Consider the following 115343-nt stretch of genomic DNA (forward strand, 5'->3'; position numbering starts at 1 on the left):
CTACATTTTGAACAGTTTGGGACTGAATATATTTTTCTACATAAGTGGAAGCATTCGCAGCTTTAGGAAAAGAAGATAAATTTTGAAGACCATAATTTCCAACAAAATTCACTTCATTAGCAGAATTTCGTTTACCCTTTTTTGTGGTAACAACAATAACACCATTTGCCGCTCGTACACCATAAATTGCGGCTGATGCATCTTTCAATACTGAAATATTTTCAATATCATTAAAATCCAAATTATTGAATTGGCCAGCATCCTTTTGTACCCCATCGATTACATACAATGGATTGCCCATATTACGGATATTCAAGGCAGTACTAGCACCAGGACGACCATCTGTTTGTCTAGAGTTTAGACCTGGTATTTTTCCTACCAAAGCCCCAGATGTGGTCGAAGAATTAGAGCGGGAAATATCGTTAGAGGATATAGTAGATATGGCAGATGTTAGCGATTCCTTTTTCTGCGATAAACCAAAACCCGTCACGACGACCTCGTCAATACTTGTGGGGTCACTCGAAATCAAGGATACTACAATATTTTTACTATTGGCATTAAATTTAACTTCTTGCGTTAGATATCCACTGCTACTAACGACTAACGTTCCTTCATTTTGAGAAACAGAAAGAGAAAAAGTACCTTCATTATTCGTTGAAGTTCCAATATTACTACCTTTAATTAATACAGAAGCACCAATTATAGGCTCGTTACTGCTGTTTTTAACCAGTCCATCAATTTGATTATTCTGTGCATTTGCTGAGTTTATAATACAAAAACTCAATATCATAAATAGAAAACTAAGATAGCTCTCCCTTAGATTACGTACACTAGGCAGAGACGTAATCTGGTGAAAAAATTTATTCATAATTATAAATTCTATTGGTTAGTATAGGTAATATTTTTTCAGGAAAATATATTAAAAAACCATAAATGCTGTTTTTACTAAAAACCAAGCATTGCACTTTATGTGATTTCTATAGGTTTATACCCTCCTTTCCGATTGAAGTAAAATATTAATAGAATAAAAAATATAAATAGACCTACAGGAAGTATAGAAACAGTAGAAAGCGCTGATTTCTTAGCTTGATTTTCTACTTCACTAACCACCTGTTTAGTTGACGCATCCTGATCATTAATAGTTGAATAATCAATGGATTGATATTCCCCAAAAATGCTTGTTTTGGTTTCTGTAACTAACTTTTCATGGTATTGCGTATGATTAGCTTTATCATAAGCGATAAGCTGTTTATCAATATTACTATCCTGAATATATCCTAAAAATACTGCTCCAATAATACCTACACCTAACTGACCAACAGCACTAGTGATATTCAGTGCTAGAGCTCCACCTTTTGGAAATCTTTCAGAAACCACACCTAACATGGTGCCCCAAAGGAAGGTCTTACCTAATGCATATAATACAGCTGCCAATAATATATAAATACCCGAAGAAATGGATAATAATTGTAATCCTACAGCAGCAATTAGCGCACTAACAGCAAGTAAAGACAGTGGTGTAAAAATCTTCATTACTGCACCAGAATACATGCGTAGGATCCCCATAATAACGGCCGAAAATACTAATACCCATCCACCTTGAAATCCCATTTTCCCCATCTCGGGTGTCATCAAGTCCGTAATCCAACTATCTGTACCCAGCTCCATTGTTGCTAATGGTACCATCGCTAAGAGTAATAAAACAAATAACCCTTTGCCCCAAGCACGCACGTAGAATCCAAATACGGCAACAATGATAATTATTAAGACACAATTGACTTGGTAAGTCCAATCAAACAAATTACCCAATTCAAAAATGCATAAAGAAACAATAATCAATGCCCCTAATACGCCAACCTCTTTGAGCATCTCTAGATAACCGACACCTGCTTTAACACGCTCATTTACCGGGAAAGTTTGCTTTATAATCAATGCGCCGTAAGCAACTGCTGGTATTAAGATAAAACCAATAATAATTCGCCAATTGATTTCAAGTGCAATCAAACCAATACCTAATAATCCAGATATAGCTATACCGATTGGCCATCCAGCGTGAAGGATATTAAGCCATTTTGTTTTTTCTTTAGGATATAAACTGGCAACTACGGGGTTAATTACTGCTTCTGCTGCACCATTCCCTAAAGCGAAGAAAAAAGTACCGACATAAAGCATCCAATATCCAGTGGCAAAAATGGTTAATCCTATAGAAAGCAAATGACATAAAAAAGCAAAAATCATTGACTTTTTGTATCCAATTTTATCAATAATTAAACTAAAGCCAACGATACTTAATGCAAATGGCCAAAAACTTACCCCAAATATTTCACCCTGTTGTGTTTTACTGAGGTCAAACATCATTGCCCAAGTAGGCATTAAAAATGCTCGAAATACAAAGCCAAAAGCTGAAGCAACGAGAACAATAAAACATCCCCAGAAGAGACTACTCTTTACATTATCATTTGTATTGGTTATTTGTTGATTTGCACTCATAATTAGTGTTGGTTATAATAATTGGTTATTGTTGAAAAATCTTTTTAAAAAATGTAGCACCTTCACTAGCTAATATATCGGCGCTTTCGGCTAATGGCCTCCAAATACTAGCTGCACGCGCTAATTCTTTTGAAGGAGATCCAAATGTTTCTAAAACTATGCTCCCTTTATACCCGATCTGTACAAGCGCATCACGTATACCGATCCAGTTTACATGCCCAGTACCGGGTGTGCCACGATCATTTTCATTGCCTTGCACGTGTGCCAATTTATCACCAAGCATAAGGATTGAGTTAACTACGTTTTTCTCTTCAATATTTGTATGAAAGGTGTCTAATAGTATTTTTAGATGTGGATGATCTATCTCATTGATTAAGGCTAGTGCCTGCTCAATGGTATTTATCATATCTGTTTCAAAACGATTCAGAGGCTCCAAAGCCAATACTACCCCCATCTCTTGAGCATAATTAGTAGCTTCAAATAAATTTTCTATACAATACTGACGTTCTAGTTGCTTTTGTTCCTTAGATACAAGTCTAGTTTTTCCGACCGCTGAATACAATGGACCTCCAAAAACAGGACTTTCTAGCTCATTAGCGATCCTTATACAATCTTTAATGTAAGAAAGTCCTATTTTGCGATAAGCCAAATTATCGCTTGAAATATCTCTTTCTGGTCCAAATGCACCACTAACACTTAACTCTAAACCAATCTCTCGAGCTACGTTTTTTACTTTCTTAAGATCAATTAGCGCAGCGTCTTCCACGGCAATTTCGAATAGATCATATCCATACTCTTTAGCTTTATAAAGAATGTCGATATTATTAGTATTAAAGGGTGATACCCATACAAAAGAGCTTATTCCTATTTTCATCATCTATTATTCAAATGATGGTATTTCTATACGCACTCCACCTTTCATTGCAGACTCATGTGCACAAATACCTGCACAGGTATAATTTGCAGCAACAACAGCATCTACCGCGGAATCTCTACCTTCCACGATAGCACTTACAAATTCTTGCACTAAATGTGGGTGTGAACCTCCGTGACCTGCACCTTGCAAAAATGAAACGTGATTTGGATCGTCGATACGTTCTCTTTTGGTAAAATCTGCTATTTCAGGAATCAACATATCATCCGTATCTGGAGCTTCCATACGCACTGCATTTTCTCCGCCATCAAATATTACATGTTGCTCATCTTGCAATTGCTCCCATTCAAAAGACATTTTATCTCCGTATACGTCATAGCTTTCACGATACTGTCTAACGACATCAAACAATGAACGTGTAGCTTCTGCTACGACATTAGAATTTTTCAATTTAAATGTTGCAGTTTCAACGGCAAAAGGAGAGTTATAACGTTTTGCTAAGTCCTCAGACAATTGACCAGAACCATGGCACACAACAGATTCAGCGATAGTATTATTAATGCGTAACAATGGGGAAATAGCATGTGTACCGTTTAACATAGGCGGATAACCTTTCCAATAATCTGCCCATCCATCCATACTCATATCTTGAATATGAGATCCTCTCACAAATTGAATTCTTCCCAATTTCCCTGTTTCAGCCAATTTCAATCCGTATAAAAATTCTCTTGTATACAATGCTGTTTCCATCATCATATATACTTTATTAGCCTTTTTCTTTGCTTCCACAATAGCTTTACAATCTTCAACAGTCATTGCCATAGGAATCGTACATGCCGTATGTTTATTCGCATTAAGTGATGCTAGGGTCATTTTAGCGTGCTCAGGCACAGGTGTTACGACATGGATAGCATCAACATCATCTCGTTTGACAACTTCATCAAAATCAGTAAATAATAAATCATCATCAAGGTTAAACTTCTCTTTTAACTCTTTTAAAGTTTCTGGATTTCTAGTACAAATACCTACAGATTTAATATTTGGATGCTTTTGATAGATAGGGATAAATTCTTTTCCAAAACCCATTCCGACGATAACGACAGTGATTTTTTTCATGTTTAATTTAATGTATGTGAATAATTATAAGTTTAAAGCCCAATTGACCGAATTGGTTAATAGTTTACGATAATCTGTATTAAGGTGACTATTTTCATCATGTCCTAATGTAATACCGACTATACGTGATACATTGTGATTAACAGTATATACCACCGGATATACTTTCCCTGTCTCAAGAGATAAGCCTACTACTAACACATTAATCCCGAGCCCCGCTGGATGCGGCTCATGACGATATAATTCATCTTTAAAAATAAAGGACTCGGATACGCCTTTTGTAATTGGATTTGAAGTATTAATGACAATATTCTTAAACTCTTGGAAAGTTTCATGGCTTTTACTACCTCCTCCTACATATGCTAAATTATATTTTGGCCAGTCATTCCAATTGTACCATACCGCAGCATGTAGTAATATTAATGGTTTTCCTTGCGCAACAAATTTTTCAATTGCTTGTTGTGAAGTCAGAGGGATAGGTTGATTATTCGTCAATACCAACAAGTCCATATTCTTAAGGTAATACCGAATAGAATCCGTATTGTCAGTATAGATTGCGTGTACACCCGGTATAGAGTTTATCAATTTGGTATCTTCATTTTTGTACCAACGATTAAAATCATGCGAAGAACCTCCACCTACAACAAGTACGTTTTTCTTCTTTTGAGCATAAACAGTTGCTGCCCCCGAAGCAACTGTCCCAATTAGGCTAACTAGAAAAGCTAGCGTGATATTTAAAATTCTATTTCTCATAATAAATTTATATTAGTCTACAACTTTCATTACACCAGTCATTCCTCGCCAGTGACCTGGGAAAGTACAGATGTATGGATAATTACCTTTTACTTTAGGTGCTTGAAATTTTAGCGTATAACTTTCTCCTGGGTTCACCAATTTTGTAAAAAACAATACTTCGGGCACTTGTGGCACATAATGTCTTTGTGCGGCATTTGAGGATTGTAACATAGCATCCGCTGCTTTACCTACAATTTCGGTAGTTCCAGGCTTAATAAGCACTAAGTTGTGCGGCATAGCATCAGGATTTTCCATAATCAATGTCACCTGCTGACCTGCTTTTACAGTAATCGTACGCTTATCATATTGCATAAGATCTTTTACCGCCTTAATAACGATTACTTGTGACGCTGGAGCCTTTGTCGCAGTCTTCGTGGTCACGGGAGCTTTCGCTGTTGATTGGGTCGTAGCAGGAGCTTTGTTTGCAGTAACATTAGTTTTAGTAGTTACCCCTGCAGTGTGCATATGCTGATGATTATGCTGATGATGTGTATTTGTTTCAAGAGGTTGCAACTTGACATTAATTTCACTGACATTACCAATAAATTCAGAACCATTCACATATTGTGTAAGACTCAAAGAATCATTTAAATCATTCCCTGAACGTAAGTATGCAGCCAATGACTTCTTAAATGGTTTAACATTTTCTATTTGCCCTACGAGATTGTTATTTATATACAAACGAGCACCATTCGCTTGGCTTAAACTTGCATTCACTTCAAACTCATCACTAATTCCAGCAGAAGAAGAGATACTATAGCCAACACCATTCTGAATAATTTCCCAGATCAATTTGTTCCCTTGCATGTATAAAGCATAGCCATCACGACCAACACCTTGGCCTACAATCAATCCTTTGTATTGATCTTGATCTCTACGGCTGATCTCTGTTTTAATGTCTATATCTTTATTTGCGACATCAGGAGAAAATTGAAGACGACTACGTCTTCCTAATTTGTATTCTTCCGTACGCAAGGACTCAAGAATATTTTTCTCAAAACTATTCTTTGATGTAGCCATTAAAGTAGGACGTACAGCTGATTGATTATTTTGAATAGCGGCATACAGACCCGCTGCTAACCATTTATCTTTCGCATTAACCGGATCATCAATAGCTTTCTTCAATACTGGAGCAATTTCTTTAAACGGCTCCGATTCAGCAACTTTCACGAATGCGGCTAACCTGGTATTTAAATCTTTATCCGCAAAAATATTAGACTTAGAAATAGCTAAAAATGACTTCGGATTTAAATCCAAAACTTGGATAGCAGCTTTTCTGACGCCCGCAGAAGGATGGTTTAATGCTGCTACAACAGCATCATTTACTTCTTTATTTTTTAGTAACCCCAATCCATCTAATGTCCATATAGCATGAATAGCAGGTGCATTAAGACCTATTTCATCTACATATTTATCATTTACAATAGCAATTAAATCTGCCTGAACATCCTGATTTTTACGCTCTACCAATAACCTTTGGGCGTGCATACGCCAAAATTTATTGGTGCTATTCAATGCTTTTATAAGTTCTTGCGGATTATCCTTACTCAGTTTATAACTTTCATTATGCTTACCGTCTTTATAAAGGAGGCGATATACACGACCATATTTTTTGTCACGCAAGTCACTTTCAAAAGCATTACCATCCCCACGCACCTGTTCTGTAAAAGGAAGTACTTTTTCGGAAGGAGCTTGAGCTGGTACGAACACATTATGCTGAATAATAAAATTATACCAATCCAATATCCATACTGCACCATCAGGACCTACTTCGGCATGTATAGGACCAAACCATTCGTCCGAACTAGCTAATAAATTCCATCCATCATGCTCTTTGAATCCAGCACCATTTTTTTCGATTTTAGCATTATGTACTAACCGAACCGTTGGCTCTGTAATGAATGCCATGCTATTCCAATAATCTTTAGGATAATCTCTGGCTGTATACATTTGATGACCTGCAGCAGAAGTAAAACCACCTACCACGTCTACTTGCCTTAAATTAGGTGTCAGAGCATGTACCTCATAATGTCCATCTATATTTTGTACTGAATTTATTTTTGAGCCATCAGGTATAGTTTTCAAACTACGCTGTAATAATTTTTCAGGCATCGAATAAAATGCGGAATGAGTATTGTTTGCCGTGGAAATAAAAACATTGTTATCTTCTGTCATTCCTAAGCCCCAAGTATTATTACTTGTAGTTGCTAAATATTCGAAATCTGTACCATCCGGTTTCAATCTATAAAGACCTTGACCAAAAATATGACGTTTACCATCTACTGTACCATTGTAACCAGCATATCCCGTTACACCCCATATTTTATTATCAAAGCCATATTGTAGATTTGAAGGGCCAGCATGGGTATCACCTTTACTCCAACCGGTCATTATGATCTCTTCCACATCCGCGACATCATCGCCATTGGTATCTTTAAAAAACATAAAGTCAGGAGCCATTGCTACGATTACACCATCATTCGCAAAAGTTAAGCTAGTGGCAATATTTAAACCATCCTTGAATATGGTAAACTTGTCTGCTACGCCATCACCATCTGTATCTTCACAAATTTTTATACGGTCATTTCCTTTACCTCTTTCTTTTTCAAAATTATTTGGATAATCTATAGATTCAATCACCCAAAGGCGACCACGTTCGTCCCAGCTCATGGCCAAAGGATTACGAATATTAGGCTCAGAAACAAACAATTTCAGTTCAAAATCTTGTGGGTTTTGAATCAACTTCATTGATTCTACAGGGCTCAGAGGATCCTGCATACGTGGAACATCATATCTGGCTGTAAAATCAGCTATTGAATCTGGATATATACTAACATTAGGAATAGCTAAGTCTTTAACATCAGCTTGAGTCTGACTTGCTAATGACCACCAAACACCTTTATGCACTAAATTTAAGAAATCACGATTTTTCCAAGTTTGATCATTTTTACCTAAAGCAATATAAACGAAACGACCAGCACCTTGATCTTTTGTCCATCCATAAGGTTGAGATTTTCCATTTACTACTGCATTTGCAAAAACTCGTACACCTGGAGATTGGATATTGAAAGAAAAGTTCTCATTTTTTACAGGGAAGGAAGCTTCGGGAAAATTAAGGATTTTATCCTTATCGCTAATAACGACATTGACATCCCCATTTCCTGCTTCCACAAAACCGCCATTGACAAGATCTTTGTACCAAGCAGAATTACCAAATGAATTAGCCGCTGAATAAAGTGCAACAACACCCTTTCCATTTTGTAAGAAACGCTTCAGTGAATTCTCATATTCTTCGGCTAACACTGCTTCTTTGGTCAGCAATACTACGGCATCATATTTATTCAAATTGTCATATTGTAATGCCGAAAGATCATTACTATAGGTGGTATTAATTCCAGATTTGAACAATTCTATTGAAAGCCAGGTTGCATGATTTGAAGCCTTTTCATTTCCTGCTCCAATAAACAACACTTCGGCTCTTCTAGGAATATTACTGGCACTAGAAGTCAAAAAAACTATTACAAGGAAAAATAGCTTAAGTAAATTTTTCATGTTTGGTTGATGTAAATAATTTATAATGGTTATAACAAATATATAAAATAGGAATGACTATGAATTTAGATATTTTAGCAAAAAATAAGCATATTATATCATTTATTATTATATTTATAGTTTATAAAAGAAATTATAATGCTAGAAAAGAGAGTTATCTCAAAATCGCTTATTCCAGAGAATAAATCATTTGTTATCAAAAGTATCAATGAACGTCATTTTGATCCGACTTTTCATGCCCACCCAGAATTCCAGCTTTCCTTTGTCGTAAAAGGAGAAGGCAATCGTATCGTCGGTAGTAGCTTGCAACCCTTCCAAGCCAATGATATGGTATTTATAGGCCCCAATCTTCCCCATGTATGGAAAAATCATTTATCGTATTTCGAAAAAGACAGTATTTTAGACACCTCCGTTATAGTCATCTATTTTCATAAAAATTTCTTAGGGGACAATATCTATGATAAAGAAGAATTCAATAAATTGAATAAATTGTTCGACAAAAGTAACCTAGGTATAGAAATTCAAGGAGATACTCGGAAACGTATTGGCGAGATGATGCGGGACTTATTAGAAAAAACCGAATTAGAAAGTATTATACTATTACTGCAGATATTAGAAACTTTAGTGACTTCGAACGATATACTGGTTATCAATGAAATCGATGAGGCAATAATCTATAAAAAAGTAGAAACAGAGCGAATCCACAAAGTATATGATTATGTGATAAAGAATTTTGCTAAACCTATCAAACTGGAAGAGGTGGCTGAAATTGCAAACATGACAAATACATCGTTTAGTCGTTATTTCAAAACTAGATTAAACAAATCATTTTCTGATTTTCTAAAAGAAATCAGAATCAACTACGCCTGTAAATTATTAAAAGATGAGAATATTCCAATTGAGACCATAAGCTATGAGTGCGGGTATCCTTCTGTTACTAATTTTAATAAACAATTTAAAAGTGTAATTGGTAGACAACCAAAAAAATACCGAGATGACTACTTAAAGCTTATATAGTGGATATAATTAACCCTCTACTAAATAATAATTCCATAACAATACGTCTTAAATAAAACAAATAGTGTATCTAAATAATTAAATCCACTATTTGTTTGATATCAATCCTTTTAGGAATCGGTTCGAAAATACCGAAGCTCTATAATATCAGCGGGAATTGACTGTGTATTCCAATGGGAATGAATAGCCAATGCGGCACCTAAAGCTGTGGCTTGCGCCATTGAAGCGGCATAAACTTCAATATGAGGATAGTTACGTGCCAGCAAATTCATGTATAGATTATTCTTACTAAAACCACCATCAACAAATATGCGTTTACAACCACCATTAGTAAGGACAAGATTGCTGGATTCAATCTGTGCTTGTACCAAATCGTACATTAACGTATGATAAGCTACTATATAGTTCGGAAAGGAAGACAAATCGCGTTTTGAAAAAGTCTGCAATACATTATCTGCTTTCATGTGAGGAATTGATCTTATGATATTCCAATCAATCTCGATATTTTTAAATTTCGAAACAGCGACATCAAAATATTCTGCTATTCTTTTAGCTTGTACTTCATGTTCATATCCAGCAAATAATCGCGATGCTTTCACCGGAATTCCATCATATCTTAGATAGCACAAACAATCTGCATGTAGCTCATCTTCCGTTAAATTACTTCCTGCAAAAGGATTCATCGTAATACACCATGTGCCAGTTGAGATCAATACAAAAGGTTCATGAAAATTAATCAAATACGGTATCAAAGCCGAAGAGCTGTCGTGAAAACCCGTGCCTACCTTATAGTTGTTTCCAGGAAAAGTAGCATCAAAAACCTCTTTGCCAGAAGTAATAGGGGCCAATTTTTCTAAAAGACCTTCATCTTCAAGCCAACGGTGGTATTTGTTTTGTTTAAAATCCCACATTGCCGTATGGCAACCTATACTCGTCATATCTGTATAATATGTACCAGAAACAAGAAAACTCAAATATTGCGGGAGATGCAAAGCATATTTTATTTTCTTGAAAACAGCAGGTTGTTCATGCTTTATACGATACAATTGCAGAGCAGAATTTAGGCTTCCTAACAAAGGGGACGCCGTCTCTAAAGAGAAAGTAGATGCGCCGCCATAATTGGCGTAAAGTTTATCACTCAACTCCGAAGGATAATCCTTCAAATAATTATACAACGGTGTAAGTGGCATCCCTACTTCATCGACATAAACCAACGACGCACCGTAAGAGGCGAAATTAATGGCTTTGACATCATATTGTTTCATGCGAAACACCTGATGTAGCGAATCAAATACAGACAATCTTAGGCTTTCCAAATTTTCACAACTATCCCCATCTTCATCTGTAGTTTCTAAAAATTTTGCCGTGCGTTCAAACACAATATTATAATGCTCATCAAACAGAAAAAGCTTTTTATTTGTTTTTCCGACATCGAAAATTGCAATGACAGGAATCCTTTTATTATCCATATTACTAATCGTTATAAACCAGTAGCTTTAGTATTTTCACCACGCTCCGCTATCAATTGATTTCTGATTTGTGCCTCTTCAAATAAGCGTATAGGATTTAAAGCTCCACCGCTACGTAAGCGTGCTTCCGCAACTAAAGGACGGACATCAGTACGATAAGCTTCTTGCAATATTTCTTGTGCCTTTACGACATCATTACTTTGCTGAGCATCTTTAATAGCAGTCCTATCAACGAGTAAAGCTTGGGTATAAGCTATTTTAATGGCTTCTACTGATTGTAATAAGTCTACCAAAGGATCTTTCAAATTATGACTAGCATCAATCATCCATCCCAATCCCGAAGCATGATCAATCCCTCTAGCATCCATTCCATCTATCAATTCATTAAAAATCAAAAACAATTGATACGGTTTGATACTTCCCGCAGTTAGATCATCGTCAGCATATTTACTATCATTAAAATGAAAACCAGCTAATTTACCTTCCATCAACAGCAAAGAAACGATCTGTTCTATATTAGCATTAGGTAGATGGTGTCCTAAATCAACTAAAGTATAGGCTTTGTCCCCTAATTTATTGGCTAATAATAAAGATTGCCCCCAATCACCGATGGTAGTAGAATAGAAATGCGGTTCAAAGGCTTTATATTCGATAAACATTTTCCAATCCTCGGGCAGGTATTTATAAATCTCCTGTAAGCTGGATAATGTATGTTGAAAAGCTTCTCTAAAGTTTAATTGTCCAGGAAAAGAAGAACCATCAGCCAACCATACCGTAATAGATTTTGATCCCAAAGCAATACCTTGTTTGATGACTTCAATATTGTGCTCTATTGCTTGCTTACGCATATTAGGATCGACATGATGAAGAGAGCCAAACTTATAGCTATATTCTTGTTCGGGTTGATCTTGAAACGTATTTGAATTTACCGCATCGAAAACTAACCCAAAAGAATTGGCTAATTCCTTAATTTTTTCCACATTTTGTGGAATATCCCATGGAATATGTAGAGAAATAGCCCCACTTGATTTATTTAAAGCATGTAACAAACCTACATCTTCAATTTTTTGCTCCAAATTACCCGGCTCCCCTTTTCCTGAAAAACGACCAAAACGAGTACCACCTGTTCCTAAAGCCCAGCTCGGAATAGCAATTTGAAATTTTTGTAATTTGTCAAGTACTTCTTCAGTTTGTAGAATATCTTCTTTTAAAAAATTAAATGCGCGTAAATGCTTAGTTATCAATTCATCATTATGTGCATTGATAACCGCTTGATTTATCCTCATAATTCCTTTATTTTATATTTGGTTACAATTGAAGTATTTAAGATATAAAAAAACATAAACACTTCATATTATCCTAAAATTATTACCTAACAAAAGCCATCGCTACCCCACCATCTACATTAAGAACATTTCCAGTAGACTTATTCAAATTGCCACCTACAAAAACATAGCAAGCATTAGCGATATCATCTGGCAAGATAATCTCATTCAATAGAGTACGGTTAGCATAGAAAGCTGGTAATTCTGCCACTGTAATGCCATATGCTTTTGCACGGCCTTCAGCCCATCCTCCGGCCCAGATATTACTATCTGATATCACGGCATCCGGATTCACTACATTGACACGAATTTTAAACGGCCCCAATTCCGCAGCATTTAACCTGCTAAGATGCAATTGTGCAGCTTTAGCACTACCATATCCCGCGTTATTAGGTCCACTAACGAGCGCATTTTTACTCACTATATTGATGATATCCCCACCTACAGCTTGTGCCTTTAATACTTTTGTCGCCGATTGCGTGACCAAGAATTGGCCATGTACTAATACTTCGTATAGCAATTCCCAATCCTGATCGGTATGATCTTCAATAGACTTAGAGATGGATAATCCAGCATTATTGACAATAATATCAATACCGCCATACGCTAAAATAGCCTGATTAAAAGCTTGTTGAATTTGATCTGAATTCGTTACATCCAATGGTGTAGAAATCACGTTATCCTTACCAAAAAGACCGACAAATTCCTCTTCAGTACCCCGCAAGCGCTCTTGGTTCATATCATTCAATACTATGACAGCCCCTTCTAGGGCCATCTTCTTCGCAATAGCTTTACCTATTCCTCCAGCACTACCTGTGACCAATGCTATTTTTCCAGACAAAGATTTTGGTTTAGGCATACGTTGCAATTTTGCTTCTTCCAGCAACCAATATTCAATATTAAAAGCTTCTTGTCTTGGTAAAGATGTATATTCACTTATGGCTTCAGCACCTTTCATCACATTGATCGCATTGATATAAAATTCAGCGGCTACACGAGCCGTTTGTTTATCTTTTGCAAACGCGAACATGCCCACTCCAGGGTAAATAATAATCACAGGATTTTTGTCGCGGATGGCAGGGCTATTATCATGCTTACACGTGTCATAATAGTCCGTATACATAGCCCTATACCCCTCAAAAAGAGGACTTAACAATTCTTTAATGGCTTCCACATCACCCAATTCTGCTGATTTGTCCAAGTTCAGAATCAAAGGTTGTATCTTAGTGCGCAAAAAATGATCGGGACAACTGGTACCTAAAGGAGCTAAACGATCCAAATCATTAGAATTTATATATTCTAAGACTTTAGTATCATCCGTAAAATGCCCTATCATATGGCGCTCGCTAGAGCAGAATCCCCTTAGAATAGGGGCAATTTTAATCGCTTGATTTTGGCGTTCCTCTGCTGGTAAACTTTCTATTCGCTGACCACCAAAGACAGGCCTATTTTTTCCATAATTATCTTCTAGATATGAAGCACATTTTTCAATGACATCCAAAGAATTAATATAGCATTCATATGCGGTATCTCCCCAAGTAAATAATCCATGTGAACCTAACATAATACCACGTATTCCAGGATTATTAGCCAAACAATCGCGCAATTGCAAGCCTAAGTCAAAACCCGGCTTTTGCCAATCTACCCAGCCAATTTCGCCCTCAAATAGCTCTTCCGTAATTCGTTTACCATCTTTTGCTGCCGCAATAGCGATAGCCGCATCTGGGTGCAAATGATCAATATGCTTAAAAGGCAGAAAACCGTGCAACGGTGTATCAATAGAAGGTGCTTTGGATGCTAGGTCAAAAATACAGTGATTAAATAGCTCAACCATTTCATCTTCATACGCTATACCTTTATAGACTTTTTCGAGCTCCCGAAGACGGTCAACATATAGCGCCGCTAAACCAGATTTCTGGAGTGTGCCGATATCACCACCTGAACCTTTAATCCACATTACTTCAACTGCTTCGCCAGTTAAGGGATCGTTATCCATCACTTTGCATGATGTATTGCCACCTCCATAATTTGTAATACGCAAATCAGAACCTAACAAATTTGACCGATACAACAATAAAGCAACTTCATCATTACCTAAGCTAGCTGCCTTTTGGTCATCCCATAAATAATTCACATGTTTATATATTCTCACTATCTTAAAGTTTTAATTGTTATTATTCTAATGTTTTTGCAAATCCTATAATACATATGGACAGAATAATGGTGGCTATGCCTATTATCACTGATCGATACGTTTTCTTTTGTACACCTTTCCATTCTTTTAGTATTACTCCCCATGCATTTGAAATTAAAATGATAAATGCCATATGAAGAATCCAAGAACTAGCACCATTGCCAAGCCTACTTTCACCCATTCCATAAAAAAAGAATTGTAAATACCATGTGGTTCCCGCGATTGCGCAGAGTAATAAATTCTTCAATAATGGAGCTGATTGTTTTGTATAGTCACCAAATGTCCTATTCTTACAGAGCAGATAAACACACCAAATAATGTTTGTTGTAAAACCTCCCCATAAAATCACTACATATGTAACATTGTTTTGGTATAAAAATTCACCTTGGTTAGGGTTGCTATCTTTCCATAATTCATTAGCAATCTCTGCCATAGGCTTTCCGGCTTCTAATCCAAAATTGAAACATGCCGATAGTACGCCGGAGATAACAGCGACAACGATACCTAAGCCAAAATTAAACTCTGTTTTTCCACCATCTTTTAGTGATGCTAAATCGTGCTCCTTGAGCACCCCTGCTTTTCCACAAAAATAAATCCCTATAAGACAAACCAGTAAACCTAACATCACACAGATACCCGAAGGATCTGTAAAAAAGAAGTCGATGCCATGCTTACCTTCCGTAGTATTGAAAAAATAATAAATAGCAGGCATTAAAGCGCCAAAAACCATACTCAAACCCAATATTATACTACTCCCCAACGAAACGCCCAAATACCGTACACCTAATCCATAGGTCAACCCACCAATACCCCACAGCAAACCAAATAAATAGGTATATCCAATAATAGAAGTCGAAGTATTGGAAATTATATCCATAAAATTAGGTATGGTTATCCAAGCAGCCAATGGAGGTACGAGGATCCATGAGAATAAGCCCCCTAATATCCACATCGCTTCCCACGACCAATCCTTGACTTTTTTGTAAGGAACATAAAAGCTTCCTGAAGCAAAGCCTCCAATAAAATGAAATAGTACACCAGCTAAAGCATTCATAAAAATTATAATTATTAGATTTATAAAAGGTACCTCAATATAGGGGGATTGATTTAATCAACTGTTATGAACTGTCATGTTAAATTGGGCCATAACAGGGCTTAGGAAGGGAATAAATTGCTAAAAATTTAATATTAGTAAGTAATTATTTATTAAATAAATAAAAATAACATCACACTTTATTTATTATATTTATATTGAATTTATTATCTTAGGTTCATCTTTATATTATTAACATAATCTATCATGCACAAATCTTTACTGACGACAATATTTTTATTAGCAATAACCTGTAGTTTTGCGCAACAACCTACGTTGCAGCAAAAACTACAATCTAATTTAAATTTACAATCTCAGTTTCAAGTATTACTGGCACAATCCAAATCATTTGACGCTGATTTTAAAGTCATTAGAAAAGCCAATATCGAAATTATACAGAAAAATGTAAGTGATTCGATTTCAAAATACACTAAAGAAATAGCAACATTAAAAAGCAATTCTTCTTCTTCTGTTGCTAATCTTACTTTGCTGAAGGACTCTTTACAGACTACGCAAGCAGCATTAGCAATAGAACAGCGCAAAACAGATAATATAACATTCTTAGGCATCGATTTATCTAAAGGTGTATATCACTCCATCGTTTGGGCTATTATAGCTATATTGGCATTGGTGCTAATGATTATCATAGCTTCATTCCGCAAAGCTAAAATTGATGCTGTAGAATCAAAAAAAACAGCTGAAGAATCGCAACAGGAATTTCAAGTATTTAAAAAGAAAGCTATGGAGACAGAGCAAAAATTAAAGCGTCAATTATTAGACGAACAATTAAAAGGCAATTCCTAATCTTAATAAAAACAAAAAATGACCTGCTTGAGCAGGTCATTTTTTGTTGATACTATATCGATAGTACCTTTAATTACTAAAGCCTAGAATTAGGGGATTAATAATGGAGAGTTGTAAAGTTGTCTAAAATAGCTTTACAGCTATCCATTATTAAAATTACTATTAAATTGCTTTTTCTACTAATCCACCCTTTTCACTGTCCACAACAATTTTTACATTTTTAGGACTTCCTTTCACAATCCATTTTACACGAACTTCACTCATGCCATCAATACTTGGAACTTCGATCTGATCAGGTTTATACTTTTGTTCCACTGTACTGTTAAAATCTTTATCCAATACGCGCATCCCTACAATCACATCGGCTCCTTCAATACGTATATAGTCAGGTCTATTAACTTTATTCTTGACATCATGATCAGAGTGTGTTGGAATAATTCGGCTGTTCCATACAGTAGCCACGATTTCGGTAAGATTTCCTGCCAGTACTTTTGTCTCAATGCTAGTTATCTCAAGCTTAGGCATATGGTGCGCATGATAAATAGTGAAAGCTGCATTACGGTGAGCATCTTCTAACAATAAAAAACCAGGATGATTTCTAGTATAATTTTTCTTAGCACCACCTATTTCTATTTTACCAAATTGTGGATGATCGAATTCTTTCCATGGTACATATGCGTCTCCAAACAATAGCAATTTATCAAATTCATAATACTCATCACTTTGACGAAGTCCACCATTAGCTTTTTCATTAAACAATTTGTAAGTCGTCATCAATTCATTGGAAAAAGTATAGATTCCTCTACCGAGAGCGAAAAAGTCAATCTCTCCACCAAAAACGGTGTAAAGATCTTTGTGGATAACGATATAATCATATCCAGGCAACATTTTAGCACCCGTCTGCCCTATAGCATCATACACCTGTATATCCTTACGTGAATAATATTTATCATCTTGTGCCGCTCCAGGACCTCGCAGAATCATCCCACCGTAGTTATGATAAGATTGTGCTCCCGCAATATTCGTATGCTTGAAGAAGAAATTTTTGACTGCCATGGTCTCAGGCAAAGTACCTGGGTAATATAAGGCCCCATTTTGCACATAATTAGGCTGCCAATTCCAGCCCCAATCCCGATTAGGATCATAGGTACCTGTGATATCCTCATTCACTAAACCATCGCCATCATTATCAATTCCCTCGAACCCCAATAATTCATATTCACCTTTCTCACCTGGTTTTACAAGGATCATTCTATTCGCATTTTCAGGATCAGCTTTATATCTTCCGGTTTTAGATTTCCTACGCATCATAACAATATGACCATCAGCATCCAAGTCATCGTACAAATCTTCAGCTATCAATCCGTCACCATCATTGTCAAAAGGTCGTCTTCCTGTACGCGAGGAATGCATCGTATTAGGTTCGTAAATAAAATAATCCCTTGAATCTGGATTTATTGTTGGAGCAATATAAAATATCTTCTCTTGCAATAGCTCTTTGATAAAAGGAACTTGATGATAATTTTCGGCTAGATACCAAGCCGTGTACATGGCAATCTCAGACCCTTGTAGTTCATTGGCATGAATATTCCCATCAATCCACATTCCAGGTTTACGGTCACTAATACCATTATTAAAATCTGATATAGATAGTACAAATATATCCCTACCTTCAAAAGACTTACCTATAGACTCATACTTTACAAGTGAAGGGTAAGCCTTCTGAAGATCTTTACAAAATTGTTCTATTTGTTTGTTATCATGATATCTATTCCAATTCATTGGTACTTTAGGATTTGCGGGCGAACCGACCGCTCGTAAACCAGGAATATCGATAGCATCATTATTATTTTGCGCATTTGCTACAGACAGTATTGAGACGGTGCATACTGCTACAAAAAGTATATTTATTAATTTCATTTTTTTCACCTTTACAATTTAACATCAATATTTACTATCCCCGAAGTAGGACATCCTGCTATAATAGTAACAGTTCCCTTACCTTTTATCAACCATGAAAATGTTTGGGATTTCCCTGCGCCTAATGAAGGATACAATTGCAAACGCTTACCATTCAAAAATACTTGATCCTTTTGAAGCTCACATATTGTTTTAAATTTAGATACATATTTTATTTTATCCGCAATTTCCGGATACATTGGCATCAATCCGACATTAGTAACTGCCAATTCTACCCTAAATACATCAGCACCGAGCGCTGTAATTTCAGGTTTTTGGAATTCCAATTGTGGCATCGCTTTCAACAAATGTTGAATAAAATCAGCATGTATTTTAGTAGATTGCCCCAAATAAGCTAAAGGAGGATTAAGCCTATAGATATCAACAATACCACCTACTTCGACTTCATTATTAGGAAAATTAGGGTGCTTGACATTCACCCAAGGTAAAATCGCACCATCAATATTATTTTGTATTGCCCATTGATAGAACATATCATCACCCTTAGTTGTTTTGGTATTGTTTACAGAATCTACAACAGAAGGCCACCATATAGGTGTAGAAAAACTATATTTACCTAAGTGATAATAGGCTGTATTAGCAAAATTACCTGGTTTGTGCTCCATTTTTGTAGGCTCTCCTAAGGGTTTGCTAATTTTTTTATAAATAGATGAAATATATTTAGCAACATCGGCATCCTTAGCCGTCCATGAGCTCACTATTCTTTCATTCGCTTTAGCTTCATTGAATCTCTCAGGTTCGGAAAGATTATTTGTTAATCCAAATTGAACAATAGTTGATATTTGTGGATTCTCATACACAAAGTTCATAAGCGCTTTTGTTTCCGGTTCAGAAGCGGCATAATTACCACTTTCGGGATAGAAAGCAGGATAATTAAAAGTAAAATTCCGATCAAGATTTACCCCACCCACACCGTCTTCACCATATCTATCATCAAAATCAGTATCTATTCCTTCATCAAATAACACATAATTACCCTTTTCCCCTTTACTTCTATCTGCTTCGATTAATATATTTTTATAATTTGGATGCATGACATGTGTTCCCGCAATAGATTTTACACGCATCTGTGAAATTAATGCATCCCCATTTATATCCATACTGGGATTTTCATCCATACGCCCATCACGATCATTGTCGACCACACGTGCATTTCCAGAATTCCAATGACCAGCTTCAACATTTCTTTTATAAGCATCGGGATTAACAAGGGGTACAATCCAAATAGATTTATTATCTAAAAGATGAGCTAATGAATCAGGCTGCATAGCTAATAATTCTTTTAGCAATCCAACACTACTAATCACCCCTGCAGGATGCTTACCATCTATACCGGACACTAATAATAATGTAGGTTTAACATTGGGATCCCGCTCCAGCTTAACAACGGAAATATTCTCACCACCGAAGCTTTTTCCAATGGTACCAATGGAGACATATTTATTTCCTTTGAGCTGATGGATGCTTGATAATAAATCCTTATAACTAGGGTAATCCAACTGTGCAAAACCTAACAAAGGAGAGATTGAACACAGTAGAACAAAAATTTTCTTCATATAAGATAGTATTAATATAACCACTGGCTAATTGTGTTTATAAAAGTATATAAAATTCCATTTAGCTAAATAATTGATAAGTAACTTGTTTGCTATAAAACACAAAAAATAGTTATCAAAAAAGGTCAATATATTAAACAACCAAAGACAATAAATATAAATTTTAAATAATTCTTAACAATCGCTTTGGTTTTCAATAGATATACATTATTTTTGCATTCCAAAATACAGCTTGGAAAGAAGCTGTTAATAAATAGATTAATAAATTTTTAGTCCCTATAATATGCCCAATATTGGTAAAATAGCGCAGATTATCGGCCCAGTGGTTGACGTCAACTTTGCCGACAATGAAAATCTTCCTAAGATTTACGATGCATTGTACATTGAAAAAGAAAATGGACAACGCATTGTATTAGAAGTTCAGAAACATTTAGGTGAAGAACGTGTTCGTACTATAGCGATGGATGCAACAGAAGGTTTAGTTCGTGGTATGAAAGTGGTTGACACTGGAGCGCCAATCAAAATGCCTGTTGGCGAAGAGATCAAAGGTCGTGTATTCAACGTAGTTGGTGCACCAATCGATGGTATTCGCGAATTGGACACTACAAATGGACGTTCTATCCATAATACACCTCCAAAATTTGAAGACTTATCTACTGAGAGCGAAGTTCTTTATACAGGTATCAAAGTTATTGACTTGTTAGAGCCTTATGCTAAAGGTGGTAAAATCGGTTTGTTCGGTGGTGCCGGTGTAGGTAAAACAGTATTAATTCAAGAGTTAATTAACAACATCGCTAAAGGACACGGTGGTTTATCTGTATTCGCAGGTGTTGGTGAGCGTACTCGTGAAGGTAATGATTTACTTCGTGAGATGTTAGAGTCAGGTATCATCAAATACGGTGAGCAATTCATGGAAGGTATGGAAAAAGGCGAATGGCCTTTAGATACTGTTGACCAAGAATTAATGAAAGAATCTAAATGTACTTTCGTATTCGGTCAAATGAATGAGCCTCCAGGTGCACGTGCACGTGTAGCCTTATCAGGTCTTACAATCGCTGAATATTTCCGTGATGGTGAAGGTGATGGCCAAGGTAAAGATGTATTATTCTTTATTGATAACATCTTCCGTTTTACGCAAGCTGGTTCTGAAGTTTCCGCTTTATTAGGCCGTATGCCTTCTGCAGTAGGTTACCAACCGACATTAGCGACAGAGATGGGTTTAATGCAAGAGCGTATTACCTCAACTAAAAACGGATCAATCACATCAGTACAAGCGGTATACGTACCTGCGGATGATTTAACTGACCCTGCTCCAGCGACGACATTCGCTCACTTGGATGCAACTACAGTATTGTCACGTAAAATTGCTGAGTTAGGTATTTATCCTGCGGTAGATCCATTAGATTCTACTTCACGTATCTTATCTCCAGCAGTATTAGGTAACGAGCACTACGATACAGCTCAACGTGTTAAAGAAATTTTACAACGTTACAAAGAACTTCAAGATATCATTGCTATCTTAGGTATGGATGAATTATCTGAAGAAGATAAATTAACAGTACACCGCGCACGTCGTGTACAACGTTTCTTGTCTCAACCATTCCACGTAGCAGAGCAATTTACAGGTTTGAAAGGTGTACTAGTAGACATCAAGGATACTATCAAAGGATTCAATATGATCATCGATGGTGAAGTAGATGAATATCCTGAAGCAGCTTTCAACTTAGTAGGTTCTATCGATGAGGCTATCGAAAAAGGTAAGAAGTTATTAGCAGAAGCAGTTTAATTAGATATTAGATAATAGCTTTGAGGTATACGTACCTCAAAGCTATTTGTAGAACTTGTTCTCCATCTTATATCTTTAATCTCATATCTAGAAAAGAATGAAATTATCAATAATCACTCCAGACAAATTAGCATACGAAGGTGACGTAACATCTGTTACAGTACCCGGTACATCAGGGTCTTTTCAAATTTTGAAAGATCACGCTGCTATTGTGTCTACGCTAGAAGATGGTAAGGTCATCGTCAAAAATAGTAATGAAGAAATCGTCATTATTATCAAAGGAGGTGTAGTTGAAGCTAAGGACAACAACATTATCATTTTAGCTGAAGGAATTGTTCAGAATTAGAATAATATTCAATATTAAATAGCCCTTAAGAATACCTATTCTTAAGGGCTATTTTTTTTAATACAACCTTACCCAACCTGATTTTAAGAAGAATTTTGATGAAATTCATACAAAGTTCAAAATCCAAAAAATATACCGATTTTAAATCGGGTCTACTAACAACAAAATTATATTCTGTAAATTGAAAGCTATTTCAAAATACAGCGTAAAAACACAAGAATAAACCATACAAAAAACTTTTTCAAAATATTTTATTTGTCTATTGTATTAAATTTGAATTCGGCTTAACTTGAGGAAGTCAATTCAAAAAGATAAGAACACTGTTTTTGGGGAGGAACTAGTTGTCTTTTTAAACTATAAGCTTATGCAATACTACAATCAAAATACGCTAATATACCTTAATGGTAAATTCGTGAAAGCGACAGAAGCTGGAATTGACCTATTCGGACAGTCTTTACATTATGGCTATGGTGCATTCGAAGGATTAAGAGCATATAGCACACACAATGGTACTAGAATCTTTAAAGCAGAGGCACATTTCGATAGATTACAAAAATCATGTGAAGCCATCCAACTTCCCTACACTTGGAATAACCGACAGTTGATAGAAAGTACCTATGAACTATTGGAAGTTAACAACCTGAGATCAGCTTATATTAGACCCTTAGTATATTCAGGCTCCAACATGCACTTAACAAGCTCTGAGGAAGCTCACATAATGATAGCAGCTTGGGAATGGGGCCCTTATTTAGGGCACAATTTATTGCGTGTTAATTTATCCGAATTTGAGAGACCAAATCCTAAGTCTTTTCATATTGAAGCGAAGATATCAGGTCAATATATCAACTCCATATTAGCAAGCTCTGACGCCTTAAAAAAGGGTTTTGATGAAGCACTACTTTTAGATCAAGAAGGCTATGTGGCACAAGCATCAAGTGAAAATTTATTTATAGAAAAAGATTTCAAAATATATACGCCACCGTTAGGCAATATCTTCCCAGGTATCACCCGTCAAACCGTTATTGACATCTGTAAACAACTGGGATTTGATATCATAGAAAAGAAATTAACAATTGAAGATATCTATAGTGCTGACAGTGCTTTCCTTAGTGGGACAGCAGCAGAAATAATTGGTATCCAACAGGTAGATCATATCATCTACAAAGAAGACTGGGAAAATACAATAGGATCATCTATTCAAAAGAAATACAAAAATTTAGTTTTAGAGCAAGAGAATTATGAAGTCATCATCTGATAACGAAAAAGGAATTAACAAGTACAGCAAAATCTTCACACAAGACGAGACTCAACCAGCAGCAAAAGCAATGCTATATGGAATCGGATTGACAGATGCAGATATGGAAAAAGCCCAAGTTGGTATCGCTAGTATGGGCTACGATGGCAATACGTGTAATATGCACTTAAATGATTTGGCACAAGTGGTAAAAAAAGGTACTTGGGCGAATGATTTAGTAGGCTTAACATTTGGAACTATTGGTGTCAGTGATGGTATGAGCAATGGAACCGATGGTATGCGTTATTCTCTTGTATCACGTGATGTGATCGCAGACAGTATAGAGACAATCTGCGGCGGTCAATATTATGATGCTTTGATTGCAATCCCTGGTTGTGACAAAAATATGCCTGGCGCTGTAATGGCAATGGCTCGCCTTGATAGACCTGCTATCATGGTATATGGGGGAACAATCGCTCCAGGTCATTATAAAGGTGAAGAATTAAATATTGTTTCTGCATTTGAGGCATTAGGCCAAAAAATTTGTGGCAACATGTCTGAAGAAGATTTTCAAGGTGTGATCAAACACACTTGTCCTGGTCCAGGTGCTTGCGGGGGTATGTATACCGCAAATACGATGGCTTCAGCTATCGAAGCATTAGGTATGAGCTTACCATACTCTTCTTCTCACCCAGCAATCTCTAAAGAAAAAGAACAAGAATGTCTAGATGCGGGTAAATACATCCGTATTCTATTAGAAAATGATATTAAACCTTCAGATATTATGACACGCAAAGCATTTGAAAATGCTTTACGTATAATCATCATTCTTGGAGGTAGTACCAATGCGGTATTACACTTTATCGCTATCGGTAAATCAATAGGCGTAGATATCACTCAAGATGATTTCCAACGCATGTCTGACGAAACGCCAGTATTGGCAGATTTCAAACCTTCAGGCAAATACTTGATGCAAGACTTACAACAATTCGGCGGTACTCCTGCTGTAATGCGCTATTTGTTAGACAATGGGTTGATCCATGGTGACTGTTTGACTGTTACTGGAAAAACTGTAGCCGAAAACTTAGCTGATGTAAAATCTATTATCGATTATAACCAACCTATCATCAAACCTTTAGCAGAACCTATCAAAGCAACAGGTCACTTACAAATATTGTATGGAAACTTAGCCGAAAAAGGATCTGTAGCAAAAATATCAGGTAAAGAAGGAGAACGTTTTGTAGGTCCAGCACGTGTATTCGATGGGGAGCAAGATCTAGTTGTAGGTATCGCTTCAGGACGTATCAAACAAGGTGACGTAATCGTTATCAAAAATGAAGGACCTATCGGTGCACCAGGGATGCCTGAAATGCTTAAACCTACCTCTCTTATCATTGGTGCTGGCTTAGGTAAATCAGTAGCTTTGATTACCGACGGACGTTTCTCCGGAGGTACGCATGGTTTCGTAGTAGGACACATCACACCTGAAGCATACAAAGGTGGTCTTATTGGACTAGTAGAAGATGACGATATTATCGAAATCGACGCTGTCAATAATACGATTACATTGAATGTAGCAGATGATGTGATTGCTGAACGTCGTTCAAGATGGACTCAACCAGCATTAAAAGTGAAAAAAGGTGTATTATACAAATACGCGAAAACAGTATCAGATGCATCTGAAGGATGTGTAACTGATTTATAAGAAGACAACAAAATAATAAAACGATATACTAATTCGAATTAAGAACGGAAAAGATGAGTACATTGGAAACAACGGAAAAAGAGCCTATACAGACGATTGCTGCAAACACGCAGATATCGGGTTCTCAAGCTGTATTGGAAGCTTTAATCCACGAGGGCGTAGATACCGTATTTGGATACCCTGGAGGCGCTATCATGCCTATTTATGACGCTTTATATGACTACAATGAAAAAATTAAACATATACTAGTCCGTCATGAGCAAGGTGGTATTCACGCTGCTCAAGGCTTTGCGCGTACTTCAGGACGTGTAGGCGTTGCTTTTGCAACATCTGGTCCCGGAGCTACCAACCTAGTGACAGGCTTAGCTGACGCTATGATCGACAGTAATCCTATCGTCTGTATCACGGGTCAAGTGTTTGCTTCTTTACTAGGAACAGATGCTTTCCAAGAGACAGACGTGATCAACATCACGAGTCCAATTACAAAATGGAATTACCAAGTAACAGATGCTACAGAAATACCTGCAGTATTAGCGAAGGCTTTTTATATTGCACGTACTGGACGACCAGGGCCAGTATTAATCGATATTACTAAAAATGCCCAAATACAATTATTTGAGTATTTAGGTTATGAACCATGTAATCATGTACGTAGCTACCGTCCTAGTCCGATCGTTCGTAAAGAATATATTGAAGAAGCTGCAAAACTTATTAATGCCGCGAAAAAACCATTCGTTATATTTGGTCAAGGTATTATCTTAGGTAAAGCAGAACAAGAGTTTAAGCAATTCATTGAAAAAGGAGGCTTCCCTTCAGCTACTACTGTAATGGGCTTATCTGCCTTGGAGACAGATCACCATTTACATGTAGGTATGTTGGGGATGCATGGTAATTATGCGCCCAATGTCATGACCAATGATTGTGATGTTCTTATCGCTATAGGTATGCGTTTTGATGACCGCGTTACGGGTAGACTAGATAAATATGCCAAACAGGCAAAAGTGATCCATTTGGACATTGATCCTGCAGAAATAGACAAAAATGTTAAATCTACAGTACCTGTTTGGGGTGATTGTAAAGAAACATTACCCTTGTTGACGCAAGCTATTGAAGCTAATGACCACTCTGCATGGCTACAACAATTCCGTGATTTAGAAAAAGAAGAAGTAAAAGAAGTAATACACAAAGAACTAAACCCTTCAGGTGATATGATGACCATGGGTGAAGTAGTACGTGTATTGAATGAATTGACAGGTGGCAATGCAGTTATCGTTACTGACGTAGGTCAGCATCAAATGGTAGCTTGTCGCTATGCTAAATTCAACACATCCAAATCTAATGTTACCTCTGGAGGATTGGGGACCATGGGTTTTGGTTTACCTGCAGCTATCGGTGCTTGGTACGGAGCGCCTGAGCGCGACGTAATCGCAATAATCGGTGACGGTGGTTTCCAGATGACATTACAAGAGTTAGGAACTATTATGCAATTTGGCGCTAAGGTTAAAATATTGATCCTAAACAACCAATTCTTAGGCATGGTACGTCAATGGCAAGAGCTGTTCAATGAAAGACGTTATTCATTTGTAAATATCACCAGTCCTGACTTTGTTGCATTAGCAAAATCTTACTACATCGATGGAAATAAAATATCGGAGCGTAGTGATTTAGAATTAGCGGTAAAAACTATGCTTGATCACGATGGCGCTTACTTATTGGAAGTAATGGTAGGAAAAGAGAATAATGTATTCCCTATGGTTGCACAGGGTACTTCGGTATCAGAAATACGATTAAAATAAAATGGAAAAGCAAGAATTTACCATTACACTATATACAGAGAATTCTATCGGTATGATAGGACGTATCTCTAATATTTTTTCAAGACGTAAAATCAATATCGAAAGCTTAAACACTTCGCCCTCTGAGGTAGAAGGTATCCACCGTTTTACTATTGTTGTTACAGAAACAGAAGAAGTTTTACGTAAAATATGTCTTCAGATCGAAAAACAAATCGATGTATTGAAAGCATATTATAATACAAATGATGAATTGATCTGGCAAGAGCAAGCTTTGTACAAAGTTCCTGCAGAAGTAATCGCGGAGAAAGTCCAAGTAGAACGCTTACTACGTCAATACGGTGCTAATGCAGTCGTAATCCGTAATGATTATATTGTATTCGAAACAGCTGGTCACCGCGAAGAAATCGATCGCTTGACAGAAGAATTGACACAATACGGCCTTATCGAATTTGTGCGTGGTGCACGTATCGCTATCATAAAAGCTAGTGCTGGTTTCCACTCCAAATTGAAGAAATTTGAACAAAGAGAGCCTTCATTAGAAATCGTTGAAAATGAATTCTTAGATCAACAGGACAAAGTATTTACGATGTAATTATGGAACAGGTATTTAAATTTATTATCGATGCGCGCAAAGCTTTCATCAAAGAGATTGAGAGTCTTTCATTAGCGCAATTGAATGAAATTCCGGAAGGCTTCAATAACAATATCATTTGGAATTTTGGCCATATCGTGGTGACTACTCCTATCCTTTGCTATGTAAGATCTGGTATTTGGGCTGACGCTACAGCAGTAAAATATGCTTCGGCATATGCTAAAGGCACCAAGCCGACTTATTTCGTAAGCCAAGAGGAAGTGGAAGAGCTTAAACAATTAGCGATTTCATCGATCGAAAGTATCCAAGCGGATTACAAAGCGGGCAAATTAGATGTCATCAATCCTTTTGAAACGAGTACTTTTGGTGCCCTTTTGAATAGTATTGAGGAGATTATCATTACCACTGCAGGGCATGACAATACGCATTTAGGATACGTAACGGCACAAAAAAGAATAATCAACAAATAAAAACTAAAAGAAAAGAATAAATATTAAAACAATGGCAAATTATTTCAACACATTACCTCTTAGAGAGCAATTAAACCAATTAGGTGTAGCAGAATTTATGGACTCAGCAGAATTTGCTGATGGTGTAAATGCTTTAAAAGGTAAAAAAATCGTAATCGTAGGTGCTGGTGCTCAAGGTTTGAACCAAGGTTTGAACTTAAGAGATAGCGGTTTAGATGTATCTTATGCTTTACGTAAAGAAGCTATTGAACAAAAAAGAGATTCTTGGAAAAATGCTACGGACAACAACTTCACTGTAGGTACTTATGATGAATTGATCCCTACTGCTGATTTAGTTATCAATTTGACACCAGATAAACAACATACTTCAGTAGTTAATGCGGTAATGCCATTGATGAAACAAGGCGCTACATTATCATATTCACACGGTTTCAACATCGTAGAAGAAGGAATGCAAATCCGTAAAGATATCACCGTAATCATGGTTGCACCTAAGTGCCCAGGATCTGAGGTACGTGCAGAATACTTACGTGGCTTTGGTGTTCCTACATTAATCGCTGTTCACCCAGAGAATGATCCTCAAGGTAAAGGATGGGCTGAAGCAAAAGCATACTGTGTAGGTACTGGTGGTCACCACGCGGGTGTATTGAAATCATCTTTCGTAGCAGAGGTAAAATCTGACTTAATGGGTGAGCAAACAATCCTTTGTGGTTTGTTACAAACAGGTTCTATCCTTTCTTTCGACAAAATGGTTGAAAAAGGTATCGACGCTGGATACGCTTCAAAATTAGTACAATACGGTGTTGAAGTAATCACTGAAGCATTGAAGCATGGTGGTGTATCTGGTATGTTGGACCGTTTGAGCAACCCTGCAAAAGTTAAAGCTTTCGAATTATCGGAAGAATTGAAAGATATTATGCGTCCATTATTCCAAAAACACCAAGACGATATCATGTCGGGTGAGTTTTCAAAAACAATGATGGAAGATTGGGCTAACGGTGATGCCAACTTATTAAAATGGAGAGCAGAAACTGGCGAAACAGCATTCGAAAAAACACCTGCTGGCGATGTTAAAATCTCCGAGCAAGAATATTTTGACAACTACGTATTGATGGTTGCTTTCGTAAGAGCTGGTGTTGAATTAGCATTCGAGACAATGGTAGAAGCAGGTATCAAACCAGAGTCAGCGTACTACGAGTCATTACACGAAACACCACTTATCGCAAACACTATCGCACGTAAGAAATTGTTCGAAATGAACCGTGTTATTTCGGATACTGCAGAATACGGATGTTACTTATTCGATCAAGCATGTAAGCCTTTATTGACAGACTTCATGAAAAAAATCGACACTGATGTAGTAGGTAAAAAATTCAACGAAGGTAAAGATGATGCTGTAGATAACGTGAAATTAGTACAAATCAACGAAATCTTACGTAATCACGAAGTAGAAATCGTAGGCCGCAAATTGCGTAAAGCAATGACTGCGATGAAGACGATAAAAACAGTTTAATATTCGTAATTTTGAGAATTACAAAAAGGGATAAAGCACCTAAGTAGGGCTTTATCCCTTTCGAAATTACTTTTAAGATTTAAAGAGAGAAATGGGAAAAACATTAGTAGAAAAAATTTGGGATGCACATGTCGTCAAGCGTGCAGAAGGATTTCCGGATATTTTATATATCGATACACACTTAATCCATGAAGTGACTTCTCCACAAGCATTTGATGGTTTACGCAAAAGAGGTCTTCCTGTATTTCGCCCCAACCAAACGGTGGCAACAGCAGATCATAATGTTCCTACACTAGATCAACACCTTCCTATTAAAGAAGAATTATCACGCTACCAAGTAGATATGTTGTCCAAAAACACCAAAGAATTCGGCATCGAGTTATATGGTTTAGGACATCAGTACCAAGGTATCGTACATGTTATAGGTCCCGAATTGGGGATCACTTTACCGGGTAAAACTATGGTTTGTGGTGATAGCCATACCTCAACACATGGTGCATTCGGTGCCATCGCTTTTGGTATTGGCACATCACAAGTAGAGCAGGTATTTGCAGCCCAATGTATCTTGCAGTCAAAGCCAAAAATGATGAAAATCGAGGTTAATGGCGAGTTACAAAAAGGTGTAGGTGCCAAAGATATTATCCTTTACGTTATCTCTAAAATCACGGCTGCAGGTGGTACCGGCTACTTCGTAGAATTTGCAGGATCTGCTATCCGCTCCTTATCGATGGAAGGACGTATGACCGTATGTAATATGAGTATCGAGATGGGTGCACGTGGTGGATTGATTGCGCCTGATGAGACTACATTTGAGTATATCAAAGGTCGCGAATTTGCTCCTAAAGGGGACAAATGGGATGAAGCATTAGCTTACTGGAAGACTTTATATTCGGATGATGACGCTGAGTTTGATGCTGTATTGACATACGACGCAGCAGATATACAGCCCATGATTACCTATGGTACTAACCCAGGAATGGGTATCGGTGTATCACAGACTATTCCTGCAACAGCAGATCAACCAGAAAGTGAAAAACCATCGTACCAAAAAGCATTAGACTATATGGGTTTTGCTGATGGGGAGTCGATCTTAAATAAACCTGTGGACTATGTATTCATCGGTTCATGTACAAACTCGCGTATCGAAGATTTACGTGAAGTAGCAGCATTCGTTGCTGGTAAACAAAAAGCAGAAGGTGTAGAAGTATGGATAGTGCCAGGCTCTAAACAAGTAGAAGCACAAGCTATAAAAGAAGGCATCGACAAAATATTCGAAACAGCAGGATTCCAATTGCGCGAACCAGGATGTTCGGCATGCCTAGGCATGAACGAAGATAAAATCCCTGCGGGCAAATATTGTGTATCTACATCAAATAGAAACTTTGAAGGCCGTCAGGGACCCAATGCACGCACGATGTTGGTAAGTCCATTGACAGCAGCAGCTGCAGCAATAACAGGTAAAGTTGTTGACGTTAGAGAATTTATATAATAAGTAACGAAATAATATGAGAAAACTACCAATAATACTAGCGGCCGCGACCTTGTTTACAAGCTGTGCAAGTCAAACTTTAATTAAATCAAACCCTGAGGGAGCAAAAGTTTTTATTCAAGATGCATATGTGGGTGTGACACCTTTTGCATACTCAGACACCAAAATTGTTGGAAGTACAACAAACATTAGATTAGAAAAGGAAGGCTATTCTCCTCTTGTCACTACTTTTTCGAGAAATGAAAAAGCTGATGTAGGAGCTATTATTGGTGGAGTATTTGTATTATTTCCATTCTTATGGACAATGAAATATGACAAAGAGCGGATGTATGACTTGCAGCCAATAGCTGGAGGAAGTACTAAAGCATCTGATACAACTATTTCAAACAATTCAACATTAAAGGAAAAACTAGAAGAACTAAAAAAACTCTTTGATGATAAGCTTATTACTAAAGAAGAATACGAAAAACAAAAAGAAGCACTTTTGAATAAATATGCTTTATAATTTGTTTTTCACTTTTTACTTTTTACATAATCAAAATGTGTCAAATTTGCCAAACAGTAACAGCAACGGAAAATAAAGTAATAGATCGTGTAGCACAAAATGCCTCTAATATCTTTAGCCAACGTACATTGGAGAAAGATTATCGTACGTTGATATCTGCCCTTAAACCTGGTTTACGGGTGTTGGATATCGGCTGTGGCACTGGCGCTATTACCAAAGATATTGCACATATTGTTGGTTCTACAGGTTATGTTGTAGGCATTGATAACACAGCTTCATTCATTAGCGAAGGAAAAAGTCTATTTGCAGGTATTCAAAATCTAGAATTAGTACATGCTGATTTGTTGGATTTCGTAAGCAAAGAGAAATTTGATCTCATCATTTCAGCACGTACTTTCCAATGGATATCAACTATTGATAAAGCTATTGACAAAGTAAAATCATTGCTGAAACCTCAGGGCCAGTTATCTATATTGGATTATAACCATGAGATGATCAACTGGAATCCTAAGCCTCCGGTGAGCATGCTACATTTCTATAATATGTTTTTGATGTGGCGCAAAGATGCAGGCATGAACAATCGAATCGCTTTTGATATGATTGACATCCTTGAAGAGCACGGTTTTGACCAAGTGGAAGTATTCAACGCTGACGAACATTATGAGCGTCATTTTCCTGGTCATCTGGAAAATATCAAAATATGGTCCAAAGTAGCCAATTCAAAGCAGATGGTAGACGAAGGATACATCAGTGATGCAGCACGATTAGATGCCATAAAAGACTATAATGAATGGGCCGAAAGTGAGGCTATCAGTATGACACTAAAGCTTAGAGAAGTAAGGGCTATATTAAATTCATAAGTTTAGATTCAAATAAAATAGAAATTATATTCAATGAAAAAATTTGAAAAATTAAGTTCAAGTGTAGTTCCACTACCCATTGAAAATATCGATACCGATCAAATCATCCCTGCGCGTTTCTTAAAATCAACGACGCGTGATGGCTTTGGTAACAATTTATTCCGCGATTGGAGATTTGATAGCGACAATCAGCCCAAAGCTGACTTCGTCATGAATGACCCTAAATATAAAGGACAAATATTAGTTGCCGGTAAAAACTTCGGCTGTGGATCATCGCGCGAGCACGCTGCTTGGGCGCTTGAAGACTATGGCTTTACTGTAGTGATAAGTTCTTTCTTTGCTGATATTTTTAAAGGTAATGCCCTTAACAATGGTGTATTGCCAATAACTGTACCTGATGAATTCTTAGAGAAAATATTTGCGGTAGTTTTTGAAGATCCAAATACAGAGATCGCTGTCGATTTAGAAGCACAAATAGTAACTATTGTTGCTACAGGTGACACTTTCGAATTTGAAATTAATCCATACAAAAAATCATGTATGATCAATGGCTATGACGATATCGATTTTATCTTAAGCCATAAAGCAGAAATTGAAAAATTCGAGCAAACAAGACCATATTCATTTTACAGATAAATAGAAAATAATGTCATTCCTCCTATCGTCGGAATGATATAGAAAAAGAACAATGACAGAACCAGTCGTCCATATCGATAAATTAACAGTTCAATACCCAAATAATGTGGTGTTGCACAACCTTTGTTGGACTATCCATCCGGGGCAAAATTATCTTATCGGCGGCAGGTCTGGTTCTGGCAAAACTACTTTAGCAAAAGCTATTGCTGGATTAATACCTTCAAATGGAGCTATTAAAATAAATTTTGACAGCACAAAAAGCATTCCCGCTAAAGTTGTATATATTTCGAACTGGTTTCAGTTTACCAATTTAGAAGGCGACCGCAACTTCTATTACCAACAGCGGTACAATCACCACCAAGGGCATGATACCCTGACGGTGAAAGCAGAATTAGAACACTTTGGCGCCAAAGAGAAACTAAACTTCTCGGTCATCGAAGAACGAATTAAAGAATTTGGCTTTGAAGATTTTCAAAACGCACAATTGATTGAACTTTCTAGTGGTGAGCACAAAAAACTGCAGTTGATTCGCGGTTTATGGGCCAAGCCACAGCTGTTAATCATCGACGAGCCCTACACAGGCTTAGATAAAAAGTCACGAACAGTACTCAATAATTGGTTGGATGACTTAGTAAATGAAGGTGTACAGCTAATTTTGATTAGCAACGACACACTTTTACCACAATCCATCAACAGTTATGCACATATTGTGGAAAACGTCGTGGAGAATGTGAATTCATCCGCGGAATTACTTCAAGATAAAAAACGTCAAAAAAAAGAACTACCTTCATTTTTGAAAGAAGTTCCACAAACAGATTATACAACCGTTGCCGAATTAAACAACATATTTGTACGCTACGGCGACAAAGAAGTATTGAAAGATGTTTCATGGAAGATCAATGTCGGCGAAAAGTGGCTATTGCAGGGCGCTAATGGCTCTGGAAAATCTACGCTCTTGAGCTTAATCAATGGGGACCATCCACAAGCATATGGCCACGACTTATCCTTATTTGGCCATAAAAGAGGTTCGGGAGAAAGTATCTGGGACATTAAGAAAAAAATTGGGATTATATCACCCGAAATGCATTGGTATTTTGACCAGAACGCAACAGTATGGCATACCCTTGCTTCCGGATTTTACGATAGTATCGGCTGGTTTGTCGATGTAAAATTCACGGAGAAACAACAAATTGAAGCATTGTTAGATTTTTTTGACCTTACAGCACACAAAGATCAACTGCTTCATACCTTACCGCTAGGAAAACAACGCTTAGCATTATTGGCAAGAACGATCATCAAGAACCCTCCTTTGTTGGTACTCGACGAACCTTGCCAAGGCTTGGATAGTGAACAAGCACAATATTTCAATGATGTAGTAGACGAATTAGCTGCATTTGGTAAGACCCTTATCTATGTAGGGCATTACGAAAGTCAGATTCCGAATTGCATCGAACATAGAATTGTATTAGAGAAGGGCACTGTAAAGGCCATAGAAAATATATTAGAAAGCGTAGAATAACAGATGAAAAAAAATATTCTAATCATTCCAGGTGATGGAATTGGACAAGAAGTTACCACTTGGGGAAAGCAAGCATTACAAACTATTGCTCAAAAATATAACCATGAGTTTATTTTTGATGAAGCGATTATGGGACATACAGCTATAGAGGCTACGGGCAATCCATTGCCTGATGAGACATTAGAAAAAGCTAAAGCTGCAGACGCTATCCTATTTGGTGCTATTGGTCATGCCAAATATGACAATGATCCTTCAGCAAAAGTACGTCCTGAGCAAGGTTTATTGAAAATACGTAAGGAATTAGGCCTATACGCTAACTTGCGTCCTATTTTATTATTTGACGAATTATTAGATGCGTCAAGCTTAAAACCTGAAGTATTACGTGGAACAGATATCTTGTTCTTCCGTGAATTGACTGGTGATGTTTATTTTGGCGAGAAAAAACGCAATGAAGACAACACATTCGCTTCGGATTTGATGAACTACCACCGCTACGAAGTAGAGCGTATCGCACGCAAAGCATATGAAGCAGCACGTACGCGTGGCAAGAAATTATGCTCTGTAGATAAAGCAAATGTATTGGAGACATCTCGCTTGTGGAGAGAAGTAGTTCAAGAATTGGCTAAAGAATATAGCGATGTAGAAACAGAGCACATGTTTATCGATAATGCAGCCATGCAATTGGTGAAAAATCCAAAGAAATTTGATGTCGTATTGACGGCGAATTTATTTGGTGATATCTTAACAGATGAAGCTTCACAAATAGCAGGATCGATGGGGATGTTAGCATCTGCTTCTATCGGTGATAGTACAGGATTTTTTGAGCCTATCCACGGTTCGGCACACGATATAGCAGGGCAAAATAAAGCCAATCCTTTGGCTTCAATCTTATCTGCTGCTTTATTATTAGATATCGCTTTTGGCCTACAAGAAGAAGCTAAAGCATTAACTACCGCTGTCGCTGATACGTTGAAAGCAGGCTGGAGAACGGGCGATATTGCAAATGCCGAAACTGCTACAGACATGATTTTAGGAACCAACGAAATGGGTGCTAAAGTATTAGAGTTTATTAAATAAGAAAAAATCAAGGTATAAACATAAAATAATTAAACTATGTTACACGATCCTAATCACTTATATATTTTCGACACTACACTACGCGATGGTGAGCAAGTACCAGGATGTCAATTAACGACACCTGAGAAAATCGAAATTGCTAAAGATTTAGAACGTTTAGGGGTAGATGTTATTGAAGCAGGTTTCCCTGTTTCTAGCCCTGGCGATTTTCAATCTGTAGTCGAATTATCTAAAGCCGTGAATGATGTTATTATCTGTGCCTTGACACGTGCTAATAAAAATGATATCGACGTCGCTGCAGAAGCCCTAAAATATGCAAAAAGACCACGTATACATACAGGTATAGGTGCCTCTGACTTACATATTCAATACAAATTCAGTAGTACTCGCGAAGAAATTCTAGAAAGAGCTGTTGCTGCTGTTAAACATGCAAAATCTTATGTAGAGGATGTAGAGTTCTATGCTGAAGATGCAGGACGTGCTGATTTAGCATATTTGGCACAAATGGTCGAAGCTGTAATTGCTGCAGGTGCTACTGTTGTGAATATTCCCGATACTAACGGTTACTGTTTACCAGATCAATACGGTTCTAAAATAAAATACTTGAAAGAGCATGTTAAAAATATCGATCAAGCAATTATTTCGGCCCACTGTCACAATGATTTAGGTTTAGCGACAGCAAACTCTATTGCTGCAGTACAAAATGGTGCACGTCAAATCGAATGTACAATCAACGGTATTGGTGAACGTGCAGGTAACACTTCATTAGAAGAGGTAGCTATGATATTGAAAGTACACAACCAAGCTTTTGGTGGCCTAAAATCGAATATTGATAGTAAAATGTTCACGTATATGTCACGCAAAATTGCAGACATGATGAATATGCCTGTACAACCTAATAAAGCTATTGTAGGTCGCAATGCTTTCGCACATAGCTCGGGTATCCATCAAGATGGTTTCTTGAAACACCGTGAAACATACGAGATCATCCGTCCAGAAGATGTCGGTTTGGATGAAGCTGATATTATCTTGACAGCACGTTCGGGTCGTCATGCCTTAAAGCATCACTTAGAACGTTTGGGATACACTCTAGAAAAAGAAGCTTTAGCGGATGCCTATACTCGTTTCTTAACAATAGCGGATGCAAAAAAAGATATTACTGATGAAGATTTATTGACATTAGTAAAATAATATATTCGATCCTCCGACCTTTAGACAAATATCATTATACCCCTATAGATCGGAGGATTAACCACATTGATTGGAATAAATACAATCAATAATCACCTAAACAAACTGGAAAGGAATTAATTCATGAGCTTAGATCTTACATCCTTAACACTTGATTCTTTTCAAGCCAAAGAAAGAATTAAAAATATAGTAACACGCACTCCTCTTCAATACAATATACACCTTTCCGAAAAATATGGTGCTGAGGTATACTTGAAGCGTGAAGACTTGCAAGTGGTACGTTCGTACAAATTACGTGGTGCCTTCAACAAAATATCAAGCTTGACAGACGATCAACGTGCGCGTGGTGTCGTATGTGCAAGTGCTGGTAACCATGCGCAAGGTGTAGCATTATCATGTAAAAAACTAGATATCAAAGGCGTAATATTTATGCCTGGCCCAACACCACGTCAAAAGATAACACAAACAGAGATGTGGGGCAATGGCAATATCGAGATTATTCTCATTGGCGATACTTTTGATGATTGTCAAAAAGCAGCTTTAACATATACCGAAGAGCACAACATGACATTCATCCCTCCTTTTGACGACCTACAGATCATCGAAGGGCAAGGAACGGTAGCCGTAGAGATCCTCGAAGACTTACCACATGTAGATGCTGTAATCGTACCTATCGGTGGCGGTGGCTTGTCATCAGGCTTAAGCTATCATTTCAGTAAACATGCGCCAAATACAAAAATATATGGTGTCGAGCCCGAAGGTGCTCCTTCTATGCAAGCAGCTATCGCAAATGGCGGGCCTATAGAATTAGAAACGATAAACAAATTTGTAGATGGTGCGGCAGTAAAGAAAATTGGGGCTTTGACCTATGAGATTAGTTCCCAATTATTAACGTCTGTAAAATCAATACCCGAAGGAAAGATCTGTACGACGATACTAGAATTGTACAATAAAGATGCTATTGTCGCTGAACCAGCTGGAGCATTATCTATTGCGGCATTGGAATTCCACAAAGATGAAATAAAAGGCAAAAAAGTGGTATGTATCGTGTCAGGTGGCAATAATGACATCGATCGTATGAGTGAAATCAAAGAGATGTCTTTATTGTATGAAGGCTTCAAGCATTATTTTATAGTACGCTTCCCACAAAGACCTGGTGCATTACGTCTATTGGTAACTGAGGTATTAGGTCCTAAAGATGACATCACTAGATTTGAATATATCAAGAAAACAGAACGCGAGCGTGGTCCTGCATTGATTGGAGTAGAATTGAATAGTCCGAAAGATTATGCGCCATTGATCGAACGCCTGAAAGAATATAAATTTGAATTTATAGAACTCAACAAAGACCAAACATTATTTGAATACTTGGTATAATAAAACAACTCCCTTAAGCAAGAAACTTAAGGGAGTTGTTTTATACTAATAAGCTGCTGTAAAACGCTGCTTGATATGTTTTGCCTGCTCTACCTCATCAGCTATCACTACCGCAACATCTTCAACCGAAAGGATACTACGCCCATCATCATCAACTACAGGAAAATCAGTACCTAATCTATAAACACCTTTTCTCACGCCCGAAGTACCTTGGTGCATCTCTGGTGCTGGCGAGAAAAATGTCCAATCTAACACCGTATTTTCCTTTAATATATTCAAGTAATCACGCGCCGCTAATGCGCCCGGCTTGATAGCTGCCGGAAATTCTGGCGTATCTACAATTTGTATATCTGCAGTCGCCTGCAAACTGCCGGCTCCACCTATTACAATAAGGCGTTTTACGCCTGCTTTCTCCACCGCTGCTTCGATCGCTTTAGCACCTTTTATAAAGTCTGTATAGATATTAGGATTTATCCATCCTGCATTATAAGCACTAACCACTACATCAATATCTTGTAGATTTGAGGCCAATGTATCTGTATCATTTACGTCCATTGCAATAGCCTCTACTGTAGCTAAAGCTGGTACTTTAGTGATATCACGTGCAAATGCTTTAACCTCATGCTGACGATCGGTCAATTCTTTTAAAATCTGTGCGCCTACAAACCCTGTGGCTCCTATTACTGCTACTTTCATATTGTTAAGTTTTAAAATGTAACAAATATTATTACATTATTGTTTAAATTTTTTGTTAAACTATTTGAGCTGCAAAATCAGCTAATGATTGCTTATTTAAAGTAAGGATCAATGCATTATCTGCCTGATAAAACAAAGATTGCAATTTGCTATTCATTTGTTTGCCTATAGGACATGCTGGATTGGGATGATTCATACGCCCTAATGTATTCTCTTGATTCACCAATTTATACAACTCGCCCATATGTATACAGGTCGGATCCTTTAACAAGGACAAACCACCTTCTTTTCCTTTTTTTGATAAAACCAACCCAGCTTCACGCAATACTTTAAGCTCACGACGCACCACGACGGGGTTTACATTGATACTACCTGCTATAAATTCTGAAGTGATAAACTCTCCTCTAAATTTATCCAACAAAACCAATATATGCACAGCCGTAGCAAATCTTAAATTATTCATCTCTCTATTCTTACAAAACAAAGTTAGTAAACCTCCTTAATGTAACAAAATTTATTACATAAAAAATCACTGTATTACCCTAAAATGATAATTACCTAACTAAAAAAGCAGAACCTCCGAAGAGATTCTGCTTTATAATAATCCAACTTTAGTATTGTAACTAACTATATGATCCAATCAGCCCCATCCAAGAGGTACCGATCACCAAATATATTGCCAACAATAACAAACCAATAATAAGACCATAGGTCCACCATGTTTTTAATTCTACATAGCCACTACCATAAAAAACAGGAGCAGGACCGTGACCATAATGTGTCAATGTACCGTACAAAGAACCTGTAAAGCCAAGCATCAATGCCAAGAGTAAAGGTGGTACACCCAACGAAATACCTACGGCCAATAATGCAGCATACATCGCTGCTACGTGTGCTGTAGCACTCGCAAATAGATAATGGCTAAAAAAATAAACGCCAACAAGAACTGGGAATGCATAATGCCAATGCATATCGCCCATCTCTGCTTTTACAAGCTCACTAAACCATTTGATAAATCCAAGTTCATTCAAGGAGCTAGCCATCATCACCAATACGGCAAACCATACAATAGTATCCCATGCCCCTTTTTCAGATTTTACATCTTCCCAAGTCAATACAGAGGTCAACAACAGAATAGATAGACCTATAAATGCTGTTGTCGTAGCATCCATACTAAATAAATCTCCTGTAATCCACAATACCAATAAGATTACAAAAGTGATAAGCATTAGTATTTCAGAGACTTTGAGACCACCCATCTCTTTTAATTTTTCACTTGCTATCTTAGGGGCATCAGCGGTCTTTTTTAACTCTGGCGGGTATATTTTGTATAATACAAATGGTATTAAAAAGAAAGATATAATCCCGGGCACAAATGCTGCACTGGCCCAAGACATCCACGTAATACTATATCCCATATCAGCAACAAACTTTTGACACATCGGATTACTTGCCGTACCTGTCAAAAACATAGACGAAGCGATAAGATTTATATAATAACAATTGAGTGTCAAAAAAGAACCTATTTTTCGGTTGGTCTCGGGTTGCTGTGGGTCTGAACCAAAGTTCAAGGCCATAGACTTCATAATAGGATATATAATACCACCACCACGCGCTGTATTGCTCGGTATAGCTGGTGCTAACACTAAATCCGCTAAGCCCAAACCATAGGCTAAGCCTAAAGTACTCTTTCCAAAAATCTTGATAAAGAGATAGGCAATACGATTTCCTAATCCTGTTTTTATAAATCCACGAGCAATAAAAAAGGAGATACCAATCAACCATATCACCTTATCCCCAAAACCCTTCAAACTTAAAGCTATAGACTTACCGGCTTCACCAGGAGCCAATAATTGAAATCCTGCTGTCAGACCTATTGCCAGCATACACATCGTACCCATAGGTGCTGCCTTAAGTATAATCCCTAAGATGGTAGCGACAAAAATCGCAAATAAATGCCACGCTTCAGGGGTTACGCCGTCGGGTATAGGGCAAAACCACAAACATAATCCTGCGACGAATGTTATGGCGAGATTTTTTAAATTAACTTCTTTCATAATTTATATATTTATAGCTATTGAAGTCTACATTGAAACTGTAGGAAGTATAAATTAGCGTCGTATGTCTTAGTATTTGGAATATTCTTTTTATAATTATCGATCTGTATTCCAAACTGAAGACGTGCACCATAATCTTTTAGAAATTCAACACTTGCCATAGGAACTAAAGTTTGGCGTGGATTTGAATCTATTTTATAATTAGCATCGAGATATTCGTATCGACAAGAGAAATCTACCGCTTGCAGATGCTTCTTACCTATTACATACCGCAGATTGGGTAAGATATACACATCTCTTAATACATAATCTTTTAATGGCCCTTGTCGCATATCTTCAGCAAGGCTAAAGTACAAGCTGTGATTGATCGCTTGTACTGCCTCCGCTTGAAATTGAATACTCAGCTTGTCTGTAAAGATAAGCCGGTATGTACCCTCTAAGCCGACAGCATGCACATTTTGTTGATGCTCCGTACCAAAGCCCGTACTAAACCCCAATGTAAGCTTACGCTTGGGATCAAATTCAAACCAAAATCGAGAAGAATAATGCTTCCCATTATTATCCGCTATTTTATTCTTCCCATTACCATTGGTCATAGAGGCCGAATAATTAAGGGGTACTTTACCGAGATCTACAGATCCTGATATCCCGGCACCGACTTGAAAACTCTGCCAGCCATTACTCCCCAATAGATAGTATCCATTGGAAAAATCTATCGATTTGACAACATCTACGGGGTGAGAATCCTCTATACCGAATGCTGGTCTAAATTGTCCTACTTGATATTTGAGGTACCTATTCACATTGTACTGCGCATAAGCATTCTCTAGTACACGTGTTTTGGGGTCTTGACGAAAATCTGCTAAATTGACAAGGGTAACAACGGATAAGTTTTTGGTTAAACTAGCATTCATAGATACACGCATACGTTTTATCTCATATGTATTGGTCACAAACTCCCCATCGCTGTGCTGAAGGCCTTCTACATCGACATTATTTTTTTTGCTGTATAGATAACGTGCCTGAAATAAACCACCTACTTTGAATTTAGGATACGTTTCTTCGGGTTCTTCAATATGATGATGTACTGTGTCAGCAGGATTGTCCGAAAAAGCATTTTGTGCACACAAGCAGTTGACAGATAGCGCAATAGTAACTATAGCTATAATTCCTTTATGATACATAGCTCATCACTTTTTAAATTTTAAAAAACTAGCACGGTTGTACTCATAGTTCATCCTTGCGATATTTAAAACCGATATTCCTTGTGGACATTCAACTTCACAAGCTTCTGTATTGGAACAATGACCAAATTGTTCTTTGTCCATCTGTGCTATCATTTTAAGCGCACGCTGATCACGCTCTTCTTTCGCTTGTGGCAATAATGCCAATTGCGTGATCTTCGCTGATGTAAATAATGCAGCACTACCATTTTTGCACGTAGCGACACAGGCACCGCAGCCAATACATGCGGCCGAATCAAATGCTGCCTCCGCTGTTTCATGGCCTACAGGAATTGTATTTGCCTCAGGCGCCTGACCTGTATTTACAGAGACGTAGCCCCCAGAAGAAATAATGCGATCAAATGCTCCTCGATCTACTTTCAAGTCTTTCTTTACCGGAAAACCTGCTGCACGAAAGGGCTCTATAAGAATAGTTTCATTATCCTTAAACTCCCGCATGTGCAGCTGACAAGTGGTTGTATTTTTTAAGGGACCGTGTGCAATACCGTTTATCACGACACCACATTGCCCGCAAATACCTTCACGACAGTCGTGATCAAATTCTACAGGTTCTTCGTTATTGGTGATTAACTGATTATTTAAGGTATCCAGCATTTCGAGGAATGACATATGTGTATTTACATTGTCAAGCGTATATTCAACCAATTTCCCTTCAGAAACGCGGTCCTTTTGTCTCCAAATCTTTAAATATAACTTCATAGACTACTATTATTTATAACTACGGATAGTTGGTTGAACAAATTCAAATGTTAAATCTTCTTTATTGAGGATAGGCTCGGAATCCACCATACCAGGCCATTCCCATGCCGATATAAATTGAAACTGCTCATCGTTGCGTTGTGCCTCTCCTTCCTCGGTTTGATACTCTTCTCTAAAATGAGCACCACATGATTCATCTCGTGTCAATGCATCGTAACACATCAAAATGCCGATTTCAAAATAATCTGCAACACGTCCTGCTTTTTCTAATTCGGCATTCATAGCTCCTGCTGTACCTGTTACATTTACATCGGTATAAAATTCCTCTTTCAGCTTCTTGATCTCCTTAATTGCAAATTCTAACCCTTCTTTATTTCGTGCTAATCCGCAGTAGTCATATAATAGCTTTCCTAGTTTTTTATGAAAATAATCTACCGTATACTTACCTTTAATAGTCAACAGATGATGAAGCTTTTCGTGAGCTTCTTTTTCAGCAACTTCAAATGCGACATCTTGTGTTGATATTTTACCTACTTTGATCTGATCTGACAGGTAATTGGCAATGGTATAGGGGGCAATAAAATAACCATCTACAGAAGCTTGCAAGAGTGAGTTGGCGCCTAGACGATTAGCCCCGTGATCCGCAAAATTGGCCTCTCCCAAGGCAAACAACCCTGGAATAGTCGTCATCAGTTCATAATCTACCCACAGTCCACCCATCGAAAAATGCGCTGCTGGAGAGATCATCATAGGCTCTTTATAGGCATTGATACCCGTTATCTTTTCATACATATTAAACAAGTTGCCGTATTTCTCGGCTATTTTTGCTTGTCCCTGCTCACGTATAGCTTTAGAGAAATCTAGATAAACAGCATTTTTTAAAGCTCCTATGCCATGTCCTGCATCGATACGCTCTTTGGCGGCACGTGAAGAGATATCACGCGGCGCTAAGTTTCCAAATGCCGGATAGCGTCTTTCTAAGTAGTAATCACGCTCCTCTTCCGGAATATCATTTGCCAATCTTGTCTCTTCTAGATTTTTGGGAACCCATATACGGCCATCATTGCGCAGCGATTCCGACATCAGCGTCAATTTAGACTGATAATCGCCTGACTGCGGCAACGATGTAGGATGTATTTGCGTCCAACTAGGCGAAGCAAAATAAGCTCCTTTTTTGTGTGCTCTCCATATCGCGGATCCATTACAACCCATCGCGAGTGTAGACAGATAATATATTTTCCCAAATCCTCCTGTCGCTAATACAACAGTATGCGCTGCATGGCGTTCTAATTCTCCTGTTTCGAGATTACGTGCAATAATCCCTCGTGCTTTGCCATCGATCACCACCAAATCCAACATCTCATGTGAAGAATACAATTGAACAGATCCTTTATCTACTTGACGCATCAAAGCTTGGTAAGTTCCCAACAACAATTGTTGTCCTGTTTGTCCTCGCGCATAGAATGTCCTACTTACTTGAACGCCACCAAAGGAACGGTTATTTAAATAACCAGCATACTCACGTCCAAAAGGAACCCCTTGTGCTACAGCCTGATCGATCAGATTTACAGAGCATTCCGCGAGGCGGTATACATTCGCTTCTCGTGCTCTAAAATCACCTCCTTTGAGGGTATCGACAAACATACGGTAAACACTATCGCCGTCATTCTTATAATTTTTAGCCGCATTAACCCCACCTTGAGCAGCTACAGAGTGTGCTCTACGTGGTGAATCTTGAAAACAAAAGGCTTTCACATTATAACCCAATTCGCCCATTGAAGCCGCTAATGAAGCACCTGCTAATCCGGTTCCAACAACAATAACATCTAATTTTTTCCGATTGGCGGGGTTTACTAATCGTGCTGTTTTTTTATAATTTGACCACTTTTCCTCCAGTGGGCCTTGCGGTATTTTAGCATCTAATTTCATAGCCAGCATTAATTATGAGTGAAATAAATATAAATGGGCATCAGCGCAAAGCCTACACAAATAGCAATAGCGTATACCATGCCGAAAATATTAATCCAACGGACAAACTTAGGGTGGAATAAACCTAAGGTTCGGATTCCACTAGAAATACCTTGGATTAAGTGATACGCCAATGCTGCCATAGCAATCACATAAACGATGACAAGCCAACCCTGTTGAAATGCGGTGACAACAACGGTGTATAAGTCTTTATGGCCCCAAGGGTCTAATCCGATGGATCCAAACTTATACACGTACCAAAAATTCTGAAAATGCAATACGATAAAAATCAATATTATCGTACCCAATATGCCCATATTACGGCTATACCATTTGCTAGATCGACCTCTGTTGTCCGTAGAATAATGACCTCCAGCTTTTCTATTGATCGTAGAGATTATTAATGCATAAATAGCATGCAAGATGATGGATAAATACAACACATAAGAAACTAACTTGACGAAGATATTGCCCGTCAAAAAGCTAGAATACATATTAAAGCTTTTTCGTGCTTCTTCTGGCGCTAAAAAAAGCTGCGTGTTTCCTAAGAAATGGATGAGCAAGAAAAAACATAAAAATAAACCTGTACAGGCCATTATTATTTTACGAATCTGTGTGTTCATAGGCATATGATTAATCAATAAACTTCAGTGATGATTTATTTCAACGATAATTAGGTAAGGGCAAATTGAAAACAGGTAGTAGCTAAGTAATAACTAATGATGAAAACACGAATACAGCAATAATTGTTTCACTATATTGAAATTTTTTTTACAACTAGTAAAAAGATTAGTGAATAATAAAAACTTAAAATGGGAATATTTATTATTAAAAATTTCTGGAATAAAAGCCTCTAAGCTTCTTTTATTCAAAACAAATCAGGATATTATATAATAGAAAAGCGGAACCATTATATGATTCCGCTTTTCTATTATATAATTACGAGTAAGTTTATTTATTCTTCAAATATTTTTCTAAAAATTGGTCTTGCTCCCACAATAAATGGAAGATATTCTCTTTTGCTGCATATCCATGTGATTCACGAGGAAGGATAACCATACGAACAGGCGCACCCAAATTTTTCAAGGCTTGAAAATAACGCTCCGTTTGCAACGTAAATGTACCTGGATTATTGTCTGCAGCACCGTGTACTAACAACATGGGTGTTTTCATCTTATTGGCACTCATAAATGGTGACATCGTTATATATAACTCCGGATCATCCCAAAAATTACGCTGTTCGGTCTGAAAACCAAATGGTGTCAATGTACGATTGTAAGCTCCAGATCGTGCAATACCGGCCGCAAACAAATCAGAATTAGATAATAAATGTGCTGTCATAAAAGCACCATAAGAATGCCCGCCTACAGCGACTTTTTTACGATCTATAACACCTAAAGCATCAACAGCATTAATCGCCGCTTCGGCATTAGCAACCAATTGTGGAATAAATGTATCATTAGGTTCTTGATCACCCTCACCTACAATTGGGAAAGCGGCATTATCCAATACTGCATATCCCCTATTCACCCAATAAATGAAAGAACCATAACTCGGAAAAGTAAACTCTTTCGGATTGGCCGTACTCTGCCCTGCCGTGCTTTTATCTTTATATTCACGTGGATAGGCCCATATTAAAAGTGGCAATTTACCGTCTTTCTCCTTATCATACCCAGCAGGAAGATATAGCGTTCCCGAAAGATCAACGCCATCGTTACGCTTATAGTTCAACACTTCCTTATGAACAGCTTCTAAAGGCTTAAAAGGATTTTCAATTGTCGTAATAGCCTTTTGCTTTCCTGTTTTAATATTCTTAGCATAATAGTTTGGATATTGTGAAGCAGATTGAAGCGACACTAATATTTCACCTTTAGGGACATCTATTATTTCTGTAATACGCTCTTGCAAATCTGAAGGCTTAGCTGTATAAATACGTTTTTTCTTAAGCGTCTTTAAATCTAATTCATCAATAAAAGGAAATTCTCCATCTTTCGTAAATCCAGGACCCACAAAATAAGATTTATCCTTATTGATGTACATCGTGTACATACCTAGATCATTTTTCTCTCTATGTGGCTTTCCAGGATCCGAGTAAATATCTTGATTATTGCGGTCTATTAAAAGTTGTGATTTCCCAGAACTAGGATTTAATAAAAAAGTCTTTGTATTGCGCGTATCATACCAGCTCGAAGAAACTAAAGCATAGCTATCATTACCCCAAATAATACCTGCAAATCGATCCTTTACCTTAGTTAGCGATGTTGGTTCACCCGTAAACGGATATTCTAAGGTAAATAATTCATCTCTAAAATCTACCGTCTTATTCGCATCACCACCATCTAAAGCTTGTACAAAGAATAAAGTCGAAGGCTTGTCAGCGCGCCAGGTCAACATACGTCGCCCCGGACGAGTTGATGAAAATCCTTTTGGCATTACTTCCATCAATGGCGTCTCATTGACTTTAGCAATCAACTGACCCGATACATCATAAAGATCGGTCTCTTGTGGGAAGGAATTATAAGATACGACATAGGAAAATGGTTTTTTTAATTTCGATACTAAAGCATACTTACCATCAGGTGAAAGATTCGCTTGTGTATACATAGCAGCATCCAAAAATTTGGTCTGTTTACCATTTAAATCTATCCAGAATAAAGCCGCTGTAGCCAATGATTCAAAATCCTGCTCGTCTTGTGGATTTTTCAACAAATCTTGATAGGTACGCAATTGGGAAACCTTACCTAAACTAGTCGAAACAACAGGGCCTGCGGGTATATCCTTACTATGATCGACCAAAGCAGAACGATTAGCTGGGGATTTACTTATTAAAAAACCTTCCGAATTACGTAACCATTGATAAGGATTATTCAATACAGCATTCAAATCATATTCTGTGAGTTGCTTAGCTTTCTTAGTGGCTACATCAATAAGCCATAATGCGACACCAGCATCATTAGTATGTGTGAAAGCAATCTTTTGACCATCTGCAGAAAAAGAAACATTGGAAATAAGTGCATTGGCAGGCAAGCCTACAATATCAAATTCTTCTGCCGTACGTGCAGACTTTAAACGCAGATTGTTAAAATAATTCTCAGTACTCGAAATACGTGTTTTTGCATTGATACGTAATCCAGCAAGCTTAATTTCCTCTTGTCCTAATTCTTCTAATGTCTTATAAGTAGGACGGTAGCTCATTAAGACCCAGGCCTTATCGGGACTCATATTGATCATTGGTGGTCGCGCATAGTCCGCTAAGGTTAGTATTTCAGCTACTGGCTTTTGAAAGGTTAAATTCTCTTGTGCTAAACTATTTGTCGCAGTTAGTACTAACAGCAAAAATGACAATTTCTTCATAGTTAATTGATTATTTTCATAAAAGTTTAAACTTCATTCTATAAAGTTGTTATCCATCTGATACTTAAGCAGAAGTATTTTTTGAAGGTTAATAAAAGTAAAGTTCGACAAAAAATATACGCATATTTCTTGATATTTAAATAAAATAAAGTGAAATATGACAATAAAAAAATTTGCTTTTTTCAGATGTTTAACTTAGTCCTTAAAAGACATTTTAAAGTTATCAACATTTATTAACCACTGAAAAACAACCCTTTAACAAACCTACACATCACCTAACAAACATCTAACACTTGTACTGTGGAAAATGTGGAAAAGTATGGTTAGCGCTCACAATAAAAATATATGATATTTGTTTGGTCGAGATTAAAACTGTTTCGGAACAAGCGTTTTTTTTATAAACTTCTAGTACTCTTTTTTCCCTTTTTATGACAAAGGAGATACTATCAAAATATATACACATGGCTAGAATCATTAAATTCGAAAAAAATGACTGTGCACCATGCGCACAAGTATCAGCATACTTAGATAATAAAGGTGTTTCCTATGAGACCGTAAATCCATTTGACGAGCCAGAATTAGCCGTAAAATTTAAGGTTCGTACGGTTCCTACTTTAATTGTATTAGAAAATGATGAAGTGAAGTTTCGTGTTATAGGTTTCAAACCTGAAGAAATAGAGCAAGCATTAGCACAATAAATTACCATTAAATCGAAAAAAGATGTCATATCTATATTACGATAGTAAAACGGGTAACGTACAACGCTTTATCGATAAAGTAGTACAAATAACAGGATGGACCGCCATTCGTATAGACAACACTATACGTATTGAGGAACCTGGTCATTTGATAACTTTCACCACTAATTTTGGACAAATACCTGCTGTTAGTGATGAATTTTTAGTAAATAATGTAGCCAAGATATATTCGGTTACATCAAGTGGAAACCGCAATTGGGGTAGAAACTTTGGCGTAGCAGCAGACAAAATTTCTGCTACATACGAAATCCCATTAGCTTTCAAATTTGAGCTCTCAGGGACAATGGAAGATATTAATCAATTTATAGATATAATTAAGAATCAATACTATGATAGCAAACGAGGTAGCAAAAAACTGGATATTGCTTAATAATGAAATCATGATCAAACATGAGGACGAATACAGCTTGCATAAAGACAAAGAAGCTGTACGTTCTTATTTCTTAGAGTATGTAAACAAGAATACTGTTTTCTTCTATACGCTTAAAGAAAAAATTGACTATCTTATTGAGCACAATTATTACATCGATTTTTATCAGTGGTTTACATTCGAAGAAATGGAGCAAGTATATAACTATGTATTTGCAAAGAAATTTCGCTTCGAATCCTTTATGGCGGCATTCAAATTTTTCCAAAGTTATGCTTTGCGTGATGACTCTGGCGAGAAATTTTTGGAGCGCTATGAAGATCGTGTAGTTGCCGTATCTTTATTCTTAGCACGCCAAGAAGGCGTTCAAAAAGCTATCGAATATGCGGAAATCATGATAAGTCAAGAATATCAGCCTGCTACCCCGACATTCTTGAATGCTGGAAAAAAACGCTCCGGTGAATTAGTTTCTTGTTTCTTAGATGAAATCGGTGACAACTTAAATGGCATTGGCTATGCGGTAGATTCAGCGATGAAATTGTCTTCTATCGGTGGTGGTGTTTCTTTCAATATCTCTAAAATCCGTGCTCGTGGTGAAGCGATCAAAGGTGTAGATGGTCGTGCGGGTGGTGTCCTTCCTATCATGAAAATAATGGAAGATACCTTCTCTTATGCCAACCAATTGGGCCAACGTCCAGGTGCTGGAGCAGTGTATTTGAACATCTTTCACTCCGATATAGAAGAGTTTTTAGATTGTAAAAAAATCAACGTAGATGAAAAAGTACGTATAAAATCATTGTCTATCGGTATCATCGTGCCTGATAAATTTATGGAATTGGCAGAGAAAGATGAAGCGTGCTATTTGATTTCTCCACATACAGTAATGACAGAATACGGTCAATACTTGGATGAGATGGATATGGACGAGATGTATGAAGAGTTAATCAACAATCCTAACATCAAAAAGAAAAAAATCAACGCGCGTCACTTACTTGTTAAAATAGCACAAACACAAAAAGAATCAGGATACCCATATATCTTTTTCAAAGAAAATACAAACCGTGCACATGCGCTTAATGGTATTGGAAAGGTAAAATTCTCCAACCTTTGTACAGAGATTATGCAGATATCTGAAGTATCTGACATCAATATCTATGGCAAAGAAGATACCATTCGTTACGGTATCTCTTGTAACTTAGGCTCTTTGAATATCGCTACCGTAATGGAGAACAAACGTGTCAAAGAAACAATAAGAACAGCCATGCGTGCCTTGACGATCGTTACTGATGTAACGGATATCGAGATGGTACCTTCTATCGCTAAAGCAAATCGTGAATTACATTCTGTAGGTTTGGGTGCTATGAATCTACACGGCTATTTAGCTAAAAGCTTTATCATGTATGAATCACACGAAGCATTAGACTTTGCAAATTCATTCTTCATGATGATGAACTATTACTCTTTAGAAGCTTCTATGGAGATTGCTAAAGAGCGTGGTAAAACTTTCGTAGGCTTCGAAAAATCAGCTTATAAAGATGGCACTTACTTTGACAAATATTTGAGCCGTGACTATTTACCACAAACAGACAAAGTAAAAGAACTATTCGATGGTGTACATATTCCTACTATCGAAGATTGGGCTAACCTGAAAGCACAAGTACAAGAGCACGGTATATACCATGCATATCGCTTGGCAATCGCTCCAAATCAATCGACTTCATACATCATGAATGCTACCGCATCGGTAATGCCGATTGTAGATATCATCGAAGTACGTGAATATGGAGATAGTACTACGTACTACCCAATGCCTTACTTGACCAATGATAATTATTTCTACTTCAAGTCAGCATACGATATGGATCAGATGAAAGTATTAAAATTGATATCTGTGATCCAGCGTCATATCGATCAAGGTGTTTCGACGATACTACATACTAATTCAAAAGATAATACACGTGATCTAGCAAAATACTATATCTACGCACACAAATTAGGGTTAAAATCATTGTACTATACGAGAACACGCAAATCATCCATCGAGGAATGTATTTCTTGCTCCGCATAATACATCGATAAACACAATTAACATAAGATATTAAACCAAAGAAAGCTGAACTACTCGTTCGGCTTTCTTCAACGAAGATATAAGCAACGTAATGAGTAAACAATTTAAAGCGGTTAACTGGAATACACCAGACAATGATTATGTATTAATGTTTTGGGAGCAAAATATTAGACAATTTTGGATTGATACTGAATATATCCCCTCCAAAGATATCGATAGCTGGAAAGGCTTGACATATGACATGAAAGAGTGCTACAAAAAAGCATTAGGTGGACTTACACTTTTGGACACGCTTCAAAGTCATACAGGAATGCCAAAAATCATTGACCATGTTGACTCTTTACAAAATAAAGCTGTTCTTTCGTATATGTGTATGATGGAAGCAATCCATGCCAAATCATACTCAACTATCTTTACGACGGTATCATCGACCAATGAGATCAACGATGTCTTTGGATGGGTGCAAGAGAACAAATTCTTGCAGTTCAAAGCCAATACTATAGACAAATTTTATCGTGCTATTGATAAAGAAAATGTAACTGATGAAGAGTTCTTTATGGCATTAGCCGCTTCTGTATTATTAGAATCTTTCTTATTCTACTCAGGCTTCTTCTTACCATTATGGTTATGTGGTCAAGGTCAGATGGTAGCATCTGCTGATATCATCAAAAAAATCGTTGCTGATGAATCTATCCACGGTGTATTTGTAGGGCTAATCGCACAAGAAGTATTTGCTAAGCTTCCTAATAAGGAAGAAGTGAAAGCTAAATTCATGGTTGTATTGAATGAATTGTACGAAAATGAAATTAAATATACAGAAGAGCTATACACTGTCGTAGGACTGACGGCAGAGGTAAAAGAATACGTAAGATACAATGGTAACAAAGCGTTGATGAACTTAGGTTTCGATCCTATCTTTGAAGTAAAACAAGTAAACCCTATCGTATTAAACGGCCTAAATACCGAAACTACACAGCATGACTTTTTCTCTAAAAAGTCTACCAACTACGAAAAATCTATGGAGATCGTACACTTAATGCACGAAGATTTCGAAATGGATGCTTCTGTAGATATCTAAAAGATAAACATAATTTAACATAAACAGCCTTTCAGAGATCCTGAAAGGCTGTTTTATGTTAAGTATGTTCTACTCTCTATTTGCTATGCAATCGATACTATTGCTTTGGAGAAGTTAAAATACAATAACAACTACTAAACTATAAAAGCTCCCATACTAAGGGAGCTTTTATAGTATTTATTTATTGGATATACCCCGTATTTTGATTTAACTGCGGATTGCGCTGTAGTTCATCTTGTGATATCGGCCATAATAAGTCAGATTCTTTGAAAGTCGCACCAGATCCATTCTGTGCTCCGATCAAGTTGACAAATGTAATTGCTCCCTTTGTGGTATTAGAAATAACAGGAAATTTCTTTGTACGTACAATATCATCCCACATTTTGAATTCCAACGGAAATTCACGTAGACGCTCCTTCCAACATTCTTCAATAAAACTGTCTTTAGAAAGGGCTAACAATTCGCCTTTAATTGTGGCAACAGATTTCCCAGTTGTATTAGCACGTTGCTTCACGGCAGCTAAATAGCCCGCTGCTTCATCAGACACACCAGTAGTATTGGCTAATGCTTCTGCAGCGATCAATAATGCTTCAGGATACCTATACAAATTCCAATCCTTAGTACCTCTCCCTGTCGTCAGTAAAGCATCTTCATCATAGAAATACCAAACGCCTGCAGTCGTTGAAGACCATACCTTATCCGGATCATTAGGATTTACATAGTGCCAATGAAAAAATTGATTAGGTTGAATACGTAAATCATCTGCTTCATATACATTTAAGAATTGATCTGTAGGACCAAATACACGTTCAAAGATGGAGTATGTCGTAAACACAGCTGTTGCAGAGGCATTGAATGCATAAGTAGGCCACCAAGAACTGGTGCTAATAGCACCATCAAATTCCTGCGCATATATCACTTCATCGAGGTTATCTGTTTTGCGCAACTTGTTATATGCGCTATTTCCTGTAAGATCAGTATTGGTAGTCATTCCATGTGGAGAAGCTAATACAACTTTAGCATACTCAGCAGCTTCGGCATTTTTACCTTGCTGTAGATATACATTTGCTAAAGTCATAGCTGCAACATACTTGGTGATACGATGCCCATTTGCAGCGAACAATTTTGAAGGCAGTTTATTCACCGCATCAATTAGATCCGCTTCAATGAATTCATATACCTTAGCAGGATCCGTTTGTTCTAAATACAAATTATCTGCGGATTCATACGGCTCTACCGATAATGGAATAGCACCAAATGTCTTTACGAGATAAAAATAATTGTATGCTCTAAAGAATTTTGCTTCTGCCACCAATTCATTCTTTTTAGTGTCATCCATAGCTATAGAAGGGATGTGCTTGATAGCACCATTGGCAATATTGATAGACTGATAACAACCGTCCCATACTCCATTCATCGTACCAGACACCAAACTGACATTCCCCTGCCTAGTTAGTTCTCGTGCGTATTTACAGATTACTTCCTGACCTTCATAACTGTTGGTGAAATATCCCGTCAACATAGAGTTTATCGAAGCGGTAGGACCTAGATAAGCACTACCTGCACTAGAATAGCGCGTTGGAGCACCTCTTCTATAGAGGGAATTAACATTTGCTTCAGCCTGTGCTTCTGATTGATAATATTGTCCTAATGTAACACCAGAACGAGGCGCTTCTTCTAGGAATTTTTCACAAGAGCTAAATAGTATTGTACCCCCTAAAATTAAGCTATATATAAATTTATTGTTCTTTTTCATAATAATATTTTTAGAAGTCAACATTTATTCCGAACATGAATGTTTTTGCTCTTGGATAAGAGAAAAAAGTAATATTCTGGCCAAATTGATCACCTTGAGAAGTACTTTCTGGGTCAAAACCTTTAAATTTTTTAGAGGTTATCAGCCAAGGATTAGTAGCAGAAGCAAATATTCGTATACCACCTAATTTAAGTGATCTTAGTGCATCCGCATTAAAGGTGTACCCAAGCTGCAAAAGGTTAACACGTAAATAAGAGCCATCAACGACCCATGACGAATCTACATTAGAATCTTGTCCAGCATGGCCATTATTTGTTAGGTAAATAGCCTGTTCCATCGTATTAGGGTTTGATCCATCATATGCATCTGTTAATATTTCTACTAAACCATTAGTGATTCCAAAACGATCGTAAACAGAATGGTAAAATTGCTGCATCGTCTCTACGCCATATACAAATTGCAGATCTACGGTCAAATCAAAATTTTTGTAATTCAAGGTATTGATAAAACTTCCAGACCAATCAGGTGTACCTTTTCCGAGTACATACTTTTCACTAGAACGTTTTGGTCTTCCTACTTGAGATAAGGTAGCATTTCCATTCTCATAATCTTCTACAGAATAAATCCCCTCACGAATATATCCATAAAAACTATTCAAATTTTCACCTACACGAATGATTTGATTGGCTCCACCAACCCACCACAATCGCTGAATATCCTCATTGTTATCACCTAATTTTATAACCTTATTTTTATTATAATTCATATTCAATGAGCTACTCCAAGACAGTACATCATTCTTAACAGGATACGCATTTATTAGGATATCAACGCCTTGATTTTGAACAGAACCTATATTTTTAAAAATTGATGAAAATCCAGTACTCGTAGGGACCGGTGCATCGAGCAATAAATCTTTGGTAATTTTATCATAATAAGAAACATCAAAATTTAAACGATTATTAAATAATCCCAATTCTAATCCGATGTCAAATTGACCTGTTCTTTCCCATTTCAAATCAGGGTTAGGCATCGTTCCTACGTACGAGGAAGGTGCACGTGTACCATCCAACAAGATTGTACCTGCGGAGATATTGGCTAATGAGCGATAAGGAGATATTTCAGAATTACCGGTAAGACCATAACTCGTATGTAATTTTAAATTACTGATTTTCTCATTACCATTTAAGAAATCTTCATTTGAAATATTCCACGCAAAACCAGCGGATGGAAAAAATGCATATTTATTATTAGCACCAAATTTTGAAGATCCATCATATCGACCCGTCACAGTTGCTGAATATCTATCATCATAGGTATATGCACCTCGAATAAAATAGGAATTCATTGTCCATTTGTTCCAATTCGATTGTGGTGAGGAAGGTATCCTTCCTACCCCCATATTATACCATTCATAAAAGTCATCATCAAAGCCTTCGGTACGCCCTTGACTATAGTCATAGGTACGCCCTTGCCAAGATAATCCACCCATTAAATTTAAGCGGTGTTTATCGATGGTTTTATTATATGTCAAATAGGTTTCCTCTTGCCAATAAAGTACATCATCATTATAAATCTCTGCCCATCCATTCGGTCTAGATATATTATTGAGGGTGGTTGATGAATAACCTTTATATTCGTTTCTTTGATTATCAACACCTATCTGTGTTCTAAGATCTAATCCTTCGGCAAGATGAAAAGTAAAGGCAGCATTACCAAATATCTTGGTATCATACTTCATTCTCTTCTGCAAATCCAATATAGAAACAGGATTGGCCATCCCTTCAAATCCTAAAACATTATTTATGGTTGAACTTCCAGAATACGTATATGCACCATTAGGTTCCCGTACAGGTAACCAAGGTAACATTTCGATCATGGTCCTTCTCGCTTCTTGCCCTCCACCATCCTCAGGCGTATAGCGTGACCATGTATGATTAACGAGCAAATTAATACTCGTCGACAACCAATCTTTTGGTTTTGCATCATAAGCCAATTTACCATTGACGCGTTTAGCAAATGTCTTATCAACAATTCCTTGTTGATCGGTATAATTCAAAAATGCTCCTACAGAAGATTTCTCTCCACCTTGTTGAATATTAATCTGATGATTTTGCGAAATACTCGTTCGTGTTGATTCCTTTTGCCAATTTGTATCATATATTGGATTACCACTGGCATCGAAATAATTAGCATCATTGAACCAATCCGCTTTATTTAATGACCAAGCCTTACCTTGATACTTATTTTCATTTTCTAACCCAATCATGAAAGCATCAACCCACTGTTGAGCATTTAATACATTCATATAACGGGCAGGAGAACTTACGCTCATAGATCCGATATAACTCAAGCTCTGACCATCTCCAGCTTTACCTCTTTTTGTGGTAACTAATACTACACCATTAGCACCTCGAGCACCATAAATAGCTGTTGAAGAAGCATCTTTCAGTACCTCAATACGGTCGATATCATTCGGATTTAATAAATGGAAATTTTCCATTACAACACCATCAACAACATAAAGCGGGTTTGATGAAGCATTAATGGTAGAGGTCCCTCTTATAACAACCCTACTAGCATAAGCCCCAGGCTGTCCTGAGTTAGAATAGATATTAACACCAGCTGCCTTTCCTCTAAGATTATCTACAGCACTAAAGTTTTGTGATTTGGCCATATCTTCACCCTTTACCATGGAAATAGATCCCGTAACATCAGATTTGCGCATGGTACCATATCCAACAACCACAACCTCATCCAACGATGATGCTTCCGGCACAAGGTTAATTGTCAACGAAGAGCCGGAAATTTTCACTTCCTTAGATACATATCCTACAAATCGCACCGAGACCGTCTCCCCAATATTTGCGGTAATGGAAAAGAGTCCATTGGTATCTGACTGTGTCTTACTGACACCATTTACGCCAATACTTGCGCCAGCAATTGGCTCCCCTGTATTACTATCCCTAACGACACCAGTTACCGTTTGTTGCTTTGCTACCTCTACCGCTTGGTAATTGATCAACTCAATAGGCTTTGCAAAAGCATAATTGTAACTCACAGCTAATAGGGAAAGTGGAATAATCCAGAGATTTTTCTGCTTTAATTTTTGTTTGTTAGAATTCCACATAATTTAAAAAGTTTTAATTACAAAACGTCAAGAAAAATCGATTTAGCAACTATAAGAAGGGTAGACGATATATTCTTTAAAAATTTTGTACGGGTGGTTTTTCAGTTTATAATTACTTAAATATCAATATATTTATTTTATAAAACAAATATTTTAGCAAGATGAAGTATTATTAGTAAGAAATATATCCCAAAAACAAAATGAGATATATAAACGCGATAAATAGCACACTGGGATACGCTATTTGTAGCCTATCTCCAAGAATAGGTAATAACATAAAAAATGCCCCCAAGAGTTTGTCTACTCCATGGGGGCATTAAAATATTGAGATTTAATACGGATTTAGTTATAACCGGTATTTTGTTTTAAAGTACCACCACTACGATCAATTTCTGTTTGTGGAATAGGGAAATATTCGTTGTGTGTTTTGAAATTTAAGTTTCTATAGAATGGTAAATAAGTACCTTCAAAAGTAGAATAGCTCTCCAATACAGATTTTGCTACTCCCCAACGTACCAGGTCAAAAAATCTATGTCCTTCTAATGCTAATTCTAACCTACGCTCCATACGAACTGCTTTACGTGCATATTCTTTGTCTGGGAAAGGAGGATAAGGGCTAACCTGATAATTTGCAACAGGAGTAGAACCTAGTGTTTTAACTGGAATATTGGCAGCACGTGCACGTACATCATTCACATAGTTTAATGCCAAATTCAATTGATCCAACTCTACAGCACATTCTGCAGCCATTAAGTATACATCTGCTAGACGCATGATATTAACATCCAATCCTGTGATATAAGCCTCACCTGCTACAGCATGTGCTGCAAATTGACTTTGGTAGATCATTGTTTTTATGCCTACAAAAGGTCCTGAATCAGACACTTTACGAATCCATGAATCGCCAGCCATGATTCCATAATCTAAGAATGGAACCCCTCTTCTACCTACTGTATAATCCAAACGCGGATCTACACGCAAATTTCTATCTAATTGATACGTTGCCTTTTGTGCATCATTAAGTCCAAAATCAGACTTATATGGGTTATTTCGGTATTCATTATCTAAGTAAGGTAAGCCATTGGCATCCACCTGATAGGCATTTACTAAGTCAAATGTCGGTTGGTAAAAACCACAGCAGCTCACTGGTGCAGCATAGATACCACTCAACATATCACCCACATTCGCATTATCTGCCGAACCATCCGGATTGATAGCATGCTTAGATACTAACAATGCTTCAGGACCATCTTCTGTCTCCACATTAAAATTATTTAAGAATGACATTGATTTCAAATCTTTACCTGCCAATACAGATTGGAATAGAGGCAATGCTAAATCATACTTCTTTTGATAAAGATATAATTTACCCAAATAAGCTTTGGCGATATTCTGATCCATGCGACCTGCTTCACTTTTGTATTTAGTAGCAGGTAGATTGTCAGCCGCAAATTTTACATCAGCTATAATCTTATCAAAAATATCAGCATCATTAGGTTTAGTTTTCGCTTCTTCTGCCGAAGTATTTTCGTCTATATATGGAAGATTGCGGAAGATACGCCACAAGAAGAAATAGTAATGTCCTCTCAGCATCTTTACCTCACCTTCAATTTCCTTAGCACGTGTGGCAGACACCGTCTTAGCACCTGCTTGGTCATTGATTAAAAATTTTAACGTTGTATTACATCTCAATATTCCTTCATAATACACTTGCCACATCGTCGTCAAGTTGTCATTGGCAGGATTGGGATCCATGGTTTCTAAAAGAAGCATCGCAGGCTGATCCGTTTGCTCCGAACCTTTGTGCGCATTATCTGATGTTACTTCACCAAATAGCCATTGACTTGGGGCAGATGCATAATTGCCCCATGTACCGTTTACATTACCATTCATAATACCATAAGCACCTATTAATAGCGCTTCAATCCCCTCCGAGTTGCTGACCTGCTCGGTACTTAATTGCCCTTGTGGTATCTTCTCCAAAAAGCCTTTGCTACAGCCTCCAGCAAGTATACCTAAACTTAAAACAGCTATATATATTTTATTCCTTTTCATATAAAAAATCACTTTACAGATTAAAAACCTAAACTTAAACCAAATAAATACTGGCGAGATTGCGGATAGATACCTAGATCAACACCTATTGCAGGGTAATCACTTGGCGTCGCAGAAATCTCCGGATCAAGACCTGTGTATTTGGTAATTGTAAATAAATTTGTCGCCCCTACATATACTCTAAGCTTACTCAAGCCTGTATTTTGTCCAAAGACCTTCTGAACAGGGAAAGTATATCCTATTTGCACATTTTTCAATTTCAAGAAACTAGCATCTTCTACATAGTAGCTTGATGTAGCATATTCATAGGATGATGCATTACTCGTCAAAGAAGGGATAGAACTATTCATATTTGTCGGAGACCAAGCGTCCAATAAACGATCACTTTTAGATCCAGAGAACACATTAAAATCTGTAAAGTAACGTGTCATATTGAACACATCATTGCCCTGAGAACCATAAAAGAATAAAGAGGCATCGAAGTTTTTATACGTGGCATTCAATCCCAACGAATACACGAAATCTGGATGTGGATTACCGATTATTGTTCTATCTAAATCATTGATAACTCCATCGTCGTTAATATCCACATATTTTAACCCTCCAGGTCTTGCGTTACCATCACCATAATTTGGTGAATTAGCTACATCAGCAGCATCTTTGTAAACACCAGCCACTTGATAACCATAAAAAGAGCCAAAAGATTCTCCCGGTTTCAATATCGTCGTCGATATACTTCTAAAATTACCATATATCTGCGATGCTACAGAAGGCGCTAGCGCAATTACCTCATTCACATTCTTCGCAAGAGTACCTGATATATCTAGTTTAAACTCTTTATTTTGTCTACGACCATAGTGGTACCCCAATGCAAGCTCAACACCATGATTACGCATGTTACCAATATTGATATACGGTGGTGTTCCTCTACCTGTTGCCGTAGCTGGCTGCGGTACCCTAAAGAGCATATCATTTGTTTTCTTATCGTAGTAATCGAATGAACCATCAAAATCTCCTTGGAACAAACTAAAATCTAAACCGATGTTAAAGGCATTTACTTGCTCCCACTTCACCTCTGGATTAGCATATTCTTGCAACCACAATCCACTTTGTACTGTACCCGCGATTGGGTAAGAAGATTGTGCAATTGACATGGCATAACGATCTAAATAATTGTATGCTGGTATACGTTGATTTCCAGTAACACCATAACCTGCTCTAATTTTCAAATCATTAACCCAAGTTACAGATTTCATGAACTCTTCTGAAGACAAGCGCCATGCACCACTAATACCCGGGAAAACCCCATATTTATTACTAGGTCCAAAATTTGAAGAACCATCTCTACGCACAGTAGCACTCAAAATATAACGGTCATCATAGCTATAATCTACTTTTCCAAAAATAGAAAACATAGATCCTAATGATCCTGAACTACCATTCCTAAAATCTGTTGTACCTGCATTAAGGTAAAAATAATCTAAACTATTAAGTACGAAAAAGTTATTTCTTCCAGCTGATAAATCTCTAGAACGATTGTCAATAGCCTCTGTACCTAACAAGACATTTAAATTATGCTTATCAAATGTTTTCTTATAATTTAAGGTGTTCGTCCATGTCCATTCGGTGTTATAGCCAAAATATTCGCTCAAGCCATTATTAAAACTACCTTCGGCAAATTCAAAATTTGGATAAGAGATGTCTTTTCCGTTATAATTCTCATACTTCAAACCAAAGCTCGTGCGCAAGGTAAGTCCAGCAAGGATATCTGTCTCGGCAAATGCATTACCAAAGAAAAAATTGCTCTTATTGGTATCATCCTTTGCACGGTATGCCCAAGCTACAGGATTTTGACCATTACCATAGCCCCCTCTAGTCCCTGCAAAATTGCCCATTATATCATAGACAGGTACAATCGTCTGAATACGATAAGCCCATGCTACCACACTCTCATCACCTTGATATCCACCCGCAGTATTTGGATTTACCCCCATACCGACACCTTTAGTGTAGGCATACTGCATATTCTCCCCAAAACGCAATTTGCCGTTGAATGCCTTAAACTGCGTATTGCTACGTACATTAAACTTATCAAAGCTGGAATGGATAATCGTTCCCTTTTGGCCTAAATAACCCACCGAAGTCGCGTATGTAGCATTCTCCGAACCACCAGTTGCTGACAGCTGGTAATTTTGTGTAGGAGCAGTTCTTGTTATTTCTTTAAACCAATCTGTTCCTTCTTTATTGGCTTTTGTAATCTGATAAAATGTTGCTGCATCACGTGAATAATTGTATTTAGCAGGATCCGCATCTGCTGCTGTGATATTATTACCATAGACAGATCCGGCTAATAAATATTCCGGTAGTGTTTCGCTAGTACCATTCACACCATTCATCATGGTCACCAACTGTTGTGGTGTCAACATTTTAGGAAATCTATCCGATTGTGGTACTTGAATACCTACATAAGAGTCCAAATTGATTTGCGGCTTACCTATTTTACCTGTTTTGGTCGTTATAATAACGACCCCATTATTGGCACGTGCTCCATAAATAGATGCTGCAGAAGCATCTTTAAGCACTTGCATAGTCTCGATATCATTCTGATTTAACCAGCTCAACTTACCTTCAAAAGGTACACCATCAATGATATACAAAGGTTCATTATTGTTGATGGTACTATATCCCCTAATCTTAATCTGTGGTGTACTTCCTGGTGCTCCATCATTTATAATCTGCACACCGGGCGCTCTACCTTGTAATCCTTCTACCGCTGAAGCTGCAGGCTGAGATTTTAACCCATCTACATTGACCACAGAAACAGCCCCCGTTAAATCTTTCTTACGTTGCGTACCGTAACCCGTTACTACAACCTCTTCAAGATCACTTAGATTATGTACTAAGTCAACCTTAATATTTTTACTATTAGCGTTTACGGTAATACGTGCTGCCTCATAGCCTACATAGGAAATCTCCAATACCTCATTTGTATTTACTTTGACATCAAATTCTCCTTGGCTATTTGTAGAAGTTGCTTTATTAGTACCTACTACTTTGACGGTCACTCCTGATAACAATTCCCCAGTTTTGCTATCTTGGACGACACCACGCAACGATCTCTCTTGGTTCAGGTTAGTAGATAATTTTATCGGTGATCCCGTTATTCCATTAGTGGATGGAGCTACCGCAGCAAACGATGAATTTGTTACGAGTAATAATGCGCTAGAGATCCATAGCGCAGAATTCGCAGAAAAACCAGAGCAATAGGATTTCCATGCAGATTGCTTTTTTAATCTGTACATATAATTTTAAGGTTTAATTTAGTTTAATGAAATTTGGCCGCAATTAATTTAAGCCATAGGAAATGGTAGATAATTTCATGTCATACACTTATGTTTTTGTTTATATTAGTTAAACACAAATTAAACAATCGATTGCTAAAAACAAACTTTTAAAATACAACTGCCATTAAAAAAATATAACACCTTGATTTTAAACCAAATAAAATGTAACAATCTTATTGCAGTTGTTACAATAAGCAATCAAATTTGAGGTGAAAAATGTAAAATTACATAGCTAATTAATGATATATCATGTAGCTATAACCCTACATTTAAAACATTTCATTAACTAATTCTTCTTGCCAAATTGTCGTGGAAAGTATGAAACAGAAAACATATAGTATTGGATTAATATATTAGTATATCCAGTGGTAAACTCGGTAACACCATTCGTAAAATAAAGACCTTTATTCTCTCTTAATAAATCATAAGCTGCCAGTTTTAACTCTAGATTATTACCCTTTAATAAACGATAGGTAGTATTGGCATTCCATATAAATATATCATCTTTATATGTACCTGATTTATTGTATCGCAACGTCCCATTAGTATTTACAGACCAACGCTTCTTAAATGCTAAAATTTAACGATCCAAAATAGGTATCCATCCCATTCCCCTATCCATCTGCGCGGTATATACCTGCTGTTGGCTTTCTACATATATGACATAGAAAAGCCTTTCAGATTATGTCCAAAAGGCTTTTTCCCAACATAAAGTTTATTAGGATAAATGCAAATGCGGTACTATTTCTTCCATACTTTCTAAAAGCATATCTGCTTTTCCATCCAATCGCTCACGTTCAGTTTGATGCTTGGAAACCGCAATACAGTAAAGTCCGGCTCCAATAGCGGCAGTTGTGCCAGTGATGGTATCTTCTATGGCAATAATTTGTTCTTTTGGTAAGCCCAATTTAGCGATAGCAAGCAGATAAGGCTCTGCATTTGGTTTAGCATTTTGTACTAATTCACGCGTTACAAAGAATTCAAAATAATCCAACAAACCGTGCTCACCCAAAACAGTATTGACTGTCGTTTGATAACTAGAGGTAACCAATCCTATCCGAATATTTTTATTCTTCAAAATATCCAATACCTCTTTTGCAAAAGGCATCAATCGAATGTTACGCATCCCCGATTTAGCATAGCTAGCACGCGTTGCCTTCCACATATATTCTTCGGTGGTATTGACCTGGTATTTTTCATTCAGATAATTGACATTACGCAGGAGTGTATGCCCCGCATACTCACGTATCCAATCATCAAAAGTAATATGCAAACCAAAAGAATCGGCTAGAATTGGAGCCCAATTGCTGTAGTAAAAATTCTCAGAATCTATCAATGTACCATCCAGATCAAATAGTACAGCCTTTAACGGTTGTTGTATCATAGAACAAATATCACAAAAATAACGTTATATATAATTTTGTACATTTGTATAACGACAAAATATATCCACATGAAAGTAATTGCAATCGGTAGAAACTATATAGATCACGCTAAAGAGCTAAATAACCCTGTGCCAGCATCACCTGTCATCTTCATGAAGCCTGATACTGCAGTATTGAAAGATAATAAAGACTTTTATTATCCCGAGTTTTCGAAAGACATACATTACGAATGTGAATTGGTAGTACGCATCTGTAACGAAGGGAAACATGTGACCAGCAAATTTGCACACAAATATTATGATGCGATAGGCCTAGGTATTGATTTTACAGCACGTGATATCCAAGCAGAACAAAAAGCAAAAGGCTTACCATGGGAACTGGCAAAAGCATTCGACCACTCTGCGGTAATCAGCAATATGATTGCTAAAGAAGAATTTGAATCCATCAATAACATCAATTTCTCCCTTCAAAAGAATGGTGAAATAGTACAGAAAGGAAATACAAAAAATATGATATTCGATGTCGAATCTCTGATTGTATATATATCAAAATATATCACCCTACGCAAGGGTGATCTTATCTATACAGGTACACCTGCCGGTGTCGGCCCCGTACAAATAGGCGACAAATTGCAGGGGTTTATCGAAGATAGAGAAATGTTTACCACGCATATTAAATAACTGGTAGTCCTTCATAAAACATAAAAATACTTCCTATGGCAACATTAGAAATTGGACAAAAAGCTCCAGCAATAACGACAACGAACCAAAATGGAGAAACCATAAATCTAGCTGATTTTATCGGTAAAAAGGTGATTTTGTACTTCTATCCAAAAGACAATACGCCAGGCTGTACTACAGAAGCCTGCAACTATAGAGACAACTACCAATCATTGGTAAAAGATGGCTTTGAGGTATTGGGGGTTAGCATCGACAGTGAGCAATCACACCAAAAGTTTATTGCCAAACATGAATTACCTTTTAATCTATTGGTTGATGAAGATCAAAAAATAGTCAATGATTATGGGGTATGGGTAGAGAAAAATATGTACGGCAAAAAATACATGGGTACCGCTAGAACAACCTTCCTTATCGATGAACAAGGGATCATCCAACATATCATCAAAAAGGTAGATACTAAAAATGCTTCACAGCAGGTAAGAGAATTATTCGTTTAAAATCTTATTGTTAACACATAGAATACTAATAACTAAATATTATATTTGCTACTTATGAGCAAGCAAACAGACGATTTTTTCAAAAACATAGTATCACATGCTAAAGAATACGGTTTTGTATTCCAATCAAGTGAAATTTATGACGGTCTAAGTGCCGTTTATGATTACGGTCAATTAGGTTCAGAATTAAAAAACAACCTAAAGACGTATTGGTGGAAATCCATGGTTCAATTGAATGAAAACATTGTAGGGATTGACTCTGCGATTTTCATGCATCCTACGATTTGGAAAGCTTCAGGCCACGTTGACGGCTTCAACGATCCTATGATCGACAACAAAGATTCTAAAAAACGTTACCGTGCGGATCAATTGATCGAAGATAAAATCGATCGCTATGAAAAAGATGGTAAATCCGATAAAGCAGCACAATTACAACAAGATCTAGATGACGCATTAAACGCTGACGATTTAGCACGTTTAAAAAACATCATCGAAGACCATAATATCGTATGTCCTATATCAGGAACTAAAAACTGGACTGAAGTACGTCAGTTCAACTTGATGTTCGATACGCAAATGGGCGCTATGGCAGACGGAGCGGAGAAAGTATACTTACGTCCTGAGACTGCACAAGGTATTTTTGTAAACTTCTTGAATGTTCAAAAAACAGGAAGAATGAAGATTCCTTTCGGTATCGCACAAATCGGTAAAGCATTCCGTAATGAAGTAATAGCTCGTCAATTCATCATGCGTATGCGTGAATTTGAACAAATGGAATTACAATTTTTTGTTCGCCCAGGTACAGAAATGGAATGGTACAACAAATGGAAAGAAACACGCTTGAAATGGCACTTAGCTTTAGGAGCTGATCCCGCAAAATACCGTTATCACGATCACGCTAAATTAGCGCACTACGCCAATGCTGCTGTAGATATAGAATATGATTTCCCATTCGGTTTCAAAGAAGTAGAAGGAATACACTCGCGTACAGATTTTGACTTGAAACAACATCAAGAATTTTCGAAGAAAAAAATGCAGTTCTTCGATCCTGAGATCAATCAGAATTACATTCCTTATGTAGTAGAAACATCAGTAGGTCTGGATCGCTTATTCTTAACCGTATTTGCTAATTCATTAGTACATGAAGATCTTTCTACAGAAGAAAAACAAGATTCTCGCGTAGTATTGAAATTCCACCCTGCTATTGCTCCAGTAAAAGCCGCTATTCTTCCATTAACGAAGAAAGATGGCTTACCAGAGAAAGCGCGTGAGATCATGGCCAAGTTGAAATTGGATTACAATGTTCAATACGATGAGAAAGATGCTATTGGTAAACGCTACCGTCGTCAAGATGCTATCGGTACACCATACTGTATCACTGTAGATCACCAATCTTTAGAAGATGATATGGTAACTATCCGTCACCGTGATTCTATGGAACAAGAACGTGTAGCAATTGCTGATTTGGGTAAAATCATTGGCGAGCGTGTTAGTTGGACTAATTTATTGACACAATTGATATAGTAGACCATCATCTACAATAAAATATAAAAGTAGCATCCCAAAAAGATGCTACTTTTTTTATACCTAATTTTAAGAAAAGCTTAAATAAAAACAGGTCTTATTACTCATTTTCATGATCAAATCAACTTCGATAATATTATTTTTCTCCCTCCTAAGCGCAAGCACCCTATTTACACAAGCAGCTGTCATCAACAGCGCTATCAATACACAAAGTAGCAATACAGTGCTGCAAAGTATTAGCAAAATCCTTGTCGCAGATCAACAAAGCCCTAAAACAATAGAAAAGGTGAATAAAATCAATAACAATCGGATTAAACAAGTAGAATACCAAAAAAAAGAAGCGGAAAAAGCACAAATACACCGTTCGGCAGCGACGCAAAAGTACCAGAAGGCTATTCAAAAATCTGCTAGTATAGAAAAACAGATAGATAGACAAAAAAGGAAAATAGATAATTTGGAAAAGGATTTGTCCAAAAGTCTACGCAAGGGAAATATCACTGAAATAAACCACGAAAGAGAAAAAATAAAAATCAGTAAGGCTACGATAGACTTAAAAGAATTAGAAAAAAAACGGGATGTAATACACCGTTCTATGATAAAATAAGGTAAGCATTAAAAAAGCGACCTAACTGGACGCCTTGTGTGTTATAAAATATGCTTCAATAAATCGATATAAAATCGTATTCCGTCTTCTATTTCATGCAAATAGATAAATTCATCTGCCGTATGCGAACGAGCTGAATCACCTGGACCAACTTTTATCGATTGGATAGGTATAAGCGCTTGATCACTCATCGTAGGGCTGCCGTAGGTAGATTTACCCAGTGCGATACCCGATTGTACTATAGGATGATTTAAATCTATTGTAGATGGGTTTAAACGCGTAGAACGCGCTGTAACATCTGCCTTGACATGCTTTTTTATAATATCCAATACTTCGACATTAGCATATACATCAGTCGTCCTGACATCGACTACAAAGGAACAAGTGGCAGGTACAACATTGTGTTGAGATCCAGCATTGACCATAGTGACAGACATTTTAACAGGCCCTAAGAAAGAAGACTCTTTAGGAAAAGTATAGGACTGAAACCAATTAATATCTTCTATAGCCTTATAAATTGCATTTACGCCTTCTTCACGAGCAGCATGTCCCGATTCACCATGTGCTACACAATCCAATACCATCAATCCTTTTTCAGCTACCGCCAAATTCAATAAAGTAGGTTCACCAACTATTGCAAAAGAACAAGTCGGAATATGCTTGTACGCTTCTTCTATACCACCCTTTCCCGATACCTCTTCTTCAGCTGAAGCAACCAAACATAGATTATAGGCTAAATTTTCGTCTTCATAATAGTATAAAAAAGTAGCTATCAAAGAAACCAAACAGCCTCCGGCATCATTGGATCCCAATCCATAAAGTTTGCCTTGTTCAACAATCGCTTGGAAAGGATCTTTTGTATAGCCCGGATTAGGTTTTACCGTATCGTGATGAGAATTGAGCAAAATTGTAGGTTTATCTGCAGAGAAATGTTTATTCAATGCTATAATATTATTACCTACACGCTCTATACTTACTCCTCTTTGCGTCAAGAAGTCAATAATACATAATGCTGTGTTATCTTCTTCCCTACTAAAAGAAGGAATCTCTATCAGCGATGCCAATAGAGAGGTACTATCTTGTATTAAAATATCTATATTATTCATTATACAGTCCTCCTGCCTTTTTAGCAGAAAGTTTAATGCCTTTAATAAATGCAGAACTTAACCCATTATGCTCCATCTCATTGAGACCTGCGATCGTACATCCTTTGGGAGAAGTCACTTTATCAATTTCACTTTCGGGATGATTTTGTGTCTGCAATAATAAATCAGCGGCACCTTTAGCCGTTTGTATGGCCATTTTCAGGGCATCATGCGCATGAAAACCAATTTCCACTCCACCTTGAGAGGCGGCTCTTATAGCACGTAAAAAGAAGGCTATACCACAAGCACATAATGCCGTGGCAGCGGTCATCAAATCCTCTTGAATAACGATTACAGAACCTACAGCTTCAAATAATTTTTCCACTTTAGCGACTACTTCTGTTGAAGCATTGTCTGTAGAGATACAAGTCATAGATTGACCAATAGCGATAGCTGTATTAGGCATAGCGCGAACAGCGATCGTATCCTGACCTAATACATCCTTTATATCTTGACAAGATACACCAGAAGCAACAGACACAATAATTTGATTAGGAACTAATGATGGTGCTATTTCTTCCATTACTTTACGTATCTGCTGAGGAAGAACAGCTAAAACAATAATATCAGCATCTTTTACAGCTGTCAAGTTATTGTCACTAATACCAAATCCCAAGGATTCTTCTTCCGACAACGAACTCAATGAGCGTCTTGTTAAAACAATCTCACGAGCTTCATAATCCTTAGATTTAATTAATCCTTTGGCTAAAGAAAAACCAATATTTCCCGAGCCAATTATTGTTAGTTTGCGCATAATGTAGGTTTATAATTCGATTCGATCTCACTTATTAACTAAGCAGGTACCGAATTTACGTTGTTGAAATAAGTGTAAATTAGAGGCATTACCAATAAAAACAGACTTAACACCTTTATTGATTGCATCAAAAGCATTTTCCAACTTAGGAATCATACCATCGCTGATAATTCCAGATTCTTTATATCTACTATATTCAGATGCTGTAATATTCTCTATCACAGAAGCATTATCATTAACATCTAATAACACGCCGTTCTTCTCGAAACAATAAATCAAAGAAGTTTCGTAATAGCTGGATAAAGCAGTAGCTAATGCCGAAGCAATAGTATCAGCGTTGGTATTTAAGAGTTGGCCATTGCCATTATGAGTAATAGCGGAAAAAACAGGTGTAAAACCCGCATCCAAAAATTTCTTTATAGCTAAAGCATTTACAGAGTCAGCCAATATATCACCAGCATAGCCGTAATCTATATCTTTAACTGGACGCTTCACCGCTTTAATAACATTACCATCAGCCCCACTAAGCCCTATAGCATCACAGTCGTACTTTTGTAATGTTGCAACAATTTTCTTGTTTGTTAGACCTGCATAAACCATAGTAACGACATCGAGCATTGGCTCATCAGTAATTCTTCTACCGTCCACCATTTTTGCTTCGATACCTAAACTTGCTGCTATACGTGTAGCAATTTTACCACCACCATGCACCAAAATCTTTTTTCCCGGTACGGCTGCAAATTTCTCTAAGAATGCTTCTAACTGAATATCATCATCAATTACATTCCCACCGATTTTAATAATATTCAAGGTACTATTTGACATATTGGATATGCTTATTTATTTAAATCTTCTAACATACGTTTTAAGACTACTTGAGCAGCCCATACGCGATTACTTGCTTCTTTTATAACCAAAGAATTAGGACCATCCAAAATCTCAGATGACAATTCCAAATCACGACGAACCGGTAGACAGTGCATCACTTTAGCATCATTCGTTAATCCCAATTTAGCATTGTCCATCATCCAATTTTCGGAAACAGGATATACTTGACCATATTCTTTATACGATGACCAATTCTTGACATATACAAAATCTGAATTGGCTAAGGCTTCATCCAAGTTATTGGTAATAGTAGCTCCTTCAGTAAATTCCTCCGCCAACTCATAACCTGCAGGGTGAGCTACCGTAAAATCTACTAATCCTTGAGCTTGTGCTTTAGACATCCATTCTGCAAATGAATTAGGAACAGCTTGTGGTAAAGCTTTAACATGAGGAGCCCATGCCAATACTACTTTTGGTTTAGCGATACTTTTATACTCCGTAATAGTGATCAAATCCGTCAAACTCTGTAAAGGGTGACGTGTTGCACTTTCTAACGATACCACAGGAACCCCACAAAATTTGATAAATTTATTGAATAAATCCTCGTTATAATCCGCTTCTTTATCCTTCAATGAAGGGAAAGAACGCAAACCTAAGATATCACAATATTCACCCATGACAGCGGCAGCTTCACGAATATGTTCTACAGTAGTACCGTTCATTACGACTCCATCTTGAGTTTCTAATGCCCAGCCATCTTTATCCATATTCATTACCATTACGTTCATCCCCAAATTCATTGCTGCTTTTTGAGTACTTAAACGTGTACGTAGACTTGGGTTCAAAAATACTAAACCTAAAGTTTTATATTTACCAAGTGATTCATTTGCATTGGGATTAGCCTTCAAAGCTAATGCATCCTTTACAATTTCTTCTAAATTATCTACGTCTGCTACCGAAAAAAATCTTTTCATTCTATAAGTATATGTACACTTTTAACAAAATCTGCCTGCATAATTCCATATTAAGAATTATGCAGGCAAATATAACTTAATTATCCTTTAAGACGTTCGTCTAATGCTGTCAAAAATTGGTCAGCAATTTCTTTTGTTATATTTAATGCAGGAAGGATACGAATAACATTAGGCTTCGCCTCACCTGTAAATATTCTATTCTTTATTAATAGATCCTTTTTAACAGAAGCCAACTCAGTAGGCAGTTCAATACCAATCATCAAACCACGTCCTCTCACCTCTTGAACCTTATCAAATTTCTTAAGCTCATCGATCAGATATGCACCTACAGTAGACGCATTGGTCAATAGATCATCTTGCTTCATGACGTCCAAAACAGCTACTGCCGCCGCACAAGCCAGGTGATTACCCCCAAATGTAGTACCTAACAAACCATATGAAGCCTTAAATTTTGGCGCAATAGCAATACCACCAATAGGAAAACCATTGCCCATACCTTTGGCCATAGAGTAAATATCTGCCTGAACACCCGCATAATCATGTGAGTAAAACAAACCCGTACGACCATAACCACATTGAACAGAATCTGCAATATACACAGCACTATATTGATCACACAAAGATCTAATCAATTTCAAAAATGAAACTGAAGCTTCACGTATACCACCTACACCTTGAATACCTTCAATAATAACCGCTGCGACTTCGTTACCATAGGAAGCAAAAGCATTTGTTAAAGCCTCCTCATCATTGAAAGGTAGAAAAATAACATTGTCTGTTTCATTTACTGGCGCTACAATGGCTGGATTATCTGTTGCCGCCACAGCTAATGAAGTACGACCATGAAAAGCTTTAGAAAAAGCGATAATCTTCTTACGTCCAGTATGGAAAGAAGCCAATTTAAGCGCATTTTCATTTGCTTCAGCCCCCGAATTACAAAGGAATAAAGTATAATCCTCTTTACCCGAAAGTGCGCCCAATTTAGACGCTAATTCTTGTTGAATTGGAATCTCTATAGAATTAGAATAAAAACCTATAGCATTCAATTGCTTGTTGATAGATTCAACATAGTGGGGATGTGTGTGTCCAATAGAGATTACAGCATGACCACCATACAAATCCAAATATTCATTTCCTGCAGCATCCCATACGGTAGAGCCATTGGCTTTCACGATATTGATAGGGTTGACAGGGTATACATTAAATAAATTCATCTTCGATAGAATAAGGGTTAATAAACCGGTACAAATATAAGTAAGAGCTAGTTATTAGCCTATTAATAAACGAAAAAAGCCTATCATCGCTGATGATAGGCTTTATATTTTCAGATGAAAAGACGTATTACTAGCCTTTGTTCTCTTCTGTAGCAGGAGCTTCAGTAGCAGCTTCTTCAGCTTTTACTTCTTCAGCAACTTCTACTGTTTCAGCAGTCTCAGCTTTTTTCTTAGCAGTACCACGACGGCGAGTAGATTTTTTCTCTGTTTTAGCAGTTTTGCCATAAACTTCGTTGTAGTCTACTAACTCGATAAATGCCATCTCAGCGTTATCACCTAAACGGTTTTCTAACTTGATGATACGAGTGTAACCTCCTGGACGAGTAGCTACTTTTTCAGAAATTTCGCGGAACAAGATTGTTACAGCTTCTTTATCTTTTAAGTAAGCGAATACAGTACGACGTGAGTGCGTAGTATCTAATTTTGATTTCGTAATCAAAGGCTCTACGTAAGTACGTAATGCTTTAGCTTTAGCCAAAGTAGTAGTGATACGTTTGTGCTTGATTAATGAAGTCGCCATATTAGCTAACATCGCCTTACGGTGACTGTCAGTGCGGCCTAAGTGGTTTACTTTTTTTCCGTGTCTCATTTTTTAATGTGTTTTGTGCATACCGTTCTACGAAAATAAATCTGTAGAGGAATTATGCAACAGGTCGCTTAATTATTATTATTCTTCGTCTAATTTAAATTTAGACAAGTTCATTCCGAATGATAAACCTTTCGATTTAACCAATTCTTGAATTTCACTTAAAGATTTTTTACCGAAGTTACGGAATTTCAACATATCAGCTACGTCGTAAGTTACTAACTCAGCTAATGAGCGAATATCCGCCGCTTTCAAACAGTTCAATGCACGAACAGAAAGATCTAAATCAACTAATTCCATTTTCAAGATCTTACGCATATGCAATATCTCTTCATCAACGACTTTAGTTTCTTCTTTCGCTTGAGATTCTAACAACATGTTCTCATCAGAGAACAACATGAAGTGTTGAATCAAAATACGAGCAGCTTCTTTCAAAGCATCTTCTGGGTGAATAGAACCATCTGTAGAAATATCTAACAATAATTTCTCATAGTCAGTTTTTTGCTCTACACGGTAGTTTTCAATGGTATATTTCACATTCTTAATCGGAGTGTAGATAGAGTCGATAGCGATCACACCTACAGGACCATCAGTTACTTTATTTTCTTCCGCATTTACATAACCACGACCCTTAGAAACTGACAATTCAACCTCAATAGTTACTGAGCTCTCCATGTTACAGATTACGAAGTCTGGGTTTAAAACTGTAAAGTTGTTAGAAAATTTTGTGATATCACCAGCTTGGAATTGTTCTTGACCATTGATAACTACATAGATTTTCTCGTTATCACCTTGCTCACCTGATTTTTGAAAACGTACTTGTTTCAAGTTTAAGATGATCTCAGTTACGTCTTCCGCTACACCTTTGATAGTAGAGAATTCGTGTGACACGCCTGAAAATCTTACCGACGTAATTGCATATCCTTCTAATGAGGACAATAAAATACGGCGTAAAGCATTACCAATTGTTACACCAAAACCTGGCTCTAATGGACGAAATTCGAAAGTACCATCAAAATCAGTTGATTTCTGCATGATAACTTTATCCGGTCTTTGAAATGCTAGAATTGCCATTTATAATATTTTAATATTTTTTAACAATGTATATCTTAATAGCATATGCATAATTCCAAATTAGAATTATGCATATAGCTATTAATTATTATTTAGAGTACAACTCTACGATTAAGTTTTCTTTGATATTCTCAGGGATATCTGCTCTATCAGGGAAGCTTAAGAAAGTACCTGATAACGCTTTCGCGTCCCACTCTAACCAACCGTATTTGTTGATAGTTCTACCTGCTACTGAAGTAGAGATAGCTTCTAAAGTTTGAGAACGCTCACGTACAGCAACTACATCACCTGGACGAACGCTATATGATGGAATGTTAACTACACTACCGTTAACAGTAATATGTTTGTGTGAAACTAATTGACGAGCTGCAGAACGAGTAGGCGCAATACCTAAACGGTAAACAACGTTATCCAAACGAGCTTCTAATAATTTCAAGAAGTTCTCCCCTGTAATACCTTGTTTAGCTGCTGCTTTTACGAATAAGTTAGAGAACTGACGTTCTAAAACACCGTAAGTGTACTTAGCTTTTTGTTTTTCTAACAACTGAATTGCGTATTCAGATTGTTTACCTCTTCTTTTTGATGGACCATGTTGTCCAGGAGGATAATTTTTTTTCTCTAATGCTTTATCAGGGCCGAAAATTGGCTCTCTGAATTTACGCGCGATTTTGGACTTAGGTCCTGTATATCTTGCCATTTCTTGATTTGTATGAAGTATCAACCAGCCTATAACTGGCGAATCTTATCTTAAACAATTATTATTAAACTCTTCTACGTTTTGGAGGACGACAACCGTTGTGAGGAAGTGGTGTGATATCTTTAATCGTATTCACATCAATACCTACCGTTTGTAATGTACGAATCGCTGACTCACGACCTGCACCTGGACCTTTAACGAAAACTTCAACTTTGCGTAAACCTAAGTCATAAGCAACTTTACCACAGTCGTTAGCCGCTTGACCTGCTGCATACGGAGTATTCTTTTTAGAACCTCTGAAGCCCATTTTACCTGCTGAAGACCATGAAATAGTTTGACCTTGGTTATTAGTCAAAGTAATAATAATGTTGTTAAAAGTAGCGTTGATGTGAGCTTGACCTACTGGCTCGATAACAACGATACGTTTTTTAGTAACTTTTTTACTTTTAGCCATTTCTTACTTATTATTTAGTAGCTTTTTTCTTGTTTGCAACTGTCTTACGTTTACCTTTACGTGTACGTGAGTTGTTTTTAGTACGTTGACCACGAACTGGTAAATGCTTACGGTGACGTAAACCACGGTAACAACCAATATCCATCAAACGTTTGATGTTCAATTGAACCTCAGAACGCAATGCACCTTCTACTTTGATCTCATCGTTGATGATTGTACGAATAGCTGCTAATTGATCATCGTTCCACTCTGAAACTTTCACGTCTTGACTAATACCTGCTTTTTCTAAGATATAAGCCGCAGTATTACGACCAACACCAAAAATGTAGGTAAGGCCAATAATACCTCTCTTGTTTTTAGGTAAATCTATACCTGATATCCTTGCCATATAAAATTTTAAGCGATTTTTTAATTAATTATCCCTGACGTTGTTTATACTTAGGGTTCTTTTTGTTGATTACAAAAATCTTTCCTTTACGACGGATAATTTTACAATCCGCACTACGTTTTTTTACTGATGCTCTTACTTTCATTTTACTAAATTGTTAAGCTCCTCTCAGAGCAATATCTATTTATAACGATATGTTATTCTTCCTTTAGTTAAATCATACGGAGACATTTCTAATTTCACTTTGTCTCCAGGTAGAATTTTGATATAATGCATTCGCATTTTGCCAGAAATATGCGCAATAATTTCATGCCCATTTTCTAATTCTACACGGAACATAGCATTAGATAATGCTTCTCTGATAACACCGTCTAGTTCTATAGAGGCTTGTTTAGCCATAAATCAAATACTTGTTTAATTCACACAACCTGCAGTTAACAGGAGTGCAAAGATAAATAAAAAATATTGAATACCAACTACTTTTCACTCAAAACTTTTTCAATCGCTTCAAAATTTAACAAAATATCTGGTGTTCCTTTTCGTATAGCTACCATCTGTTCAAAGTGAGCAGATAATTTACCATCGACCGTACTAACCGTCCATCCGTCATCCCAAAACTTAACACCAGCTTTACCTGCATTGATCATCGGTTCAATACAAATAATAAGACCTTTATCTAATTTTGGACCAGAACCACGCTTACCGTAATTTGGCACTTCGGGTTTTTCATGCAAATGAAGTCCCACACCGTGCCCTACTAATTCACGAACGATTCCGAAATTGTAAGGTTGAACATACTCTTGAATAGCTGAAGAAATATCCCCTACTCTTTTTCCTGCAACAGCCTGCTCAACGCCCTTCTGTAAGGAAGCTTTCGTAACATCAAGCAAAGATTGTGCTTCTTTTGAAATTTCACCTATTCCAAACGTATATGCCGAATCCGAAATAAAACCGTTAAGATTTACTCCCCCATCAACAGAAACTAAATCACCGTCCTTAATAATGTAGTTAGATGGAATACCATGCACTACTTGATCATTGACAGATATACATAATGAATTAGGAAAGCCATGATAATTCAAAAATGCAGGTGTACCACCGTTATCCTTAATAAACTCAAATGCTAAAGCATCTAATTCTAAGGTAGTCATACCTGGCTTAATAACCTTGGCAATTTCAACAAGCAACTGCGAAAGTACATTTGCTGACTCTCGCACTTGCTCGATTTGTTCTTCAGTTTTATATATAACTTTAGACATCTAAAGAATTAAATAGCTGATTTATCATATCCTTCAACACCTACTGCAGAACGGCCTTTAACACGTCCCGTTTTCATCAATCCATCATAATGACGCATTAATAAATGAGATTCAATTTGTTGAAGTGTATCTAATACAACACCTACTAAAATTAATAGAGATGTTCCTCCATAGAAATGTGCAAATTGATTATTTACACCAGCTGCACTCGCGATAGAAGGAAGTATTGCGATAATCGCAATAAAGATAGCACCCGGGAAAGTAATACGAGAGATTACATTATCTATAAACAAATTCGTATCATATCCTGGTTTAATACCTGGTACAAAACCTCCATTTTTCTTCATATCTTCAGACATCTGCTGCGGATTAACCATAATAGCCGTATAAAAGAACGTAAAAGCAATAATTAATATTGCGAATGTCACATTATACTCTATCGAGGTAAAATCTGTCAAAGCAGTTAGAAAGTCAGATTGAAGAGTCGGGAAAAACTGTCCTAAAGACATCGGTAAAAACATAATTGCTTGCGCAAAAATAATAGGCATTACCCCAGCAGCATTAACCTTTAACGGTATATACTGACGAACACCGCCCACTTGTTTATTACCTACAATTTTCTTTGCATACTGCACAGGGATTTTACGTACCCCTTGTACAATCAAAATAGTAAATATAACTACAAAGAATAAAGCAATTCCCTCAATCAATAAAGGAATAATACCACCACCTCCACTCATGCGTGAAGCCCATTCTTGCGCAATACCTGCAGGAAGTTGAGCAATGATACCCGCCATGATAATTAGAGAGACACCATTACCAATACCCTTATCGGTGATTTTCTCACCCAACCACATCACAAACAATGTACCCGCAGTCAAAACTAAAGCCGAAAGAATAGTAAACATAGGATCAGCAATTGTTTTTGCTCCTGGTTCGATTTGTGTTTTCACATATGCGATAGCCTGAACAATAGTAATTGCTAATGTCAAATAACGAGTTATCTGATTCATTTTTTTACGACCCGATTCACCTTCCTTTTGCATTTTTTGAAACGCAGGAACAGCAATCCCCAATAATTGTACAACGATCGATGCAGAAATATACGGCATAACGCCTAAAGCAAAAATGGCAGATCTAGAAAAGGAACCTCCTGAAAACATATTCAAGATCCCTAAAAGACCCTCCTTCTGCTGTGTAACTAACGCATCAGGATTAACACCTGGTAATACCACGTGACATCCCACACGATAAATAAGAAGAAATAGTAATGTATTTATAATACGATTACGTAAATCTTCGATTTTCCATATATTGGTTAAGGTTGTGATTAGTTTTTTCATGTATTAAAGTTTTACGGTAGAACCACCTGCTGCTTCAATAGCTTTTTGAGCAGTAGCTGAAAATGCATGCGCTTTAACTTCAACTTTAGCAGTAAACTCGCCACGACCCAAAATTTTAACTAAGTCATTTTTAGAAACTAAACCATGTGCTTTTAATGTATCAAAATCAACAACTGTTAAATTGTGTTTCTCTACTAATGCTTGTAAAACATCTAAGTTTACACCATTATATTCTACACGATTAGCATTTTTGAAACCAAACTTAGGTACACGACGTTGCAAAGGCATTTGACCACCTTCGAAGCCTATTTTAGTAGAGTGACCTGAACGAGATCCAGCTCCTTTATGACCACGAGTAGAAGTACCACCACGACCAGAACCTTGACCACGACCAATACGTTTTCTGTTTTTTGTTGAACCAAATGCTGGTTTTAAATTACTTAAGTTCATCTTTTAAACTAAGATTATGTTGCGCCTTCGCTTTCACTAAACAGGACACAACGATTAACAAATAAATTATAAATAACTAATGGAAAGGATCAAGATCCTTTCCATAGTATACTTTTTTAGATTGCTTCTACAGCTACCAAATGGTTTACTTTACGTACCATTCCGATAATAGCTGCTGTAGCTTCCAATTCTACTGAGTGATTGATTCTTTTCAAACCTAATGCCTCAATAGTTTTCTTTTGGCGCTCGCTTCTGTCGATAACGCTCTTTATCTGGGTGATTTTGATTTTTGCCATGATAATTAACCGTTAAATACTTTATTTAAATCGACACCGCGGTGCTGAGCTACTGTATATGCATCACGCATACTTGATAATGCATCAATAGTTGCTTTCACTACGTTGTGCGGGTTTGATGATCCTAATGATTTAGCTAATACGTCTTTAATACCAGCTGATTCTAATACTGCACGCATTGCACCACCTGCTAATACTCCTGTACCACCTACAGCTGGTTTAATTAATACTGAACCACCTGAATATTTACCATACTGCTCGTGAGGAACTGTACCGTGAATAATAGGAACTTTTACTAAGTTTTTCTTAGCATCATCGATACCTTTAGTGATCGCTTCAGTTACCTCTTTAGCTTTACCTAAACCATAACCAACGATACCGTTTTCGTCACCAACAACAACGATAGCAGAGAAACTGAAAGTACGACCACCTTTAGTTACTTTAGCTACGCGTTGGATGCTTACTAAGCGATCTTTTAATTCAATTTCGCTTGATTTTACTCTTTTAATATTGCTTAATGCCATTTTTTCTATCGATTAAAAGTCTAAACCGCCTTCGCGAGCACCTTCTGCCAATGATTTAACACGGCCGTGGTATAAGTACCCATTACGGTCAAAAACTACTTTGCTAATACCTGCTGCTACTGCTCTCTCGGCAACTAATTTACCTACAGCTTTAGATTGATCTACTTTGTTACCAGCTTCTACGAAATCTTTTGCTAAGCTTGAAGCTGAAGCCAAAGTTTTACCTGTAGAATCATCAATTACTTGCGCATAGATACCTTTGTTAGATCTAAAAACTGATAAACGTGGACGTGCAGTTGTTCCAGCTAGGGTTTTTCTAATTCCTTTTTTGATTCGCTCTCTGCGAGATGTTTTACTTCCTGCCATGGTTATTATTTTTTAGCTGATTTACCTGCTTTTCTTCTTAATACTTCACCTACGAACTTAACACCTTTACCTTTGTATGGTTCTGGCGCACGGAAGCTGCGGATTTTCGCGGCTACTTGTCCGATTAATTGTTTGTCAATTGACTCCAATGTGATAGTTGGGTTTTTACCCTTTTCAGCAGTTGTTATAACAGTAATTTCCTTTGGCAATACAAAAACGATCTGGTGAGAGAAACCTAATGTTAACTCTAATGTATTACCAGTGTTTGAAGCACGGTAACCTACACCGACTAACTCTTGCGTAGTTTTGTAACCTTCGGTTACACCGATAACCATGTTACTGATTAATGAGCGGTATAAACCGTGTAATGCTTTGTGTTTCTTTTGTTCTGTAGGACGAGCTACGATGATGTTACCATCTTCTTCTGTAACTGTAATGTCGCTATCTACTTTTTGTGTTAATTCACCTTTAGGACCTTTAACTGTTACCAGATTCTTATCTGATACAGTTACCGATACTCCCGAAGGAATAGCGATAGGTGCTTTTCCAATTCTTGACATTTTCTTGTGTGTTTTTTTCCTAGATTAATAAACGAAACATAGTACTTCACCACCTACATTCTGTAAGCGAGCTTCCTTATCTGTCATAACTCCTTTAGAAGTTGACAAAACAGCAATACCCAAACCGTTCAAAACGCGAGGTAAGTTATCAACACTTGCATACTTTCTCAAACCAGGTTTACTCACACGTGTCAAAGTGCGAATAGCCGGTACTTTGCTAATTGGGTTATACTTTAACGCAATTTTGATAGAACCTTGAGGTCCTTCTTCTACGAATTTGTAATTAGCAATGTAACCTTTATCAAAAAGAACTTTAGTAATTTCTTTTTTAAGGTTCGATGCAGGAATTTCAACAACCCTGTGGTTGGCCTTAATGGCATTCCTTACTCGTGTAAGGTAATCCGCTATTGGATCTGTATTCATTATGATATAATATTATGACAACGGTTTCTTCGGTTCTTCATCGCGAAGACCTGTTATCGGTTAACAAAAATTTTTGCAATGCAAAAAAACCCTGATAAATCCGTTCTCAGGATTTATCCGGGCAAAAGTAATTTTTTTTTATGAAATTACCAAGAAGCTTTTTTAACCCCCGGGATTTTTCCATCTAATGCCATCTCACGGAATGTTACACGAGAGATACCAAATTGACGCATATATCCTTTAGGACGTCCTGTTAATTTACAACGGTTGTGTAAACGTACAGGTGAAGCATTTTTTGGTAATTTGTCTAATCCAGCGTAATCACCAGCTGCTTTAAGCGCTTCGCGTTTAGCTGCAAATTTAGCTACCAATTTCTGACGCTTTACTTCGCGTGCTTTTACTCCTTCTTTAGCCATTGTTGTTCGTATTTTGATTTTTGAATGGTAAACCGAATTGTTTTAATAATTCCAAAGCTTCGATATCGTTTCCAGCAGAAGTTACGAAAGTAATATCCATACCGGAAATTTTATTGATTTTATCAATATCAATCTCTGGGAAAATAATTTGTTCAGTGATACCTAAGTTATAGTTACCTCTTCCATCAAAACCCTTATCATTGATACCGCGGAAATCACGGATACGAGGCAAAGATACAGCGATCAAACGATCTAAAAATTCAAACATCATGTTGTCACGTAATGTAACACGAGCACCAACAGGCATTCCTTTACGAAGTTTGAAGTTAGAGATATCTTTCTTTGATTTTGTTGCAACAGCTTGTTGACCAGTAATCAAAGTTAACTCAGCGATAGCGTTGTCAATTAATTTTTTGTCTGCAGTAGCAGCACCTACACCTTGTGATACAACTATTTTCTCAAGTTTCGGAACTTGCATAACGCTTTTATACTGGAATTTTTCTTTAAGCGAAGTGCGAATTTCTTCCGCATATTTTGCTTTTAATCTTGGTACGTAAGTCATTATTTAATTTCCTCCCCTGATTTTTTAGCGTAACGAACAATTTTTCCTTCTGCATTAACTTTACGGCCAATACGAGTTGTTTCACCCGTTTTAGCGTCGATTAAAGCTAAGTTAGAGATGTTGATAGCAGCCTCTTTCTCGATAATACCACCTTGAGGATTAGCTGCGCTTGGTTTAGTGTGTTTTTTAACTTTGTTAGCGCCTTCAACGATAGCTCTGTTAGCATCCACTAAAACTTGCAATACTTTTCCTTGAACACCTTTAGAGTTACCAGCGATAACTTTCACTAAATCACCTTTTTTAATTTTGATTTTGTGAGTTGTTTTTGTTTTTTGTGCCATAATTATAAAACCTCCGGTGCTAGTGATACAATCTTCATGAACTGCTTCTCACGTAATTCACGAGCCACTGGGCCGAAAATACGAGTTCCACGAGGTTCATCGTTATTATTTAATAATACTGCAGCGTTGTCATCGAAACGAATGTAAGAACCATCTTTACGACGGATTTCTTTTTTCGTACGAACAACTACTGCCTTAGAAACTGATCCTTTTTTCACGTTTCCTGAAGGTGTAGCGCTCTTCACAGATACAACAATCTTATCACCGATTGATGCATAACGCTTACGCGTACCACCCAATACACGGATTACTAAAACTTCTTTAGCACCGCTATTGTCAGCTACATTAAGTCTTGATTCTTGTTGTACCATGTTATTTAGCTCTTTCTAAAATTTCTACTAATCTCCAGTTCTTTGTCTTACTCAGCGGACGAGTTTCCATAATTAATACCGTATCGCCGATACCGCAGGTATTAGTTTCGTCATGAGCTTTAAATTTAGTAGTTTTCTTAACGAATTTACCGTAGATAGGGTGTTTCACTTTACGCTCAACTGTAACTACGATAGATTTGTCCATCTTATTGCTAACTACTAAGCCGATTCTTGTTTTTCTTAAATTTCTTTCCATTTCGACTTAATTTTTACGCCTCAGAGGCTGTTTCAGATTTTGCTGCGTTTTTACGTTTCGAAATCTCTGTAGAGATACGAGCGATATTTTTGCGAGCTGCTTTAAGAATATTTGGATTCTCGATAGCAGAAACAGCGTGTGCAAATTTTAACTTGTTTAAAGCAGCTTTTTCTTCTACAAGCTTAGCTGTTAAACCTTCTGTTGTTAATTCTACGATTTCTGAATTATTCATTTTTTTCAGTTTTATGCTGGGTTATCGCTTAGTTATATATTGCCTCGCGAGTAACGGTCGCGAGGCTAACAATTGACATTACCAACGATTTTTATGCTTCAACGTAGTCTCTACGTATAACAAACTTAGTTTGTACCGGTAATTTTTGAGCAGCTAAACGTAATGCTTCTTTAGCAACTTCTAAAGGCACACCTTCTGCTTCAAATAACATACGGCCTGGGCGTACAACTGCTACCCAATACTCAGGAGCACCTTTACCTTTACCCATACGTACCTCTGCAGGCTTTTTAGTAACCGGTTTGTCAGGGAAAATACGGATCCATACTTGACCTTCACGCTTCATAAAACGTGTTACCGCAATACGAGCTGCCTCGATCTGACGGCTAGTGATCCATGCTTCTTCCAGTGACTTGATACCGAAAGAACCGAAAGCTAATTCTACTCCACGTGAAGCATTACCTTTCATACGGCCTTTCTGCATCTTTCTGAACTTCGTTCTTTTTGGCTGTAACATGTTCGAATTTTATTTAAATCCCATCTAAGATGGGATATTTTTTAAATCTTATTATTTAATTAACCTTTATTAGCACCACCACGGTTGTTTCCACCACGGTTTCCACCACGATTGTTGTTGTCACGACGACCACCACGGTTTCCACCACGGTTGTCACGACGGTCTGCACCGCCTTCGTTACCACCACGAGTTTTAGTGTTAGAAGTTTGACCAATGTTAGGAGATAAGTCACGTTTACCGTAAACTTCACCTTTACAGATCCATACTTTGATACCAATTTTACCGTAAGTAGTTAAAGCTTCTGCTAAAGCATAGTCGATATCAGCACGCAATGTATGCAAAGGAGTTCTTCCTTCTTTGTATTGCTCTGTACGCGCCATCTCAGCACCACCAAGACGACCTGAACACATGATTTTGATACCTTCTGCACCCATACGCATTGTTGAAGCGATAGAAGTTTTCATTGCACGACGGAATGAAATACGTGCCTCTAATTGCTTAGCTACACCTTCTGCTACTAACTTAGCATCTAATTCTGGACGCTTGATCTCGAAGATGTTAATTTGAACATCCTTTTTAGTCAATTTCTTTAACTCTTCTTTGATCTTGTCAACTTCCTGACCACCTTTACCAATAACGATTCCTGGACGAGCCGTGTGAATCGTAACTGTAATGCGTTTTAAAGTTCTTTCGATAACAACTTTTGCTACACCACCTTTAGCGATACGAACAGAAAGATATTTTCTGATTTTTTCGTCCTCAACTAATTTATCGGAATAGTTTTTTCCTCCGAACCAATTAGAATCCCATCCTTTGATGATACCTAACCTGCTACCTATTGGATTTGCTTTTTGTCCCATTCTATAATAAATTAGTTGTTAACGTTATTTAAACTATCTACTATCAAAGTAACGTGATTAGAACGCTTACGAATTCTATAACCACGACCTTGTGGAGCTGGGCGCAATCTTTTCAATTGACGACCACCACCTACAGATACTTCTTTTACAATCAAAGCACTATCAGCTACCGAAGAACCTTCGTTTGCAGCTTCCCAGTTTTTAATTGCTGATAATAACAATTTTTCAACACGTGCTGCCGCTTCTTTGCTTGAATGCTTAAGAATATAAAGAGCGTTTTCTACCTTCTCGCCACGGATAAGATCCACTACTAAACGCATCTTGCGAGGAGAAGTAGGGCAATTTAATAATTTGGCAGTAGAGGCTCCTCCTACTTGAGCTTTTTCCTGCTCTTTGCGTTGTCTTATTAAGACAGACTTTTTAAGTTTTTTTGTTGCTTCCATTACCTATTATTATTTTTTCTTTTCTGCGTGGCCTTTGAATGTACGCGTAGGCGCAAATTCACCAAGCTTGTGACCGACCATATTTTCTGTTACATAAACAGGGATAAATTTATTCCCATTGTGCACTGCGAAGGTATGGCCAACAAAATCAGGTGAAATCATTGATCTACGAGACCATGTCTTGATTACCGATTTTTTGTTAGTTTCATTCTGAGAAAGAACTTTTCTTTCCAAGTTATGATCGATATAAGGACCTTTTTTAATTGAACGAGCCATTATTTTTTCCTTCTTTCAATGATGTAACGATTTGATGCTTTCTTCTTGTCGCGTGTTTTGAAGCCTTTAGCTAACACACCTGTACGTGAACGAGGGTGACCTCCTGAAGTACGACCTTCACCACCACCCATAGGGTGATCGACAGGGTTCATAGCAACACCACGTACACGAGGACGACGGCCTAAGTGACGTTTACGACCAGCTTTACCTAATACTTGGTTAGCTTTTTCAGCATTTGATACTGAACCGATAGTCGCAACACATGTCAATAAGATCATACGAACTTCGCTTGAAGGTAATTTGATAATTGCATATTTACCATCACGCGCAGACAATTGAGCATAAGTACCAGCCGAACGCGCGATTGAAGCACCTTGACCAGGGTTCAATTCGATGTTGTGGATGATAGAACCCAAAGGAATGTTTGCTAATGGCAATGTATTACCAACTTCTGGGGCAACTTTCTCACCTGCAATTACAGTCATACCAACTTGTAATCCTGTAGGAGCGATGATGTAACGTTTCTCACCATCAGCGTAGTGCAATAAAGCAATACGTGCAGTACGGTTTGGATCGTACTCGATAGTGGCAACTGTTGCTGGGATTTCTTTTTTATCGCGTTTGAAATCAATGATACGGTAAACTTTTTTGTGTCCACCACCAATATAACGCATAGTCATTTTACCGGTTTTATTACGACCGCCTGATCTTTTGTTTGCACCTACTACTAATGTTTTCTCAGGAACGTTTGTAGTAACGTCAGAATAGTCAGCGCCTACTCTGAAACGCGTACCAGGGGTTACCGGTTTGAATCTTTTAACTGCCATTTTTTAATTATATAACACTGTAAAAGTCAATAGTTTCACCATCATTAATTGTAATGATAGCTTTTTTATACTTAGGAGCTCTACCAGATACTAAACCAGCTTTAGTGTTACGGCTTTTTGCTTTACCCGCAACTACCGCTGTATTTACTGCTACTACTGTAACACCAAACATAGCTTCAATAGCTGTTTTAATCTGAATTTTGTTCGCTCTGTGATCTACTTTGAAAGCATAACGGTTTAATTTTTCCGTTAACATTGAAGCTTTCTCAGTTAAGATAGGTTTTTTAATAATTTCCATATTACTTAGCTAATGCTTCCTCCAAAGTTTTAACAGTGTCTGTAGTTAACAATAATTTAGTAGCGTTCAATACATCATATGTATTTAACTCTGCTGCTACTATAACTTTTGCTTTCTTCAAATTTCTGCTTGATAAATAAACATTGTTATCATAAGCTGGCAAAACCAATAAAGTTTTTTCGTCAGCCAAATTCAACGCGTCTACTAAAGCAACATAGTTTTTAGTTTTGATAGAGTCAAAAGTAACTGCATCTAAAACGACAACATTGTTTTCTTGTGCTTTGTAAGATAACGCTGATTTACGAGCTACTTGCTTTAATTTTTTGTTCAATTTAAAGCTGTAGTCACGAGGTTGAGGACCGAATACACGACCACCACCATTAAACAATGGAGATTTGATAGAACCCGCACGAGCACCACCAGTACCTTTTTGTTTGTGTAATTTACGAGTAGAACCCGAGATTTCGTTACGTTGTTTAGACTTGTGAGTACCTTGGCGTTGGTTCGCTAAGTATTGTTTCACATCTAAATAGATAGCATGGTCGTTTGGAGTTACACCGAAAACTGCTTCAGGCAGTTGCACCTTGGCACCTGTTTCTTTACCTGATAAATTTAATACTTTAACTTCCATCTCTACTATTTGTCTAAGATTACGTAAGAACCTTTAGCTCCTGGTATAGAGCCACTAACAACAATAAGGTTTTTGTCAGCGTAAACTTTCAATACTTGTAAGTTTTGAACTTTCACTCTGTCACCACCCATACGACCTGCCATGCGCATTCCTTTGAATACACGTGAAGGCCATGAAGCAGCACCAATTGAACCTGGAGCACGTAGTCTGTTGTGCTGACCGTGAGTCGCACCACCTACACCACCAAATCCGTGACGCTTCATTACACCTTGAAAACCTTTACCTTTAGAAGTACCAACTACATCTACATACTCGCCTTCAGCAAATAAAGTTACATCAATTGTGTCTCCTAGTTGTTTCTCATCTTGAAAAGTTTTGAATTCAACTAGTTTACGCTTAGGAGTTACTCCCGCTTTCGCGAAGTGTCCTTTTAAAGGAGCCGACGTATTCTTCTCCTTGGCATCATCATAGCCAAGTTGAATAGCCGAATAGCCGTCCTTCTCTACCGTACGTATCTGCGTTACCACGCACGGCCCAGCCTCGATTACTGTACATGGGATGTTCTTCCCATCAGCGTTGAACAGGCTGGTCATTCCTACTTTTTTACCAATAATTCCTGACATGTTATAAATTAAATTAATTAAAGTCCATCGAAGCAGTAGGGCTTCGCTCAAGACACATTTCCCCCAATAAGGGACTGCAAAAGTACAAAGAATTTTATAACTATCAAATAATTAGCTGATTATTTTTTAATATTTTTCCAATAATAAATGAAAAACGCTAATTACTTAAAAAGCAAATTCTATAATAGGTGAATATTTTAACTTAGAGATGGTACAATAGATCAAACAATGACCTCCTTAATAGCGCATAGATGGCATTAATAGCTAAAGCACAGAAATTCCGTACTTCATATAAGCCCACAAAAATAACAACACACGTACACCGCACACAATAAAGACAAATAGACAAATTAAATAATAACCAGCAGCTTCCATTATACGACCACTTACAGTGAAAACATAAATTTCCGTAAAAAAATAGGATAATTACTAAAAAGGTCTTGCTACAAATGACAGCAAGACCTTTTAAAATTGCGCTTCCGCACAATAGTATTTATTTAAATATTAATATTGCCCCGTATTGAGCATTACCAACGTACATGCATTGATAGTTTCTATATTTTTATCTTGCAACATTTTCTCTAACTCTTCGTTCTCAGCTCCAGGATTAAAAATGACACGCTTAGGATTTGTTGCTAAAATATAATCATAATAGGCAGGTTGATTATTAGCACCTATATATACTGTAATAGTATCTATATCTGTATAAATATAATCTGGAGATTCTATAGCGACACCAGCCACCTCTCCTATCTTACGACCGACATTTACAATTGGATAGCCTTTACGAAACAACTTATTAGCGACCAAATAAGAGTACCTTGCCGGATTAGTACTAGCTCCCAAAACTAAAGTTTTTTTCATATTTAAGTATTTATGATTTATTTACTCCGTATAACCACCATTAGAGTCATACGCATTCTGCCTTAAAACTGGCATTTCCAATATTTTATATAATTCATCTAAGTTTGTTAAACTACCATTCGCCATGTTTGACAATAGAACAATAGTCACATCATTGGTTAAATCTCGAACAAAAAGAGTTTTAAAACCATGCCACCAACCTGTATGATACACCACTTTAGCATTAGGTGTATTAAAAGTACGCCAGCCATAGCCATAACTAAAGGCGCCTCTTTTTGCTTCAGAGCGAGGTTTGTAAGCAGAATCTAACACTGCTGTATCTAATAATCTACCATCCTTTAGCGCCCTATCGAACAAATACATATCGCGAACGGTACTATATATACCCTTATCACCGACTGTACCATCCAAATAATCTTGCACTACAGATCTACGCCAAACCTTATCATGACCGATTACATTAGTAGGAATTTTATCGTATTTAACTTTAGATAATGCAGCTGTATTCTTCATACCTATCGGCTGAAAAATATTCTCTTGCATATAAATATCAAAATCCTTGCCAGAAACTTTCTCTATAATTGCACCTAAAAGCATATAATTAGAGTTATTGTAATGAAATCTTCCATCAGGCTTACCTTCTCTATTAGGTTTACCTTCAATAATCAAATTAATAGCTTCATTATTTGACATCCCCTTACGCTTATCTTTCCATATCCTATCTACATAGTATACATAGTTCGGCAACCCCGAACGGTGTGTCAAAAGATGTCTTACAGTGACTCCAGGAAATGGAAATCCAGGGTACAATGAATCAACAGGCGTTTCAAGGCGTAACTTACCTTGTTCAATCAACTGCAAAGTCGCAACCGCAGTAAACGTTTTGGAGACAGATGCTAATTCAAACTTAGAATCAATATTCAAACTATCTCTCATCAAATAATTAGCCCAACCAAAAGAGTTTTGATATAAAATCTTCCCCTTTTTTGCGATTAATACATTCCCATTAAATGCGGAACGATTATGCAGCTTATGCATAAACTCATCAATCCGGGGATCGACTTGTGACGGATCATATAATAAAGCAATGCTATCAAGATTAGCTTGCAATTGTAGAATTTCTTCTTGTTTTTTAGCTTCACTTTTACAAGAAAAAAGAAAGATGGAAATAAATAAATAATAATATAGGATTCTCACGAAATAGTTTTTTTTAGCGCTAAACATTCAATATAGCAAGTCTAATAAAAACTACTTATTAAACCAAAAAAGGAAGCGACTTTATTAAGATAAAGTCGCTTCCTTTTATAAATATGTACGAATTATTAATTATGCCAATAAACGAATCGGCGCTTCTAATAAAGCTTTTAATGTTTGTAAGAATTGGGCACCGGTCGCACCATCTACAACACGGTGATCACAACCTAATGTTAATTTCATAACATTACCTGGTACCACTGCGCCATTTTTAACAACTGGTATTTGCTGAATAGCACCTACAGAGAGAATAGCACCATCAGGAGAATTTATAATAGATGTAAACTCATCAATACCAAACATCCCTAAATTAGATACTGTAAATGTAGATCCTTCCCAATCAGCAGGGGTTAATTTTTTAGCTTTAGCTTTACCTGCGAAATCTTTCACTTCAGCTGAGATATGAGACAATGTCTTACCATCCGCAAAACGAACAACAGGAACTAATAAGCCATCTTCAACAGCCATAGCTACACCAATATTAGTGTGTTCATTGAATCTGATTTTATCACCTTGCCATGATGAATTAACAGCAGGATGTTTTTTCAATGAAGCCGCAACAGCTTTAATTACCATATCATTGAAAGAAATCTTCACAGGAGCAACCTCATTAATCTGAGCACGAGCAGCGATAGCATTATCCATATCGATACTTACTGTCAAATAGAAATGTGGTGCTGTAAACAATGACTCTCCTAAACGACGAGCGATTGTTTTACGCATTTGTGAAACATTTACTTCTGTATATCTCTCTTCTCCAACTACTGTAGGAAGCGTAATACCTTTTGATTCAGATTTTACAGTTTCTGCTGCAGGAGCAGCTACAGCTGTAGGAACAAAGTTTTCTACATCTTTCTTCACGATACGTCCACCGTCAGCCGAACCTTTTACATCATTCAAGTTAATACCTTTGTCTTTGGCGATTTTACGCGCTAAAGGAGAAGCTTTAACTCTAGAATCATCTGTAGAAGTAGACGCCGCAACTGGACTATTAGCAGCAGCAACTTCTTCTTTCTCTTCTACTACTGGAGTTGAAGGTGCCGAAGCCGCTGTTTTTTGGTTCAATAAAGGCGTAATATCTGTACCTGCAGGGCCTACAATAGCAATGATATCATTTACTTTTGCTGCTTCACCAGCTTCTAAACCGACGTACAATAACGTACCATCAGCATAAGCTGTTACTTCCATAGTCGCTTTATCAGTTTCTACATCTGCAATAGCATCGTCCGATTTAATAGAGTCACCTACTTTGAAGTTCCATTGTGCAATAACACCTTCCTTCATAGTGTCACTCAATAATGGCATAGTAACAACAGTACAACCCAATTCTTCAGGAGTAACTGTGCTTGTCACAGGTGCCTCAGTATTTGCAACTTCCTCTTTAACGTCTTCTGTTGCAACAGGAGCCGCATCAGCAGACAATAAAGCTTGAAAATCTTCACCTGGTTCGCCCAATACAGCTATTACAGCATCAATAGCTACTGATTCGCCTTCTTTAGGACCAATATATAACAATGTACCTTCTTGATAAGACTCAAAATCCATTGTTGCTTTATCCGTTTCGATCTCTGCTACAAGATCGCCCGAATTTACTTTATCACCTACTTGTTTGTGCCATTTCGCGATCACACCCTCTGTCATGGTGTCGCTCATTTTAGGCATTTTAATTACTTCAGCCATGTATTTATAGTCGATTGTCTCTAAAAACCTTATTAATATTGAATTAGTCCATTACAAATGGGTAGTCCTCTTGCACATAAATATCTTTGTACAATTCATCTACTGATGGATAAGGGGATTCTTCAGCAAATTTTACGGAAGCTTCTACCACTTGTTTTACTTCTGCTTCTACAGCTGCAAACCAAGCATCATCAGCATATTTATTTTCTAAGATAGCATGCTTTGTAGATAACAATGGATCTCTTCCTTTATATTCTTCTAATTCTTCTTTAGTACGATATTTAGCAGGATCTGACATCGAGTGACCTTTATAACGGTAGGTACGTATCTCTAAAAACGTAGGGCCTTCACCTGCGCGAGCACGTTGAACTGCCTCATCCATCGCATTATGAACTGCTGCTGGATCCATACCATCTACAGGCATACTTGGCATATCAAAACCTAAACCAATTTTATAAATATCCTGCATGTTAGTCGTACGCTTTACCGAAGTACCCATTGCATAGCCATTGTTCTCACAAACAAAGATTACAGGCAAGTTCCAAAGCATAGCCATATTGAATGTTTCATTCAAAGCTCCTTGACGCACTGCGCCATCACCCATGAAACAAACATTAACATTGTCAGTACCTAAATATTTTTCAGCAAAAGCAAGACCAGCTCCTAAAGGAATTTGGCCGCCCACGATACCGTGTCCACCCATCATGCCATGCTCCTTAGAGAAAAAGTGCATTGAACCACCTTTACCTTTAGAACATCCAGTAGCTTTACCGTACAATTCAGCCATACATGCATCCGCAGAAACGCCTTTCGCTAATGCTTGAGCGTGATCACGATAAGATGTAATAAATGTATCTGAAGGTCTAGTTGCAGAAACGGTTCCAGCTACTACAGCCTCTTGACCGATATACAAATGACAAAATCCACGGATTTTTTGTTGTCCGTATAATTGACCTGCCTTTTCTTCAAATTTACGCATAAGTAACATTGACTTATACCACTCTAGATATGTTTCTTTTGTTATAGGTGTTGAACTCATTATAAAGTATTGTTTCTTACTTAACCGACTACAAATCTAATAATTTATCTCGATAGTTTGACGTATTTAAATGCAGTAATTAAGTAATTTTTGTCATATTTGGATAAAACAATTGTTAAAGCCATGCTAAACAAACATTCCCAATTGTAAATATCTGTTTACACAAAATCTTATTTCAACTTATCGATCAAATCTTCAATCGTCACCTTTATTTGATCACCACTTTCCATATTTTTTAAGGTTAACAAACCAGATTGTTGCTCTTCCTCACCTACCAACAACACAAAAGGAATATTTTTTGCATCGGCATAACTCATCTGTTTTTTCAACTTTGCAGCTATCGGATAAAGCTCAACAGCTATCTCTTCCTGACGCAAACGCCCTAAAATAGGCAATGTATATTTCTCTATTTCTTTATCAAAGTTTACGATAAGTAATTTTGTATTGGTCGCATTAGATACAGGATAAAGGTTTAATTCTTCCAAAACATCGTAAATACGATCAGCCCCAAACGACACACCAACACCCGTCAAATCTTTCAATCCAAACATCCCTGTAAGATCGTCGTAACGACCACCACCACCAATACTACCCATCGCTACTTCATTGGTCTTGACTTCAAAAATACAACCTGTATAATAGTTCAACCCACGTGCTAAGGTAATATCCACCTCTACAGATGTATCTAAGACACTATCGTTAGCTCCAAAAGCTTTTATATATGCAAATACTTCTTCAATTTCTTGAATACCTTTTAATCCATTATCCGAAGAAGCGAGAACAGTTTTAAGGGCTTGTAATTTATTATAATTTGTACCTTCTAAAAGAATGATTGGTTTTAAAATATCAAGATCTTCTTGCGCAAAACCTCTTTCTAGTAATTCCTTATTAACACCGTCAAGTCCGATTTTATCCAATTTATCAATGGCTACCGTCATATCGACAATTAACTCGGGCTTACCAATTATCTCAGCTATACCCGTAAGTATCTTTCTATTATTAATTTTAATAGTAAAATCCTTAAGCCCCAAAGCTTTTAGTGCTTCGTGATAAATCAATATAAACTCTGCTTCATTCAATAAAGAGTCAGAACCTACAACATCAACATCACATTGGTAAAATTCTCTATAACGACCTCGCTGCGGACGATCTGCACGCCAAACAGGTTGAATCTGAAAACGCTTGAAAGGTAAAGCTATATCATTTTGATGCATCACAACATAACGCGCGAATGGCACTGTCAAGTCATAGCGTAATGCTTTTTCTGAAATTTGAGGTATTAACTTAGTAGAGTTTTTTTCCTCTAATAAAGCAGTGGATGCCTTAGATAAATAATCTCCAGAATTAAGGATCTTAAAAATTAATTTATCCCCTTCATCACCATATTTACCTGTTAAGGTAGATAAATTTTCAAATGATGGAGTCTGAATTTCACTGTATCCAAATTTTTTGAATACGGTTTTTAATGTATTAAAGATGTAATTTCTTTTCTCCATCTCGACAGGAGAGAAATCACGAGTTCCTTTTGCTAATGATGGTTTTATTGCTGCCATACCGCAAAGGTAAGATAACAAAGTGAATAAGAAAAAAAGATTGCGCTATTGTGAAATTAAACAGTCTCTAATATTCTCAAAAACTCACAGGCCTTTTCTGCGGCTATTTTTTCAGCACTTTTTTTGCTGAAGTCTCTACCCAAACCACAGACTTCACCAGCTACTACCACTTGAACACTAAACATTTTTGCTGACTCTCCCTCGGGATTATCTACCTGCACAAAACTAACCTCTTTGCCTTCATGTTGACACCATTCAATCAAACGGCTTTTAAAGTTTGTCTCCGTATTTTCTAAAGTATGAATATCTACATGAGGCTTTATAATACGCGTCAACAAAAATTCACGCGTAAACTGATAACCCTTATCTAAATATACTGCTCCGATTAATGCTTCAAAAGCATCTCCCAACAAAGACCCTTGTTTACTAGGATACGAAATCATCCTAGAATCGTACTGAATAAGCTTTTCAAAACCTAACTTTCGAGACAATAAGTTCAGGTTGGATCTAGAAACTATCTTCGAACGCATTTCTGTTAAGAAACCTTCATCTTTATAAGGATAAAGCTTAAATAACAACTCTGCCACAACAGAACCAAGCACTGCATCACCTAAAAACTCTAGACGCTCATTACTATTCTTTACACCTTCTTTGATCGGTTTGGCAACAGATTTGTGCCTAAAAGCCATGTGATAAAGCTTCAGATTACCCGGCACAAAACCTAAGATATTCTTTAACTTCTTATAATAAGCTCTATTAGAGGAAAGATATAATTTATAAAGTCTTATAGACATACAAAAATCAGCAAAAAGAAGAATAGGTAGCTGAAGAAACTACCTATTCATCCTTAATATTTTTTCAATAGTTCATTACGGTTTATACTTCTTAACGATGACAGTAGCATTGTGCCCGCCAAAGCCAAATGTATTACTCAAAGCCGCATTTACTACACGTTTTTGAGCCGTATTAAACGTAAAATTCAATTTATTATCAATCTCTGGATCGTCCGTGAAGTGATTTATTGTAGGAGGTACAATATCATGCTTTACAGCCATAATTGAAGCAATAGCTTCAATAGCTCCTGCGGCACCTAACAAGTGTCCTGTCATTGATTTTGTCGAGCTAATATTTAACTTATATGCATGCTCGCCAAATAAATCTACTATCGCTTTACTTTCACTAACGTCACCTACTGGTGTAGATGTGCCATGAACATTGATATAATCGATATCTGAAAATTGCATCTCCGCATCATTGATAGCCATAGTCATTGCTAACTTAGCGCCCAACCCTTCGGGATGCGATGATGTAATATGATGTGCATCTGCACTCATACCGCCACCAACTACTTCAGCATAGATTTTTGCTCCTCGAGCCAATGCATGTTCAAGACTTTCTAATATAATAGCACCCGAACCTTCACCAGATACAAAACCATCTCGATCTTTATCGAATGGTCGTGATGCTGTCTTAGGATCGTCGTTTCTTGTAGAAAGTGCATGCATAGCATTAAATCCTCCAATACCAGCGTCATTGACTGTAGCTTCAGATCCTCCAGTGATAATAATATCAGCTCTACCCATACGGATATACGTAAAAGCATCAATCATAGCATTGGTAGAAGAAGCACAAGCAGACACTGCAGAGAAGTTAGGACCTCTTAAACCATGTCTCATAGAAATGTGACCTGGTGCAATATCAATAAGCATCTTTGGAATAAAGAAAGGATTGAAACGAGGAGTACCCTCGCCACGTGCATAATTAGCTACTTCTTCTGTAAAAGTAGTAAGTCCGCCAATTCCTGACCCCCAAATAACGCCAATACGGTTTCTATCTAGCTTATCAAAGTCTAGTCCTGCGTCTTTCACAGCTTCATCTGTGGAAGCAATCGCATACTGAACAAAAGGATCCACTTTACGTGCTTCCTTGCGATCCATAAATTCATGTGGATCGAAACCCTTTACCTCACAGGCAAACTGAGTTTTAAATTTTGACGCATCAAAATGCGTAATAGGAGCAGCCCCACTTACACCATTGATCAACGCTTCCCAAAATTCGGGTAACGTATTTCCGATAGGTGTAAGTGCGCCTAATCCTGTTACAACTACTCTCTTAAGCTCCATTTATTATATTTGGCCTAATAAAATTAGTTAGTTAACGTTTTTTTCTAAATAATCAATTGCTTGACCAACAGTGCTGATGTTTTCAGCTTGGTCATCAGGAATTGCAACGTTGAATTCTTTCTCGAACTCCATGATCAACTCAACTGTATCAAGTGAGTCTGCACCTAAATCATTCGTGAATGAAGCTTCTGGTGTCACTTCGTTTTCGTCTACACCTAACTTTTCAACGATAATTGCTTTTACTCTTGATGCGATATCTGACATGATTCTATAATTTAATTGTTTAATAAATCTGTGCAAAGAAAAATAAATTTCACCAAAAATCAAACCTTTTTAATTTTTCAGTGAAAATAAAGAACGTAACAAATACAACACTAAGCATTTAGCCCATGTAACTATTATACTACCAAGTATACAAAAAGTAACATATTTATACAAAAAAACTTTCACTTAATAAAAATGGCCTATAAAATTAGCCATGAAGTTAAACAGAAAATGTTGTAATTTTGAGCATTATCAATACCTTAAAAAATTGAACAAGATAACTTTCAAATTAGATATTGACGTCGACGGAGAATTAGACTTTAACCTGATTGGGATAAGTTCATCACTACGAGATTATAGACTTTGCCATTTTATCAATAAATATACAGGCTTAAATTTTATCTATGGTAAGGAGTCACCGATAGATCATAATGGCAATTTAAAAAACAAGACTGCCGAAGAATTAGACTTTCACATTGTTTATGATACAAAGGGTAAAATGAAATCAGACAATAAACATCATTTTCAAATGTATCGATATTGTTGCGAACAGTTCAATTTTGAGTATTATATTATAAATAATAAAAGTCAAGAAAATGGTGTGCTAATACCTGAGGCAGTGAATTTTGATTACTTCATGATAATAAAACACTACATAGATATGGAGGATTTGAACAACCTAATACACAACCTAAAAGCTATTGACAAAATTATGTTGGTAAAAGAAATTGACCCTACTCTATTGAAATCTAAAGAAAATCTAATATTTTAGCAACTTATTACCAAGAGTGTACATTATACACTAGAAATAATAAAACCTAAAATTTGTCAAACGAATTAGAAATTAAGTCGTAGACAGTTAAAATTATATTGACATCAAATGAAAAAGATTCAAAAAAAAACTAAAATAGTAGCAACATTAGGTCCTGCGTCTGCTAAAAAAGAAGTGTTAACACAAATGATTGCAAAAGGTGTCGACATTTGTAGACTTAACTTTTCGCACGGAAGCCAAGAAGACCACTTAAAAGTAATCAATACCATTAACGAAATTAACGCTGAACATCCTTTCAATGTCGGTATTTTGGCCGATTTACAAGGTCCAAAAATTCGTATTGGAAAAATGAAAGAAGGAGGTGCTATTTTAGTTAATGGGTCTACTGTGGAAATCACAACAGAAGAACTTATCGGTGATGAGAAAAGAATTTACATTACGTATGATAACTTCCCTAATGATGTAAATGAAAATGAAATTATCTTATTAGATGATGGTAAATTACAGTTACGTGTAATCTCTACAAATCAGAAAGATACTGTAATGTGTGAGGTTGTTCACGGAGGCGTTTTAACATCACGTAAAGGTGTAAACTTACCAAATACTAAAGTTTCTATCCCATCCCTAACAGAAGAAGATTTAGACAACTTAAACTTCGCTTTAGATCATGGTGCTGACTGGATCGCAATGTCATTTGTACGTTCAGCAGAAGATATCGTTCAATGTAAGAAAATCATTGCTGCTAAAGGTAGTCATGCTAAAGTAATTGCAAAAATTGAAAAACCAGAAGCTATTGACAACATTGATGCGATCATCGAAGCTACAGACGCTATAATGGTTGCTCGTGGAGACTTGGGTGTCGAGATGCCAATGGAAGTAGTACCGGGATTACAGAAAATCATCGTTCAAAAATGTCGTGATTTATCGAAGCCTGTTATTATCGCGACGCAAATGTTGGAAAGTATGATTACTACACCACGCCCAACACGTGCCGAGGTAAATGATGTTGCTAACTCTGTATTAGACGGAGCAGATGCTGTGATGTTAAGTGGCGAGACTTCAGTAGGTGAATTCCCTGAAATCGTTATCGAAACAATGGCAAAGATTATTACACATGTAGAATCTACATCTTATCCATATTACAGCTTAAAATCTAGTACATCACCAAATAGCACAATTATTCCTGATGCTATCTGTGGATCATCTATCTTCTTAGCAGAGAAAACAAATGCTTCAGCGATCGCTGTTATGACAGCTTCAGGCTACACTGCTTTTGAAATCTCCAGTTACAGACCAAATGCAAATATCTACGTATTTACAGGGCACAAAAACTTATTAAGACAATTGAGCTTAGTATGGGGTGTAAGTACATTTATTTACAAAAAATACGAAAGTACAGATGGTACTATTCAGGATGTAAATGACTTATTAAAAGAACTTCACTTGGTAGAACCAGGAGAAATCGTAATCAACACGGCTTCTACTCCATTACACCAAAAAGGTAAAACGAATACTATTCGCGTATCTGAAGTAAAATAATTAAACGATTCATATCGTAATCATAAATAAGGAGGTTATAAAATTTATAATCTCCTTTTTTTGTATCCCAAAAAGAATCTATTTATAATTATTTCACCATACTGTATGCCTTCTGGAATCTAGAAAATATCTATTGCCTAATCTTTCCGTCCACGGCATAGGCACTGGGTCACTCCTACTCAAATAGTCCCGCAGGTATGGATATACGTAACAGTTAATGAGGTAGAATCAGCTTCACGCTTTGTGAGCTTATTTTGTCCCATAAAACTATTTGTTGCTCTAGCTACATTCCCTACTAGATTGCCCAGCATCGGAGCTAATATCCTTTATGAAACGTTAACAAGACATGTATCTTCTTTATTCAATCGACCCTAAAAGCACAGGTCAATTGGTATATAGACTGATTTACTATTTTAAACAAACACTGTATCCTATCCCTATTCATTGAAAAAGACAGTAGAATCAGATGTTCCTATTTTTTTGTTATCTTGAGCATTAGCGATAGTACAAATACCTAAGAAGATTGTATCTAACCCTACATATTTCATGCTATAATCATTTTTAATAATAATTATATTAATTTTTATTAACAAACACATTAAAGGCCATGCTGTTAAATTGTGTTAAAAGAAAATTGAAGGCATCATACATTATTATTTTTGTAACAAATGAAAAAGAAAAGCATAGTCCTAATAATCTGGTTAATGTCAATAGCACTATTGGGTGTTGTTGCTATGCAATATTATTTTATCCGAGAAACATACCGCCAAAAATCTGCTTTATTTGATGAGGCTGTCAATACATCATTGGCAAAGGTAGCTTCCGAAATCGAAAAAAGTGAAGTTATAAATTACGCTCGAATCCAAGGCAATACAAATAGGCTCAAATATGAGGCCGAACAAGACAAGCAAAAAAAACTAGCTGAGCAACTAAAAATCCAGCGCCAAATAGAACTATTAAGCATTGAGCAGATTGAATCTATTCAGAAATTTAAGGAAGCGGAGGAAAGTTTAAAATCAATATTTCCCAATGCCACAGCAATCTCAAATTCTTTTTATGAAACATATTACAAGAAAAAACAAAACCGAAAATATATTGACATAAAATTAGTAGCTCAACCTGTACCAAACTCATCAATGATAGATTGGTTTGTGGATATAACTGCAACAAAAGAATTAACTTTACTACCATCCAAAGATGACTCTGTACGCTATATTGTTTCGGACATAGATATCAATTCAGGTGTTATTCGGGAATATCAAGTGGCTACATTACCACCTCGCTCCAATGAAAAAATCACGCTAAAATTAATTGAATTAAGAGATAAATTAAATATTTTAAATAAGGACTTTTTACGCAATGCAAAAAATGTATACGATACGATAGCAGCTATAAGTGGCAAAAAATCCGGAGTCGTTGAAGATGTAGCATTAAGTATTCAATTATCTAATAGACCACTTATAAGTCGTATTAATAAAAGCGTAGTACGTACATTGTTAACAAATGAATTGGAATCACGCGATATATATTCACCGTTTAATATTGAGATAAGAGACCGTCACAAATTAATTTTTCAAACGGCAGGCGCAGATTCCTCGAATTCACATACAAAATTTACACGCTATACAACAGCGTTATTCAAAGGAGATTTGGGTACACCAACAGGACGCTTGTCCATCTATTTTCCCAATAAAAAAGAAGTAATCGTTGACAATATGAGTTACCTAATACTCCCTACCATAGCGCTTTTCGCACTATTAATAGGCTGTTTTGCGTACACACTATCTATTATTTTCAAACAAAAGAAAATATCAGAAATAAAAAATGACTTCATCAATAACATGACTCATGAGTTCAAAACTCCTGTTGCAACTATCATGATTGCTAGTGAATCACTAAAAGACCCTGAAATTGCGAATAACGAAAAAAGAGTAAGTAAACTCGCAAACATAATATACGATGAGAATGTTCGATTAGGCAACCATATAGAACGTGTTTTGAACATTGCAAAACTAGAAAAGGAAAATCCAAAAATAGAACATGTTCAAGTTAGAATTAATGAGTTAGCAGAAGACGTATTAGATAGCATGAATCTGCAATTGCAAAAAGCTGGAGGAAGTTTACAAAAAGAATTAAAGGCGACCAACGATATTGTAATCGGCGATGAATTGCATCTTTCTAATGTATTGTTTAATTTAGTAGATAACGCTATTAAATACAGTCCCGACAAACCAGAGATAACCGTTAAAACCTTTAACAATAAGGATAACATTATAATCTGTGTATCCGATAAAGGGATGGGTATGAATAAAGAGCAACAAAATAAGATATTTGATCAATTCTATAGAATCCCGACAGGTAATGTGCACAATGTCAAAGGCTTTGGATTGGGCTTAAGCTATGTTAGCGATATTATAAAAAGGCTAAATGGCAAAATTCAAGTGAAAAGTGAAAAAGATAAGGGCACAACTTTTGAAGTAACTTTACCATTAGATAAATAAAATTGATCTAAAAAATTAAGACAGTAACAACTATGCAAAAAATATTACTAGCGGAGGATGATCCTAATTTAGGAGAGCTATTAAAAGATTATCTAGAATTAAAGGGTAAATACGATGTATCATTGTGTCAAGATGGTGATGAAGCTATTGAACAGTTTAAGAAAGAAAAATATGATTTATGTATTCTAGATGTAATGATGCCCAAAAAGGATGGATTTGCTGTCGGTAAAGAAATACGTAAAATCAACGAAACTATTCCAGTGATATTTGCTACTGCAAAAAGTATGATGGAGGATAAAACACGTGCCTTTGAACTAGGAGGCGACGATTATATCACCAAACCATTTCGTGTTGAAGAATTATTGCTCCGTATAAATGCTTTATTAAAACGTGTATCGAAAGAGAAAGATGAGGATGTCTCCGATAAATTTGAAATAGGAGACTATTTCTTTGACTATACGAGTCAGATAATCACCTTTAAAGGAAAACAACAAAAGCTTTCTACTAAAGAAGCAGAATTACTGCGTTTACTTTGTTTAAAGAAAAATGATGTATTGACACGTGAAGAGGCCTTAGTTAAGATATGGCATGATGACAATTACTTCACAGGTCGAAGTATGGATGTATTCTTAAGTAAATTAAGAAAATACCTAAAAGAAGATTCTAATGTAGAAATTGTGAATGTCCATGGCAAAGGATATAAGCTGTTAGTGAGCTAATAGAAATATAAAAAAACTACAAAAAGAGGGACTTTATTATGCTAAACCCTCTTTTTGTATTCTTTACCAAGAGCCTAACATCAAATGAATCAAAAGATTTATTAAAAATATTTTATTAGCTAATCAGAATTTTTACGAAAGAAAATTCAACAATGAGACCATCTTACAATTAAGTATATTTAGGTTAGAGTGAATTCACTAAATTCAGCAATCAAACTTGCTCTTTACTTAATTAAACAGCTCCAACTTCGAATAAACGATCATATATTGTACCAAAAAATAAATATATCAAACATAAGAATATATGATATTCTTATGTTCACCCACTACCAAAATCGAAAAATAAACCACATAAAAAAGGGCTGAGTACCTCTACTCAACCCAAACATTTACCATTTGAAACTCTTATATAACGTTTTCAATTAACTTTTAAACGAAAAAAACTCGTCGTCAACAAAAACAATTTTTATTATCTATCTCCTAGTCGATTCTGCATTAGCTAATAGTATTAACACATAACTACTGATAATTTATTACCAGCCTTCACAAAACAACACAATATCAAAAATCTATTTAAATAAAATTAATAGCTTAGTTTAGATGTTATACAACAACTAAAAATCAGTAAATAATCAATTTCACAATTTTTAACAGATGCAAATTTAAATTTAAAAGAAAAATAATGTAGACAAATCGCTACAAAAAAAACAAAAAAAAATTAACACCTTGATTATCAAGTAAATTATTTTTGTAAATTTTTATCACAAACTGTCATTTTTTTTTCAGCAAAAGCATTATTCACAATTTTTAGTATAATAAAGAAGAAAACGAATAATGCCCACAACTCGTTTAACGATAAATAGTTAAAATTAATAGCTGAATGGTAATGAATACCAAAATATAACATTTTTAAAAAAACCGAAAATTAAAAACTACTCGTGTTACAAATACAAAAAAATCAACAATATTCAATTTATATTAAAAAACTAACACCAAATATTATTAATAATTACAAAATAAACAATAAACAGCTACAAATCAACATTTAGTAAAAAAGTGCAATAATAATATTGTTAAAAATTTGTTTAATAAAATAAAAGTAAATACCTTAGCCATCGCTTATAGAGAAAGGCAGAGGGAATAGACCCGATGAAGCCTTAGCAACCTGTCCCTTGACAAGGTGCTGCATTCTACTCAAAAACATATATTTGGGAAAGATAAGCCAGATTCACTAGACCAAGTGAGCCTTCTCTTAGCAATAATTTTATTAGTATAAAATAAAGAAAACATTGATATGTTACTAACGAACAATCTAGGTTACCCAAGAGTGGGACCATTCCGCGAATTGAAGAAAGCTAATGAAGCTTATTGGGCTAAGAAGATTTCTGCGGAAGAATTATTAAAAGCTGCGAAAGAAATACGTGAAGCAAACTGGAAAACACAAAAAGATGCTGGCATCGATTTAATTCCTTCAAATGATTTTTCTTTCTATGATCAAGTATTAGACCTTTCTTTAACAGTAGGTGCTATTCCAGCTCGTTACAACTCCCTATTAAATAAAATCGACGACAACTATAGCTTAGATTTATACTTCGCTATGGCGCGTGGTTTCCAAGCGGACGACATCGACGTTACGGCTTCAGAAATGACAAAATGGTTCGATACGAACTATCACTATATGGTACCTGAGTTTACGAAGGGCCAAACTTTCAAATTAACATCGCAAAAATTCTTAAACGAATTTAACGAAGCAAAAGCTGCAGGTTATGAAACAAAACCCGTTATAATCGGCCCAATTACTTACTTATTGATCGGTAAAGAAAAAGAAGAAGGATTCAACCGTATTGACTTAATCGAAAACCTTTTACCGGTTTACGAAGAAATCATTTCTAAACTTGCTGCTGCAGGTGCTAAATATATTCAAATCGATGAGCCCTATTTAGCTTTGGATATTGATGCTAAAACAAAAGAGCTTTACAAAACAGTATTTGCTAAATTAAATGCAGCTGCTGGTGACAGTAAATTGATCGCTACTACATACTTCGAAGCTTTAAAGGACAACGAAGAATTAGCATTAAGCTTACCTGTACATGCTTTACATTTAGATTTAGTCCGTGGTGAAAATCAATTAGACACTGTTTTAGCAAAAGTTCCTGCTTCATTAACACTATCATTAGGTGTTGTTGAAGGACGTAACATTTGGAAAAATGATTACGAAAAATCATTAGCGAAAATCAACCAAGCTGTTGAAGCATTAGGCAAAGACAGAGTTTGGGTAGGTACATCATCTTCATTATTACACGTTCCATTCGATTTGGATAGTGAGAAAAATGAAAAAACATTACCTGCAGAAGTTAAAAATTGGTTAGCATTTGCTAAACAAAAGTTAGCTGAAGTAAAAGACTTAGCTATCCTTGCGGACGGTGAAGTAGATGCTGCTACAGCTACACGTTTTGAAAATAATAAAGCGGCTGCAGAAAGCCGTCGTACATCTCCTCTGATCCATAAACCAGAAGTGAAAAGCCGTGTTGCTAACATCACGGATGAAGATGCTAAACGTACATCTCCATTCGCGGCGCGTAAAGCAGCACAACAAGCGAAATTCAACCTGCCATCGTTTGCTACTACAACCATTGGATCATTCCCTCAAACTAAAGACGTTCGTAAATGGAGAGCGGATTTGAAAAAAGGAGTGATCACACAAGAGGAATACGACAAAGCTATCGCCGAAGAAACTGAAAATACCATTCGTTTACAAGAAGAATTAGACATCGATGTATTAGTACATGGCGAATTCGAACGTAATGACATGGTAGAATACTTTGGCGAGCAGTTAGCTGGATATGCATTCACACAATATGGATGGGTGCAATCATACGGTTCTCGATGTGTAAAACCTCCAGTTATCTATGGCGATGTATACCGTCCAGCAGACATGACTGTACGTTGGTCATCATTTGCACAATCATTGACAAACCGTCCGGTGAAAGGTATGTTAACAGGTCCTGTTACGATCTTGCAATGGTCATTTGTACGTAATGATCAACCACGTTCTACTACGACTTACCAAATTGCATTAGCCATCTTAGATGAGGTACAAGCGTTAGAAAAGGCAGGCATCAAAATCATCCAAATCGATGAGCCAGCAATCCGTGAAGGTTTACCATTACGTAAAGCAGATCAACAAGCATACTTAGATTGGGCAGTACGTTCATTCCGCGTATCATCATCTAATGTAGAAGACGATACACAAATACACACACATATGTGTTACTCTGAGTTCAATAATGTAATAGAAGATATCGCTGCGATGGATGCTGACGTTATTACAATTGAAACTTCACGTTCTCAAATGAAATTGTTAAATGCATTCGCTGCAGATTTCAAATACCCTAATGACATCGGTCCTGGTGTATATGACATTCACTCACCACGTGTACCTAGCAAAGAAGAGATGGTAGACTTATTACGCAAAGCGAAAGACGTAGTTCCAGCATCACAATTATGGGTAAACCCTGACTGTGGTTTGAAAACTCGTGCTTGGCCAGAAACTAAAGCTGCGTTAGAAGCAATGGTTGAAGCTGCAAAAATATTAAGAGCAGAAGCATAATCGAATCTAGTAATATTAAATAATAAAAAACTCCCATTGTCGAATGACTTTGGGAGTTTTTTGGTTATAAGAATCTCGTGTGCGCGAAAAAAGAATATTATATAAATACCTCAACATTAGGGCCATTAATAAATTCTAATTACCATTACCGGACTTACTAAATGATAATAAGCTAAAACAACCTAGCTACTTCATTGTTCTTACATAAAAAGTATTATCAATTATGAAAAGGATAGGATTAATTACTTTAATGGGGACATTCATTTCTTTGCTTACTAGTTGTGAAGTGATAGGTACAATTTTCAAAGCAGGCGTATGGGCAGGCATTATCATGGTAATCATCGTTTTTGCTTTAATTATATGGTTAATTTCCAAATTCATGAATGGAGGAAGGCGAAATGGAGGTAATTAATTAGATAGAGAAATAATCAGTTTTCCAACATTATAAATCCATTATGTTTTCTTACCGATAACTATAAAATGTCTGTGCGAATATTAATCGATACAAGCTGACAATTAATAATATTATAGGTAATATTGCAAACAACAAGCAATAAACGGAATCATCATGAGGCCATTATTTTTATTAATTATATTTCTATTCAATATACAAAATTCACTAGCACAAGAGGAATACCCCAAACCAACGGCTAAAGATGTAATCTTCTATATACAACATAATAGAGGCAAGAATACATTTATATATCAACCAAATTTCATCACAAAAGGAATATTAGATGACGAAAATCCTATCGTAGCAAGACGCCAATTATTTGACAATAATGGGGAGATAGAACCCTTGTCATCTATTCAACGGAGATATGCATACGGAATAAAAAGTAAAAAAATAGCGGTCAACATATTTGATATACGTCTAGTTTCCTATCCAGATCAACAATTGATACTAAAAGTTAATCAAAATAAACAAGCCTATATAGAAACTATAATAAATGGGAAGTTTATGATCTTAAAAAGACTTTTTATACATCAAAAAAAAGGAACTAGCGGTTTAAAAACAAAAGTAGACTATATTACATTTTTTGGAATTGACAAAAACGGGAAAGAAATTCAGGAAAAACTAATCCCTTAAACAAACATTACAGTTCAGGATAGATTTTTAATTTATTGGTGTTATTTTAGAGCAAAATCAACAGCAATGTCAACTAAACCAATATACAAATATAATAGTCGCTACCCTTCGGTAGCAGATCTTAAGAAAAAAGCTAAAAGTAGAATCCCCAAATTTGCATTTGACTACCTTGAGGGAGGTTGTAATGAAGAACTCAATCTTTACCGCAATGAAAATGATTTTGATAATATTCTATTAAAACCACAATACCTACGTGTAGGCAAAGATATAGATATGTCAGTAGATCTATTTGGTCATAAATATAGCGCTCCATTTGGTATTTCACCTATCGGTTTGCAAGGACTAATGTGGCCTAATGCACCTGAGATTCTCGCTAAGGCAGCAGCAAAACATGATATCCCTTATACATTGAGTACCGTATCTACCAGCAGTATCGAACGAATAGCAGAAGTATCTGAAGGTAAAGCATGGTTTCAGCTATACCATCCTACAGAAGATAGATTACGTGACGACATATTGAATCGCCTAAAAGCTGTAGAGTGTCCTGTTTTAGTCGTACTCGTCGATGTACCCTCTTTTGGATTACGGTATAGAGAAATAAAAAGTGGCTTATCTATGCCACCCAAAATGAATATCTCAAACATATTTCAGGCAATGACACGTCCCACTTGGGGTATAAAAACTTTACAACATGGAATCCCTTCCTTCGCTACATTAAAACCATATATGGAAAAAGGTCTTGATCTATCCCAACTGGGACAATTCATGAACAAAACATTTACAGGAAAAGTAAATATGGAAAAAGTTAAAGCTATCCGAGATATTTGGACTGGTCCATTGGTACTCAAAGGAATTGCGACAGAAGAAGATATGCAAGCCGCAATCGAGCTCGGTGTAGATGGCGTCATCGTTTCTAACCATGGTGGTCGACAAATTGATGCTGGAGAATCTTCCATTGTATCTTTACAAAAATTGACCTCTAACCCTAATTATACAAGCAAATTAAAAATCATGATGGACGGAGGAATTCGTTCGGGTGTAGATTTAGCAAGAGCATATGCCGTAGGATCAGATTTCAATTTTATGGGACGACCATTTATGTACGGCGTAGGTGCACTAGACACAGAAGGAGGCGACCATACGATAACGATGTTTAAAGCACAGTTGTACCAAATCATGCAACAGCTTACCGTAGACAATATACAACAGCTTCAAGAACGATTGATAAAATAACAGTATATTTGCACCATGATTACAGCAGAAAGATACCATGATATATCTTGCGGGCATCGCGTAGTAGGTCACGAAGGCAAATGCAGATTTCTTCATGGGCACAATTACAGGATACATTTTGAAATCGGTAGTGAAAATTTGGATGAGATAGGCCGTGTTATTGATTTTTCCGTAATCAAAGAAAAATTATGTATGTGGCTGGAAGACAATTATGATCATAAGTTTTTGATATGGGAAGAAGATCCCATGTTAAGTGACTTAGCAAAAATAACAGCAGATAGCCTCGTTATTGTACCCTTCAACCCAACAGCGGAAAATATAGCAAAGCATCTGGTTACTCAGATAGCACCAATACAATTACAAGGGACAAACACTACTTTAATACGTTGCAAGATCGAAGAAACACAAAAGTGTTCGGCAACCTACAAATTATAAAAAAGGAGCTTTAATTTTTAAAGCTCCTTTTCTGTTCATTAGGCTAATTCAACTAACATCGGACAGTGATCTGAATGTACTGCATCTGGTAGAATAGTAGCCCTTTTTATACGGCTTTCCAAGCCTTTACTCGCCATAATATAATCTATACGCCAGCCCAAATTCTTTGCTCTAGAACCTGCTCTATAACTCCACCATGTATAGTGATGAGGATCTGGGTTTAAAGATCGGAAGGTATCTATAAATCCAGAATTTATAAATTTTTCCATCCATTCTCTTTCTGCTGGCAAGAAACCTGAAGTATTAGCATTTGATTTAGGATTGTGGATATCTATAGCTCTATGACAAATATTAAAATCACCACATACCAATAGATTAGGAACCTCTTCCAAAAGCTTATGAGCATATTGATAGAAATCATCTAAAAAACGATATTTAAAATCCTGACGTATACCTCCAGTTGTACCAGAAGGAAAATATATGCTCATAACCGATACATCTTCAAAATCAACCCGAATAACACGTCCTTCAAAGTCATAATCTTCAAAACCGCAACCATATTCTATATGTTTAGGAGTGATCTTAGAAAGAATAGCAGTTCCACTATACCCCTTCTTCTGTGCAGGATACCAATAATGTTGATAGCCCATTTCTTCCAACATTTGAATTTCGGGCACTTGATCAGGTAACGCTTTTATTTCTTGTAAGCAAACGACATCAGGATTAACATTTTTCAACCATCCCAACCAATCTTTTTTTAATGCGGCACGTATTCCATTTACGTTATATGTTACTACTTTCATTTGTCTAATTTATACGATTTAGATCCTCCTCCAAATAAACTCTTCTTAGGCTTCAAGCCCTTTTCTGCTCGCTCGATATTCTCGGCTTCTCGCTTTGTCAATAGGCGAATAGCCATTCTTTCATTGACTAAAGGTCGATCTTTAGCATTGGTAGGCACAGCAGCAATTTTATCTACCACCTCCAAACCGCTCAAGGTCTTTCCAAATACCGTATAGTTACCATCCAAATGCGGTGTTCCCCCAATAGTAGTATATGCCTGACGTTGTTCATCAGAAAACTTCACGCCCTTCATACGTAATGTTTCTAAAGAGTCTAATCCAGCGTTAGAGAATTTACGTCCCTGTACGATATAAAATTGAGAGGCTGAAGATGCCTTTTCCGGGTTATTATCGCGGGCAGCACCAAGCGCACCTTTCACGTGGAATAACTCTTTTTTGATTTCGGCAGGAATAGTATAATCAGGTCCTCCATTACCCAATAACACATCATCAGCCGCATTTCTAGAATTGGGATCACCAGTTTGAATCATGAAATTATGGATAACACGATGGAATAATAAAGAGTCATAAAATCCATCTTCTATCAATTTTTTGAAATTATCACGATGCTGCGGCGTCTCATTCAACAATTGAATAAGGATATTGCCTTTAGAGGTTTTTATTTCTACATAATAATGTTGCGGCTTTTGCGCCGAAACCAATAATACAAACAAAGAAAAAACAACTATAAGAATTTTTTTCATCTAATTTATTTTATTAAATAACTTCCAACTCCTCAAAATAATTAATTATCAAGGACTTTAAAATCAACTCTTGTTCTAACAAAGTATAATTGGGAACAGGTTTTATCAGCTTCCAATGTGGCCAACCATCCTCATCAGCACCTTCTAATTCATAAAATCCCATAGCCGAAAATAAGCGACATGTGGCAATATGCATCAATTCTTCTTTTTCACGTTTAGAGAAAGTCTTTGGGCCTTGCCCTAATTCTTGAACGCCTATCAGAAACAGTATCACCTTCATGTCAGGCAATTCCATTTCAAATTGTGCTGCGATGACCTCTCTCAGCTCTCCCCATTTTTTATTTACCTCTGCAGCCTTCATATATTTCTATTTCTTTAATTCAATTAATAATTGATCACAACGTTCTTTTACCATATCAAAAACAGGTTCAAACATATTGTCATCATAATAAGGATCAGGTACAATATCATTTGGCAAAAATAATGCTACTTTACTTCGCTGTTCATCATTCTTTGCCAAACGCAATACATCTAAAGAATTTTGCTTATCCATCACAAAAATGCGATCATAACGATCAAATAATTCCGCTGTAAAGTGCTGTGCTCTTTGGCCTGATATATCTATACCATGATGCTTAGCTACCGCTATAGATCTATGATCTGGCGCTTGACCAACGTGCCAATCACCAGTCCCAGCAGAATCTATTTGCCAATCCAAACCATCACTATCTACTACATATTGCATAATACCATGCGCCAAAGGCGACCTACAGATATTACCCAAACATACCATCAATATTCTCATTTCGTAAAAGTCATGATTTAAAATGTAAAAACAAAAAATATGGCCTTCTTAGGAAGGCCATATTGCTACTATAATAATAATTTATTTTTTAATTATTTGATAGGTATACTAAATTGATAAATAGAACCTCTCGTAGGTACAGTTTTAACTAATACCATTCCTCTTTGTGTTTTTCCTAGCGCACGCTCTATATCATCAACATTGTTAACAGACATGCCATTAATTTCAGTGATAACTAATCCTTTTTCCAATCCACCATATTCAAATAATCCGCCACGATGTACTTGAGTAACTACTACTCCCGAATTCACACCTAATTCTTTTTTTCGTGTATCACTTGCTGGAATAAAGCTAGCGCCTAATTTATTGAAGATCTCTGTAGCACTTGCACTAGATCCATCTTCTCCACGCCCAGATCTAACATTCTCTTCTGCTTTTAATGTTACTACTACCTCTTTCTCTTTACCATCTCTCTTATAGACCAATTTCACCTTGTCACCAGGACGTAGACGTGCTACGCGTTCTTGCAAATCAGAAGAACTAGTAATAGTACGATCTCCTATTTTTGTGATTATATCACCAGCTTTAATACCTGCGGCTTCAGCTGCACCACCTTTTACCGTACTTTGTACATAAAGACCATTAATGTCTTCAATACCTTTATCTTTACGTAATGCTTCATTGATCTCTGTGAAAGTCACACCTATCAAGCCACGCTTTACACTTCCAAATTCTTTAAAATCATCCAATATTTTCTTTGCTAGATTAATTGGAATCGCAAAGCCATATCCAGCATATACACCAGTAGGAGAAGCGATAGCTGAGTTGATACCAATTAACTCACCTCTAGCATTCACTAGTGCACCACCACTATTACCTTTATTGATAACAGCATCCGTTTGAATAAAGGATTCAATACCTGTATTGATAGGTAACTCATCATTGCCAAATCCACGTTGTTGCTGTTGTTGTGAGTCTCCCAATATACCAATCTGACGTCCTTTGGCACTTACTATACCTGCAGTCACCGTAGATTGTAAACTCAAAGGATAACCCACAGCCAATACCCACTCACCAATTTGCACATTGTCCGAATCCCCCATCTTAACTATAGGTAAGTTAGTAGCATTAACTTTCAATAAAGCCAAATCTGTATTTGGATCTCGACCGATTACTTTTGCTTCGAAAGAGCGTTTATCTGTCAATTGAACCTCAATCTTATCTGCATTTTCTACGACGTGATTGTTGGTCACGATGTACCCATCAGGTGTTAATATAACCCCCGAACCAGAAGCTTGTGCTTGACGCGGTTGCGCTTGACGACGTTGTTGCTGCTGCGGCATTCCAAAGAACTCCTCAAACATATCAAATGGAGAACCAGAGCCTTCTCCTCTTTGCGAACCACGAGATGTCATGGTTACTTTTATATGTACTACCCCTGGAGAAACCGCAGCTGCTGCTTGCGTAAAATCTGGGTTTCCAGTAGAAGATATCATTTCTCCAGCTTCGTTCTTAGCATAATAAACTTCTTGCTGTTCTTCTAGGGTCATCTTTTCAAACTGCTTGCTTTCAAACAATTTGTACCCTCCAATTGCAACTGCTCCTCCAAAGACAGCAGTTAGTAAAGTAACTCCTATTTTTTTCATATTATATTGCTGTTTAAAATCTTTATTTTTGTATATATGTAATTACAAAGTGATACTGTCAAATGTAGTACCATCTACGTAACTGTCATATACTTTGTCAGTTAAAATTTGTTAATTAAAGTAATGTTTTAAAGGTTTTTAACAACATTTAACACTCTTAAAACTATTGTAACAAGAATATTAAAATTGATCTAATTTATCTGTAAAGATGCACAAAAATATAAAATTTTCTAAATACCAAGGAGCGGGCAATGATTTCGTTTTAATTGATAACAGAAACAATGATTTCGACCGCAACAATCAAGAATTAGTCAAAAAATTATGTGACCGAAGATTTGGAATTGGCGCTGACGGGTTGATGCTTCTACAAAAGAACGATCACTACGATTTTGAAATGATATACTTCAATGCAGATGGTCGAGAAGGTACTATGTGTGGAAATGGAGGCCGCTGTATCGTTGCTTTTGCCCGTGACTTAAAAATCATTGAGCACAAGACTGACTTTTTGGCAGTAGATGGCCCACACTCCGCAGAGATACACGACAATCAAGTAAATTTAGGAATGATTGATGTAGATACCATTCATCAAGATGGAGAAGCATATGTGCTTAATACAGGATCTCCACACTATGTATTAGAAGTAAATAACCTTCAAACATATGATGTATTCAATAGTGGTAGTTCAATCAGAAACAACAATACATATGGGGAGCATGGTATAAATGTGAATTTTGTAGAAAAAGATAATATAGGTTACTTTCTACGTACGTTCGAACGCGGAGTAGAAGACGAAACACTTGCGTGCGGAACTGGAGCAACAGCTACAGCGATGGCAATGGCAATAAAAGAACAATTAAATGGTGTTATAGAAATGCCTATACGTGTAATGGGAGGCCAATTGTATATTTCTTTTGATAAAGAAGGAAATACATTTCGCAATGTACACTTAAAAGGACCTGCAGATTTAGTATTTTCGGGAGAAACACACAAATAATATCATTTTTGTTACAAAATACCTCATTTAACTTTATAATGCCATATAATAAAGTTATCTTAGAAACCTTTTTTGAGATGACTTCAATTTTTTAATGCAACAGATAAATAGTAGACTTCCGTTTAAATTAATATACTCTTTAGGGCATCACCCATATTTGGGATATCTTATTGAACCCCATATTGTGCAACTCAATAATAACGGAACGCTCTCTCTTTCATACAAAAGAGTATTCACCAATACGGTAGAGGAATATAGTGCTGCCCTAGACGAGACGGATTATAAAATAATCAAGCTTTTAGATGAAATAGAACAAACACATGTCATCAAGAAATTCTATAAAAAAGCAATCCGACCTGCAGATTTCTTCGGCAAAATCTTCGACACAAAGATATATGATATCATACGTCCACAACTAGAGCAAAAATTAGTAAAGGTATTAGCGCTCATCAAGGAAAAGCCATTATATCTAATGAATAAAAAGGATGGCTATCCAGCGGAACAAAAAGTAAATATAGCACAAGAACCGACCTCGATATTATTTCACTTTAGAAGAAATGAAAGTGAAACAAGGTATTTCCCTACATTGAAATATAAAGATCATCGTATGGAATTTATGTTTAAGGATGCAGAAGTAATCATCAATACCCAAGCTTGGTTATTAATGGATCATATGCTTTATCATTTTGACCAACCATTAGAAGGCAAGAAACTAACGCCATTCTTAAACAAAAGATATATCGCAGTCGCTAAAAGCACCGAGAAGAAATACTTTGAGACCTTTGTAACAGGCCTAATAGAGAAATATAACGTCTACGCCGAAGGCTTCGAAATAAAAACGATAAAAGAAAATGCTGTCCCCATTCTAACACTGAACTATATTCCGGATGGGGAGTCACAATTACAACTATCTTTTAGCTATGGAGATTATAATTTCGTGGCAGGTGGAGAGCAAAAATTATCAGTAAAATTAGCTTATGAAGCTAACGAAGATCTGTATACATTTACACGAATAAAACGCTCCACAATTTGGGAAGAAAACCTACAGATTTACTTAGAGGAGTTAGGATTAAAAAAACTTGATGCTTTATTCGGTAGTTACATAACATCTAGCAATTCATTCCCTAATGTATTTGAGTGGCTCAATAATTATCAATCTCAATTAACAGAAAAAGGGTTTGAGATAAAGCATTCTACTGGTGACAAACAATTTTTTATCGGGAAGACAACCCTTGACATTGAGGTAGTCGAAGACAATGACTGGTTTGATGTAAGGGCCTTTGCTAATTTTGGGCCGTATAAAATTCCATTTATACAACTACGAGATCACATATTGAATCGTATACAGGAATTTAAGCTGCCTAATGGAGAAATAGCTATTATTCCCGAAGAATGGTTTGCACAATATGAGCATCTTTTCCAATTCGCTGTAAAAAAAGACAGTTTACATCTTCATAAGACACATATTGGCGTATTACACGAGATTTCGGAGCATACGGCATTGACTATGAGTAGAAAGCTTCAAAACCTAAGTAATTTTGAGGAAATCCCTAATATAGAACAACCGAAAGAATTTAAGGGTGCATTGCGCCCCTATCAACAAGCGGGGTACAATTGGTTTCACTTTTTACAAGAATTTAATTTCGGTGGTGTATTAGCTGATGATATGGGATTGGGGAAAACAGTACAAACATTAGCTTTATTACAGCGTCAAAAAGAAGAATCTAAAAGTACGGATCACGCTAAAACATCATTACTAATATTACCGACATCCTTAGTCTATAACTGGCACAAGGAAGCGCAAAAATTCGCGCCACAATTACGAATATTGTTACACACAGGATCCAATCGCTTTAAAGACCCCTTTGCGTTTTCACATTTCGACTTAGTGATAACCACATATGGTATAGCACGAAGTGATGAGGAGTTATTAAGCAAATTCTTTTTTAATTATATTATACTTGATGAGAGTCAAAATATTAAAAACCCTACTTCAAAATCATTTA

Annotated in this window: 110 protein-coding genes and 1 riboswitch (2 of these 111 cut by a window edge); of the genes, 37 read left to right on the top strand and 73 right to left on the bottom strand. The window is 36.7% G+C overall.

Going from position 1 to position 115343, the window contains the following annotated elements; translation table 11 throughout:
- From IP023_RS06065 to IP023_RS06090, 6 genes are all read right to left on the bottom strand, one after another.
- Positions 1–868, bottom strand: partial view of a SusC/RagA family TonB-linked outer membrane protein gene (locus tag IP023_RS06065; protein WP_241789367.1) — the 5' end (the start) only. 2300 nt of this gene lie to the left of the window's left edge; 868 of the gene's 3168 nt are visible here — the first part of the coding sequence; its start codon is at positions 866–868; its stop codon lies off the left edge, out of view.
- Positions 869–966: 98 nt separating this feature from the next.
- Positions 967–2490: an MFS transporter gene (locus tag IP023_RS06070; RefSeq protein WP_241789368.1), complete on the bottom strand. Its 1524-nt coding sequence runs from the start codon at positions 2488–2490 to the stop codon at positions 967–969.
- Positions 2491–2515: 25 nt separating this feature from the next.
- Positions 2516–3367 carry a sugar phosphate isomerase/epimerase family protein gene (locus IP023_RS06075; RefSeq protein WP_241789369.1) on the bottom strand — a complete coding sequence of 284 codons (852 nt, stop codon included), beginning with the start codon at positions 3365–3367 and terminating at the stop codon, positions 2516–2518.
- Positions 3368–3370: 3 nt separating this feature from the next.
- A complete protein-coding gene (locus tag IP023_RS06080; RefSeq protein ID WP_241789370.1) occupies positions 3371–4480 on the bottom strand; it encodes a Gfo/Idh/MocA family protein in 1110 nt (369 codons plus the stop codon).
- A 24-nt stretch (positions 4481–4504) separates the two neighbouring features.
- A complete protein-coding gene (locus IP023_RS06085) occupies positions 4505–5233 on the bottom strand; it encodes a ThuA domain-containing protein (protein WP_241789371.1) in 729 nt (242 codons plus the stop codon).
- A 12-nt stretch (positions 5234–5245) separates the two neighbouring features.
- Positions 5246–8827 carry a PVC-type heme-binding CxxCH protein gene (locus IP023_RS06090; protein ID WP_241789372.1) on the bottom strand — a complete coding sequence of 1194 codons (3582 nt, stop codon included), beginning with the start codon at positions 8825–8827 and terminating at the stop codon, positions 5246–5248.
- Between the two features lie 138 nt (positions 8828–8965).
- Here IP023_RS06090 and IP023_RS06095 point away from each other — a divergent pair, with 138 nt between their 5' ends.
- The gene (locus IP023_RS06095) at positions 8966–9844 is read left to right on the top strand and encodes an AraC family transcriptional regulator (protein ID WP_241789373.1); all 879 of its coding nucleotides are present in this window, start codon (positions 8966–8968) and stop codon (positions 9842–9844) included.
- Positions 9845–9954: 110 nt separating this feature from the next.
- Here IP023_RS06095 and IP023_RS06100 read toward each other — a convergent pair whose 3' ends face one another.
- The 4 genes from IP023_RS06100 to rhaT all read right to left on the bottom strand — a co-directional run bounded on the left by IP023_RS06100 (position 9955) and on the right by rhaT (position 15886).
- Positions 9955–11313, bottom strand: coding sequence for an FGGY-family carbohydrate kinase (locus IP023_RS06100; protein WP_241789374.1), 1359 nt, complete (start codon positions 11311–11313; stop codon positions 9955–9957).
- Positions 11314–11324: 11 nt separating this feature from the next.
- On the bottom strand, positions 11325–12599 hold the full coding sequence (locus IP023_RS06105; protein WP_241789375.1) for a sugar isomerase: 1275 nt from the start codon (positions 12597–12599) through the stop codon (positions 11325–11327).
- An 82-nt stretch (positions 12600–12681) separates the two neighbouring features.
- Positions 12682–14790 carry a bifunctional aldolase/short-chain dehydrogenase gene (locus IP023_RS06110; protein ID WP_241789376.1) on the bottom strand — a complete coding sequence of 703 codons (2109 nt, stop codon included), beginning with the start codon at positions 14788–14790 and terminating at the stop codon, positions 12682–12684.
- Positions 14791–14812: 22 nt separating this feature from the next.
- Positions 14813–15886, bottom strand: coding sequence for an L-rhamnose/proton symporter RhaT (gene rhaT / locus IP023_RS06115; RefSeq protein WP_241789377.1), 1074 nt, complete (start codon positions 15884–15886; stop codon positions 14813–14815).
- Between the two features lie 246 nt (positions 15887–16132).
- On the opposite strand from rhaT, the gene IP023_RS06120 reads away from it, so the two are divergent.
- The gene (locus IP023_RS06120) at positions 16133–16729 is read left to right on the top strand and encodes a hypothetical protein (RefSeq protein ID WP_241789378.1); all 597 of its coding nucleotides are present in this window, start codon (positions 16133–16135) and stop codon (positions 16727–16729) included.
- Positions 16730–16891: 162 nt separating this feature from the next.
- On the opposite strand, the gene IP023_RS06125 is transcribed toward IP023_RS06120, so the two are convergent.
- Positions 16892–18649 carry a M14 family metallopeptidase gene (locus IP023_RS06125; protein ID WP_241789379.1) on the bottom strand — a complete coding sequence of 586 codons (1758 nt, stop codon included), beginning with the start codon at positions 18647–18649 and terminating at the stop codon, positions 16892–16894.
- An 11-nt stretch (positions 18650–18660) separates the two neighbouring features.
- On the bottom strand, positions 18661–20265 hold the full coding sequence (locus IP023_RS06130; protein ID WP_241789380.1) for a M14 family zinc carboxypeptidase: 1605 nt from the start codon (positions 20263–20265) through the stop codon (positions 18661–18663).
- Positions 20266–20548: 283 nt separating this feature from the next.
- Here IP023_RS06130 and atpD point away from each other — a divergent pair, with 283 nt between their 5' ends.
- The 16 genes from atpD to ilvA all read left to right on the top strand — a co-directional run bounded on the left by atpD (position 20549) and on the right by ilvA (position 38361).
- Positions 20549–22051 (top strand): F0F1 ATP synthase subunit beta, encoded by a 1503-nt coding sequence (gene atpD / locus IP023_RS06135; protein WP_241789381.1) that lies wholly within the window; start codon positions 20549–20551, stop codon positions 22049–22051.
- 97 nt (positions 22052–22148) lie between these two features.
- Positions 22149–22397 (top strand): ATP synthase F1 subunit epsilon, encoded by a 249-nt coding sequence (atpC, locus tag IP023_RS06140; protein WP_241789382.1) that lies wholly within the window; start codon positions 22149–22151, stop codon positions 22395–22397.
- 364 nt (positions 22398–22761) lie between these two features.
- Positions 22762–23652, top strand: coding sequence for a branched-chain amino acid transaminase (locus IP023_RS06145; protein WP_241789383.1), 891 nt, complete (start codon positions 22762–22764; stop codon positions 23650–23652).
- Positions 23636–25336, top strand: coding sequence for a dihydroxy-acid dehydratase (ilvD, locus tag IP023_RS06150; protein WP_241789384.1), 1701 nt, complete (start codon positions 23636–23638; stop codon positions 25334–25336). The genes IP023_RS06145 and ilvD overlap by 17 nt, the downstream gene beginning before the upstream one ends.
- Positions 25337–25389: 53 nt before the next feature.
- The gene (gene ilvB, locus IP023_RS06155; RefSeq protein WP_241789385.1) at positions 25390–27132 is read left to right on the top strand and encodes a biosynthetic-type acetolactate synthase large subunit; all 1743 of its coding nucleotides are present in this window, start codon (positions 25390–25392) and stop codon (positions 27130–27132) included.
- 1 nt (position 27133) lies between these two features.
- Positions 27134–27724: an acetolactate synthase small subunit gene (gene ilvN / locus IP023_RS06160; RefSeq protein WP_241789386.1), complete on the top strand. Its 591-nt coding sequence runs from the start codon at positions 27134–27136 to the stop codon at positions 27722–27724.
- A gap of 2 nt (positions 27725–27726) precedes the next feature.
- A complete protein-coding gene (locus tag IP023_RS06165; RefSeq protein WP_241789387.1) occupies positions 27727–28194 on the top strand; it encodes a DinB family protein in 468 nt (155 codons plus the stop codon).
- A gap of 31 nt (positions 28195–28225) precedes the next feature.
- Positions 28226–29707 carry a ketol-acid reductoisomerase gene (gene ilvC, locus IP023_RS06170; protein ID WP_241789388.1) on the top strand — a complete coding sequence of 494 codons (1482 nt, stop codon included), beginning with the start codon at positions 28226–28228 and terminating at the stop codon, positions 29705–29707.
- 91 nt (positions 29708–29798) lie between these two features.
- Positions 29799–31196 carry a 3-isopropylmalate dehydratase large subunit gene (leuC, locus tag IP023_RS06175; protein ID WP_241789389.1) on the top strand — a complete coding sequence of 466 codons (1398 nt, stop codon included), beginning with the start codon at positions 29799–29801 and terminating at the stop codon, positions 31194–31196.
- Positions 31197–31212: 16 nt separating this feature from the next.
- A complete protein-coding gene (locus IP023_RS06180; RefSeq protein ID WP_241789390.1) occupies positions 31213–31701 on the top strand; it encodes a PEGA domain-containing protein in 489 nt (162 codons plus the stop codon).
- Between the two features lie 35 nt (positions 31702–31736).
- Positions 31737–32561, top strand: coding sequence for a class I SAM-dependent methyltransferase (locus IP023_RS06185; protein WP_241789391.1), 825 nt, complete (start codon positions 31737–31739; stop codon positions 32559–32561).
- Between the two features lie 33 nt (positions 32562–32594).
- Entirely contained in the window at positions 32595–33197 is a 603-nt protein-coding gene (gene leuD, locus IP023_RS06190) for a 3-isopropylmalate dehydratase small subunit (RefSeq protein ID WP_241789392.1), read from the top strand.
- Between the two features lie 52 nt (positions 33198–33249).
- Positions 33250–34716 carry an ATP-binding cassette domain-containing protein gene (locus tag IP023_RS06195; protein ID WP_241789393.1) on the top strand — a complete coding sequence of 489 codons (1467 nt, stop codon included), beginning with the start codon at positions 33250–33252 and terminating at the stop codon, positions 34714–34716.
- Positions 34717–34719: 3 nt separating this feature from the next.
- Positions 34720–35793: a 3-isopropylmalate dehydrogenase gene (gene leuB, locus IP023_RS06200; RefSeq protein ID WP_241789394.1), complete on the top strand. Its 1074-nt coding sequence runs from the start codon at positions 34720–34722 to the stop codon at positions 35791–35793.
- 36 nt (positions 35794–35829) lie between these two features.
- Complete coding sequence (locus tag IP023_RS06205) at positions 35830–36984, top strand: 2-isopropylmalate synthase (RefSeq protein ID WP_241789395.1); 1155 nt, start codon at positions 35830–35832, stop codon at positions 36982–36984.
- 123 nt (positions 36985–37107) lie between these two features.
- Entirely contained in the window at positions 37108–38361 is a 1254-nt protein-coding gene (gene ilvA / locus IP023_RS06210) for a threonine ammonia-lyase IlvA (RefSeq protein WP_241789396.1), read from the top strand.
- Between the two features lie 45 nt (positions 38362–38406).
- Here the strand turns inward: ilvA and IP023_RS06215 are convergent, their stop codons facing one another.
- From IP023_RS06215 to IP023_RS06250, 8 genes are all read right to left on the bottom strand, one after another.
- A complete protein-coding gene (locus IP023_RS06215) occupies positions 38407–39057 on the bottom strand; it encodes an NAD(P)-dependent oxidoreductase (RefSeq protein ID WP_241789397.1) in 651 nt (216 codons plus the stop codon).
- 55 nt (positions 39058–39112) lie between these two features.
- Positions 39113–39520 carry an RrF2 family transcriptional regulator gene (locus IP023_RS06220; RefSeq protein ID WP_241789398.1) on the bottom strand — a complete coding sequence of 136 codons (408 nt, stop codon included), beginning with the start codon at positions 39518–39520 and terminating at the stop codon, positions 39113–39115.
- 160 nt (positions 39521–39680) lie between these two features.
- Positions 39681–41114 (bottom strand): anion permease, encoded by a 1434-nt coding sequence (locus IP023_RS06225; RefSeq protein WP_241789399.1) that lies wholly within the window; start codon positions 41112–41114, stop codon positions 39681–39683.
- Positions 41115–41131: 17 nt separating this feature from the next.
- Positions 41132–42298, bottom strand: coding sequence for a porin (locus IP023_RS06230; RefSeq protein WP_241789400.1), 1167 nt, complete (start codon positions 42296–42298; stop codon positions 41132–41134).
- 6 nt (positions 42299–42304) lie between these two features.
- On the bottom strand, positions 42305–43057 hold the full coding sequence (locus IP023_RS06235) for a succinate dehydrogenase/fumarate reductase iron-sulfur subunit (RefSeq protein WP_241789401.1): 753 nt from the start codon (positions 43055–43057) through the stop codon (positions 42305–42307).
- 9 nt (positions 43058–43066) lie between these two features.
- Entirely contained in the window at positions 43067–44986 is a 1920-nt protein-coding gene (locus tag IP023_RS06240) for a fumarate reductase/succinate dehydrogenase flavoprotein subunit (protein ID WP_241789402.1), read from the bottom strand.
- Between the two features lie 8 nt (positions 44987–44994).
- On the bottom strand, positions 44995–45648 hold the full coding sequence (locus IP023_RS06245; protein ID WP_241789403.1) for a succinate dehydrogenase cytochrome b subunit: 654 nt from the start codon (positions 45646–45648) through the stop codon (positions 44995–44997).
- Between the two features lie 328 nt (positions 45649–45976).
- Positions 45977–48379 carry a S9 family peptidase gene (locus IP023_RS06250; protein WP_241789404.1) on the bottom strand — a complete coding sequence of 801 codons (2403 nt, stop codon included), beginning with the start codon at positions 48377–48379 and terminating at the stop codon, positions 45977–45979.
- Between the two features lie 461 nt (positions 48380–48840).
- Between IP023_RS06250 and IP023_RS06255 the strand changes: the two genes are divergently transcribed.
- From IP023_RS06255 to nrdF, 4 genes are all read left to right on the top strand, one after another.
- Positions 48841–49077: a glutaredoxin family protein gene (locus IP023_RS06255; RefSeq protein WP_241789405.1), complete on the top strand. Its 237-nt coding sequence runs from the start codon at positions 48841–48843 to the stop codon at positions 49075–49077.
- Between the two features lie 22 nt (positions 49078–49099).
- Positions 49100–49507 carry a class Ib ribonucleoside-diphosphate reductase assembly flavoprotein NrdI gene (gene nrdI / locus IP023_RS06260; RefSeq protein ID WP_241789406.1) on the top strand — a complete coding sequence of 136 codons (408 nt, stop codon included), beginning with the start codon at positions 49100–49102 and terminating at the stop codon, positions 49505–49507.
- A complete protein-coding gene (nrdE, locus tag IP023_RS06265; RefSeq protein WP_241789407.1) occupies positions 49467–51572 on the top strand; it encodes a class 1b ribonucleoside-diphosphate reductase subunit alpha in 2106 nt (701 codons plus the stop codon). The genes nrdI and nrdE overlap by 41 nt, the downstream gene beginning before the upstream one ends.
- Positions 51573–51663: 91 nt before the next feature.
- Positions 51664–52650, top strand: coding sequence for a class 1b ribonucleoside-diphosphate reductase subunit beta (gene nrdF / locus IP023_RS06270; RefSeq protein WP_241789408.1), 987 nt, complete (start codon positions 51664–51666; stop codon positions 52648–52650).
- Between the two features lie 181 nt (positions 52651–52831).
- On the opposite strand, the gene IP023_RS06275 is transcribed toward nrdF, so the two are convergent.
- The 6 genes from IP023_RS06275 to IP023_RS06300 all read right to left on the bottom strand — a co-directional run bounded on the left by IP023_RS06275 (position 52832) and on the right by IP023_RS06300 (position 64319).
- Positions 52832–54406 carry a RagB/SusD family nutrient uptake outer membrane protein gene (locus IP023_RS06275; RefSeq protein WP_241789409.1) on the bottom strand — a complete coding sequence of 525 codons (1575 nt, stop codon included), beginning with the start codon at positions 54404–54406 and terminating at the stop codon, positions 52832–52834.
- Positions 54407–54416: 10 nt separating this feature from the next.
- Positions 54417–57536 carry a SusC/RagA family TonB-linked outer membrane protein gene (locus IP023_RS06280; protein ID WP_241789410.1) on the bottom strand — a complete coding sequence of 1040 codons (3120 nt, stop codon included), beginning with the start codon at positions 57534–57536 and terminating at the stop codon, positions 54417–54419.
- Between the two features lie 342 nt (positions 57537–57878).
- The gene (locus IP023_RS06285) at positions 57879–59591 is read right to left on the bottom strand and encodes a RagB/SusD family nutrient uptake outer membrane protein (RefSeq protein ID WP_241789411.1); all 1713 of its coding nucleotides are present in this window, start codon (positions 59589–59591) and stop codon (positions 57879–57881) included.
- Positions 59592–59611: 20 nt separating this feature from the next.
- A complete protein-coding gene (locus IP023_RS06290) occupies positions 59612–62893 on the bottom strand; it encodes a SusC/RagA family TonB-linked outer membrane protein (RefSeq protein WP_241789412.1) in 3282 nt (1093 codons plus the stop codon).
- 328 nt (positions 62894–63221) lie between these two features.
- On the bottom strand, positions 63222–63470 hold the full coding sequence (locus IP023_RS06295) for a hypothetical protein (RefSeq protein ID WP_241789413.1): 249 nt from the start codon (positions 63468–63470) through the stop codon (positions 63222–63224).
- A gap of 183 nt (positions 63471–63653) precedes the next feature.
- Positions 63654–64319, bottom strand: coding sequence for an HAD family hydrolase (locus IP023_RS06300; RefSeq protein WP_241789414.1), 666 nt, complete (start codon positions 64317–64319; stop codon positions 63654–63656).
- 69 nt (positions 64320–64388) lie between these two features.
- Here IP023_RS06300 and IP023_RS06305 point away from each other — a divergent pair, with 69 nt between their 5' ends.
- The 4 genes from IP023_RS06305 (at position 64389) to IP023_RS06320 (ending at position 67625) form a co-directional block, all read left to right on the top strand.
- A complete protein-coding gene (locus tag IP023_RS06305) occupies positions 64389–65000 on the top strand; it encodes a fumarylacetoacetate hydrolase family protein (RefSeq protein ID WP_241789415.1) in 612 nt (203 codons plus the stop codon).
- A 35-nt stretch (positions 65001–65035) separates the two neighbouring features.
- Positions 65036–65497, top strand: coding sequence for a thioredoxin-dependent thiol peroxidase (gene bcp / locus IP023_RS06310; RefSeq protein ID WP_241789416.1), 462 nt, complete (start codon positions 65036–65038; stop codon positions 65495–65497).
- A gap of 54 nt (positions 65498–65551) precedes the next feature.
- Positions 65552–67021 (top strand): glycine--tRNA ligase, encoded by a 1470-nt coding sequence (locus IP023_RS06315; protein ID WP_241789417.1) that lies wholly within the window; start codon positions 65552–65554, stop codon positions 67019–67021.
- A gap of 112 nt (positions 67022–67133) precedes the next feature.
- Positions 67134–67625, top strand: coding sequence for a hypothetical protein (locus tag IP023_RS06320; protein WP_241789418.1), 492 nt, complete (start codon positions 67134–67136; stop codon positions 67623–67625).
- A gap of 41 nt (positions 67626–67666) precedes the next feature.
- On the opposite strand, the gene IP023_RS06325 is transcribed toward IP023_RS06320, so the two are convergent.
- The 42 genes from IP023_RS06325 to IP023_RS06530 all read right to left on the bottom strand — a co-directional run bounded on the left by IP023_RS06325 (position 67667) and on the right by IP023_RS06530 (position 96447).
- Entirely contained in the window at positions 67667–68731 is a 1065-nt protein-coding gene (locus tag IP023_RS06325) for a M20 family metallo-hydrolase (RefSeq protein WP_241789419.1), read from the bottom strand.
- Positions 68724–69524: a pyrroline-5-carboxylate reductase gene (gene proC, locus IP023_RS06330; protein ID WP_241789420.1), complete on the bottom strand. Its 801-nt coding sequence runs from the start codon at positions 69522–69524 to the stop codon at positions 68724–68726. Before proC ends, IP023_RS06325 begins: the two co-directional genes overlap by 8 nt.
- 27 nt (positions 69525–69551) lie before the next feature.
- Positions 69552–70349, bottom strand: coding sequence for an acetylglutamate kinase (gene argB / locus IP023_RS06335; protein WP_241789421.1), 798 nt, complete (start codon positions 70347–70349; stop codon positions 69552–69554).
- An 11-nt stretch (positions 70350–70360) separates the two neighbouring features.
- Positions 70361–71326, bottom strand: coding sequence for a Rossmann-fold NAD(P)-binding domain-containing protein (locus IP023_RS06340; RefSeq protein ID WP_241789422.1), 966 nt, complete (start codon positions 71324–71326; stop codon positions 70361–70363).
- A gap of 80 nt (positions 71327–71406) precedes the next feature.
- Complete coding sequence (locus IP023_RS06345) at positions 71407–72540, bottom strand: aspartate aminotransferase family protein (RefSeq protein ID WP_241789423.1); 1134 nt, start codon at positions 72538–72540, stop codon at positions 71407–71409.
- Positions 72541–72670: 130 nt separating this feature from the next.
- Positions 72671–73189 carry a 50S ribosomal protein L17 gene (gene rplQ / locus IP023_RS06350; RefSeq protein ID WP_241789424.1) on the bottom strand — a complete coding sequence of 173 codons (519 nt, stop codon included), beginning with the start codon at positions 73187–73189 and terminating at the stop codon, positions 72671–72673.
- Between the two features lie 78 nt (positions 73190–73267).
- Positions 73268–74260, bottom strand: coding sequence for a DNA-directed RNA polymerase subunit alpha (locus IP023_RS06355; protein ID WP_241789425.1), 993 nt, complete (start codon positions 74258–74260; stop codon positions 73268–73270).
- 88 nt (positions 74261–74348) lie between these two features.
- On the bottom strand, positions 74349–74957 hold the full coding sequence (gene rpsD, locus IP023_RS06360) for a 30S ribosomal protein S4 (protein WP_241789426.1): 609 nt from the start codon (positions 74955–74957) through the stop codon (positions 74349–74351).
- Between the two features lie 64 nt (positions 74958–75021).
- Positions 75022–75411, bottom strand: coding sequence for a 30S ribosomal protein S11 (rpsK, locus tag IP023_RS06365; protein WP_241789427.1), 390 nt, complete (start codon positions 75409–75411; stop codon positions 75022–75024).
- Positions 75412–75421: 10 nt separating this feature from the next.
- On the bottom strand, positions 75422–75799 hold the full coding sequence (gene rpsM, locus IP023_RS06370; RefSeq protein WP_241789428.1) for a 30S ribosomal protein S13: 378 nt from the start codon (positions 75797–75799) through the stop codon (positions 75422–75424).
- 28 nt (positions 75800–75827) lie between these two features.
- Positions 75828–75944: a 50S ribosomal protein L36 gene (gene rpmJ, locus IP023_RS06375; RefSeq protein WP_241789429.1), complete on the bottom strand. Its 117-nt coding sequence runs from the start codon at positions 75942–75944 to the stop codon at positions 75828–75830.
- Between the two features lie 35 nt (positions 75945–75979).
- Entirely contained in the window at positions 75980–76198 is a 219-nt protein-coding gene (gene infA / locus IP023_RS06380; RefSeq protein WP_225551602.1) for a translation initiation factor IF-1, read from the bottom strand.
- A gap of 77 nt (positions 76199–76275) precedes the next feature.
- Positions 76276–77058: a type I methionyl aminopeptidase gene (gene map, locus IP023_RS06385; RefSeq protein WP_241789430.1), complete on the bottom strand. Its 783-nt coding sequence runs from the start codon at positions 77056–77058 to the stop codon at positions 76276–76278.
- Between the two features lie 8 nt (positions 77059–77066).
- Entirely contained in the window at positions 77067–78401 is a 1335-nt protein-coding gene (gene secY, locus IP023_RS06390) for a preprotein translocase subunit SecY (protein WP_241789431.1), read from the bottom strand.
- 3 nt (positions 78402–78404) lie between these two features.
- On the bottom strand, positions 78405–78851 hold the full coding sequence (gene rplO, locus IP023_RS06395; RefSeq protein WP_241789432.1) for a 50S ribosomal protein L15: 447 nt from the start codon (positions 78849–78851) through the stop codon (positions 78405–78407).
- Positions 78852–78967: 116 nt separating this feature from the next.
- Positions 78968–79147, bottom strand: coding sequence for a 50S ribosomal protein L30 (rpmD, locus tag IP023_RS06400; protein WP_241789433.1), 180 nt, complete (start codon positions 79145–79147; stop codon positions 78968–78970).
- Positions 79148–79152: 5 nt separating this feature from the next.
- Positions 79153–79671, bottom strand: a complete 519-nt coding sequence (gene rpsE / locus IP023_RS06405; protein ID WP_241789434.1) for a 30S ribosomal protein S5 — start codon at positions 79669–79671, stop codon at positions 79153–79155.
- Positions 79672–79683: 12 nt separating this feature from the next.
- Positions 79684–80037 (bottom strand): 50S ribosomal protein L18, encoded by a 354-nt coding sequence (rplR, locus tag IP023_RS06410; protein ID WP_241789435.1) that lies wholly within the window; start codon positions 80035–80037, stop codon positions 79684–79686.
- A 5-nt stretch (positions 80038–80042) separates the two neighbouring features.
- Positions 80043–80597, bottom strand: a complete 555-nt coding sequence (gene rplF / locus IP023_RS06415) for a 50S ribosomal protein L6 (protein ID WP_241789436.1) — start codon at positions 80595–80597, stop codon at positions 80043–80045.
- A 24-nt stretch (positions 80598–80621) separates the two neighbouring features.
- Positions 80622–81020 carry a 30S ribosomal protein S8 gene (rpsH, locus tag IP023_RS06420; RefSeq protein WP_262914377.1) on the bottom strand — a complete coding sequence of 133 codons (399 nt, stop codon included), beginning with the start codon at positions 81018–81020 and terminating at the stop codon, positions 80622–80624.
- Positions 81021–81166: 146 nt separating this feature from the next.
- Positions 81167–81436, bottom strand: a complete 270-nt coding sequence (gene rpsN / locus IP023_RS06425) for a 30S ribosomal protein S14 (RefSeq protein ID WP_241789437.1) — start codon at positions 81434–81436, stop codon at positions 81167–81169.
- Positions 81429–81998, bottom strand: coding sequence for a 50S ribosomal protein L5 (gene rplE, locus IP023_RS06430; RefSeq protein WP_241789438.1), 570 nt, complete (start codon positions 81996–81998; stop codon positions 81429–81431). The genes rpsN and rplE overlap by 8 nt, the downstream gene beginning before the upstream one ends.
- Complete coding sequence (gene rplX / locus IP023_RS06435; protein WP_262914378.1) at positions 81998–82339, bottom strand: 50S ribosomal protein L24; 342 nt, start codon at positions 82337–82339, stop codon at positions 81998–82000. Before rplX ends, rplE begins: the two co-directional genes overlap by 1 nt.
- 2 nt (positions 82340–82341) lie before the next feature.
- A complete protein-coding gene (gene rplN / locus IP023_RS06440) occupies positions 82342–82710 on the bottom strand; it encodes a 50S ribosomal protein L14 (RefSeq protein WP_225551593.1) in 369 nt (122 codons plus the stop codon).
- A gap of 1 nt (position 82711) precedes the next feature.
- Positions 82712–82966, bottom strand: coding sequence for a 30S ribosomal protein S17 (rpsQ, locus tag IP023_RS06445; RefSeq protein WP_066754754.1), 255 nt, complete (start codon positions 82964–82966; stop codon positions 82712–82714).
- A gap of 13 nt (positions 82967–82979) precedes the next feature.
- The gene (gene rpmC, locus IP023_RS06450) at positions 82980–83198 is read right to left on the bottom strand and encodes a 50S ribosomal protein L29 (RefSeq protein WP_241789439.1); all 219 of its coding nucleotides are present in this window, start codon (positions 83196–83198) and stop codon (positions 82980–82982) included.
- Positions 83199–83289: 91 nt separating this feature from the next.
- Positions 83290–83712: a 50S ribosomal protein L16 gene (gene rplP, locus IP023_RS06455; protein ID WP_241789440.1), complete on the bottom strand. Its 423-nt coding sequence runs from the start codon at positions 83710–83712 to the stop codon at positions 83290–83292.
- 59 nt (positions 83713–83771) lie between these two features.
- Positions 83772–84572, bottom strand: coding sequence for a 30S ribosomal protein S3 (rpsC, locus tag IP023_RS06460; protein ID WP_241789441.1), 801 nt, complete (start codon positions 84570–84572; stop codon positions 83772–83774).
- A gap of 11 nt (positions 84573–84583) precedes the next feature.
- Positions 84584–85015, bottom strand: coding sequence for a 50S ribosomal protein L22 (gene rplV / locus IP023_RS06465; protein ID WP_241789442.1), 432 nt, complete (start codon positions 85013–85015; stop codon positions 84584–84586).
- A gap of 9 nt (positions 85016–85024) precedes the next feature.
- Positions 85025–85291: a 30S ribosomal protein S19 gene (rpsS, locus tag IP023_RS06470; protein ID WP_132777943.1), complete on the bottom strand. Its 267-nt coding sequence runs from the start codon at positions 85289–85291 to the stop codon at positions 85025–85027.
- Positions 85291–86118 (bottom strand): 50S ribosomal protein L2, encoded by an 828-nt coding sequence (gene rplB, locus IP023_RS06475; protein ID WP_241789443.1) that lies wholly within the window; start codon positions 86116–86118, stop codon positions 85291–85293. The genes rpsS and rplB overlap by 1 nt, the downstream gene beginning before the upstream one ends.
- 7 nt (positions 86119–86125) lie before the next feature.
- Entirely contained in the window at positions 86126–86416 is a 291-nt protein-coding gene (gene rplW, locus IP023_RS06480; RefSeq protein WP_241789444.1) for a 50S ribosomal protein L23, read from the bottom strand.
- 1 nt (position 86417) lies between these two features.
- Positions 86418–87047 (bottom strand): 50S ribosomal protein L4, encoded by a 630-nt coding sequence (rplD, locus tag IP023_RS06485; RefSeq protein ID WP_241789445.1) that lies wholly within the window; start codon positions 87045–87047, stop codon positions 86418–86420.
- A gap of 5 nt (positions 87048–87052) precedes the next feature.
- Positions 87053–87670, bottom strand: coding sequence for a 50S ribosomal protein L3 (rplC, locus tag IP023_RS06490; protein WP_241789446.1), 618 nt, complete (start codon positions 87668–87670; stop codon positions 87053–87055).
- A gap of 504 nt (positions 87671–88174) precedes the next feature.
- Positions 88175–88534 carry a CoA-binding protein gene (locus IP023_RS06495; RefSeq protein WP_241789447.1) on the bottom strand — a complete coding sequence of 120 codons (360 nt, stop codon included), beginning with the start codon at positions 88532–88534 and terminating at the stop codon, positions 88175–88177.
- A 21-nt stretch (positions 88535–88555) separates the two neighbouring features.
- Positions 88556–89731 (bottom strand): serine hydrolase domain-containing protein, encoded by a 1176-nt coding sequence (locus tag IP023_RS06500; protein ID WP_241789448.1) that lies wholly within the window; start codon positions 89729–89731, stop codon positions 88556–88558.
- 129 nt (positions 89732–89860) lie between these two features.
- Positions 89861–91468, bottom strand: a complete 1608-nt coding sequence (locus IP023_RS06505; RefSeq protein ID WP_241789449.1) for a dihydrolipoamide acetyltransferase family protein — start codon at positions 91466–91468, stop codon at positions 89861–89863.
- A 43-nt stretch (positions 91469–91511) separates the two neighbouring features.
- Positions 91512–92507, bottom strand: a complete 996-nt coding sequence (pdhA, locus tag IP023_RS06510) for a pyruvate dehydrogenase (acetyl-transferring) E1 component subunit alpha (RefSeq protein ID WP_241789450.1) — start codon at positions 92505–92507, stop codon at positions 91512–91514.
- 170 nt (positions 92508–92677) lie between these two features.
- Positions 92678–94060 (bottom strand): histidine--tRNA ligase, encoded by a 1383-nt coding sequence (gene hisS, locus IP023_RS06515; protein WP_241789451.1) that lies wholly within the window; start codon positions 94058–94060, stop codon positions 92678–92680.
- A gap of 56 nt (positions 94061–94116) precedes the next feature.
- Positions 94117–94854, bottom strand: coding sequence for a ribonuclease III (gene rnc / locus IP023_RS06520; protein WP_241789452.1), 738 nt, complete (start codon positions 94852–94854; stop codon positions 94117–94119).
- A gap of 75 nt (positions 94855–94929) precedes the next feature.
- Positions 94930–96183: a beta-ketoacyl-ACP synthase II gene (fabF, locus tag IP023_RS06525; RefSeq protein WP_241789453.1), complete on the bottom strand. Its 1254-nt coding sequence runs from the start codon at positions 96181–96183 to the stop codon at positions 94930–94932.
- 27 nt (positions 96184–96210) lie between these two features.
- A complete protein-coding gene (locus IP023_RS06530) occupies positions 96211–96447 on the bottom strand; it encodes an acyl carrier protein (RefSeq protein WP_241789454.1) in 237 nt (78 codons plus the stop codon).
- Between the two features lie 214 nt (positions 96448–96661).
- Between IP023_RS06530 and IP023_RS06535 the strand changes: the two genes are divergently transcribed.
- From IP023_RS06535 to IP023_RS06575, 9 genes are all read left to right on the top strand, one after another.
- Positions 96662–97219 (top strand): IPExxxVDY family protein, encoded by a 558-nt coding sequence (locus IP023_RS06535; RefSeq protein WP_241789455.1) that lies wholly within the window; start codon positions 96662–96664, stop codon positions 97217–97219.
- Positions 97220–97327: 108 nt separating this feature from the next.
- Positions 97328–98758 carry a pyruvate kinase gene (gene pyk, locus IP023_RS06540; RefSeq protein ID WP_241789456.1) on the top strand — a complete coding sequence of 477 codons (1431 nt, stop codon included), beginning with the start codon at positions 97328–97330 and terminating at the stop codon, positions 98756–98758.
- 704 nt (positions 98759–99462) lie between these two features.
- A complete protein-coding gene (locus IP023_RS06545; RefSeq protein ID WP_241789457.1) occupies positions 99463–101259 on the top strand; it encodes a sensor histidine kinase in 1797 nt (598 codons plus the stop codon).
- A 32-nt stretch (positions 101260–101291) separates the two neighbouring features.
- Entirely contained in the window at positions 101292–101978 is a 687-nt protein-coding gene (locus IP023_RS06550) for a response regulator transcription factor (protein ID WP_241789458.1), read from the top strand.
- A gap of 1116 nt (positions 101979–103094) precedes the next feature.
- Positions 103095–103202: riboswitch (SAM riboswitch) on the top strand.
- Between the two features lie 70 nt (positions 103203–103272).
- Entirely contained in the window at positions 103273–105588 is a 2316-nt protein-coding gene (metE, locus tag IP023_RS06555; RefSeq protein ID WP_241789459.1) for a 5-methyltetrahydropteroyltriglutamate--homocysteine S-methyltransferase, read from the top strand.
- Positions 105589–105811: 223 nt separating this feature from the next.
- Complete coding sequence (locus tag IP023_RS06560; RefSeq protein WP_241789460.1) at positions 105812–106000, top strand: hypothetical protein; 189 nt, start codon at positions 105812–105814, stop codon at positions 105998–106000.
- Positions 106001–106156: 156 nt separating this feature from the next.
- Positions 106157–106678, top strand: coding sequence for a DUF4833 domain-containing protein (locus tag IP023_RS06565; RefSeq protein WP_241789461.1), 522 nt, complete (start codon positions 106157–106159; stop codon positions 106676–106678).
- A gap of 66 nt (positions 106679–106744) precedes the next feature.
- Positions 106745–107911, top strand: coding sequence for an alpha-hydroxy acid oxidase (locus tag IP023_RS06570; RefSeq protein ID WP_241789462.1), 1167 nt, complete (start codon positions 106745–106747; stop codon positions 107909–107911).
- Positions 107912–107926: 15 nt separating this feature from the next.
- Positions 107927–108346: a 6-pyruvoyl trahydropterin synthase family protein gene (locus IP023_RS06575; protein ID WP_241789463.1), complete on the top strand. Its 420-nt coding sequence runs from the start codon at positions 107927–107929 to the stop codon at positions 108344–108346.
- Positions 108347–108384: 38 nt separating this feature from the next.
- Here IP023_RS06575 and IP023_RS06580 read toward each other — a convergent pair whose 3' ends face one another.
- From IP023_RS06580 to IP023_RS06600, 5 genes are all read right to left on the bottom strand, one after another.
- On the bottom strand, positions 108385–109149 hold the full coding sequence (locus tag IP023_RS06580; protein ID WP_241789464.1) for an exodeoxyribonuclease III: 765 nt from the start codon (positions 109147–109149) through the stop codon (positions 108385–108387).
- Positions 109146–109892, bottom strand: a complete 747-nt coding sequence (locus tag IP023_RS06585) for a peptidylprolyl isomerase (protein ID WP_241789465.1) — start codon at positions 109890–109892, stop codon at positions 109146–109148. The genes IP023_RS06580 and IP023_RS06585 overlap by 4 nt, the downstream gene beginning before the upstream one ends.
- A gap of 13 nt (positions 109893–109905) precedes the next feature.
- Positions 109906–110253: a hypothetical protein gene (locus IP023_RS06590; RefSeq protein ID WP_241789466.1), complete on the bottom strand. Its 348-nt coding sequence runs from the start codon at positions 110251–110253 to the stop codon at positions 109906–109908.
- A 6-nt stretch (positions 110254–110259) separates the two neighbouring features.
- The gene (locus tag IP023_RS06595) at positions 110260–110697 is read right to left on the bottom strand and encodes a low molecular weight protein-tyrosine-phosphatase (RefSeq protein ID WP_241789467.1); all 438 of its coding nucleotides are present in this window, start codon (positions 110695–110697) and stop codon (positions 110260–110262) included.
- A 92-nt stretch (positions 110698–110789) separates the two neighbouring features.
- Positions 110790–112343 carry a Do family serine endopeptidase gene (locus IP023_RS06600; RefSeq protein WP_241789468.1) on the bottom strand — a complete coding sequence of 518 codons (1554 nt, stop codon included), beginning with the start codon at positions 112341–112343 and terminating at the stop codon, positions 110790–110792.
- A gap of 208 nt (positions 112344–112551) precedes the next feature.
- On the opposite strand from IP023_RS06600, the gene dapF reads away from it, so the two are divergent.
- Both dapF and IP023_RS06610 read left to right on the top strand, forming a co-directional pair.
- Positions 112552–113337 carry a diaminopimelate epimerase gene (dapF, locus tag IP023_RS06605; protein ID WP_241789469.1) on the top strand — a complete coding sequence of 262 codons (786 nt, stop codon included), beginning with the start codon at positions 112552–112554 and terminating at the stop codon, positions 113335–113337.
- Positions 113338–113431: 94 nt separating this feature from the next.
- Positions 113432–115343 carry the 5' portion of a DEAD/DEAH box helicase gene (locus tag IP023_RS06610; protein ID WP_241789470.1) on the top strand. The gene runs 971 nt beyond the window's last position, so only the first 1912 of its 2883 coding nucleotides appear in the window; its start codon is at positions 113432–113434; its stop codon lies off the right edge, out of view.

It is taken from the genome of Sphingobacterium rhinopitheci (assembly GCF_022627575.1).
Classification (GTDB): domain Bacteria; phylum Bacteroidota; class Bacteroidia; order Sphingobacteriales; family Sphingobacteriaceae; genus Sphingobacterium; species Sphingobacterium rhinopitheci.

Bases quoted from the DNA above. Each gene is read 5' to 3' on its own strand.
- IP023_RS06070 (WP_241789368.1), bottom strand. From the start codon at position 2,490: ATGAGTGCAAATCAACAAATAACCAATACAAATGATAATGTAAAGAGT.
- IP023_RS06075 (WP_241789369.1), bottom strand. From the start codon at position 3,367: ATGATGAAAATAGGAATAAGCTCTTTTGTATGGGTATCACCCTTTAAT.
- IP023_RS06080 (WP_241789370.1), bottom strand. From the start codon at position 4,480: ATGAAAAAAATCACTGTCGTTATCGTCGGAATGGGTTTTGGAAAAGAA.
- IP023_RS06085 (WP_241789371.1), bottom strand. From the start codon at position 5,233: ATGAGAAATAGAATTTTAAATATCACGCTAGCTTTTCTAGTTAGCCTA.
- IP023_RS06090 (WP_241789372.1), bottom strand. From the start codon at position 8,827: ATGAAAAATTTACTTAAGCTATTTTTCCTTGTAATAGTTTTTTTGACT.
- IP023_RS06095 (WP_241789373.1), top strand. From the start codon at position 8,966: ATGCTAGAAAAGAGAGTTATCTCAAAATCGCTTATTCCAGAGAATAAA.
- IP023_RS06100 (WP_241789374.1), bottom strand. From the start codon at position 11,313: ATGGATAATAAAAGGATTCCTGTCATTGCAATTTTCGATGTCGGAAAA.
- IP023_RS06105 (WP_241789375.1), bottom strand. From the start codon at position 12,599: ATGAGGATAAATCAAGCGGTTATCAATGCACATAATGATGAATTGATA.
- rhaT (WP_241789377.1), bottom strand. From the start codon at position 15,886: ATGAATGCTTTAGCTGGTGTACTATTTCATTTTATTGGAGGCTTTGCT.
- IP023_RS06120 (WP_241789378.1), top strand. From the start codon at position 16,133: ATGCACAAATCTTTACTGACGACAATATTTTTATTAGCAATAACCTGT.
- IP023_RS06125 (WP_241789379.1), bottom strand. From the start codon at position 18,649: ATGAAATTAATAAATATACTTTTTGTAGCAGTATGCACCGTCTCAATA.
- IP023_RS06130 (WP_241789380.1), bottom strand. From the start codon at position 20,265: ATGAAGAAAATTTTTGTTCTACTGTGTTCAATCTCTCCTTTGTTAGGT.
- atpD (WP_241789381.1), top strand. From the start codon at position 20,549: ATGCCCAATATTGGTAAAATAGCGCAGATTATCGGCCCAGTGGTTGAC.
- atpC (WP_241789382.1), top strand. From the start codon at position 22,149: ATGAAATTATCAATAATCACTCCAGACAAATTAGCATACGAAGGTGAC.
- IP023_RS06145 (WP_241789383.1), top strand. From the start codon at position 22,762: ATGCAATACTACAATCAAAATACGCTAATATACCTTAATGGTAAATTC.
- ilvD (WP_241789384.1), top strand. From the start codon at position 23,636: ATGAAGTCATCATCTGATAACGAAAAAGGAATTAACAAGTACAGCAAA.
- ilvB (WP_241789385.1), top strand. From the start codon at position 25,390: ATGAGTACATTGGAAACAACGGAAAAAGAGCCTATACAGACGATTGCT.
- ilvN (WP_241789386.1), top strand. From the start codon at position 27,134: ATGGAAAAGCAAGAATTTACCATTACACTATATACAGAGAATTCTATC.
- IP023_RS06165 (WP_241789387.1), top strand. From the start codon at position 27,727: ATGGAACAGGTATTTAAATTTATTATCGATGCGCGCAAAGCTTTCATC.
- ilvC (WP_241789388.1), top strand. From the start codon at position 28,226: ATGGCAAATTATTTCAACACATTACCTCTTAGAGAGCAATTAAACCAA.
- leuC (WP_241789389.1), top strand. From the start codon at position 29,799: ATGGGAAAAACATTAGTAGAAAAAATTTGGGATGCACATGTCGTCAAG.
- IP023_RS06180 (WP_241789390.1), top strand. From the start codon at position 31,213: ATGAGAAAACTACCAATAATACTAGCGGCCGCGACCTTGTTTACAAGC.
- IP023_RS06185 (WP_241789391.1), top strand. From the start codon at position 31,737: ATGTGTCAAATTTGCCAAACAGTAACAGCAACGGAAAATAAAGTAATA.
- leuD (WP_241789392.1), top strand. From the start codon at position 32,595: ATGAAAAAATTTGAAAAATTAAGTTCAAGTGTAGTTCCACTACCCATT.
- IP023_RS06195 (WP_241789393.1), top strand. From the start codon at position 33,250: ATGACAGAACCAGTCGTCCATATCGATAAATTAACAGTTCAATACCCA.
- leuB (WP_241789394.1), top strand. From the start codon at position 34,720: ATGAAAAAAAATATTCTAATCATTCCAGGTGATGGAATTGGACAAGAA.
- IP023_RS06205 (WP_241789395.1), top strand. From the start codon at position 35,830: ATGTTACACGATCCTAATCACTTATATATTTTCGACACTACACTACGC.
- ilvA (WP_241789396.1), top strand. From the start codon at position 37,108: ATGAGCTTAGATCTTACATCCTTAACACTTGATTCTTTTCAAGCCAAA.
- IP023_RS06215 (WP_241789397.1), bottom strand. From the start codon at position 39,057: ATGAAAGTAGCAGTAATAGGAGCCACAGGGTTTGTAGGCGCACAGATT.
- IP023_RS06220 (WP_241789398.1), bottom strand. From the start codon at position 39,520: ATGAATAATTTAAGATTTGCTACGGCTGTGCATATATTGGTTTTGTTG.
- IP023_RS06225 (WP_241789399.1), bottom strand. From the start codon at position 41,114: ATGAAAGAAGTTAATTTAAAAAATCTCGCCATAACATTCGTCGCAGGA.
- IP023_RS06230 (WP_241789400.1), bottom strand. From the start codon at position 42,298: ATGTATCATAAAGGAATTATAGCTATAGTTACTATTGCGCTATCTGTC.
- IP023_RS06235 (WP_241789401.1), bottom strand. From the start codon at position 43,057: ATGAAGTTATATTTAAAGATTTGGAGACAAAAGGACCGCGTTTCTGAA.
- IP023_RS06240 (WP_241789402.1), bottom strand. From the start codon at position 44,986: ATGAAATTAGATGCTAAAATACCGCAAGGCCCACTGGAGGAAAAGTGG.
- IP023_RS06245 (WP_241789403.1), bottom strand. From the start codon at position 45,648: ATGAACACACAGATTCGTAAAATAATAATGGCCTGTACAGGTTTATTT.
- IP023_RS06250 (WP_241789404.1), bottom strand. From the start codon at position 48,379: ATGAAGAAATTGTCATTTTTGCTGTTAGTACTAACTGCGACAAATAGT.
- IP023_RS06255 (WP_241789405.1), top strand. From the start codon at position 48,841: ATGGCTAGAATCATTAAATTCGAAAAAAATGACTGTGCACCATGCGCA.
- nrdI (WP_241789406.1), top strand. From the start codon at position 49,100: ATGTCATATCTATATTACGATAGTAAAACGGGTAACGTACAACGCTTT.
- nrdE (WP_241789407.1), top strand. From the start codon at position 49,467: ATGATAGCAAACGAGGTAGCAAAAAACTGGATATTGCTTAATAATGAA.
- nrdF (WP_241789408.1), top strand. From the start codon at position 51,664: ATGAGTAAACAATTTAAAGCGGTTAACTGGAATACACCAGACAATGAT.
- IP023_RS06275 (WP_241789409.1), bottom strand. From the start codon at position 54,406: ATGAAAAAGAACAATAAATTTATATATAGCTTAATTTTAGGGGGTACA.
- IP023_RS06280 (WP_241789410.1), bottom strand. From the start codon at position 57,536: ATGTGGAATTCTAACAAACAAAAATTAAAGCAGAAAAATCTCTGGATT.
- IP023_RS06285 (WP_241789411.1), bottom strand. From the start codon at position 59,591: ATGAAAAGGAATAAAATATATATAGCTGTTTTAAGTTTAGGTATACTT.
- IP023_RS06290 (WP_241789412.1), bottom strand. From the start codon at position 62,893: ATGTACAGATTAAAAAAGCAATCTGCATGGAAATCCTATTGCTCTGGT.
- IP023_RS06300 (WP_241789414.1), bottom strand. From the start codon at position 64,319: ATGATACAACAACCGTTAAAGGCTGTACTATTTGATCTGGATGGTACA.
- IP023_RS06305 (WP_241789415.1), top strand. From the start codon at position 64,389: ATGAAAGTAATTGCAATCGGTAGAAACTATATAGATCACGCTAAAGAG.
- bcp (WP_241789416.1), top strand. From the start codon at position 65,036: ATGGCAACATTAGAAATTGGACAAAAAGCTCCAGCAATAACGACAACG.
- IP023_RS06315 (WP_241789417.1), top strand. From the start codon at position 65,552: ATGAGCAAGCAAACAGACGATTTTTTCAAAAACATAGTATCACATGCT.
- IP023_RS06320 (WP_241789418.1), top strand. From the start codon at position 67,134: ATGATCAAATCAACTTCGATAATATTATTTTTCTCCCTCCTAAGCGCA.
- IP023_RS06325 (WP_241789419.1), bottom strand. From the start codon at position 68,731: ATGAATAATATAGATATTTTAATACAAGATAGTACCTCTCTATTGGCA.
- proC (WP_241789420.1), bottom strand. From the start codon at position 69,524: ATGCGCAAACTAACAATAATTGGCTCGGGAAATATTGGTTTTTCTTTA.
- argB (WP_241789421.1), bottom strand. From the start codon at position 70,349: ATGTCAAATAGTACCTTGAATATTATTAAAATCGGTGGGAATGTAATT.
- IP023_RS06340 (WP_241789422.1), bottom strand. From the start codon at position 71,326: ATGAAAAGATTTTTTTCGGTAGCAGACGTAGATAATTTAGAAGAAATT.
- IP023_RS06345 (WP_241789423.1), bottom strand. From the start codon at position 72,540: ATGAATTTATTTAATGTATACCCTGTCAACCCTATCAATATCGTGAAA.
- rplQ (WP_241789424.1), bottom strand. From the start codon at position 73,189: ATGAGACACGGAAAAAAAGTAAACCACTTAGGCCGCACTGACAGTCAC.
- IP023_RS06355 (WP_241789425.1), bottom strand. From the start codon at position 74,260: ATGGCAATTCTAGCATTTCAAAGACCGGATAAAGTTATCATGCAGAAA.
- rpsD (WP_241789426.1), bottom strand. From the start codon at position 74,957: ATGGCAAGATATACAGGACCTAAGTCCAAAATCGCGCGTAAATTCAGA.
- rpsK (WP_241789427.1), bottom strand. From the start codon at position 75,411: ATGGCTAAAAGTAAAAAAGTTACTAAAAAACGTATCGTTGTTATCGAG.
- rpsM (WP_241789428.1), bottom strand. From the start codon at position 75,799: ATGGCAAGGATATCAGGTATAGATTTACCTAAAAACAAGAGAGGTATT.
- rpmJ (WP_241789429.1), bottom strand. From the start codon at position 75,944: ATGAAAGTAAGAGCATCAGTAAAAAAACGTAGTGCGGATTGTAAAATT.
- infA (WP_225551602.1), bottom strand. From the start codon at position 76,198: ATGGCTAAACAAGCCTCTATAGAACTAGACGGTGTTATCAGAGAAGCA.
- map (WP_241789430.1), bottom strand. From the start codon at position 77,058: ATGTCTAAAGTTATATATAAAACTGAAGAACAAATCGAGCAAGTGCGA.
- secY (WP_241789431.1), bottom strand. From the start codon at position 78,401: ATGAAAAAACTAATCACAACCTTAACCAATATATGGAAAATCGAAGAT.
- rplO (WP_241789432.1), bottom strand. From the start codon at position 78,851: ATGAACTTAAGTAATTTAAAACCAGCATTTGGTTCAACAAAAAACAGA.
- rpmD (WP_241789433.1), bottom strand. From the start codon at position 79,147: ATGGCAAAAATCAAAATCACCCAGATAAAGAGCGTTATCGACAGAAGC.
- rpsE (WP_241789434.1), bottom strand. From the start codon at position 79,671: ATGGCATTAAGCAATATTAAAAGAGTAAAATCAAGCGAAATTGAATTA.
- rplR (WP_241789435.1), bottom strand. From the start codon at position 80,037: ATGGCAGGAAGTAAAACATCTCGCAGAGAGCGAATCAAAAAAGGAATT.
- rplF (WP_241789436.1), bottom strand. From the start codon at position 80,597: ATGTCAAGAATTGGAAAAGCACCTATCGCTATTCCTTCGGGAGTATCG.
- rpsH (WP_262914377.1), bottom strand. From the start codon at position 81,020: ATGAATACAGATCCAATAGCGGATTACCTTACACGAGTAAGGAATGCC.
- rpsN (WP_241789437.1), bottom strand. From the start codon at position 81,436: ATGGCTAAAGAAGGAGTAAAAGCACGCGAAGTAAAGCGTCAGAAATTG.
- rplE (WP_241789438.1), bottom strand. From the start codon at position 81,998: ATGACTTACGTACCAAGATTAAAAGCAAAATATGCGGAAGAAATTCGC.
- rplX (WP_262914378.1), bottom strand. From the start codon at position 82,339: ATGGCACAAAAAACAAAAACAACTCACAAAATCAAAATTAAAAAAGGT.
- rplN (WP_225551593.1), bottom strand. From the start codon at position 82,710: ATGGTACAACAAGAATCAAGACTTAATGTAGCTGACAATAGCGGTGCT.
- rpsQ (WP_066754754.1), bottom strand. From the start codon at position 82,966: ATGGAAAGAAATTTAAGAAAAACAAGAATCGGCTTAGTAGTTAGCAAT.
- rpmC (WP_241789439.1), bottom strand. From the start codon at position 83,198: ATGAATAATTCAGAAATCGTAGAATTAACAACAGAAGGTTTAACAGCT.
- rplP (WP_241789440.1), bottom strand. From the start codon at position 83,712: ATGTTACAGCCAAAAAGAACGAAGTTCAGAAAGATGCAGAAAGGCCGT.
- rpsC (WP_241789441.1), bottom strand. From the start codon at position 84,572: ATGGGACAAAAAGCAAATCCAATAGGTAGCAGGTTAGGTATCATCAAA.
- rplV (WP_241789442.1), bottom strand. From the start codon at position 85,015: ATGGAAGCAACAAAAAAACTTAAAAAGTCTGTCTTAATAAGACAACGC.
- rpsS (WP_132777943.1), bottom strand. From the start codon at position 85,291: ATGGCTCGTTCAATTAAAAAAGGTCCTTATATCGATCATAACTTGGAA.
- rplB (WP_241789443.1), bottom strand. From the start codon at position 86,118: ATGGCAGTTAAAAGATTCAAACCGGTAACCCCTGGTACGCGTTTCAGA.
- rplW (WP_241789444.1), bottom strand. From the start codon at position 86,416: ATGGAAATTATTAAAAAACCTATCTTAACTGAGAAAGCTTCAATGTTA.
- rplD (WP_241789445.1), bottom strand. From the start codon at position 87,047: ATGGAAGTTAAAGTATTAAATTTATCAGGTAAAGAAACAGGTGCCAAG.
- rplC (WP_241789446.1), bottom strand. From the start codon at position 87,670: ATGTCAGGAATTATTGGTAAAAAAGTAGGAATGACCAGCCTGTTCAAC.
- IP023_RS06495 (WP_241789447.1), bottom strand. From the start codon at position 88,534: ATGAAAAAAACTTTAGTTTTGGGAGCTAGTACTAATCCGGCAAGGTAC.
- IP023_RS06505 (WP_241789449.1), bottom strand. From the start codon at position 91,468: ATGGCTGAAGTAATTAAAATGCCTAAAATGAGCGACACCATGACAGAG.
- pdhA (WP_241789450.1), bottom strand. From the start codon at position 92,507: ATGAGTTCAACACCTATAACAAAAGAAACATATCTAGAGTGGTATAAG.
- hisS (WP_241789451.1), bottom strand. From the start codon at position 94,060: ATGGCAGCAATAAAACCATCATTAGCAAAAGGAACTCGTGATTTCTCT.
- rnc (WP_241789452.1), bottom strand. From the start codon at position 94,854: ATGTCTATAAGACTTTATAAATTATATCTTTCCTCTAATAGAGCTTAT.
- fabF (WP_241789453.1), bottom strand. From the start codon at position 96,183: ATGGAGCTTAAGAGAGTAGTTGTAACAGGATTAGGCGCACTTACACCT.
- IP023_RS06530 (WP_241789454.1), bottom strand. From the start codon at position 96,447: ATGTCAGATATCGCATCAAGAGTAAAAGCAATTATCGTTGAAAAGTTA.
- IP023_RS06535 (WP_241789455.1), top strand. From the start codon at position 96,662: ATGAAGTTAAACAGAAAATGTTGTAATTTTGAGCATTATCAATACCTT.
- pyk (WP_241789456.1), top strand. From the start codon at position 97,328: ATGAAAAAGATTCAAAAAAAAACTAAAATAGTAGCAACATTAGGTCCT.
- IP023_RS06545 (WP_241789457.1), top strand. From the start codon at position 99,463: ATGTCAATAGCACTATTGGGTGTTGTTGCTATGCAATATTATTTTATC.
- IP023_RS06550 (WP_241789458.1), top strand. From the start codon at position 101,292: ATGCAAAAAATATTACTAGCGGAGGATGATCCTAATTTAGGAGAGCTA.
- metE (WP_241789459.1), top strand. From the start codon at position 103,273: ATGTTACTAACGAACAATCTAGGTTACCCAAGAGTGGGACCATTCCGC.
- IP023_RS06560 (WP_241789460.1), top strand. From the start codon at position 105,812: ATGAAAAGGATAGGATTAATTACTTTAATGGGGACATTCATTTCTTTG.
- IP023_RS06565 (WP_241789461.1), top strand. From the start codon at position 106,157: ATGAGGCCATTATTTTTATTAATTATATTTCTATTCAATATACAAAAT.
- IP023_RS06570 (WP_241789462.1), top strand. From the start codon at position 106,745: ATGTCAACTAAACCAATATACAAATATAATAGTCGCTACCCTTCGGTA.
- IP023_RS06575 (WP_241789463.1), top strand. From the start codon at position 107,927: ATGATTACAGCAGAAAGATACCATGATATATCTTGCGGGCATCGCGTA.
- IP023_RS06580 (WP_241789464.1), bottom strand. From the start codon at position 109,149: ATGAAAGTAGTAACATATAACGTAAATGGAATACGTGCCGCATTAAAA.
- IP023_RS06585 (WP_241789465.1), bottom strand. From the start codon at position 109,892: ATGAAAAAAATTCTTATAGTTGTTTTTTCTTTGTTTGTATTATTGGTT.
- IP023_RS06590 (WP_241789466.1), bottom strand. From the start codon at position 110,253: ATGAAGGCTGCAGAGGTAAATAAAAAATGGGGAGAGCTGAGAGAGGTC.
- IP023_RS06595 (WP_241789467.1), bottom strand. From the start codon at position 110,697: ATGAGAATATTGATGGTATGTTTGGGTAATATCTGTAGGTCGCCTTTG.
- IP023_RS06600 (WP_241789468.1), bottom strand. From the start codon at position 112,343: ATGAAAAAAATAGGAGTTACTTTACTAACTGCTGTCTTTGGAGGAGCA.
- dapF (WP_241789469.1), top strand. From the start codon at position 112,552: ATGCACAAAAATATAAAATTTTCTAAATACCAAGGAGCGGGCAATGAT.